The organism is Terrabacter sp. P2_E3 (genome assembly GCF_056403915.1).
This window is the reverse complement of record NZ_JBFUEN010000011.1, coordinates 56,938-159,759: the sequence shown is the minus strand read 5'-3', so window position 1 is coordinate 159,759 and position 102,822 is coordinate 56,938. Positions and strand designations below refer to the sequence as shown.

The following is a 102,822-nucleotide window of genomic DNA, read 5'->3' as shown; positions in this document are numbered from 1 at the left end:
TGACCGACGTGCGCCGCCCGCAGGCCCGGCACATCCACAGCCCGGCACCGGTGCGCCAGAACTCAGTGGCTTCGCACTTCGGGCACACGAACCCGTCGGGCCAGCGCAGTCCGGCCAGGTAGTCCAGGCAGGACTGGTTGTCCGGGAACCACTCCAGCAGCTGCTGGTAGGTGGACGGGTAGTCCACTCCCCGAACCGGATTCGCGGTCATCCACAGATCCTACTTCACCCAAGCAGATATGCAGAACACATGTTCGAAGGCGCGGCGATGGTGACGGCGGAGGACCTGGAGGCTCTCGTGTCGGCGCTGTCGCGAGTCGGGTCCGACGGGGACTCGGACCAGGAGCGGGTCGACCATCTCGCGGTCCTCGAGCGTGTGAAGTCCGCGGCGGCCGCGGCCCAGGTGCGGGTGACGGCGGCCTTCGTCGAGTCCCAGGCGCAGGTCGCACAGGCCTGGCTCGACCGGGCGCGGGAGTGCTCCGACGCCGGGGACTTCGACGGGTGGCGCGCCGCGCGGGGGCAGGCCCGCGCCGCGTCGGTCGACGACGAGGGTGCGGCGACCGGGCAGCCATCGACCCGGTCGCGCAGGCGAGGTTCGTCGGGTCTGACGGGGGTCGCGGCGCAGGTCGCCCTGGCCTGGCGCGAGTCACCCGTCCGCGGCGCGCAGCACGTGCGGCTGGCGCTCGCCCTGACCACGGAGATGCCGCACACGCTGGCCGCGCTCGAGGCGGGTGAGGTCAGCGAGTGGCGCGCGCAGATCATCATCACCGAGACCGCGACCCTGACGAGCGAGCAGCGCACCCTCGTCGACTCCGAGGTCGTCGGGCCAGTGGGTGACGCCGGTGACGCCCGGGACGTCGGCGAGCAGGTCGGTGCCCTGGGCGACCGCGAGCTCGCCCGTCGGGTCCGCGCCGCCGCGTACCGCGTCGACGCTGCCTCGGTCATGGCCCGGGCGGCGAAGGCGGAGGCCGAGCGGCGGGTCACGATCCGGCCCGCCCCTGACACGATGGCCTACGTCACCGCTCTGCTCCCCGTCGCGCAGGCCGTTGCCGCGCACGCCGCCCTCACTGCGGCCGCCGATACCGCCCGCGCCGGCGGCGACGAGCGGGGCAAGGGCCAGGTCATGGCCGACACGTTCGTCACCCGGCTCACCGGGCAGACTGCCGCCGACGCGGTCCCCGTCGAGGTCCAGCTCGTCAAGACCGACCGGGCCCTTCTCGCCGGCAACACCACGCCCGCGCAGATCCCCGGCTACGGCACCGTCCCTGCCGTCTGGGCCCGCACGCTGCTCACCCGGTCCAGTGACCCGGTGAACGAACGCTCGGCCCCCGCGACGGTGTGGCTACGGCGGCTCTACACCCACCCGGCCACCGGCACCCTCGTCGCGATGGACTCCACCCGCCGCACCTTCGAGGCAGGACTGCGGCGCTACCTCCTGACCCGCGACACCGGCATCTGCCGCACCCCCTGGTGCGATGCCCCTGCCCGACACCTCGACCACATCCACGACCATGCGGATGGCGGACCCACCAACGACACCAACGGCCAGGGCCTCTGCGTGCGCTGCAACCACACCAAACAGCTCCCCGGCTTCACCGCCGCGACCATCCTCACCCGACAACCCGGCGCACCCCACACAGTGCGCATCACCACCCCGACCGGGCACACCTACACCTCCCACGCGCCACCCCTGCTCCCCGGTCAGGGCCGGCGCGCGGTCTCGGCTGAGGTGACGACGTCGATGGCGTCGACGAGGCGGGTGCGCAGCGCCTGACCGCGGACTGAGAAGCCGCGCTGCGCGGCGGCATACTCCGCCTTTCCCTCGGCGGTCTCGATCCGCACCGGCTCGTAGCCGAGCTCCCGCAGGTCGTACGGCGCCGCCCGCATGTCGAGGGTGCGGATGTCGCGGGCCAGCTCGAAGCAGTCCATCACGAGGTCGCTCGACACGGCCGGCACGAGCTTGTGGGCCCACGTGTAGACGTCCATCTATGCGCGAGGATCGGATCAACAGCTGTGGGTAGGTCCCGTCCGCATGCCGAAGAGCGGACGTCCTAGCCGTGGACTCGCGGGTGCTCCGACATCTCTCATGATTGCCAAGCGAGAGGCTAGAGCGTTCGCGGCTAGCCCTTCGGCGAGGCCGCTACAGCGCTTGCGTGCGGAGCCGGAGGGCGTTGCTGATGACGCTGACGGAGGACAGGGCCATCGCCGCTGCGGCGATCATCGGGGAGAGAAGGAGCCCGAAGCTCGGGTAGAGGACGCCGGCGGCGAGGGGGATGCCGGCGGCGTTGTAGATGAAGGCGAACACGAGGTTCTGGCGGATGTTCGACATGGTGGCCTTGGACAACGCCCGGGAGCGGACGATGCCGGTGAGGTCGCCCTTGAGAAGGGTCACTCCGGCGCTCTCGATGGCGACGTCGGTGCCGGTGCTCATGGCGATGCCGACATCGGCCGCGGTCAGGGCGGGTGCGTCGTTGACGCCGTCACCAGCCATCGCGACGACGCGCCCTTCGGCGCGCAGCGCCTGGACGACGTCGCTCTTGTGGTCGGGCAGGACCTCGGCCTCGACGCGGTCGATGCCGAGGCTGCGGGCGACGGCGTTCGCGGTGACCTTGTTGTCGCCGGTGAGCATGACGACGTCAATGCCGTCCGCGCGTAGCTCCTTCAACGCGGCGGCGGTGGTGTCCTTGACCGGGTCGGCGATGGCGAGCACGCCGGCCACGCGACTGTCGATCGCGACGTAGACGGCGCTGGCGCCATCGGCGCGCAGCCGGTCCGCGTCGGCGTCCTTGGTGGCTGTGTCGACGTCATGCCCGGCGAGGAACCGTTGACTGCCCACGAGGACGCGTCTTCCGTCGACGGTGCCGGTGACGCCCTTGCCGACGGGCGCGTCGAAGTCGGCTACGTCAGGAATGCTCAGCCCGGCGTCGGTGGCGGCGCGGACGATGGCCATCCCGAGGGGGTGCTCGCTGGCGCGTTCGACGCCGGCGGCGAGCCGGAGGAGCTCGTCCTGGTCCGTGCCGTCGGCGGCGGCGACGTGGGTGACCGAGGGGCGGCCCTGGGTCAGGGTGCCGGTCTTGTCAACGACCAGGGTGTCGACCTTCTCCATCCGCTCGAGTGCTTCGGCGTTCTTGATGAGGACGCCGAGGGAGGCGCCGCGGCCGACGCCGACCATGATCGAGACTGGCGTCGCGAGCCCCAGGGCGCAGGGGCAGGCGATGATAAGCACGCTGACGGCGATGACGAGGGCGTGCGCCAGGCGGGGCTCAGGCCCGACGGTCGCCCACACGATGAACGCGACCAGTGCCGCGGCGATGACGACGGGCACGAACACGGCCGACACCCTGTCGGCGAGCCGCTGGATGGGGGCGCGGGAGCGTTGCGCGTCGGCGACCATCTGGACGATGCGGGCGAGCATCGTGTCCCGGCCGACGTTGTCGGCGCGCATGACGATCGACCCGGTCTGGTTGACGGTGCCGCCGATGACGGCGTCACCGGCCCGCTTGGTGACGGGCATGGACTCGCCGGTGACCATGGACTCGTCCAGGGTCGAGCGGCCGTCCTGGACGGCTCCGTCGACGGGGACGGACTCGCCGGGCCGGACGCGCAGCAGGTCTCCGACCTGGACCTGCTCGAGGCTGACGTCGGCCTCGGTCCCGTCGGGGTCGATCCGGTGTGCGGTCTTGGGGGTGAGGTCGAGCAGGGCGCGGATGGCGCCGGAGGTGCTCTCTCGGGCGCGTAGCTCGAGGACCTGCCCGAGCAGGACGAGGGTGGTGATGACGGCGGCGGCCTCGAAGTAGACGGCGACCGTCCCGTCCATCCGGAAGGACTCGGGGAACAGCTGCGGTGCGACGGTGGCGACCACGCTGAACAGCCACGCGACGCCGGTGCCCATCGCAATGAGGGTGAACATGTTCAGCTTCATCGTCCGGACGGAGGTCCAGCCGCGCTCGAAGAACGGCCATCCAGCCCAGAGCACGACGGGGGTCGCTAGGACGAGCTGCCCCCAGGTGGCCACCGAGGCAGGGATGGCGTCGTTCAAGGCGGGGATGAGTTCGCGCCCCATCGAGAGGACGAGCACCGGGATGGTGAGGGCGACGGCGACCTTGAACCGGCGGGTCATGTCGGCGAGCTCGGGGTTGGGGCCGCTGTCTGCGGTCACGGTGACGGGCTCGAGGGCCATGCCGCAGATCGGGCAGGTGCCCGGGCCGGGCCGGCGGATCTCGGGGTGCATCGGGCAGGTCCACTCGGTGACGTCGCTGGGGGCCGCTGCGGTGCCGGCGGGGTCCTCACGGTCGTGATGGTCGTGCTCTCGATGGTCGTGACCGGAGCCTGCATGTCCTGCCGGGCCGGTCAGGTAGGCGTCCGGGCGCGCCTCGAACCTCGCGCGGCAGTCGGGGGAGCAGAAGTAGTAGTCGTGGCCGTCCCGCTCGAGGTGGTGCTCGCTGGTAGCGGGGTCGACGTCCATGCCGCAGACGGGGTCCTGCACCAACGAGCCCGTCGGGGAGATCGAGTGCTCGCTGTGCGTGTCCATGTCTCCATGATACCCCCATGGGGTATATGCGCAAGGGTGTGATGAGCCTTGGGGCGCCCAGCGGTCCCCTCGCCGGAGTTGAGACGGGCGGGCCCGACACCGGAGCGGGCGACGGCAATACGAGCCACCGCCCCGGTGGAGCGAACTGTTCTGGCCCCGACGAGGCGCCGAATCCGTTGTGACGCCCTGTTCGCCGATGGGCACGTACAACAAGACCTCGATGTGGACGCAGCACTCGACGGAAGGCGCTACCCAGCCGACGCGTGGGCCACTCGCCAAGCGGCCGGAGCTACATGTCCCGAAGTCGGCCGCGGCCAATGGGTGGAGTACGCCACGGGTCGAGTTCTCGAAGGCCGCCCGCGGACTGAATGAAACGTCCTGACTTGCCGCGCTTGCGTTCAGCTCGAGGTTCGGGAGATCTGAAGCGTGAGCTCGATGGCGTCGACGAGGCGGGTTCGCAGCGCCTGACCGCGGACCGAGAAGCCGCGCTGCGCGGCGGCATACTCCGCCTTTCCCTCGGCGGTCTCGATCCGCACCGGCTCGTGGCCGAGCTCCCGCAGGTCGTACGGCGCCGCCCGCATGTCGAGGGTGCGGATGTCGCGGGCCAGCTCGAAGCAGTCCATGACGAGGTCGCTCGACACGGCGGGCACGAGCTTGTGGGCCCACTTGTAGAGGTCCATCCCGGCGTGGAGGCACCCCGGCTGCTCGAGGGCCGTCTGGCTCTCACGGGTCGGCGTCAACACGTTGAGTGGAGCGGCCTCGGGGGTGAAGAAGCGGTACGCGTCGAAGTGCGAGCAGGCGACCTGGTGGCTCTCGACCACGGCGTCGGTCCCGGCGCCGCCGAGCCGCAGCGGCCATCCCGCGTGCCGCACGTCGGTCGGGTCGAGCCGGTAGACCATGGCCCACTCGTGCAGCCCGAAGCAGCCGAACCGCGCCGGTCGACCTGCCGTGCCCACGAGCAGCTCGCGGACGAAGCTCAGCGTGTCGCCGCGGGCGGCCGTGAAGGCCTCGACGTCCACCCCGACGACGTCGCCGTCGACCTCGTAGAAGCGCCAGTCGACCTGCGGCGCGTGCGCTGCCCCCACGAGGGACGTGCCGGCCCCGGGGTGCCAGCGGCGCAGCTGTGCTGGCTTGAACGCGTAGTAGGTGAAGAGGAAGTCCTCGACCGGGTGCTTGCGGTGGTCGCGTCGGCGAGCCAGGTGCGCTGAGGTCGCTGTGTCGACACGCGCCTCGTGCGCCGCCGTCCGCTCGCGCCACTCCGGCTCGCTCATCACCTGCACCCCACGAGGGTAGGCGAGTCGCGGCCCCGAACCCCACCGCGCACCCGCGACCCGAGGGCAGGATGGCCTCATGGCACCGGACGCGGAGCGACCCACCCACCTGCTGCACCGGCTGACCTCCTACACCCCGGAGCGGGAGTGGACCGAGGTCCCCGATGACGATCGGCTCGTGCAGGACCTGGTGCCCAACGACGTGACGCGGCGGCCCCGGTCCTACAAGCGCTACGACGACGACCTGCGACGAGTCCTCCTGCCGCCCGACCTCCCCGCGTCGTCGGCGGCGGCCACCGCCGTGCTCGCCGGCACGGCGACGGTTGCGCCGAGCCGTCTCGACCTCCCCGGCCTGGCCCGTCTGCTCTTCCTGTCGTCCGGCGTCACCCGGCGCACGACGCGCCCCGACGGCGGGGTCATGCTCTTCCGCGCGGCCGGCTCGGCCGGGGCGCGCTTCCCGCTCGAGCTCTACGTCGCCGTGCCGCGCGGGGCGGGCGTCGAGGGGCTCGAGCCGGGCCTGCACTGGTACGACCCCGAGGCCCACGCCCTCGTCGTCCTCGGCCCCGCGCCGTCGGGCGACGCCGTGACCGTCGTCGTGACAGGGGTGCCGTGGCGCACCGGCTGGCGCTATCGCGAGCGCGGCTTCCGCCACATCTACTGGGACGCCGGCACCATGCTGGCCCAGACGCTCACCCTCGCCGACGCGGCAGGCCTGACAGCACGGCTCTTCACGACCTTCCCCGATGCCGAGGTGGCCGCCCTCGTCGGCGCCGACCGCGTGCACGAGTTCCCGGTCGCCCTCGTGGCCCTCGGTCCCGGCGACCCGGCCGTGCACCTGACGGGCGACCCGATGTCGGGCCACCACGACGCCGACGGTCTCGAGTTCCCGCTCGTGACGGCCGCCCAACGTGCGGGGGAGCAGCGCGCCCTCGGCGCCGAGCTCGAGCGCGGGGCTCCGGTCGCGCTCACCGCCGAGGGCGGACCCAGCACCGATGCCGTCGTCGTCAGCAAGGGGTCGATCCGCCGGCTCCACCCCGACCGGTCGCTTCCGCGCCACGTGCTCGTCGACGCCATGAGCGCCTCGCTGCGCGGCATCGACGTCCCGCACTGGCTCGGCGTCAGCGGCGTCGACGACGTGCCCACCGGCATCCACCGGTGGCCCGACCTCGCGTCGCCGGTGCGCCCTCTCGACGAGCGGTCCGTCCGCGACGAGCTCTTCGCGGCCGCCCTCGAGCAGGGCCTCGCCCGCGACGCCGCCTTCGTCGCCATGAGCGGCGCGCCACTGGACGACCTCGACGACCACGCCTATCGCGAGGCGCAGCTGCTTGCCGGCGTCGCCGAGGGCCGCCTGCACCTCATGGCGTACGCGTTGGGCGCGGCCGCGTCGGGCATGACCTTCCGCGACTCCGACCTCGCACACCTCCTCGGGACGGACGTGGCCGGTCTGCTGTGGACGTGCGTCGGCGTGCCGGAGTACCGCACCCGGCCTAGCGGGCAGCCCGGGTCGCCGGCGGACGTCACGATCGTCTGGCCGCGCTGACCGCCCTCCGCGGGGGAGTGCCACCCGTCGTAGGGTGGGCGCGTGCGCATCGCGAGGTTCACGACCGGGGACGACCCGGCATACGGCATCGTCCAGGGCGACCCCGGCAGCGAGGTGATCACGCCGCTGTCCGGCGACCCGCTCTACATCGGCCTCCAGCCGAGCGGACAGCCGCCCGTCATGCTCGACGACGTGCGCCTGCTCGCACCCGTCATCCCGCGCTCCAAGATCGTCGCGATCGGCAAGAACTACGCCGACCACGCCAAGGAGATGGGCGGCGAGGCGCCGGCCGAGCCGATGATGTTCTTCAAGCCCAACACCGCCGTCGTCGGTCCGTTCGACCCCGTCGTGCTCCCGGCCGGCAGCAGCGAGATCTCCTACGAGGGCGAGCTCGCGGTCGTCATCAAGACCATCACCAAGGGCGTCAAGGCCAACGACGCGGCCGAGTGCATCTACGGCTACACCATCGCCAACGACGTCACGGCCCGGGACTGGCAGCGCAGCGACGGCCAGTGGGCCCGCGCCAAGGGCTTCGACACGAGCTGCCCGCTCGGCCCGTGGGTCGAGACCGAGCTCGACCCCGCCGACCTCTCGATCGTCACGACGCTCGACGGCGACGTGAAGCAGGACGGCACGACCGCCGACATGATCCACGGCATCGCGACGATCATCGAGTACGCCTCGGCGGCCTTCACGCTGCTGCCCGGTGACGTCATCCTCACCGGCACGCCGGCCGGCGTCGGGCTCGTCGAGGCGGGTCAGCAGGTCACCGTCGAGATCGCGGGCATCGGGTCGCTGACCAACACCTTCGTGCGTCGCTGACCCTTTCGGGCTCCCACTAGGCTGGGTCGCACCATGAGCGACAACACCACCAGCACAGGTATGCCGTCTTCCCCCGCCAGCGACGCCGGCGAGCACGTCGAGATCCGCACCGAGGAGCGCGTCCGCGTCTCGACCTCGGACGGCTCCGGTCCGGTGCGCACTCGCGTCGCCCCGAGCCCGACCGGTGACCCGCACGTCGGCACGGCCTACATGTCGCTCTTCAACCTCGCCTTCACCCGGCAGCAGGGCGGCCAGTTCGTCCTGCGCGTCGAGGACACCGACCGCGCGCGCTTCCGTGAGGACTCCGAGGCCCAGCTCTACGACACCCTCGCGTGGCTCGGGCTGCACTGGGACGAGGGCCCGGACATCGGTGGGCCCTTCGCGCCGTACCGCCAGTCCGAGCGTCTCGACACGTACCGCCCCTACGTCGAGCGCCTCCTCGAGGACGGCCACGCGTACTACTGCTGGTGCTCCAAGGAGCGTCTCGACCAGATGCGCGAGATCCAGCAGAAGACGAAGCAGCCGACCGGCTACGACCGTCTGTGCGTCGGCAGGACGCGTGAGGAGCGCGCCGCGCTGCCCGGCTTCAGCGAGACGCCGGTCGTGCGCATGCTCGTGCCCGACGACGTGCCGCTCGTCTTCGACGACGTCATCCGCGGCAAGGTGTCGGCGCCGCGCCCCGACGACCAGGTGATCCTCAAGGCCGACGGGTTCCCGACCTACCACCTCGCTGTCGTCGTCGACGACCACCTCATGGGCATCACCCACGTCGTGCGCGGCGAGGAGTGGATCAGCTCGACGCCGAAGCACGTCCTGCTCTACCGCTGGCTCGGGCTCGAGCCGCCGACGTTCGCGCACATGCCGTTGCTGCGCAACACCGACAAGTCCAAGATCTCCAAGCGCAAGAACCCCGCCGCCCGTCTCACGTGGTTCCGGGAGCAGGGCTACCTGCCCGAGGCGCTCGTGAACTTTCTTGCGCTGCTGGCCTACCCGCCGCAGCAGGACGCCGAGGGTGCCGACGTCGAGGTCTTCACCTTCGACGAGTTCAGCCGCACGTTCGACTGGGCCAAGGTCAACCCGATCGGCCCGATCTTCGACCTCAAGAAGCTCGACTGGCTCAACGGCGTCTACATCCGGTCGCTCGAGGTGGGCGAGTTCGCGAGCCGGCTGCTGCCCTACCTCGTCGCCGACGGCGTGCTCGGCGAGACGCAGTCGCTCGGTGAGCTGGCGCGCCTCAAGTCCGTCGCGGAGCTGATCCAGACCCGCATGGCCCTGCTCACCGAGGCGCCGGCGCTCGTGCGTCCGTTCTTCGTCGCCGACGACCAGCTCGTCATCGACGAGGACGCGCGTGCCCAGCTCAAGGACGACGCGCCGGCCGTGCTCGACGCGGCGCTCAAGGTGCTCGGCGACATCGACGACCACGGCATCGGCGTCCTCGGCACGGGCAGCCCGTGGAACGCCGCGGGCATCGAGGAGGCGCTGCGCGCCGCGATCGTCGACGGGCTCGGCATCAAGCCGCGCCTCGCCTTCGGCCCGCTGCGCACGGCCGTCTCGGGCGCCCGCATCTCGCCGCCGCTCTTCGAGTCGATGGAGATCCTCGGCAAGACCTCGACCCTGAGCCGCCTCCGGTCGCTGCGCGACTCGCTCTGAGGACATCGGGGTGGAGGGCGTGGGGGGCTGGTCCTGGCCGCTGCACGGCATCCGCCTGCACACGGCCGACCTCGACCTGACGGTCATGACCGAGGCGGACCTGCCGACGTTGTGGGCCCTGCTGCCCGACGACCTCGAGCTCAACCCGCACGCGACGACGTATGCCGGCCTCGACGTCCCGGCGAACCGTCGGGCCGTCCTCGCGCAGGGTTACTGGCGCGCCCTCGGGATGTGGTCGCCCGACGACTGGGCGCTGCCCTTCGTCGTCCGTTCGGCGGGCGCCGTCGTGGGCGCCCAGTGGCTCGAGGGGCCCGACTGGCGCTCCGACCGCACCGTCGACTCCTCGTCCTGGCTCGTCGCCGGAGCGCGGGGGAGGGGGCTCGGACGGCAGATGCGGGCCGCGGTGCTCGCTCTCGCCTTCGGCCCGTTGAGGGCCGAGGCGGCGATCAGCTCGGCCGTGGTCGACAACGCGCCGTCGCTCGGCGTCTCACGCTCCCTCGGCTACCACGACACCCACCGTTCGGTGCTCGAGCACTCGGGGCAGACGCTGCAGCACGTGCGCCTCGACCGGAAGACGTGGGACGCCTCGGGCCGGTCGCGGCACGTCGTCGTCGAGGGTGTCGACCCGGCCCTGCCCCTCTTCGGCCTCGACCCGTGACAGGAGTCCACTCGTGAACCCGCCCAGCCTCGCCGCCGTCCTCGACGGCGTGCGCGCCGTGCTGCTCGACGTCGACGACACCATCGTCGACACGGAGGAGGCGATGGTCGCCGCCGGGACCGAGGCGGCCGCCGCGATCTGGCCGCACCGCTCGGGCCTCGACCACCGTGCCATGGCGCAGCGCTACTACGACGACCCGGAGCGCTGGTTCCCGCGCTACGCCTCCGGCGACGTCCCGTTCGACACGATGCGGTCGGGTCGGCTCGCCGAGGTGGCCGTGGCGTTCGGCCTCGAGGTTCCCGACGGCGCCCACCGGTCCTTCGAGGACGCGTACGCCCCGGCCTTCCGCAGCGCCCAGCGGCTCTTCCCCGACGTGCCGGGACTGCTGTCCGCCGCCGAGCAGGAGGGACTTCCCGTCGCGCTGCTGACGAACTCCGCGCACGCGCCGACCCGCGTCAAGCTCGAGGCCCTCGACCTCGCCGAGCGCTTCGAGGTCGTCGTGACGACCGACACCCTCGGCTTCGGCAAGCCCGACCCGCGCGTCTACCTCGAGGCGTGCCGGCTCGTCGGTGCCGAGCCCCACCGGGTGGTCTGCATCGGCGACAGCATCGAGTGGGACGTGCTCGGGGCCCAGGCTGCCGGCCTGCGTGCCGTCTGGCTCGATCGAGGGGGTCTCGGGACGACCGAGCTGGTCGCCACCGTGCGCGGTCTGGACGAGGTCGCGGCCGCGCTCGACCGCCGATTTGGGCCACCGCTCACGGACCGGTAGTATTCCCATTCGGTTCACCCCGTACCGGCCGCGAGGCAGGCTCGGAGTGAAACCCCTTGGGGTATGGTGTAATTGGCAACACTACGGTTTCTGGTTCCGTCATTCTAGGTTCGAGTCCTGGTACCCCAGCTCTGGTTCACGGCAACGTGAGCCGATTCGGAGAAATCCAGCCTTCACGGTAAGGTTTCTTCTCGTGCCGAGTCCGCTCGGCACCGCTCACGGCCCCGTTGTGTAGCGGCCTAGCACGCCGCCCTCTCAAGGCGGTAGCGCGGGTTCGAATCCCGTCGGGGCTACGTGATGCTCGAGAGGGCACAAGAAGACCCCGGTCCACATGGACCGGGGTCTTCTTGCATGTCAGGGTGGCCCACGGTCGAGGCACCCTATGCTGACGCTCGTCATAGGCACGCCGAGCAAGGAGCCGCCGCATGACCGCGACGACCGCCGTCGCCCCTCCGGAGGTCACCGCCCGCCGCCGTTCCTGGCGCCCGGCGCTGGGCACTCCCCGCCGGGTCTTCGACACGACGTTCTCCGGCGTCGGCCTCACCGTGGCGGCGTGGTTCTTTGCGCTGTCGCTGCTGCCCTCGCTCCTGCCTCGTGGCGCGATGGTGCAAGGCATCGCCTCGGGTGTCACCGTGATGATCGGCTACGGCATCGGTGCGGGCACCCAGGCGCTCTGGCGCTACCTCGGGATCCCGAGCGTGCCTGGCCGGGCGCGACGCATCCTCGTGGCGATCTTCGTGGGCCTCGGCCTCTGGGCTGCGGTCTTCACCGGCTGGCGCCAGGTCGGCTGGCAGAACGAGATCCGCACGCTCTACGGGATGGAGCCGGCGTCGCCGACCCAGTGGCCCGTCGTCATCGGCCTCACGGTGCTCCTCGCCGTCCTCATCCTCGTCGTCGCCCGGAGCCTGCGCCTGCTCTTCCGCACCGTCTTCCGCTGGCTCGGGCGCCGCCTGCCCCGCCGTGTGGCGGTCGTCGTCGGCTCGGCGGTCCTGCTCGCCCTGATCTGGTCGCTGCTCACCGGCGTCCTCGTCAACGGCTTCTTCGCCGTGGCCAACAACACCTTCGCGCCACGTGACACGCTCATCGCCGAGGACATGAACCGTCCGCAGGTCCCCGAGCGCTCCGGCAGCCCGCAGTCGCTCTCCAGCTGGGACCTGCTCGGGCGCCAGGGACGCTACTTCGTCGGTGGTGGACCGACCGTCGCCGAGCTCGACGCCGCGAACGGCGGCGGCGCGAAGGAGCCGATCCGGGTCTATGCCGGTCTCCGCTCCGCCGAGACCGTGCAGGGGCGCGCCGACGTCGTCCTCGCCGAGCTGAAGCGAACCGGCGCCTTCGACCGCAAGATCCTCGTCGTCGCCACGACGACCGGCACCGGCTTCCTCGACCAGAACGGCACCGACCCCCTCGAGTTCCTCTGGAACGGTGACACCGCCATCGCGGGCGTCCAGTACTCCTACCTGCCGTCGTGGATCTCGCTCCTCGCCGACCAGGACGCCGTCCGCGAGACCTCCCGCGTCGTCTTCGACACCATCCACCAGTACTGGTCGACGCTGCCCGAGGCGAGCCGGCCGAAGCTCTACCTCTACGGGCTCTCCCTCGGCTCGTTCGGCGTCGAGAGCATCCTGTCCTCGATCAACGTCATCAACGAGCCGATCGACGGCGCCCTGATGTCGGGGCCGCCGTTCGTCAACGACCTCCACGCCCGGCTCACGGCCCAGCGTCAGCCCGACAGCCCGGCATACCTGCCGGTCTACGAGCAGGGCCGTACGGTGCGTTTCACCGCGGAGCAGAACGGCCTGGACCGCGGGGGCTCGACCTGGGGTCCGACGCGGCTCGTCTACCTCCAGCACGCGAGCGACCCCATCGTCTTCTTCTCGCCGAGCATGGCCTTCAGCTCGCCCGAGTGGCTCAAGGACGGCGAGCGTGGGCCGGACGTGTCGGCGCGGATGGGCTGGTTCCCCCTCGTGACGATGTGGCAGGTGCTGCTCGACCTGCCGGGCGCGGGCAGCATCCCGATGGGCTACGGGCACCTCTACTCGGCCACGTCCAACCTCGAGTCGTGGGTCGCCGTGACGAACCCGCCCGGCTGGACACCCGACAGGACGGCGGCGCTGGCGTCCGTCCTCGAGAAGCGGCCCTACAAGGACACCTGAGCCTCGTCCCTGCGTGACTGGAGCCCGGCGCGGGCGAGGTCACGCAGGGAGGCGCCGGGGAGGTACGCCGAGGTCAGGGCGAGTCCGATGCGCGGCAGGGCGGCCTCGTCGGCGAAGACGAGGTAGACCGGCTCGTGCCGGGGGCGGAACTTCTGCTTGAAGGTGTCGAGCGACCGGAAGCCGTACAGGGGTTCCATGGCCTCTCCGAGCTGGTCGAGCAGTCGCTCGAGCGCGGCCCGCTCGGCCGTCCCGTCGCCGGAGTGCGCGAGCGGCGCTCCTGAGAGCGACACGAACGACGCACCCTGCTCACGGAAGGACAGGCAGGCGCTCGCGATGAGGAACTCGGTCACCGGCCGGAAGCCGTCCGGGAGGCGCCGCATGACGTCGAGCGTCCACCCGCGGACCTCGCCGCCGGCGGAGTGGACGGGCAGCCACGAGGTCACGCCGTGGACCGTCATGTCGGCGTCGACGGCCAGGCCTACGCGCGTGTCGGGGTCGAGGGCCTCGTCGACGCCCCCGAGCGTGAAGCCCATCTCGGGCAGCCCTTTGTCCGAGACCCAGAGCTCGGAGATGGCGCGCACCTGGGTCAGCAGGCCGCGGGGCATCTCGGCGAGCTGCCCCTCGCGGTAGGTGATCCCGTCCTTCGTCGCCCGGTTGAGGGCCGTGCGGACGCTCTGCCAGGACTTGCCCTTGAACTCGAGGTCGGGCAGGTCGATGATCGCCTCCTCGGCCACGAGCACGTCGCGCCGGCCGTGGGCACGCCCCCAGTCGGCCACCTCCTGTGTGACGGAGAAGAAGCACACCATGAGCCCGTGCGTCTCCTGCTCGTCGACGTAACCCTGGAGCACGTCAGCGCGCGTCGCGGCGTCCGCACCGACGGGGTCGCCGAGGGCGATGGCCGTGCCCCGGTGCACCTGGAAGGCGACGTAGCCGACCGGTGCACCCGACGGGTCGCGGTGGACGTACCAGTGGTTGTCGGGCCAGGTGCCCATCCACGCCATCGTCGACCCACCGTGCTCCTTGAGGAGTGCCACTGCGGTCTCCCGGTCGCTCGCCCCGGTCGCGAGCTCCCTGCGCCGCTTCCGTCGTGACCGCGCCTGGAAGGCCGACCGCCCGAGCACGAGGACGGCGAGCTGGAGCAGCGTGATGACCACGGTGACGACGAGCTCGGGGATGGAGGTCGCGACCTGTCCGTCGCCGTTGAGCTGGTCGGGCGCCACGACCTCGACGACGATGAGCAGGGACTGGGCCAGCAGGGAGAGGGTCGCGAGCCCGCCGGCGAGGAACCACACCCGACGCGAGCCGCGCCGCAGGCCGTCGGCGAGCAGGAGCGAGATGGCTGCGCTGATGAGGACGCTGAAGGCGTCCGTGTCGTCGGAGGTCGCCCCGAGCGGCCCGTCCGACGGCGTGAAGTAGAGCAGGATCTGGACCAGCGCGCTGACGAGGTAGAAGGCTGACGACACGACCCGCCACTCGTGCCGGCTGAAGCGAGGCAGCGCGAGCGACGGTCGGCGGCCGAGCAGGACCGGCCCGAGCGCGAGCCCGACCGAGATGCCGATGGCGTGCTCGAGGTCCCAGAGACGTCCGACGTAGAGGAGTGCGACGACGGCGTAGAGGGACAGGACCGCTCTGAGCCGCCCGCGCCACGGCGGGGTGAGGGTTGCGCTCGCCGCGGCCACCGCTCCGAGGGCACCGGCGCTGAACCCTGCATCCAGCTCTGCCGCGAGCCGGGCGGCCCACTCCCAGCCGGTGCCGTCGACGACGAGCAGGAACAGCGAGGCCAGCAGGACGCCGGCCAGGTGCGTCGACGTCGCGGCGACCGCGACCCGACGGGTGCCCAGACGCCACTCCGACCAGCCGACCATGAGCAGGGCTCCGCCGGCCACGGGGAGGTACTGCGACGGGGTGAGGGCGAAGAAGGCGCCGGTGACCGGTGTCCACCAACGGCCGTCCTGGAGAGCCGGGAGACCGTACGCGACGTGGTTGACGAGGTCCCGGTCCTCGAGCGCGTTCCACAGCGTGCCGGTCGCCAGTGCCAGCACGAGCATGGTGCCGACGACGACGACGATCGTGAAGGGCAGGCGGCGGGCGAGGGCGGTCGCCCGGGCCGTCGGACCGGGGTCCGGTGCGTCGTCGGGGTCGTTCGAAGCTGTCGTCACGCGCGCGGCCCCTTCCCGGGTCTCCGGTCCGCGGTGGACCTGTTGCGATGCTAGTGCGCGGTGCTCGCGGAGGGGGTGGCCGTCGTCCCGGGGCCGCCGAGCCGTCGGGCACTGACCGACTCCTGCCCCACACGTCTCAGGGCGAGCAGCACCGGGTCGGTCAGGACGGTGCCGACGATGGCGTAGCGCAGGGCCTCCTCGGGCGGGGCGGTGGCCAGAGCAGGCGCGACATCGGTCTCGGCGACCGAGAGCATGGCCCGGTGCCACGTGTCGAGCGTCGCGTCGTCGACGCTCCACCCTCCGGCAGCAGCGGCCGTGAGCGCCTGGGCGAGCTGGAGCCCGGCCGGCGAGTGCTCACAGCCCGGCGGCCCGAGGGCGCGCACCCGCTCGAGCGACTCGGGCGTGACGTCCCCTGCGGCCCCCGGGGTGACGTGGGGGCGCAGGGCCTCGTGCGCGGCCCCGAGGAGCTCGTGCCGGCTTGCGGGTGGCTCGTCGAGGGCATGGACGACCTCGCGTACCCGGTCGATCGAGAGCCGGCCCACGTCGACGAGGGTGCGCACGAGGCGGACCCGCTCGACGTGGCTCTCGTCGTAGGAGGCGCGGGTGACGCCCTGGGCCACGCCGGCATGGAGCAGCCCTTCCCGCAGGTAGTACTTGAGCGTGGGGATGCTGACGCCGGTGGCTTCGGCGAGCTCGGAGATGCGCATGAAGTCCTCCCTTGACTTTGGATAGTATGACTGTCCAAACTTGGATAGCACCACTATCCGAGAGGCGTGTCATGAGCGGTTTTCTCCACACGAGCCACACCCACGACGGCGAGCTCGCCGTCTTCCTCATCGGCATGCGGGTCAACCACCCGTGGCGCCCCGACCTCTGGGGTCCGGTGTTCGCCGCGATGCCGGGCATGATCAGCGAGCTGTATGCGGCCAAGGCCGCCGCCGCACGCGGGGACGGGCCCGACCTCGGTTTCCTCGAGGCCCGCACGCTTCTCGGCTCGGGAGGGCCCACCCTCGTGCAGTACTGGCGGGACGTCGAGTCGGTGTACGCCTACGCCAACGACCCCGAGCGACGCCACCGTCCGGCCTGGACGGCCTTCTACCGTCGGAGCCGAAGGGCGACCGGCGCCGTCGGCATCTGGCACGAGACGTATGCCGTCCCGGCCGGTGGGCACGAGAGCCTCTACGTCGGGATGCCGCCGACCGGGCTCGGCAAGGCCTTCGGCCTGACCGAGGACCGCAGCCGTCGACGGCACGCCCGGATCGGCCGGAGCGAGGTCGCCGCCGGCAGCGCCGCCCCGGAGGGCGTCGTCAGCTGAGCTCGCGCAGGCCGGGCAGCACGTCGGCCGAGAACTGCTCGAGGAACCGGCCCTGGTCGTGGCCGGGCGCGTGGAAGACGACGTGGTTGAAACCCCAGTCGACGTACTGGCGCACCGCGTCGACGGCCTCGGCCGGGTCGCTCGTGACGATCCAGCGCTTGGCGATCTCCTCGTCGGACAGCTCGTCGGCCAGGCGTTCCATCTCGACCGGGTCGTCGACGCCGTGCTTCTGCTCGGCGCTGAGCGACAGGGGCGCCCAGAAGCGCACGTTGTGCAGCGCCTGGTCGGGGTCACGGTCGTAGGAGAGCTTGATCTCGATCATCCGGTCGATGTCGTGACGCGTGCGCCCGGACTTGGCCAGACCCTCGTCGACGGCGGGCAGCAGCTTGTCCTCGTAGAGCTCGCGGCCCTTCCCGGAGGTGCAGATGAACCCGTCACCCGACCGGCCGGCATACCTCGCGACGAGCGGACCGCCGGCCGCGACGTAGACGGGGATGGGCTGCTCGGGGCGGTCGTAGACCGTCGCCGCGTGCGTCCGGTAGTAGTCGCCCTCGAAGTCGACACGCTCCTCGGTCCACAGCTTGCGCATGAGCGTCACGGCCTCTCGCAGCCGCGCGAAGCGCTCCTTGAACTCCGGCCACGGCGAGCCCGCGGCGCCGACGGCCACCTCGTTGAGGGCTTCGCCGGTGCCGATGCCGAGGACGATGCGTCCGGGGTTGAGGGCTCCCAGCGTGCCGAAGGCCTGCGCCACGACGGCCGGGTTGTAGCGGAACGTCGGGGTCATGACCGACGTGCCGAGCTGGATCCGCTCGGTGCGCTCGCCCGCGGCCGCGAGCCAGCTCATCGCGAAGGGGGCGTGGCCCTGCTGGTGCCGCCAGGGCTGGAAGTGGTCGGAGATGAAGGCCGAGTCGAGCCCGACCTGCTCGGCCTGCGTGGCCAACGTGACGAGGTCGCGCGGACCGAACTGCTCCGCGGACGCCTTCCAACCAACCTTGAGCACACCGACTCCTTCGGGCCGTGGGGGAGTGACCTCCGTCAGCCTACGTCGGGGTGCACAGGGGCCGTCGGGCCGTCACCAGTGGACGACGACCTGGTCGCCGATCCGCACCTCTCCGTAGAGCTGGATGAGCAGCGGCTTGTTGCGGACGTTGACGCAGCCGTGCGAGGCGCCGGCGTAGCCGAGGCGAGCGAAGTTCGAGGAGTAGTGCACGGCCTGGCCGCCGGAGAAGAACATCGAGTACGGCATGGGCGTGTGGTAGAGGTTCGAGATGACGTCGACCTTCTTCTTGTAGACGGAGAAGACGCCCTCGCGGGTGGGTAGCTCGTCGCTGCCGAACCGCACGTCGAAGCCGTACTGCGGCACGCCGTCGACGACCCAGGTGAGGCGCTTCGTCGACTTGCTGACGCACATGACACGACCGGTCATGCAGCGCTCGTCGACGTCCCACGAGACGGACGCGGGGCTGGGCTCGACGGGCTTCGGCTTGACGTTGGCGAGCTCGTCGGTCGTCGGTCGGTGCGTCATCGACACGAGGCGGTCCCACGTGCGCTCGTCGAGCGTGCCGGTCGCGTCGAAGCCGCGCTTGGCCTGGAATCCACGGACTGCGGCGGTCGTCTTGCTGCCGTAGCGGTCGCTGACGTCGCCGTCGAACCAGCTCAGCTGTCGCAGCCGGGCCTGCAGGGAGCGCACCTTCGGGCCGGTGTCGCCGGCGCGGAGCATGATGACCGGTGCCGGCTCGGGCTCGGCCGTCGCCGAGGGAGTGGGTTTCGAGGGCTGCGTCGGCCGCGCCGGCGTCTGCTGCGTGGGCGTCGGCGGAGCGCTGGTCGGCGGCGTGACCGTGGACGGGGCGGCCGGCGGCGTCTCGACGGCGGTGCCGGTGGGGGTCTCGGTCGTGGGTGCCGGTATGCCGGACGATCCGGACGTCGCGGTCTGGCCGACGCGCGTGGCGGCAGCCCCGACCGTCTGGTCCGGGCTGCAGGCCGTCGTCGCGGCGACGAGGGTCGCGAGGCCGACGAGCGCGAGCGTGCGGCGCCGGCCGGCGGTGGCCCGGAGCGGTGAGGTGGCTGTCTGCATCGTGACCCCTTGTCTGAACGCGACGTGCCGTGCGTCGGTGCACTGCACTGAGGGTGACGCGACGACGCCCGGAATGGTTGTCCGGGTCGGGGTGTCGATCCGGATCGTGACCGATCCGTTGTGCACGGCCTGCCGTCCCCGACGCCGTTGTCGGGAGGCGGCCGGGAGCCGATGGGGTCAGGCGTTGTGCTGCTGCTGTTGCTGCTGCTGCATGGCGTGGTGGCGCCGCAGCACCTCGGTCAGCTTGTTGGCCCCGGCGACGACCGTGGCAGCGTGCAGCCGACCGGGCTGGCGCGAAAGGCGCTCGATGGGCCCGGAGATGGACACCGCGGCGACGACGCGACCCGACGGGCCGCGTACCGGGGCCGAGACCGACGCGACGCCCGCCTCGCGCTCGGCGACGCTCTGGGCCCACCCGCGACGGCGCACGCCGGACAGCGCGGTGGCCGTGAAGGCTGCACCCTGCAGGCCGCGGTGGAGCCGGTCGGGCTCCTCCCAGGCGAGCAGGACCTGCGCGGCCGAGCCGGCGAGCATCGAGAGCGTCGCGCCGACCGGGATCGAGTCGCGCAGTCCGACGGGCCGCTCGGCCGCGGCGACGCAGATGCGCTGGTCGCCCTGGCGGCGGAAGAGCTGCGCGCTCTCGTTCGTGTGGTCGCGCAGGGCGCCGAGAACCGGACCGGCTGCCGCGAGCAGACGGTCCTCGCCCGCGGCCGAGGCGAGCTCGCCGAGCCGCGGACCGAGCACGAAGCGTCCCTGCATGTCCCGCGACACGAGACGGTGGTGCTCGAGCGCGACGGCCAGACGGTGGGCCGTCGGACGCGCGAGCCCGGTGGCTCCGACGAGCTGGGCGAGGGTGGCCGGACCTGCCTCGAGAGCGCCGAGCACCGTGGCGGCCTTGTCGAGAACACCGACCCCTGAAGAGTTGTCCATGCACTGATACTGACGTCTCAGGCACTGAGACGTCAATCCACCGGGCCCACAAAAGGTTCAGGCTGGCCGAAGAGCGATGTCGCGACCAGGTCCTCGATGGCGCACGCGCTCGAGCACCGGAACGCCGCCGCGGAGGGAAGTCAGAGGGAAGTCATGGCAGGGACACTGGCCGAGAAGGTCTGGGACGCACACGTCGTACGTCGCGCCGACGGGGAGCCCGACCTCCTCTACATCGACCTCCACCTCCTCCATGAGGTGACCAGCCCCCAGGCCTTCGACGGGCTGCGGCTCGCCGGCCGGCCCGTGCGCCGCCCCGACCTGACGCTCGCGACCGAGGACCACAACGTCCCCACGACGCCCGGCCCGATCACCGACCCGGTGTCGAAGATCCAGGTCGAGACCCTCCGCCGCAACTGCGAGGAGTTCGGTGTCCGCCTCTATCCGATGGGTGACGCCGACCAGGGCATCGTCCACGTCGTCGGCCCGCAGCTCGGCCTGACGCAGCCGGGCATGACCGTCGTCTGCGGCGACAGCCACACCTCGACGCACGGCGCCTTCGGTGCGCTCGCCTTCGGCATCGGCACCTCCGAGGTCGAGCACGTGCTCGCCACGCAGACGCTGCCCCTCAAGCCCTTCCGCACCCTTGCCGTGAACGTGCGCGGCGAGCTGCCCGACGGCGTCACCGCCAAGGACATCGTCCTGGCCGTCATCGCCAAGATCGGCACCGGCGGTGGCCAGGGCTACGTCATCGAGTACCGCGGCGAGGCCATCGAGGCCCTGTCGATGGAGGCCCGGATGACGGTCTGCAACATGTCCATCGAGGCCGGCGCGCGCGCCGGCATGATCGCGCCCGACCAGACGACGTTCGACTACCTCGAGGGTCGCCCGCACGCCCCGACCGGCGCGGACTGGGACGCCGCGGTCGCCGAGTGGACCTCGCTGCGCACCGACGACGGTGCCGTCTTCGACGCCGAGGTCGACCTCGACGCCGCCGAGCTGACCCCCTTCGTCACGTGGGGTACCAACCCCGGCCAGGGTCTGCCGCTCTCGGCGTCGGTGCCCGACCCCGAGGAGTTCGCCGACGAGAGCGACCGCCTCGCGGCCGCCAACGCCCTCGCCTACATGGGCCTCGAGCCCGGCACGCCGCTGCGCGACATCAAGGTCGACACGGTCTTCGTCGGCTCGTGCACCAATGGTCGCATCGAGGACCTGCGCGCGGCGGCCGCCGTCGTCCAGGGTCACCGGGTCGCCGACGGCGTCCGCATGCTCGTCGTCCCCGGGTCGGCCAAGGTGCGCCTCCAGGCCGAGTCCGAGGGGCTCGACAAGGTCTTCACCGAGGCCGGTGCCGAGTGGCGCCTGCCCGGCTGCTCGATGTGCCTCGGCATGAACCCCGACACCCTCGCCCCCGGCGAGCGCAGCGCGTCGACGTCCAACCGCAACTTCGAGGGCCGGCAGGGCAAGGGTGGCCGCACCCACCTCGTCAGCCCGCTCGTGGCGGCAGCGACCGCCGTCCGGGGCACGCTGTCGAGCCCCTCCGACCTCGACAGTGCCAGCCGGGCGCACGGCCAGCTGGCGTCCGCGACGACCGGGGAGGCCTGAGCCATGGATGCGTTCACGACCCACACGGGTATCGGAGTCCCGCTGCGCCGCAGCAACGTCGACACCGACCAGATCATCCCGGCCGAGTACCTCAAGCGCGTGACGCGCACCGGCTTCGAGGACGGCCTCTTCGCCGCCTGGCGCAAGGACGAGTCGTTCGTCCTCAACAACCAGGTGTATGCCAACGGCTCGGTCCTCGTGGCCGGCCCCGACTTCGGCACGGGGTCGAGTCGCGAGCACGCCGTCTGGGCGCTGATGAACTGGGGTTTCCGGGTCGTCATCAGCTCCCGCTTCGCCGACATCTTCCGCGGGAACAGCGGCAAGCAGGGCCTGCTCACGGCGATCGTGTCCCAGGACGACGTCGAGCTGATCTGGAAGTACCTCGAGAACAACCCCGGTGCCGAGATCTCGGTCGACCTCGTCGGTCGCACGGTCCATGCCGGAGAGATCGTCGCACCCTTCGAGATCGACGACTACACGCGCTGGCGCCTCCTCGAGGGCCTCGACGACATCGGGCTGACCCTGCGACACGAGGATCTCGTCGCAGATTTCGAGTCGCACCGGGCGAGCCACAAGCCGGTGACGACTCCCGCCTGACGGCACCTTCCTGCGGCGCCCAGATGGTGCCTGAGAGTGAACGGATCCCCTTGTCAGACAAGGGGATCCGTTCTCGTTTCAGGGCGAATCGGACACGGCTCAGACGTCCCCGTGCCGTCCGAGAACCCGCTCAGAACCCGTCAAACTCCTTGCGACACAACGAAAAACCCACCGACCGGTGATGGACGTGCCTGCCGTGGCGGCCTAACGTCAGGAGGTAGCCGGACCGGTTCCGGACGCACATCGTCGGGTCGCCTGACACCGACAGTCCTCTGGAGGGGAAGACGTGAACAAGGCAGAACTGATCGACGCGCTCGAGGTCAAGCTCGGCAGCAAGAAGGTCGCATCCGACGCGCTGGAGGCGTTCCTCGACGTCGTCATCCGCGAGGTCGCCAAGGGTGGCAAGGTCGGCATCACCGGCTTCGGCACCTTCGAGCGGGCCGACCGGGCCGCACGCACCGGCCGCAACCCCAAGACGGGGGCGACCGTGAGGATCAAGAAGACCCGCGTCCCCAAGTTCCGTTCGGGCACGAACTTCAAGGAGGTCGTGTCGGGCGCCAAGAAGCTCTCCAAGACCGAGTCGGCCGCCTCGCGCGCCTCCGCCGGCACCTCGGTGGCCGCGGCCCCGGCCACGCGGACGACGGCGAAGAAGACCGCCACCAAGGCCGCCCCGGCCAAGGCCGCGGCGAAGAAGACGACGACGAAGGCCGCTGCGACGAAGGCTGCGCCGGCCAAGCGCGCCACGGCGACCAAGGCCGCCCCGGCGAAGGCCGCGGCGAAGAAGACGACGACGAAGGCCGCTGCGACGAAGGCTGCGCCGGCCAAGCGCGCCACGGCGACCAAGGCCGCCCCGGCCAGGGCCGCGGCGAAGAAGACGACGACGAAGGCCGCTGCCACGAAGGCTGCGCCGGCCAAGCGCGCCACGGCGACCAAGGCCGCCCCGGCCAGGGCGGCGGCGAAGAAGACGACGACGAAGGCCGCTGCCACGAAGACCACGGCGGCCAAGAAGACGACGACGGCCCGCAAGACGACGGCCAGGAAGACCGCCTCGAGGTGAGGCCACGCGGCGCCCGCCACGGGCGTCGCCGGACGTGACGTGGGCCCGACCGGCGACGGTCGGGCCCACGCGTGCGTCAGCGGATGGGCTGGCCCGGCCCGACGCCCACGATGTGCAGCGCGATGACGAGGTCGTCGACGACCTCGACCGTGAGGCGCTGGCCGAGGCGCAGCAGGCGCAGGCCGCTCGCCTCGAAGGCCGGTGCCTCGAAGCGCAGCTCGACGCCGTCGTCGCGCAGCACGCTCCCGGTGTGGGTCTCGGGGTCGAAGCGGTGGACGGTGGCCTGCATGCTCCTGATCCAACCAGATGCCCGGTGCTCGAGGACGGTGCGTGTCGCCGGACCGAGCCCGAGCCGGCGCGCCCGCGCGAGGCTCCGTGCGTCGTCGACGTCGGTACGCAGTCGGGGTAGCGGCAGCTCCAGCCGCACCGCCCCGTCGGCCTCGTGACGCGCGGCGCTGTCGGTGCCGAACCGTGGCGTGAAGCCGCGGCCGCAGCGCAGGACCGTGCCCGTGCCGTCCGCGTCGGGCACGAACGACTCCTCGACGGACGCAGCGGCCCCGAGCGCCGACCGCAGCGAGGCGGCGTCGAGCGAGGGCACGTCACCGAGCAGGGCGGCCACGCGGGCGCCCGGCCCGGCGTGCCGCATGCCGGCGGAGACGGCGTCGTTGAGCCCGGTACCCGGGTCGGCCACGACGTGCACCCCACGCGTACGCCACCTGGCCGCCAGGCCCGCGTCGCTCGTCACGAGCACGAGGTGGTCCGGTCCGACGGCCGCGGCGGCCGCGGCGAGCGTGTCGGTCGCAATCGCGGCACTGAGCTCGGTGCGGTCCGAGCCGACGGCGCGGGCGAGGCGCGACTTGCCGTGGCTCGTGTCCTTGACGGGGACGACGACGTGCCAGCCGGCGGACGGCTCTGCCGGGGGGTGCGCGTGCGAGGAGGTCGTCATGCTGGCGATATCGTCCCACTCGCCGCCTTGCTGCTCGACACCGCGCCGTGAGGTGGACAAGATGAAGCCCAGCCCACGTCGACCGGCGTGCGCACGACGAGGAGGACGTGACACCGTGACTGCCGGCGCACCCAAGAGGCGTTTGCCGTGGGCCTACCGGCTCGTGGCCCTCCTGCTCCGGCCGCTGCTGATGCGGGTCACCAAGCGCGACTGGCGCGGGCTCGAGAACATCCCGGTCGAGGGCGGCTTCGTCGTCTCGACGAACCACATCTCCTACGCCGACCCGCTCGTCTTCGCGCACTTCATGTTCGACAGCGGGCGCGAGGCCTACTTCCTCGGCAAGGACAGCCTCTTCGCGATCCCGTTCGTCGGCTGGCTCCTCAAGAAGTGCGGACAGATCCCCGTCTACCGCAACTCCGCCGCAGCGACCGACTCCTACCGGGCCGCGGTCGAGGGCGTGCGCGCCGGCAAGGCGCTCGGGATCTTCCCCGAGGGCACCATCACGCGCGACCCCGACCTGTGGCCGATGCGGGGCAAGACGGGCGCCGCCAGGGTCGCCCTCGAGACGCGCTGTCCCCTGATCCCGGTGGCGCAGTGGGGTGCTCAGGAGATCCTGTCCCCCTACGGCCACAAGCCCTCGCTCTTCCCGCGCAAGACGATGATGATGTACGCCGGTCCGCCGGTCGACCTGACCGACCTCTACGACCGCCCGATCGACACCAAGGTGCTGCGCGAGGCCACCGACCGGCTCATGGACCGCATCACCGGGCTGCTCGAGGTGCTCCGGGACGAGAAGCGTCCGACCGAGCGCTTCGACCCGCGCAGCCACGGCGTCCCCGAGATCGGTGACCCCCTCAAGCATCACGAGATCGGGCGCGCCAAGCGTCACCGCGGTCGGGACGGGAGTCCGTCGTGACGGCTCGCGTCGCCGTCATGGGCAGTGGCAACTGGGGCACGGCCTTCGGGATGATCCTGGCCGACGCCGGGTGCGACGTGACGATGTGGGCTCGTCGACCAGAGGTCGCCGACGCGATCAACGCCGGGCGCAACGACGCCTACCTGCCCGAGCTCGAGCTGCCGTCGGCCGTCCGCGCCACCGTCGACCCGGCCGAGGCCCTCCACCGGGCCGACGTCGTCGTGTTCGCCGTGCCCTCGCAGACGTTGCGCGACAACCTGACCCGCTGGGGCGCCTCGATCCCCACCGACGCCCCGGTCGTGTCGCTCATGAAGGGCGTCGAGCTCGGCACGACGATGCGGATGAGCGAGGTCATCGCCGAGGCCGCCGACATCGCGACCAACCGCATCGTCGTCGTGTCCGGCCCCAACCTCGCGCCCGAGATCGCCCGTCGCCAGCCGGCCGCGGGCGTCGTCGCGTGCCGTGACATGGCGACCGCCGAGCGCGTCGCCAGCGCCTGCGCGACCCCGTGGTTCCGGCCCTACACCGACACTGACGTCATCGGCGCCGAGGTGTGCGGGGCCACGAAGAACGTCGTCGCGCTCGCGTCCGGCATGGCCGAGGGGATGGGGTTCGGCGACAACACGAAGGCCACGATCATCACCCGTGGTCTCGCGGAGACGACGCGCCTGGGCCTGGCTCTCGGCGCGCACCCGCAGACGTTCATGGGCCTCGCGGGCGTCGGAGACCTCATCGCGACGTGCATGTCGCCGCTCTCGCGCAACCACAGCTTCGGCGTGCGGCTCGGGCGGGGCCGCACCGTCGAGGAGGCGACCGCCGAGCTGCGCACGACGACCGAGGGCGTCAAGTCGTGCGAGTCGATCCTCACGCTCGCCGGGCAGCACGACGTCGACATGCCGATCTGCGAGCAGGTCGTCGCCGTCATCCGTGACGGTCACTCGGCGAGCGAGGTCGGCCCGCGCCTCATGTCACGTGACCTCAAGGCCGAGAAGCACTGAGGGCGTATGCCGCCCGCCCGGCTCGCGTCAGGCGTGGTCGAGCGCCTGGGCGAGGTCGGCCCACAGGTCGTCGACGTGCTCGATGCCGACCGACAGCCGGACGAGGTTGACCGGCACCTGCTCGGACTCCGAGGGGTGACGCCGGCGGCGCTCGAGCTGTGACTCGACGCCGCCGAGGCTCGTCGCGTGCAGCCAGAGACGCGTCGAGGCGCAGACCCGCTCGGCGGCGTCCGCGTCACCGGCCACGTCGATCGAGACCATGGCGCCCGAGCCGGGGTAGCGCACGCGCTCCACGGCCGGATGGCCCTCGAGGCGGCGGGCCAGCTCGGCCGCGCTGGCGCTGGCCCGCTCGAACCGCACCGACAGCGTTCGCAGCCCCCGCAGCGCGAGGAAGACCTCCATCGGTCCGGCGATCGCTCCGTGCAGGGTGCGGTGGCGACGCAGCCGATCGCCGATCGCGCGCCCGCGCTCGGTGTCGGCGACGACGGTCGCGCCGAGCACGACGTCGCTGTGGCCCGAGAGGTACTTCGTCACGGAGTGCACGACGACGTCGGCGCCGAGGGAGAGGGGCCGGCACAGCAGCGGGGTCGAGAGGGTGTTGTCGACGACGCTCGTCACGCCGAGCTCGCGTGACCGGGCGAGGACGACGTCGAGCTCGGTGACGTCCATGAGCGGGTTCGTCGGCGACTCGAGCCAGAGCAGGTCGGCCGACTCGAGGGCGGCGACGAAGCCGGCCGTGTCGGTGGCGTGCACGCGGACGACCGTGCCGCCGGCCTTCTCGTGGGCCACGAGCAGGTCGCCGGTGCCGTTGTACGTCGTGTCGGGGGCGACGACCCTGCCGCCGGCCGGGACGAGCGCGAGTGCCGCCGAGATGGCTCCCATGCCCGACGCGTGCACGAGCGCGTGACCGCCCTCGAGGCCGCCGAGCGCCTCCTCGAACGCGTTCCACGTCGGGTTGCCCGAGCGGGCGTAGTTGACGGGCCCGTCCGCGGCATACGTCGACGTCAGTTCGACGGCGACGTTCGCGGGCGAGCCGGGGGAGCGCTCGGGGCGTCCCGACGCCACGAGGAAGGTGTCGACGTGCAGGTGCTGCGAATCCGCTTCGGTGCCCACGCCCTCAGGGTACGAGGGGCCCCCACGGTCTTCGATAGAGTCTCGTCTGATGACCACGGACCAGCCCCAGCCCGACCTGCCGAGCCGCCCCCGCGTCGCCATCGTCTTCGGAGGGCGCTCCTCGGAGCACGCAGTCTCCTGCGCCACCGCTGCCGGGGTGCTGCGCGCCATCGACCGCAGCAAGTACGACATCATCCCGATCGGCATCTCCCGCGACGGGCAGTGGGTCCTCGCGGCCGACGAGCCGAGCCGCTTCGAGCTGACGGCCGGGCGCACACCCGAGGTCGAGCCGAGCGCCGCCCACGTGGTGCTGCCGCTCTCGACGCGCGAGAGCTCGCTCACCTCGCTCGAGGCCGGCCGGCCGCCGCAGGAGCTCGGTCAGGTCGACGTCGTCTTCCCCCTGCTGCACGGGCCGTTCGGCGAGGACGGCACGCTTCAGGGCTTCCTCGAGCTCTCCGACGTCCGCTACGTCGGCTCCGGCGTCTTCGCCTCCGCCGCGGGCATGGACAAGCACTACATGAAGGTCGTCTTCGCCGGCCACGGGCTGCCCGTCGGGCCGTATGCCGTCATCACCGACCGCGCGTGGCGGACCGACCCGGCCGCCGCCATGGACGCCTGCGCCGGTCTCGCCTACCCGCTCTTCGTCAAGCCCGCCCGGGCCGGCTCGTCGATGGGGATCACCCGGGTCGACGACCCCGCCGAGCTCCAGGCCGCCATCGAGGTGGCCCGCGAGCACGACCCCAAGGTCCTCGTCGAGGCCGGGATCGCGGGCCGTGAGATCGAGTGCGCCGTGCTCGAGGGCCACGGCACGTCCGGGCCGCGCACGTCCGAGGTGGGCGAGGTCGCGGTCCACGACAACCACGGCTTCTACGACTTCGAGGCGAAGTACCTCGCCGAGGCCGACGTCGACCTCACCTGTCCCGCCGACGTGCCCGAGGAGATCTCCAAGGAGGTCCGACGGCTCGCCGCCGAGGCGTTCGAGTCGCTCGGCTGCGAGGGGCTCGCGCGCGTCGACTGCTTCTACACCGACGACGGCCGGGTGCTCATCAACGAGATCAACACGATGCCGGGCTTCACGCCGCACTCGATGTACCCGCGGATGTGGGCGGCCTCGGGCGTCGCCTACCCCGACCTCATCGACGAGCTGATCTCGCTCGCCCTCGAGCGGCGCACCGGCCTGCGCTGAACCGGGCCGACCGGGCACGTTCCGGGGACTGCCGGGTCGGCCACACGGCATACGCCCTCAGGAGCAGTGGCGACCGGTGGCCGGGAGGGACTTCGCGACGTCGGTGAAGGCCGGCAGCAGCAGCGGCACCGCGCCGTAGGCACCGGGGGCCAGCACCTCGATGGCCGGGTCGCGGCCGTAGGTCGTCGCCACCGACCCGTCGCTGAGGGGGCGCACCACCCAGTCGACGCCGTCGACGGTCACGCAGTCGTCGGTCGTCGGGCCGAGGGGGTCGAGCCCGCAGCGGGCGATGAGCGCCGGGTCGCCCCACGCCGCGACCGACCCGTCGTCGGGCTGCGTCGTCACCCTCGTGTGGCCGCTGACGTCACCGGGCCACCGGGCCGAGGCGCAGACCGGCGCCGACGCCTGGGGCGCGAGCGCCACCTCGGGGGCGCGGCTGCACGCGGACAGCACGACGGCGACGCCGATGAGCGCCGCCGTCGTGAGGTACGGGCGTCCGGTCAGGGGGCTGGCCTCAGACGTGGACGACCGTGCAGGTCAGGGTCCGGGTGATGCCGGGGACGTCCTGGAGCTTGGCGATGACGAGACGGCCGAGGTCGTCGACGTTGGAGGCCTCGACGCGGGCGATGACGTCGTAGGGACCCGTGACGTCCTCGGCGAGAGTCACGCCCGAGATGCCCGCGATCGCCTCCGCCACGCTCGCGGCCTTGCCGACTTCGGTCTGGATCAGGATGTAGGCCTGGACCACGTGTCACCTCACTGTGTGTCGATCGTTGGACGGTCGTGCACGGGCGCGATGCGCTGGCCCAACCGCTCGGAACGGCAGGTCCCAGTGTGACTGCGACCGTGCCCTGACGCTACCTTGCCATGGGGCCTCACGTCCCATGGAAACCGGGGGCCTGAGACGGCCGTCCACCGAAAGGGTGTGTGATCCGTGCCGAACGGGCAGCGGCTCCAGCGTGGGCCGATGATGACGGGCGGGACGCCCTTGCGCGACCTCGACGAGGACGAGCTGCTCGGGCGCATCCTCCCGGCCTTCCCGGGCACCGACGAGCTGCTCGTGGCCCCGGGTGACGACGCCGCGGTGCTGCGCACGTCCGAGCGCACGATCGCCACGACCGACACCGTCGTCCTCGGCCGTGACTGGCTCGACGCGTGGTCCTCCGGCGCGGACATCGGGCACAAGGTCGTGGCCCAGAACCTCGCCGACGTCGCGGCGATGGGCGGCCGGCCCACGGGGATCCTCGTCACGCTCGTCGCCGACCCCGACCTGTCGCTGGAGTGGGTGCTCGACCACGTGGGCGGCCTGGCGCAGGCGTGTGCCGCCGCGGGCGTGGCCGTGCTCGGCGGAGACCTCTCGTCCGCGCCGCCCGGGGTCGTCATGGTGTCGGTCACGGCGCTCGGCCGCCTCGACGGCGAGCCGGTGCTCCGCTCGGGGGCGAGGCCCGGGGACGTCCTCGCCGTCCACGGGTCGCTCGGCCTCGCCGACGCGGGCCTGCGCCTGCTCCGGGCCGACGCCGTCGAGCGGCACCCGGTCGCGGTCGCCCGTCAGCGACGTCCCGACCCCCCGCTCGCCGCGGGGCCCGAGGCGGCGGCCGCCGGGGCCACGGCGATGCTCGACCTCAGCGACGGCCTGCTGCGCGACGGGGGGCGGATCGCCCGGGCCAGCCGCGTCGTCATCGACCTCGACCCGCGGGCGCTCGCCCCGGACGTCGACGCCCTGACCGAGGCCCTCGGGGCCGAGGCCGCGCTCGACTGCGTGCTGGCCGGCGGCGAGGAGCACTCGCTGCTCGCGACCTTCCCGCGGGGGTCTCTGCCCGTCGGCTGGCGGGCCATCGGGTCCGTCCGGGCTCCCGGGGCCGGTGAGGGTGCGGGCATCCTCGTCGGCGGCCGCGTCGTCACGCACACCGGCTGGGACCACTTCCGCGGCGCCTGACCGGAGCGGCGGGCGCGCGGCTCGAGGTGGGGCGCGAGATCGCGCAGCCCGTGCGCCCGGGCGACAGCGGGTGCGCGATCACCCGCACGACGAGGTATGCCGTCGCGCCCGGACGCGGGCGGTCCCCTCGACCCGCACCCGGCGGGCACGACGAAGGCCGGCCCCCTCGGGGGACCGGCCTTCAGCGTTGTGGTGAGGGACGTTCAGCGAACGACCTTGCCCGCCTTGAGGCAGGAGGTGCAGACGTTGAGTCGCTTCGGCGTCACACCGTCCACCAGCGTCCGAACGCGCTGGATGTTGGGGTTCCAGCGGCGCTTGGTGCGGCGGTGCGAGTGCGAGATGTTGTGACCGAAGCTCGGTCCCTTGCCGCAGACGTCGCAGTTGGCAGCCACGGGTATCTCCTGAAATTCGATGTTGACGAAGTGCTGAGCTCCACCACTGGATCGGGGCAGACGCACGAGGGCGCGCGTCACCCCGCAGTCACGGGGGGAACCGGTAAAGCGTAGCCGACGAGATGCTCGGACGACAAAACGGCGTGAGCACCCCACTGACCCCGCCTCACACGAAGGTCCGGGCCGTCTCGACGAGCTGGGCGGCATACGCAGGTCCGTGCGACGCCGCGTGCACGGCGAGCGGGTGCAGCTGGTGCAGGCCCACGAGCTCGCGCCACCCCGGGCGGACTCCGGCGGCCTCCTCGTAGGCGGCGAGGACGCGACCCAGGCCCGGGCAGCCGAAGAGGGCCAGCATCGCGAGGTCGGTGAGGCCGTGGCCGCCGTGCGCGGCCGGGTCGATGAGGACGGCGCCGTCGGCCGTGAACACGACGTTGCCTGCCCACAGGTCGCCGTGGATGCGCGCCGGGGGTCGGTCGTCGTCGAGGTCGCCGGACGCCAGCCGGTCGCAGACGCGGTCGACGGTGCGGGCCCCGGCGGCGTCGAGGTGACCGCGGTCGATGGCCCGGCGCACGAAAGGGCGCACCCGCTGCTCGGCGTAGAACAGGCCCCACGTCGGCGTCGGGTCGTTGCTCTGCGTCTGGCGCCCGATCCAGGCGGCACCGGTCCAGCCCGCCGGGGGAGACCCGAAGGCCGGCGCACCCGCAGCATGAGTCACGGCAAGACCCCGCCCGAGGGCCTCGGCCGCCTCCTCCGTCGGACGAGAGGGGTGCAGCCGGGCGAGGTCGATGTGCCCGGCACCGACGCCGCGGACCTCGACGACGCGGGCGCCGCCGCGCTCCTGCGCCTCCCCGAGCCAGCGCAGGCCGGCCGCCTCGACCTCGAAGAAGCCGGCGGGGGCTGCGGGCCACGACTTCCGGTGGGTGGGGGCGGCGCTCGACACCGCGCCCACGCTAGTGGCCCGGTGTCGTCGGCGGTCCCTACCGTCGTGGGCGCGCCATGACGCCGGTGCGGCACAGGACTGGTGCGCGGCACAGGACTGGTGCATGCGACCGTCCGGACGAGGCGCTAGCCTGCCGAGCATCGGCGAGCCGATCCCCAGGCCGATGGACACGCACGACGAGCAGGAGGTCCGATGCCCGGCGCAGCGCCGCCGCCCGACGGGCCGCTCAGCCTGCTCGACCTCGTCGCGGTCCGCCGGTGGGCCGTGCTGACACGGTCGCTCTTCGCGGCCCGCCGCGCCGAGATCGACGCCCTCAACGTCTTCCCCGTCCCCGACGGCGACACGGGCACGAACCTCTACCTCACCTTCGACGGCGCGGTCGAGCGCACCCTGGCCACCGCGGACGTCACGACGGCCGACGCGCTGCTCGCCGTCTTCGCCCGCCACCTGCTGTGGACCGCCCGGGGCAACTCCGGCGTCATCCTCAGCCAGCTGGCCCGCGGACTCGCCGAGGGCTGCGCCGGGGCAGCCGAGATCGACGGCCGCGTCCTCGCCGAGGGTCTGCAGCACGCAGAGCAGCGCGCCCGCCAGGCCGTGACGGACCCCAAGGAGGGGACCATCCTCACGGTGGCCCGCGCCATGGCCGAGGCCGCCGCCCGGGCCGCCGGGTCCACCGCCCCGGGGTCGTATGCCGTCACCGACGGCGCCGGCGACCCCGACCCGGGTGCCCCCGCAACAGGCGATGGACCCGTAGGAGTCCACGCCGTCGCGCTCGCAGCTCTCGACGCCTCCCGGGAGGCCCTCGAGCACACGCCCGAGCAGCTCGAGGTGCTGGCCCGCGCCGGCGTCGTGGACGCCGGGGGAGCCGGGCTCGTCGTGCTCCTCGAGTGCCTCGAGCGGGTCTGCGCCGGCCAGCGCGCTCGCTCCGGGTCCGACGCCTCCGACCGACGGTCCCGGCGCCGGCCCGACCCCCGGAGCGCGGCGCTCAGCGCGGCTCGACCGGCCGACGGCGCCGAGGCCCCCGGCATCCCGGAGTTCGAGGTGATGTACCTCCTGCGCGACTCCGACGACACGGCGGTGGACGCCCTGCGCGCCCGCCTCGTCGAGCTCGGCGACTCGGTGCTCGTCGTCGGCGGCGACGGGGAGTGGAACGTCCACGCCCACGTCGACGACGCAGGCGCCGCCGTCGAGGCCGGCATCGAGGCCGGCCGCCCGCACCGGGTGCGCATCACGCGCCTCACCGACGAGCACGGCCACGGCACTCGAGGTCCGCGGGTCGACCATGCCGGCACCTCGGCGGTCCGTGGTGCCGCGATCGTCGCGTGCGCCGCCGGCGTCGGTCTCGAGGGGCTCTTCGAGGACGCCGGCGCGGTCGTGGTCCGCTCCGGACCCGGTCGGCGCGCCTCGACCGGGGGTCTCATCGACGCCATCCGCCAGCAGCACGCACGCGGGGCCTCGGGCGTCGTCGTCCTGCCCAACGACGGCGACACGCTCCTGGCCGCTGCCGCCGCCGTGCGTGCGGTGGCCGATGACGGCATCGAGGCGCACCTCGTCCACGTCCGCACGGCCGTGCAGGGCATCGCCGCCCTCGCCGTCTTCGAGCCGACCGCCGCGGCGTCCGCCAACGTGCTCGCCATGCAGGCGGCTGCGTCGGCGACCCGACACGGCGCGGTCACCGTGGCCAACCGGGCGGCGCTCACGAGCGGCGGTCCGTGCGAGGCGGGTGACGTGCTCGGCGTCGTCGACGGTGACGTCGTCATCGTCGGCTCCGACCAGCTCGACGTCTCCCGGCAGGTCGTGCAGCGGCTGCTCGCGAGCGGCGGTGAGCTCCTGACGGTCGTGGCGGGTGTCGACGCGCCCGACGGCCTGCTCGAGGCCGTGACCGCCGAGGCCCGCGTCGCCCACCACGGCATCGAGGTCTCGCTCCTCGACGGTGGGCAGGCGGTCTACCCCGTGCTGCTGGGGGTGGAGTGAGGTGCCGGTGCTCACCGAGGACTCGCCGCTCACCAAGCTGCTCACCAAGCCCGACGCCGCCCAGCTGGCCCGCACCAAGGGCCTGCAGAGTGTCGGCGACCTGTTCGAGTTCGTGCCCCGGCGCTACGTGCGCCCCGGCCAGCTCACCGACCTGTCCTCGCTCCACGTCGGCGAGGAGGTCCTCGTGGTGGCCGAGGTCCGCACGGCGACCTCGCGGGCCATGCGCAACCGTCGAGGCAAGATGCTCACCGTCGTCATCGGCGACGACCACGGCAACGAGCTCGACGTGACCTTTTTCAGCGCCTTTGGCCACGAGAAGAAGCTGCTGCCCGGCGTGCGCGGGCTCTTCGTCGGGCAGATCGGCGCCTACGGCCGGCGGCTCCAGCTCACCCACCCGGAGTACGAGCTCTTCGACGACGACGAGCAGGGTGAGGCGACCGTCGAGTGGTACCGCACCCACCGCGTGCCGGTCTACTCGACGACGGGCAAGCTCAACTCCCTCAAGCTGCGCCGGCTCGTCCACCAGGCGCTCGACTCCGTCGACCGCGTCCGCGAGCCGGTTCCCGACGGCGTACGCGCCGCGCGGGGTCTCGTCGACCGCGCCGTCGCGCTGGAGCTCGTCCACCGACCCTCGCTCGACGACCAGCCGTCCCGTGGGCTCGACCGGCTCAAGTACGACGAGGCGTTCGTCCTCCAGGCGATCCTCGCCCAGCGCCGCAAGGCCGCCGAGTCCGAGCTCGCGACGCCGCGGCCTCCGCGTCCCGGCGGCCTGCTGGCCGCCTTCGACGCCCGGCTGCCCTTCGAGCTCACGGCGGGGCAGCGCGAGATCGGCGAGGTGCTCACGACCGAGCTCGCGTCCGACCGGCCGATGCACCGGCTCCTCCAGGGCGAGGTCGGCTCGGGCAAGACGGTGGTTGCGCTGCGGGCCATGCTCGCCGCCATCGACGCTGGCGGCCAGGCCGCCCTGCTCGCCCCCACCGAGGTCCTGGCGGCTCAGCACCACCGCTCGATCACCGCGATGCTCGGCGACCTCGCGCAGGGCGGCATGCTCGGCGGTTCGGAGTTCGGGACCACCGTGGCGCTGCTCACCGGGAGCCAGAACACCGCGACCCGCCGTCGCTCCCTGCTCGACGCGGCCTCCGGCGAGGCCGGCATCGTCGTCGGCACCCACGCGCTCATCCAGAAGCACGTCCAGTTCGCGGACCTCGCCCTCGTCGTCGTCGACGAGCAGCACCGCTTCGGCGTCGAGCAGCGGGACGCCTTGCGCGAGAAGGGCATCCGGCCACCTCACGTGCTCGTCATGACGGCCACCCCGATCCCGCGCACCGTCGCGATGACGGTCTTCGGCGACATGGAGACCTCGACGCTGCGTGAGCTGCCGCGCGGTCGTTCGCCCATCACGACGCACGTCGTCGACGCAGACCGGCCCGGCTGGGTCGACCGCACGTGGCAGCGCGTCGCCGAGGAGGTCGCCAAGGGCCACCAGGCCTACGTCGTCTGCCCGCGCATCGGTGACGTCGACGACGAGGCCGCTGCCGCCCCGGGCAGCGGCGCCACCTCCCGCGACACGTCCGACGAGGACGCCGGCTGGGAGACCCACTGGGAGGGGGACGAGGGCGAGGTCGAGGGCGACGCCCCCGAGCGGGAGCTGACCGGCGTCTACGCGATGCTCAGCACGCTGCGCGCCAACCCGGCCCTCGACGGCACGCGTATCGGCGTGCTCCACGGCCGGCTCGACCCCGACGCCAAGGACGCCACGATGCGTGCCTTCGGGGACGGCGAGATCGACGTCCTCGTCGCCACGACGGTCATCGAGGTCGGCGTCGACGTGCCGAACGCCTCGGTCATGGTCGTCGTCGACGCCGACCGGTTCGGCATCTCCCAGCTGCACCAGCTGCGGGGTCGTGTCGGCCGTGGTGCGGTGCCCGGGCTCTGCCTGCTCATGACCCAGGGTGCGGGGGAGCGTGCCGCCGAGCGCCTCGACCAGGTCGCCGCGACGACCGACGGCTTCGAGCTGGCCCGCGCCGACCTGCTCCTGCGCCGCGAGGGCGACGTGCTCGGGGCGCGCCAGAGCGGCCGGGGCAACTCCGTGCGTCACCTGCGCCTCGGCAGGCTCGAGGACGAACAGATCATCGCCGACGCCCGCGAGGACGCCTTCGCGCTCGTCGACGCCGACCCCGGGCTGCGCGAGCACCCGGCGCTCGCCGCCGCGGTCGCGATGCGGCTCGACGAGGAGCAGGCCGTATGGCTCGAGCGGGGCTGACATGACACGGATCATCAGCGGCACGGCAGGCGGTCGTCGCCTCCAGACGCCGCCCGGGTCCTCGACCCGACCCACGTCTGACCGGGTCCGCGAGGCGCTCTTCAGTCGGCTGGAGCACCGGGGGCTGCTCGAGGGCGCGTGCGTGCTCGACCTCTACGCCGGGTCCGGTGCGCTCGGCCTCGAGGCCGCGAGCCGCGGCGCCGCGCAGGTCCTGCTCGTCGAGTCGCGCCAGGCTGCCGCGAAGGTCATCCGCGCCAACGTCGGCGTCATCGGGCACCCGGCCGTCCGCGTCGTCGCCGACACCGTCGAGCGCGCCCTCGCCGCCGGCCCACCCGCCGGCGTACGGATGGACCTCGTGCTCATCGACCCGCCCTACGACGTGCCCGAGGACGCCCTGGCGGCCGTGCTCACCGCGCTCGTCGGGTACCAGTGGCTCGCGCGTGACGCGTTCGTCGTCGTCGAGCGCTCGAGCCGCTCACCGCAACCGACGTGGCCCGAGGGGCTCGAGCTCTCCGGCGAGAAGCGCTACGGCGAGACCGCGATGTGGTTCGCCGAGCCGCCGCCGAGCGACGTCGTCGCGTGACCCCGTGGAGCGAGGTTCACGCGACGTCGGGGACCCGGAAGGTAGGTTGGGCCGCGTGACGAGCGAAGCGCGCCGCTGTGTCTGCCCCGGCTCCTACGACCCGATCACCAACGGTCACGTCGACGTGGTGACCCGGGCCAGCAGGTTGTTCGACGAGGTCGTCGTCGCGATCCTGCACAACCCGAGCAAGCACGGCACGTTCGACATCGAGGAGCGCACCGCCCTCATCGAGCAGTCCGTCGGCCACCTGCCCAACGTCCGGATCGGCGCCTGGGCCGGCACCCTGGTCGTCGACGTGTGTCGCGAGGTCGGAGCGGCGACGATGGTCAAGGGGCTGCGGGGCGGCACGGACTTCGCCTACGAGCTGCCCATGGCGCACATGAACCACCACCTCACCGGCGTCGAGACGCTCTTCATCGCTGCCGACCCCACGCTCCAGCACGTCTCGAGCTCGCTCATCAAGGAGGTCGCGCGCTACGGCGGCGACGTCAGCGGCCTCGTGCCGGACCCGGTCCTGGCGGCGCTGATCGAGCGGCTGGGGGAGCGTTCGGGCTGATTTGGGCGCACGGCGCGCCTCTAGTAGCCTTGGAGGTCGGTCCACGTCCGTCTTGGCGCGGGCCGAATCCTCAACTGTGCGCAGGAGTCATGGACCGTCCCGATCCCCGTTCTCCTCTGGTGCTCGACACCAGAGAGCTTGTTCGGCGACCGGGCACGATGCACGAGATCTCGCGCACGGTGACGTTGCCCGACGACCTCGGAACCGACGTCATCTCGATCCAGACCGGTCAACCGGTCCAGGTCGAGGTGCGCCTCGAGTCCGTCGTCGAAGGTGTCCTCGTCACGGGTTCGGCCAGTGGCACGGCGACCGGCGCCTGCGTGCGGTGCCTGGATCCTCTCGAGCTCGATGTCGAGGGGACCTTCCAGGAGCTGTTCGCCTACGCCGACCGGGCGGCGCACCACCACGAGGTGGGAGCCGACTCGGACGAGGACGAGGTGCACGAGCTGGTCGGTGACCTCATCGACCTCGAGCCCGTGCTCCGGGACGCTGTCGTGCCGACGCTGCCGTTCCAACCGGTGTGTCGGCCTGACTGCCCGGGGTTGTGTTCCGAGTGTGGGATGCACCTCGCGGAGGACCCGGACCATCATCATGAAGTGATCGACCCGAGGTGGTCGTCCCTCAGCGGACTGCTGGGGAACGACCCGCAAGAGAAGAGGAACTGACGTGGCTGTCCCGAAGCGGAAGATGTCGCGCTCCAACACCCGTTCGCGTCGCGCGAACTGGAAGGCAACGCCGACGACGCTCACCACGTGCCCCCAGTGCGGTGCGGCGACCCAGCCGCACATCGCGTGCCCCTCGTGTGGCACGTACAAGGGCCGTCACTACGCCGCTGCCGAGCGCACCGAGCACCAGGCCTGATCACCCCGTGAGCAGCCCCGTGAGCAGCCTTGGTGCTGGGGGTGTTCCGGCGGTGCCGCAGCGGCCCGTCGATGCTCTGATCGCCCACCTCCGTGAGGTGGTCGGCCAGGACATCGACGAGCCGCTGCTCCTGCGTGCCCTGACGCACCGGTCGTACGCCTACGAGAACGGTGGCCTGCCCAACAACGAGCGCCTCGAGTTCCTCGGGGACTCCGTGCTGGGCCTCGTCGTCACCGAGTCGCTCTATCGTGAGCACCCCGACCTCGCGGAGGGGCAGCTCGCCAAGCTGCGCGCCGCCGTCGTCAACATGCGGGCGCTTGCCGACGTCGCCCGGGTCTTCGACCTCGGGCAGTACGTCATGCTCGGCAAGGGTGAGGAGGCCACCGGTGGCCGCGACAAGGCCTCGATCCTGGCCGACACGCTCGAGGCCCTCATCGGCACCGTGTTCCTGTCGACCGACATCGACTTCGCCGCGCGCTTCGTGCACCACCACTTCGATCCCCTGATCGAGGAGGCCGCCACGCTCGGCGCCGGTCTCGACTGGAAGACGAGCCTGCAGGAGATGGCGGCCGGCTCGGCCCTCGGCTCGCCCGAGTACCGCGTCAGCGAGCAGGGGCCCGACCACGAGAAGGAGTTCCACGCCCGCGTCGTCGTCGGCGAGGAGGTCCTCGGCGAAGGTCGCGGCCGCTCGAAGAAGGAGGCCGAGCAGAAGGCCGCCAAGGAGGCCTGGCACGCGCTCGACGGTCGTCGCAGCGCCTCCGTGTCGTCGGCGGCCACGGGCCAGACGCAGGCCTGAGCCGCGCGTGCCGGAGCTGCCCGAGGTCGAGGTCGTCCGCCGCGGCCTCGCCGACCACGTCGTGGGTCGCCACGTCACGCGTGCCCGGGTCACGGGCGTCCGCGTCGCGCGTCGTCACGACGCTGGGCCGGAGGACCTCGCGGCGCGACTGCACGACGTGACCGTCACCGCGGCCTCGCGTCGCGGCAAGTACCTCTGGCTCGCCCTCGACGGCGAGGACGCGCTCATCGTGCACCTCGGGATGAGCGGGCAGATGCTCGTCGAGCCCGCTGACGCTCCGCTCGAGAAGCACTGCCACGCCCGCTTCGACTTCGCCGACGGCGGGCCGCAGCTGCGCTTCGTCGACCAACGCACCTTCGGCGGCCTCGCCCTGTCGCCGCTGCGTCCCGACGGCATCCCCGAGTCCGTCGCCCACATCGCTCCCGACCCCTTCGAGCCGGTCTACGACCAGGCGGCCGTCGTGCGGCGGATGAAGCAGCGCGACAGTGCGGTCAAGCGGGCCCTGCTCGACCAGTCGCTCGTGTCCGGCATCGGCAACATCTACGCCGACGAGGCGCTCTGGCGCGCCAAGGTGCACGGCGAGCGGCTGTGCTCGTCGCTGACCAAGCCGACGCTCTCCGCCGTCCTCGACCGAGCACGCGAGGTCATGGCGGAGGCGCTCGGTCAGGGCGGCACGAGCTTCGACTCGCTCTACGTCAACGTCAACGGGGCGAGCGGCTACTTCGACCGGTCGCTCCATGCGTACGGCCGCGCGGGCACGCCCTGCGACCGCTGCGGCACGATCATGCGGCGCGAGCAGTTCATGAACCGCTCGTCCTTCTCGTGCCCCGTCTGTCAGCCTCGCCCGAGACGCCGGGGCCCGTCCTGACCGTCGGGGACGGTGGACGGGCCGCGGCGTTCTCGTCAGGTCGGTCCGTCGGCGAACCGTGCCGTTCGTTCAGTTCCCGGTCGGGCGACGCTTCGGCGCGGGACGCACCGGGTCGTCGTCGACGGGCTCGACGTGCTCGGGCACGACGATCGGCTTGATCCGCGCCCAGACGAAGAAGAACGCGCTCATGAGGAGCAGCACGATGCCGGCCCACAGGTTGGCGTTGACGCCGCCGGTCTTCTGCAGCGCCTGGTCCCCGAAGATCCCCATGACGAGGAGGATCAGGCCGTAGAGGCCCAGCAGGGCGCCGATGAAGTTGCGGATGTCGAAGGCGCCCGCGGTGTGCTTCTCGCCCCGCTTCCCGTCCGGGTCAGGTGCGTCGAGCCGGTGTTGGTCACTCATGTCGAGGCTCCTGTCAGAACAAGAAGTTGAGGATGATGACGAGGCCGAGGGAGATGCCGGCCAGGGGAAGGGTGCGGCGGAACCACGGCATCGTGCGCTCCTGGGGGTCGACGAGCTCCTCTCTCGGCGTCTCGGAGTAGACGAGACCGCGCAGCTCGGAAGACGGCTTGGGCTCGGTCACGAGCGACACGCCGACGCTGAGCACGATGTCGACGACGAACGCCGCGGACGCCGCGACGAACGCGGCGCCCTGGCCGCTCAGTGGGATGACCCCGAGGCTCGCCGACCCGAAGCCGTCCTCGCTGAGGAACGCGACGAGCACGGCCGAGAGCGTGCCGGCCGTCAGGCCGACCCACCCGGCGGTTGCCGTCATGCGCTTCCAGAACATGCCGAGGATGAAGGTCGCGAACAGTGGTGCGTTGAAAAACCCGAACAGCGACTGGAGGTAGTCCATGACGTTGCTGAAGGAGCTGGCGATGGTGGCCGTGAAGATCGCGATGACCGTCGCTCCCACCGTGGCCAGACGGCCGATGCGCAGGTAGTAGTCGTCGCTGTGGTCCTTGCGGATGTAGCGCTGCCACAGGTCGTAGCTGAAGACGGTGTTGAACGCCGAGATGTTGGCCGCCATGCCGGCCATGAAGGCGGCGAGCAGTCCGGCTATCGCGACGCCGAGCAGCCCGTTGGGCAGGATGTCGCGCATGAGCAGGAGGAGTGAGTCGTTGTACTTCACGCCCTCGCCCGATGCGCCGCCCGGCGGGGTGCCGCCCGCCTTGAGCTCGCCGATCTCCTTGACGAGCACGGCGGCGACCATGCCGGGGATGATGACGATGAAGGGCACGAACATCTTGGCGAACGACCCGATGATGGGTGTCTTGCGAGCCGCCGACATCGAGTTGGAGGCCATGGCCCGCTGCACCTCGACGAAGTTCGTCGTCCAGTAGCCGAAGGACAGGACGAAGCCGAGGCCGAAGACGATGCCGACGACCGACCAGAACGGCGAGTCGAAGCCCGAGAGCGCCTGGCCCGGCCACGAGTGGAGCTGCTGCTCGGCCGACGGGACGCCCGCCGACGCCGGAGCGGACGTGGCGAACTCGGTGACCTTGTCCTTGAGGCCCTGGTAGCCGCCCACGCGGTGCAGGCCGATCAGGGTCAGAGGCAGCAGGGCGGCCACGATGACGAAGAACTGGAGCACCTCGTTGTAGATCGCGGCCGACAGACCACCGAGCGTGATGTACGACAGGACGATCGCGGCGGCGACGAGCAGCGCCACCCAGAGCGGCCAGCCGAGCAGCGCGTGCACGATCGAGCCGAGCAGGTAGAGGTTGACGCCGGCGATGAGCAGCTGCGCGACGGCGAAGCTGATCGAGTTGACGAGGTGGGCACCGGTGCCGAAGCGGCGGAACATGAACTCGGGGACCGAGCGCACCTTGGAGCCGTAGTAGAAGGGCATCATCACGACGCCGAGGAAGAGCATGGCGGGGATGGCGCCGACCCAGAAGTAGTGCACGGTCGAGATGCCGAGCTCGGCGCCGTTGGCCGACATGCCCATGATCTCGACGGCACCGAGGTTCGCGGAGATGAAGGCGAGGCCGGTGACCCAGGCCGGCAGCGACCGGCCGGACAGGAAGAAGTCGATGGAGTCGGACACCGCGCGCCTCGCCATGACCCCGATGCCGAGGACGAAGACGAAGTACAGGGCGATGATGACGTAGTCGACCGGTTTGGCGCTGATGAGGGCGTCCGCCGTGGGCAGACCCGCCAGTGCGTGCATGCGTTCAGTCCCTTCGTTGAGCGACGACCGACGCTAGCGCAGCCTCTGAAGCGGGGCGAGTCAGGATGTGCGAGTGCCGCGTGCCCTCGAGATGAGCCGTTTGAGCGGGACGGAGGTGTCCGCCGCGCTGTCGGCTTCGATCGTCATACCCTTCTCGAGCGCTCGTTTCACGGCGAGGTAGTCGGTCGGGACGCCGACCGACTCGACGGCGATGAGCAGCCCGTCGCGGTAGCTGAGCAGCGAGAAGCGTTCGGCTGCGACGTCGCCCCGCACGATGGTCCGGTCGGCGCCGTGCGGGAGCCCCGCCATCTGGAGCCGCAGGTCGCCCTGGTCGCTCCAGAACCACGGCACGCGGTCGTATGCCGTCGGGTGGCCGACGAGGGTCGCCGCTGCCGCCCGCGCCTGGTCGGTCGCGTGCGGCACGCTCTCCAGCCGCATCGCGCCCGGCTCGCCGCGGTCGAACGGGTTGGGTCCGACGGCGCAGTCGCCGGCCGCGACGGTGACCCCGTCGGAGGTGAGGGCGTACTCGTCGACGACGATGCCCCGAGGTTCCACGAGCAGGCCGAGCTGCGCGGCGAGGGCGGTGCTGGGGACGGCCCCGATCCCGACGACCAGTAGGTCGGCGGGTACCACGGTGCCGTCGCCGAGCTCGACACCCGTGGCACGTCCGCCCTCGCCCGTCACGCGGACGGCGTCGGAGCGCAGGAGGATCCGCGTGCCGCGGCGCTCGTGCGCGCGTCGCACGGCCTCCGACAGCATCGGGGTGACGGCGCGGCCGAGGAGCCGGTCCGTGGCCTCGACGACGGTGACAGCGGACCCGAGTGCCCGAGCTCCGGCGGCGATCTCGAGCCCGATGAAACCACCGCCGACGACGACGACCTCTCGAGCCGCGTGGAGCCGAGGCGCCAGCCGGTCGGCGTCGGCGAGGGTGCGCACCGAGTGGACCCCGTCGAGGTCGGCGCCCTCGACCCCCAGGCCGCGGTTGACCGCACCCGTCGTCAGGGCGAGGCGCTCGAAGGTGAGGGTCCGGCCCGAGGCCGTCGTGGCGCTCCCTCCGGAGGCGTCCCGGCCGATCGTCACGACGGGCTCACCGGTGACGAGCTCGACCCCGAGGTCGGCGAACCAGGCGGCGTCGTGGAAGACGAGGGAGCCGCGGTCGTGCTCGCCGCGCAGGTAGCTCTTCGACAGGGGTGGGCGCTCGTAGGGCGGCTCGGGCTCGGCGCCGACGAGCACGACGGGCCCTGTGTCACCGAGCTCGCGCAGGGCCGTGACGAGCGAGATGCCGGCCTGCCCGGCGCCGACGACGAGGGTGCTGACGGTCGCGGCGGTGGCCATGCGTCCACCCTAGGGTGGGCCCATGACGTGGTCTCCCGCGAACCCCGAGTCCGTCTTCACCTACGGCGCTCCGCAGCTGAAGTTCGGCGCGGGCGCGGCCGACGAGATCGGGCACGACCTCCTGGTGCTCGGTGCGTCGCGGGTGCTCGTCGTCACCGATGCCGGCGTGCTCGCGACCGGCTGGCCGGACCGCGTCGCCGACGGCATCCGCGGGTTCGGGGTCGAGGTCGTCGTCCACGACTCGGCGCGCGTCGAGCCGACCGATGCGAGCCTCCTCGCCGCGGTCGATCGGGCCCGAGCGGACGGACCGTTCGACGGCTACGTCGCCGTCGGCGGTGGCTCGGCCATCGACACCGCGAAGGCGGTGGACCTGCTCCTCAGCGACGGCGGGGAGCTCATGGACTACGTCAACGCGCCGGTCGGTGCCGGTCGCGCACCGACCCGCCCGCTCGCGCCCCTCGTCGCGGTGCCCACGACGACCGGGACCGGAGCCGAGAGCACGACGATCTGCGTCCTCGACGTGCTCTCGCTCAAGGTCAAGACGGGCATCTCCCACGTGCGGCTCCGGCCGAGCCTCGCCGTCGTCGACCCTCGACTCACGGCCACCCAGCCCGCGGGGGTGACGGCGAGCGCCGGCATGGACATCCTCTGCCACGCCCTCGAGAGCTGGACGGCCCGGCCGTTCACGAGCTACGAGCGCAAGCAGCCCGGCGAGCGCGTGCCCTACTGCGGCAGCAACCCGATCGCCGACATGTGGTCGGAGCGGTCGATGTCCTTGCTGGCCAAGGCGTTCCGGACGGCGGTTCGCGACGGCTCCGACGAGGCCGCCCGCGGCGAGATGGCGCTCGCGGCGACGTTCGCCGGCCTCGGGTTCGGCAACGCGGGCGTCCACGTGCCGCACGCCAACGCGTACCCCATCGCCGGCCGGGTGCGCGACTTCCACCCGCACGGCTACCCGAGCGACGAGCCGATGGTGCCGCACGGCATGGCGGTCGCGCTGACGGCGCCCGAGGCGTTCCGGTGGACCTTCGGGTCCGACCCCGAGCGGCACCTCGCCGCGGCCCGGCTCCTCGACCCGGCGCACGGCAGCCGCTGGGAGTCCGAGCCACGTGACGTGCTTCCCGGCGTCCTCGTCGACCTCATGCGCGACATCGACATGCCGAACGGCCTCCGGGCCGTCGGCTACGACGAGCGCGACGTCGACGCCTTGGTGGAGGGCTCGCTCAAGCAGCAGCGGCTGCTCGCGACGAGTCCCCGCGAGGTCGGAGCCGACGACCTGGCCGGCATCATGACCCGCTCGCTGCAGCTCTGGGAATAGTGGTCGACGCGAGGGGCGGGTGGCGGCATACAGTGCCGTCTGTGACCACGGAGCCCACGCACCTGCCCCTGCCCCTCGACAGCGACTGGCTCGACTGGGTCGGCGCCCGCGGCGAGCAGCAGCTCGCGCTGGCGCGGTCCCTCGTCGAGGGCCTGCGCAGCGACCCGCCGAAGCAGCCGCTCGAGGTGCTCCGGGTCTGGAACGACGCACAGACGGCGCTGTCCAACGCCGCGTCCGTCGGGTCGCTCTTCTCCGAGGTGCACCCGGACGCGGCCGTGCGCGAGCGCGCCGAGTCGGTGGCCCAGCAGGTGCAGAAGCTCGACACGGACCTCGGTCTCGACACCGAGCTGTATGCCGTCCTCGCCGGGCTCGACGCGAGCACCCTCGACGCCGACGCGACGAGGGTGCTCGAGAGGACGTTGCGCGACTTCCGTCGCTCGGGCGTCGACCGCGACGAGGAGACCCGCGACCGCCTCCGTGCGCTGAGCGAGCGCGCGATCCTGCTCAGCCAGGAGTTCAGCAAGAACATCCGCGAGAACGTCCGCAGCATCCGGGTGACGCCCGACCGGCTCGCGGGGCTGCCGCAGGACTGGGTCGAGGCGCACCCGGTCGACGACGACGGCCTCGTCACCGTGACGACGGACTACCCCGACGTCGTGCCCTTCCGGACCTTCGCGCACGACGCGCAGGCCCGCCGTGACCTCGTCACCGAGTTCCTCACCATCGCGTGGCCGGCCAACGACCGCGTCCTGCAGGAGATCTTCTCGGTCCGGCGGGAGCACGCCTCTCTCCTCGGCTACGCCTCCTGGGCCGACTACGACGCCGAGGTCAAGATGATCGGCAGCGGGGACGCCATCGGCGAGTTCGTCGACCGCATCACCGAGCTGTCGGCCACGAGCGCCGAGCGCGACAAGGCGGTGCTGCTCGAGCGGCTGCGCCAGGACCGTCCCGACGCCACCGACATCGACGGGGCCGACGTCTCCTACTACGCCGAGCTCGTCCGCAAGGAGGACCTCGCCGTCGACGCGCAGCGCGTGCGCACGTACTTCCCGTTCGAGTCGGTGCGCCAGGGGCTGCTCGACGTGACGGGCCGGCTCTTCGGGCTCGAGTGGTCGCCGGTGCCGCGCGAGGACGCCCGCACGTGGCACGAGGAGGTCGCGACCTACGACGTCTCCTTCCACGGCGAGCGCATCGGCCGCATCCACCTCGACCTGCACCCGCGCGACGGGAAGTACAAGCACGCGGCCCAGTTCGACCTCGCGCGCGGTGTCGACGGCACACAGCTCGCCGAGGGCGTGCTCGTCTGCAACTTCAACCGCGGCCTCATGGAGCACGACGAGGTCGTCACCCTCTTCCACGAGTTCGGCCACCTCGTGCACCACGTGCTCGCCGGCCGCACCGAGTGGGTGCGCTTCTCGGGCGTCGCGACCGAGTGGGACTTCGTCGAGGCCCCGAGCCAGATGCTCGAGGAATGGGCTTGGGACGCCGACGTGCTCGCCACCTTCGCCCGAAACGCCGACGGCGAGACCATCCCCGCCGACCTCGTCGAGGCGATGCGCCGGGCCGACGACTTCGGCAAGGGCTACGACGCCCGGACGCAGATGTTCTACGCCGCGCTCTCCTACGACTTCCACGTCAACGAGACCGACGACCTCACGGCCCGCCTGCGCGAGCTCATGGAGCGCTACTCGGTGTTCCCGTACCTCGACGGCACGCACATGCAGTGCCACTTCGGTCACCTCGACGGCTACAGCTCGGCGTACTACACGTACATGTGGTCGCTCGTCATCGCCAAGGACATGTTCTCGGCCTTCGACAAGGGCGACCTCTTCGACCCCGAGGTCGCCGGCGCCTACCGGGACAAGGTCCTCGCGCAGGGCGGGCGACGCGACGCGGCCGACCTCGTCGAGGACTTCCTCGGCCGTCCCTACACGTTCGACGCGTATGCCGCGTGGCTCGCGGAGTGACCGCGGCGCGGCCTGACGGCCTGCTCGTCACGGCGCTGACCGTCTACCCCGTCAAGTCGCTCGCCGGGGTCCCGGTCGACGAGGCGGTCGTCGAGGCCCGCGGGCTGCACGGCGACCGGCGCTGGGCGGTCGTCGATCCGGAGGGCACCAAGGTCACGGCGCGCGAGGAGCACGTGCTCCTCGGCCTGAGGGCCGAGCCGCTCGACGGCGGGGGAGTGCGCCTCGTCGCACCCGGCGCGGACGCGCTCGAGCTCGGCCCGCCACGGGGAGCTGCGCCGGTTCCCGTCGCGTTCTCCGGGCAGGACCACGCGCTCCCCGCCGGCGCCGACGCCGATGCGTGGCTGACCGCCCGGGTCGGACGCCCGCTCCGGCTCGTGTGGCAGGACGACGAGACGCACCGGCCCATCCGTCCGGACATGGGTGGCGCCGATGGCGACCGCAACTCGCTCTCCGACGCCGCACCCCTCCACGTCACGTCGGAGTCGTCCCTCGCGCGCCTCAACGACTGGCTGCTCGAGACGGCGGCCGAGCGTGGCGAGGGGCCGCGAGATCCCTTGGGGCACGACCGGTTTCGGCCCAACGTCGTCGTCTCCGGGAGCGACCCGTTCGCCGAGGACGCCTGGACGACGGTCCGCGTCGGGGACGTGCCGTTCCGCGCGACGATGGTGTGCGACCGCTGCGTCATGACGACGGTCGACCGCGGCGACCTGCGCACCGGCAAGGAGCCGATCCGCACCCTCGCCCGACACCGGAAGTGGGACGGTGCCACGTGGTTCGGCATCCGACTCACGCCGGAGCTGCCCCTTGCCGACGGTGCCGTGCTGCGGGTCGGCGACCCCGTCGAGCCGGCCTGACCGAGCTGGGCCGAGCCGAGCCGAGGGGCGTGGCGAGAGATCGGCTGCGAGATCGCGCGGTGGTGGTGCATCAGCCACCCGAGCTGCGCGATGTCACGCACGACCAGCCGGGGCACGAGGCGTCAGGTGAGTCGGGACAGGACCGCGCGCAGGTCGGTGAGGCCGCGTGCCTCCTCGGGGCTGAGGGCCGCCAGCGGCGTGGCTGACAGCCGGCGATAGACCGCGGCCATCCCCTCGAAGAGCTCGGGCGAGACGCCGGCCGAGCGCTGGGTGGCCGCGATGCTCTCCATCTCGTCGACGAATCGCCCGCTCTTGGCCGCAGCCACGGCGACCCGTCGGGCGGCGCCCTCGACCTGGGCGGGGAGCTCCTCGGCGAGGTCGTCGAGGACCGGCGCGAGCACCCCGAGCGCCTCGGCCGTCTGGAGGGCCTGCGCCCAGACGGCCGTCGTGCCCTTGTAGACGGACGCCGTGCACATCTTCACGGCCGAGGCCTGGCCGACGCGGTCGCCGACGATGCGCCGTCGCAGCCCGACGGCCGGGACCCGAGCCACCTCGGCCGCTCGGGCACCGGAGAGGTAGATCATCGTGTCGCCGTCCGGCTCCGGTGGACCGCCGCTGACGCTCCCGTCGACGAGGTCGAGGCCCTCGGCGGCCGCCCGGTCCGCGAGGCCGGAGACCCGGTCGGGCGACACGGCGTTGGCGTCGAGGATCAGCGGTGTCGAACCGGTCGCCCCGGCCGCGTCGATGACCGATCGGAGCACTGCGTCGGCAGCTCCGGGAGGGCAGATGCTGACGACGAGGTCGACAGCGGCCACGACGGCCTCGAGGTCGGGCAGCAGCTCGAGCCCGCGGGCCAGGGCGGCCGTGCGGTCGCTGCGTCCCCGCACGGTCGCGACGACCCGGGTGCCGCCGGCCGCCCACGCGCGCCCCAGGGCCGATCCCATGGCTCCCGGGGAGACGATGGCGATGGTCCGGACGGCGCGGGCTCCCGGCTGGAGCTCGGCCGTCGGGGAGGGTGCGCGCGCCGGCCCGACGCTCACGGGATCGGGAGCTCCTTGAGCACGACCGCCTTGCCGGTACTGCGCTGCGACAGGTCGGCCATGGCCTGGCGCACCGCCTTGGAGAAGAGGTGCGCACCCTTGATCGTCGGGTGGATGCGGTCGGACTGGACCTGCTCGGGGTGGGCCCGGATGGCGTCGGCCCAGTCGGCCACGATGACGTTGGGCCGCCCGCGGGCGATGAGGTCGAGCGTCGCGTTGTCGGTGTCGACGCGGGCGAACGGTCCCATGATGTTGACGAGCACGACCATGCGGCCCGGGCCGAGCACGTCGAGCACCTGCTTGACGCGGTCCTCGTCGACGCCGGCGTTGGTGCCGAAGGCGAGGATGATCGCGCGCCGGTTGCCGTCACCGCGCGCGGAGACCTCGGCGAGACCGTCGGACCAGCGACGGTTGGACTTCGCGTCGATGCGGATGCCCGGGAAGTAGTAGCGCAGCGCCTGGAGGCTGCCGACCATGATCGAGTCGCCGTACGCGTCGATCTCGGGCCCGGAGGGCATCGTGAACGAGGTCTGGGCCGCGGACGCCGCTCCCGACGAGGACGGGCTCGCACCGGTCGTCGCGACGGGACGCGACACCGCCGAACCGGGCGCCGTGGTCGCGGGGGAGTGGCTCGCCATGCCGTCGGCGGCCGCCTCGTTGGCGGCGAGCATGCGCGCGGTCTCGCTCTGGTCGGGGGCGGTGAGCACGATGACCGCCGTCACGACGGCCAGGGCGGCGACGCCCGCGCCGACGACCTGCTTGGTGCGTCGGGTCAGGCCCGAGACGTGCCCGCGCAGCCGCGTCGCCACGCCCCGGAAGCCGAGGGTGCGGAACGGCGTCTCGACGAAGCGGAACGTGAGGTCGGCGAGTGCGAACGTCACGAGCACGCACCACAGCCGCGTCAGCAGGTGCGACGTGGTGCCGGGCGCAGACGGGTTGTCGAGCGCCACGAGCAGGATGACGGGCCAGTGCCAGAGGTAGATGGAGTAGGACCGGGCGCCCACCCAGCCCGCGACCGGGTGCCGCATGACCCGCTGCACGCCGGTGACCTGGTCGGGGCGTCGCTCGATGACACCCATGACGAGGACCGCCGTCGCGAGCGACGCGAGCACGATCCCGCCGCGGAAGGTCACGGTGGACTGCTCGTCGAGGAGGACCATCTCGGCGAGCAGGACCACGAGGGCCAGCGGGACGGCATACGACCCGAAGCGACCCCACCGCGAGGGCGCCACCCACAGCGCGAGCTGCGGGCTGGCCCAGGCGAAGGCGAGAGCGGCGCCGGCCATCAGCCCCACGACGTGGGTGTCGGTGCCGTAGTAGACGCGCGTGGCGTCGGTGCCCGGCGTGAAGAGCAGCGCCATGAGCAGTGACGAGCCCACCCCGACGGCCACCGCCACCCCGACGCGAACCCGGCTCGACACCGCGAGCAGGGCGAGGGTCACGAGCGGCCAGAGCAGGTAGAACTGCTCCTCGACCGCGAGCGACCAGAAGTTCATGAACAGCTGCGGCGCGGTCTGGTCGAAGTAGCTCGTGCCGGCCGTGATCTCGGTCCAGTTCGTCGAGAAGGTCAGGGCCCCGACGATCTGCCGGCCGATGTCGACGAGGAGGTCCTGGCTGACGGCCCGTGCGATGAGCACGCTCGTCACGACGCAGAGGACCAGGGCGGGCACGAGCCGGCGCGCTCGCCGCACCCAGAACTGCGAGAGCGCGATCCGGCCGGTGCGGTGGTGCTCGCGGACGAGCAGCGTCGTGATGAGGAAGCCCGAGACGACGAAGAAGACGTCGACGCCGAGGAAGCCGCCGGGCAGCCACGAGGCGTTGAGGTGGTAGACGAGGACCCCGACGATGGCGAGGGCCCGCAGCCCGTCCAGGCCCTCGATCCGAGCCGGGCGTCCCGACGGCGCACGCCCCGATCGGGGGGTGGCCCCCGTGGTCGTGTCGGCGGTCTGACCCGTGCCAGCCGCCCGTGAAATCGCCGACGTCGTCACGTCGCTCCTTCCGTGGGCCGCGGTGAGTGGAGTCACCGCCGTGCCTGATGTGAGCATAGGTACGCGTGGGGCTCCCGTTGCGGCGCCACGCGGCATACCGTGTCGGGGTGGGTGTCGAGCAGGAGGCCGAGGTGTCCGGCGCGCCGGTCCGCGTGACGCTGTTCGTGCGCGGGGAGGTGCAGGGTGTCGGCTTCCGCTGGTGGACGCGCGCCCGCGCGCTCGAGCTCGGTCTGGCAGGGCACGCCCGCAACACCGCCGACGGTCGGGTCGAGGTCGTCGCCCAGGGGCGACGCGCGGCCGTCGACGCGCTCGAGGCGCTGCTGCGCGAGACCCCGTCGACGACCCGGCGCCCGGGACACGTCGAGAGCGTCGTCGTGCAGCAGGGCGTTCCGAGGGACGGAATCTCCGGGTTCGTCGAGCGCTGACCCGCCTAGGCTGGCCGGGTGAGCGACGTGCCCGAGGTCCCCGCCGAGCTCGCTCGGCTGCGCAGCAGCATCGACAACATCGACGCCGCGCTCGTCCACCTGCTCGCGGAGCGCTTCAAGTGCACCCAGCAGGTCGGCCGGCTCAAGGCCGAGGAGCACCTACCCGCGGCAGACCCGCAGCGCGAGGAGCGCCAGATCGCGCGGCTGCGGGCGCTCGCCGACAGCGCCGGCCTCGACCCGGTGTTCGCCGAGGCGTTCCTGGGCTTCATCATCGCCGAGGTCATCCACCACCACGAGCGCATCGCCAACGGCGACTCGTAGCCGTCGTGCCGGAGGGCGCCGCGCCGGGCCGGTGCCCTCAGTAGAGGGTCGCGTCCTGGCGCTTGTCGAGGGCCGCGTCATAGGCCGCGGCCTCGTCGTCGGAGGCGAACCCGCCGGCCTCACGCGTCATCGCCCCCGCCGTCGGCAGGGTCTTCGGGTCCACCCGTGACGCGCTGTCCCACAGGCGGCTTCGCTTGATCGCACGCGCGCACTGGAAGTAGACGCGCTCGACGGCCACGACGAGCACCGAGGCCGGCAGCACGCCCTTGACCTCGTGACGGGCCAGCTCGTCCGGGTCCGTCGAGACGACGGCGGTGCCGCGCACACGGAGCTCCTCGCCGAGGCCCGGCACGAGGAAGATCAGGCCCACCCGCGGGTCGGCGAGGACGTTGCGCATGGTGTCGAGGCGGTGGTTGCCGCGGCGGTCGGGGATGACGAGCGTGCGCTCGTCGCGCACGACGACGAAGCCGGGACGGTCGCCCCGCGGCGACTGGTCGAGGCCGCCGTCGCCGACCGTGGCCACGACGACGAAGGGTGCCGCGTCGATGATCCGCGCCTGGCTCGGCGTGATGGTCGCCGACTCCTTGGCGAGGCTGTTGGCCGCCGGCGCCGCGGGGTAGACCTCGAGCAGCCGTTCGAGGGTCGTGACCGTGTGTTCGTCGTGCGCTGCGCGCTCCTCGGCATCCACCCGACCACGGTATGCCGTCCGTCCCAGCACGCGCAGGCGCTCACCTCCCCGGAGCACGGCCCCACGACTAGTACGCTGACCGGGATCGCTGGCTGGCTGGACAAAGGATTTCTCGGGTCGTGTACGTCAAGAGCCTCACCCTGAAGGGCTTCAAGTCCTTCGCCTCGGCGACCCACCTGCGTCTCGAGCCCGGCATCACCTGCATCGTCGGCCCCAACGGCTCCGGCAAGAGCAACGTCGTCGACGCGCTCGCCTGGGTCATGGGAGAGCAGGGCGCCAAGTCGCTGCGCGGCGGCAAGATGGAGGACGTCATCTTCGCCGGCACGTCCGGCCGGGCGCCGCTCGGTCGCGCCGAGGTGGCCCTCACCATCGACAACACCGACGGCGCGCTCCCGATCGACTACACCGAGGTGACGATCGCCCGCACGATGTTCCGCAACGGTGGCTCGGAGTACGCCATCAACGGCACCCCGTGCCGCCTGCTCGACGTGCAGGAGCTGCTCTCCGACAGCGGCATCGGCCGCGAGATGCACGTCATCGTCGGCCAGGGCCAGCTCGACACCGTGCTGCGCGCGACCCCCGAGGAGCGCCGCGGGTTCATCGAGGAGGCCGCGGGCGTCCTCAAGCACCGCAAGCGCAAGGAGCGCGCGCTCCGCAAGCTCGACTCGATGGAGGCCAACCTCACCCGGGTCCAGGACCTCACCGGTGAGATCCGCCGGCAGCTCGGTCCGCTCGGGCGCCAGGCCGAGACCGCGCGCAGGGCGGCCGTCATCCAGACGGACGCCCGCGACGCGCGCCTGCGCCTCGTCGCCGACGACCTCGTCCAGCTGACGTCGACCCTCGAGCAGGAGGTCGCCGACGAGTCCGCCCTCATCGAGCGTCGCTCCGAGGTCGAGGCGTCCATCGGCGACCTCGGCCACCGGCTCTCCACCCTCGAGGAGGCCGCCGAGGCCGCTCGTCCGGCCCTGACCCGGGCCCAGGACGAGTACGTCTCGCTCGGCCGGCTCGTCGAGCGGATGGCCTCGACCCGGTCCCTCGCCGCCGAGCGCGTGCGCCTGCTGAGCGAGGACGACGGGCCAGAGGCCCCCGGCCAGAGCCGCGACCCCGAGCAGCTGCGCGCCCAGGCCGCCGACGTCCGCGAGCAGGAGGCGTTCCTCCTCGAGGAGATCGCCGAGGCCAAGGCCGCCCTCGAGAACGCCGTCCTGACCCGCACCGAGGCCGAGCACGGTCACGCCGAGGAGACCACCCGCCTGCAGCGCGAGGCCCGAGCCGCGGCGGACCGTCGCGAGGGCCTGGCCAAGCTCGGCGGCCAGGTCGGCGCCAAGGCCTCGCGCATCGAGGCCCGCGAGGCCGAGGTCGGACGCCTGCGCGGCACCATCGAGGCCGCCCAGGCCCGCGCCGCCGAGGCCGAGCACGAGTTCTCCCGTCTCGAGTCCAGCGTCGCCCAGGACGAGGAGGGTGAGGAGGGGCTCGACACGGCCTACGAGGAGGCTGCCGCGCGCCTCGACGCCGCCGAGGCCGAGCTCGCCCGCTGGAAGGAGGCCGAGGCGACCGCCGAGCGTGCCCGCACCACGGCCGCCGCCCGGGTCGAGGCCCTCGGTCTCAGCCTGAGCCGCAAGGACGGCGCCGCGGCGCTCCTCGCCGCCGCCGACGAGGGCCATCGCATCCTCGGCTCGGTCGCCTCCCTCGTCACCGTCGAGCCCGGGCTCGAGAACGCCGTGGCCGCCGCCCTCGGGACGGCTGCCGAGGCCCTGGCCGTCGGTTCGCTCGATGCCGCTGCGGCGGCCCTGGACGCGCTGCGTGACGGCGACAACGGCCGCGCCAGCCTTCTCGTCGCGGAGTCCGCGACCCGCGTCGACCCCTCGTCATGGCCGGCTCTGACGGGCGATGCCCGCTGGGTCCGCGACGTCGTCGAGTGCCCCGACTCCGTGCGCCCGGCCGTGGAGCAGGTGCTCGAGCGCGTCGCCCTCGTGCCCGACGGCGCGGCCGCCCGCACGCTCGTCCGCAGCCACCCCGGAGTCACGGCCGTGACCCGCGGCGGCGACGTCTACGCCCCCGGTGCGGTCCGCGGTGGCAGCACGACGGCGCCCAGCCTGCTCGAGCTGCGGGCCGCGTTCGACGACGCCCAGGACGCGATGGCGCGGGCCACTCGGGAGGGCGAGGAGGCCCGCTTCCGCGTCTCGGGCGCCGACGCCACGCGCGCCGAGCTCGCCGACGCCGTCGAGGCCGCGCTCGAGCGCCTCAACGAGAGCGACGCCCGGATGGCGGCGATCGCCGAGAAGCTCGGCTCGCTCGGCCAGACCCTGCGGGCTGCGCGCTCCGAGGTGGAGCGCACCGAGAAGGCGATCGCGGACGCCACCGCGGCCCTCGAGGCCGACCAGACCGAGCACGCCGCCCTTCTCGAGCGGCTCGAGGCGGCGAGCGGTGAGGGCGACTTCGCCGACGAGCCGTCGACCGAGGAGCGCGACCGCCTCGAGGCCGTGGCCCGCGAGGCCCGTGCCGCCGAGACCGAGCTGCGTCTGGCGCTGCGCACCCGCGAGGAGCGTGCGCGCGCCCTCAAGGACCGCGCCGACGCGCTCGAGCGCGGCGCCCGCCACGAGGAGGATGCCCGTCAGCGCCTCGCCGAGAAGCGGGCCCGACGCCAGCGCGAGGCCGCCGTGGCCGGGGCCGTCCGCACGGCCGCGGCCTGGGCGCACGAGCTGCTCGCCGAGTCGGCCGAGCAGGCGGGTCGCGCCCGCGCTGCCGGGGAGGCCGAGCGCACCGAGCGGGACGCCGAGCTCGCCGTCGTGCGCCGTGACATCGCGACCCTGCAGGCCGAGCTGCGCGAGCTCACCGACACGGTCCACCGCGACGAGGTCGCCCGCACCCAGCAGCGGCTGCGCATCGAGCAGCTCGAGACGAAGGCCGTCGAGGAGCTCGGCATCTCGCCGTCCGACCTCGTGGAGGAGTACGGCCCGCACCAGCTCGTCCCGGCCGTGCCCGACCCCGACGCCGATCCGGACGCGCCCCAGCCCGATCCGGTCCCGTTCGTCCGCGAGGCGCAGGAGAAGCGGCTGCGCCAGGCCGAGCGCAAGCTGAACGCCCTGGGTCGCATCAACCCGCTCGCGCTCGAGGAGTTCACGGCGCTCGAGGAGCGGCACAAGTTCCTCACCGAGCAGCTCGAGGACCTCAAGAACTCCAAGCGTGACCTGCTCGACATCGTCAAGGAGGTCGACGAGCGCGTCGAGCGCGTCTTCGCCGAGGCCTTCGAGGACACCGCGGTCCAGTTCGAGCGCGTCTTCCAGCGACTCTTCCCGGGTGGCGAAGGGCGTCTCGTCCTCACCGACCCGTCCAACATGCTGACGACGGGTCTCGAGGTCGAGGCTCGCCCGCCCGGCAAGAAGATCAAGCGGCTCTCGCTGCTCTCCGGTGGCGAGCGCTCGCTCGTGGCCGTGGCGCTGCTCGTCGCCATCTTCAAGGCCCGGCCCTCGCCCTTCTACATCATGGACGAGGTCGAGGCCGCCCTCGACGACGCCAACCTCGGCCGCCTCATCACCCTCTTCGAGGAGCTGCGCGACAGCTCGCAGCTCATCGTCATCACCCACCAGAAGAAGACGATGGAGATCGCCGACGCCCTGTACGGCGTCAGCATGCGCGGCGACGGCGTCACGACCGTCGTGTCGCAGCGACTGCGCGACGTGGCCGACCGAACCGCCTGACCACACGGCATACGCCCTCCGTCCGCGCGCCCTCCGGGCCGCGGGGCGGGGGAGTGCGCGTCGGCGCCTCGGGTTGCGAAATCGTCACTCCGTGCTATTTGCGTCACACGGGTCACATGCGTCACTCTTGTCACATGGTTTACCTGGTCATCTCGATGCTCGTCGTCACCGTGCTCGCTGTGGCGGTCGTCGGCGTCGTCGCGGTGCCTGCGCACCGCGGCGGCCGGGACCTGCTCACCGCCAAGGGGGAAGGGGTCGCACGCTCGGCACGTCGCCGTGCAGGCACCCTCGGTCGTCCGCGCGCCCGCACGCACTAGCCGCGCCCGACCGCCTGCCCACCCTCCTCGGCCACCGGCCACTGCCGGTGGCCGAGCCGCGTCCCGGGCTGCCCGGGGCCGTGATCGAGGTCGTGATCGCGGCGTCCGGGACCTCCACCCCAGCGTGGTTGGATGGCTGACGTGGACACTGTCTGGACATACGTCATCATCGGCGTCGCCATCCTCGTCGGCGGGGTCGCCTACGGCGTCAGCCTCGTGCGCGGCCGCGGCCGCACCGTCGAGCGCGAGGCCCCGCCGACCCGTCCGGGGCTGCCCGGCGAGGACCTCGACCGCCGGCCACCGAGCGGCACCACCGACACCGTCGCTCCGCCTGCGGGGCCGCCCGCGTCCACGACGCTCGAGCCCGAGGCGCCCACGGCACCGGAGCCGACGCCGGCCCCCGAGCCGACCCTCGAGCGACCGGAGTCCGCACGGGGTCGCCTACAGCGCCTGCGGGCCCGTCTGGCCAGGTCCAACTCCTCCATCGGCCAGGGACTGCTCGCCCTGCTCTCCCGTGGCAAGCTCGACGAGGAGGCTTGGGAAGAGGTCGAGGACACCCTCATCTCCTCCGACCTCGGCGTCGAGGCCGCGACCGAGCTCGTCGACTCGCTGCGCACCCGCGTCAAGATCGACGGCACCACCGACGAGGCAACGGTGCGGGGCTGGCTCCGCGACGACCTGCTCGCCCTCGTCCAGCCCGACATGGACCGCCGCATCGCGAGCAGCCGCATCGGCGACCGCCCCGCCGTCATCCTCGTCGTGGGCGTCAACGGCACCGGCAAGACGACGACCGTCGGCAAGCTGGCGCGCGTCCTCGTCGCCGAGGACCGTGAGGTCCTGCTCGGTGCTGCCGACACCTTCCGCGCCGCAGCCGCCGACCAGCTCGAGACGTGGGGATCCCGCGTCGGGGTCGCCACCGTGCGCTCCGACAAGGACGGCGCCGACCCTGCGGCCGTCGCCTTCGACGCCGTCAAGGCCGGTATCGAGGAGGAGGTCGACGTCGTCATCATCGACACCGCCGGCCGCCTCCACAACAAGGTCGGCCTGATGGACGAGCTCGGCAAGGTCAAGCGCGTCATCGAGAAGCAGAGCCCCATCGACGAGGTGCTCCTCGTCCTCGACGCGACGACCGGGCAGAACGGTCTCCAGCAGGCCAAGGTCTTCTCCGAGGCGGTCGACGTCACGGGCATCGTCCTGACCAAGCTCGACGGCACCGCCAAGGGCGGCATCGTCGTCGCGGTCCAGCGCCAGCTCGGTGTGCCGGTCAAGCTCGTCGGCCTCGGCGAGGGCCCCGACGACCTCGCCCCCTTCGACCCCGAGGCCTTCGTCGACGCCATCGTCATGTGACGACGCGCGCTCCCGGCCCACGACGACGAGCACGTGTGCCGGACGGCATACGTGCTCGTGGCGTCCGGTGGACGAACGGGGGAGTCCACGATCTGGACGCCCACGGTGCGGGAAACCATCCGCTAACAACCCCCACCGGTTGTTGACACGGCTGTAACAAACGACGCGGTCGCCCGAAATTCGGCCCGTCCATCGTTCTCGCCATGAGCGCACTTACCTTCGTGACGGCAGACGCGCCGTTCACCGACAGCGGGAACACCGCGTGGGTCCTGGCAGCGGCCGCACTGGTCCTGTTCATGACCCCCGGTCTCGCCCTCTTCTACGGCGGCATGGTTCGCACCAAGAGCGTCCTCAACATGATGATGATGTCGTTCATCACGATGGGCACGGTCGGCACGGTGTGGATCCTCTGGGGCTACAGCCAGACGTTCGGCCCCGACATCGGCGGTGGCCTCATGGGCAACCCCTTCACGCACTTCGGCCTGAGTGGCGTCATCGACCAGATCTACGGCTACGTCCCGGCTGACGCCGCGGCGGGCACGGCAGCGGCCGGCGGCATCCCCGCGACCGCCTTCGTCGCCTTCCAGGTCGTCTTCGCGATCATCGCCGTGGCCCTCGTCTCGGGTGCCATCGCCGACCGTGCGAAGTTCAGCACGTGGACGATCTTCACGGTCGTCTGGGCCACCCTCGTCTACTTCCCCGCGGCCCACTGGGTGTTCGCCTTCAGCGGCTACGCGGCCGAGACGGGCGGCTGGATCGCCAACAAGGCCGACGGCCTCTTCCTCGGCGGCGCAGGCGCCTACGACTTCGCCGGCGGCACGGCCATCCACATCAACGCCGGTGCGGCGGGCCTCGCCCTCGCGCTCGTCCTCGGCAAGCGCATCGGTTTCAAGCGTGACCCGATGCGTCCCCACAACCTGACGCTCGTCATGATCGGCGCGGGCATCCTCTGGTTCGGCTGGTTCGGCTTCAACGCCGGCTCGGCGCTCGGCGCCGGTGTCCAGGCTGCCGGCGTCTGGGTCAACACCCTCGCCGCGACCGCGACCGCCATGCTCGGCTGGCTCCTCACGGAGAAGCTGCGCGACGGTCACGCGACCTCGCTCGGCGCGGCCTCCGGTGTCGTCGCCGGCCTGGTCGCCATCACCCCGGCCTGCGCCACGGTCTCGCCCATCGGTGCCCTCATCGTGGGTCTCGTCGCCGGTGTCGGCTGTGCGCTGGCGGTCGGCCTGAAGTTCAAGCTCGGCTTCGACGACAGCCTCGACGTCGTCGGCGTCCACCTCGTCGGTGGTCTCATCGGCACCCTGCTCATCGGCTTCCTCGCCACCAAGGGCAGCCCCACCGGTGCTGCCGGGCTCGACGTCAACGAGGGACTCTTCTACGGCGGTGGCGGCTCCCAGCTCGTCGCCCAGCTCGAGGGTGCGCTGGCCGTCCTGGTGTTCTCCTTCGTGGTCACCTACCTCATCGGTCTCGCCCTCCACAAGACGATCGGCTTCCGCGTGACGCAGGAGGAGGAGACCAGCGGTATCGACCTCGCCCAGCACGCCGAGACCGGGTACGACTTCGGTTCCTTCGGTGGATCCCGGACCGGTGTCGTCGCCGGCCACACCGCCACCGCACCCGCCCCGTCCGCCGAGAAGGCGCCCAAGGAAGAGGCCTCCGCATGAAGCTCATCACCGCCATCATCAAGCCCCACCAGCTCGACGAGGTGAAGGAGGCCCTGGAGGCCTTCGGGGTGGCCGGCATGACCATCAGCGAGGCCAGCGGCTACGGCCGCCAGCGCGGCCACAGCGAGGTCTACCGCGGCGCCGAGTACACCGTCGACTTCGTGCCGAAGGTGCGCCTGGAGGTCCTCGTCGACGACGTCGACTCCGCGGACGTCCTCGAGGTCATCCTCAAGGCGGCCCAGACCGGTCGCATCGGTGACGGCAAGATCTGGTCAGTCCCGGTCGAAGAGGTCGTGCGGGTCCGCACCGGCGAGCGGGGCGTCGACGCTCTCTGAGCGTCGACGGTCCACTCGCAGCACCGAAGAAGCACCACACGCAACTCAAGGGGACGGCGAGACCTGACATGACGGATGTGACCTCACGACGTCTGGACCTCGCCGGCACCCGAACCTTCGCGACGCCCGGCGCGGGCCAGACCCGCCGCCGGGCGCTCGCGGAGTTCGGGTTCGGGTGGCTCCAGGAGCTCTGGCGCGAGGCGTGCGCGGGGCGTCGCCACGAAGGTGTCGCCCTCGCCGCGGTCGGCTCGCTCGCCCGCGGCGACGGCGGACCGCTCAGCGACTACGACCTGGTCCTCGTCCACCACCCACGAGGCCTGTCGGGCAAGGAGGTCGGCGCCTTCGCCGACAAGCTCTGGTACCCGATCTGGGACGCCGGGGTGCGGCTCGACCACAGTGTCCGCACCGTGGCCGACTGCCGGGCCGTCGCGTCCGACGACCTCTCCGCGGCGGTCGGGCTGCTCGACCTCACCCACGTGGCCGGGGACGCCGACGTCGTCAACGCGGCGCGGTCCACCGTGGCGCACGACTGGCGGGCCAACGCCCGCACCCGGCTCGGTGAGATGCAGGAGTCGGTGATCCAGCGCCACGCCCGCCAGGGCGACCTCGCCCACCTCATCGAGCCCGACCTCAAGGAGGCCCACGGCGGCCTCCGCGACATGTCGGTGCTGCGGGCCCTCACGGCCGCCTGGCTGACCGACCGGCCGCACGGCGAGGTCGACGAGGCCTACGAGCGCATCCTCGACGTGCGTGACGCCATCCACGTCGTCACGGGGCGCGGGAGGGACCGGCTGACCCGCGACGACCAGGACGCGTGCGCCGCGCTGCTCGGCTACACCGACGCCGACGACCTCCTCACCGACCTCTCGACGTCGGCACGCACCATCGCGTATGCCGTCGACGGCACCCTGCGCCGCGCCATGCAGTCCCAGCGCGCCCGCACCCTGCGGGTCGGTCCCCGCCGTCCGCAGCTGGCACCCCTCGGCTACGGCCTCTACCGGCACGACGGCGAGGCCGTCCTCGGGCCGTCCGCCGACCTGTCGTCCGACCCGATCACCCCGCTGCGCGCGGCCGTCGTGGCTGCACGCGGCGGCATACCGCTCTCGCCGACGACGCTGAAGAACCTCGCCGCCACCGCTCCGGTCCTGCCGGAGCCCTGGCCCGAGGTCGCCCGCAACCTCTTCGCCGACCTGCTCGCGTCGGGCCCCGGGCTCGTCACCGTGTGGGAGGGCCTCGACCTCGCGGGCGTCGTCGAGCGGTGGATCCCGGAGTGGAAGGCCGTGCGCAGCCGCCCACAGCGCAACGCCGTGCACCGGCACACGGTCGACCGCCACCTCATCGAGACCGTCGTGGCGGCGAGCGGCATGGTCCGCGACGTCGCCCGGCCCGACCTGCTCATGCTCGCCGCGGTGCTCCACGACATCGGCAAGGTGCCGGGGTCGCAGGACCACAGCGTCACCGGGGCCGAGCTCGCCGACACGGTGCTGCAGCGGATGGGCGTCACCGACGCCGATCGCCGGACCATCGTGCGGCTCGTGCGCGAGCACCTCACCCTCGTCGACCTCGCCACCCGCCGCGACCCCGAGGACCCGGCCACCATCGCCGCCCTCTCGGAGGCCGTCGACGGGTCGGCCATGACCCTCGACCTCCTGCGCGCCCTCACCGAGGCGGACGCGTCGGCCGCCGGCCCCAAGGCCTGGAGCGACTGGCGCGCCGGTCTCGTCCAGCGCCTCTACCAGGCCTGCCGCACCGCCCTGACCACCCAGACCCAAGGAGAGGGGCCTCTCGTCGTGGAACCGATCGAGACCCTGCCGCTCGGGGGCGACGCGCTCGACCGCATCGCGTCCGGAGAGCCCTACGTCACCGTGTCATCCCTCGGTGGCGCCCACCGCATCGACATCATCGACCGCGACCGCGCCGGCCTCTTCGCCGACACGGCCGGGCTGCTCGCCGCGCACGGCTTCGTCGTGCGCTCGGCCATCGTCCGCACCATCGACGGCCTTGCCGTCAACGAGTGGTGGGTCGACTCACCGGGCAGCGAGACCCCACTGCCCGAGGTCATCTCGCGCGACCTCGTCCGCGTCGCCAAGGGGGACCGATCACCCCTCGGCAAGCTCCAGCGGCGCAAGTCGAGCGGGGTGCGCAGCCCCGGCTCGGGCTCCGTCGACTCGACGCGCGCCATGGTCATCAGCAGCGCGTCCGACAGCGCGACCGTGGTCGAGGTCCGCGCGACCGACCGTCCCGGACTGCTCCAGGACATCGGCATCACGCTCGCCCGGGCGTCGCTGTCGGTGCGCTCTGCACACATCGCGACGTATGCCGGCCAGACGCTCGACACGTTCTACGTGACCGAGTTCGGCGGGGGTCAGCTCGCGCCCGCTCGGGCCGCCCAGGCCGTCGCGATGATCATCGACACCTGCGACGCCGACTGACCCGTCGGGTCAACCAACCGGCACGACGGCGTCTCCGGCGGCCGACCGAGCGTGGCCGCGGGCGAGCGTCCTGTTGGTTGACCCGTCAGTCGAGCAGGCCGGCGTCGTGGAGGTGGTCGAGGACGAGGCGGTCGACGGCCGACACCCGGTCGCCGTCGCGGGCCGTCAGCCAGGCGATCTCGTCGATCTCCCGCGACGGCACGAGCTCGCCCGTGTGCGTCGCCGTGTAGCAGGTGAGGCGCACGACGAGCCCGTCCGTGCGGGCGTCGGCGAGCGCCTCGAACGTGCCGACGTCGGCCGCGGTCGACGGGTCGACGGACACCGCGAGCTCCTCGTCGAGCTCGCGGACCAGCGTCTCGAGGTCGCTCTCGCCCGGCTCTCGCTTACCACCCGGCAGGTAGAAGCGGTCCCGGCCGGCGTTGCGGGCCGTGAGGAGCCGGCGCTCCTCGAGGTGGATCCACGCGATCTTGTCGATGAACGGCGGGGTCGTGGACGGCAGGGCACGGGGGTCACTCACCTGCGCGACCCTACGCGGCGGCATACGCCCTTGCCCCCTGGGAGGCCACCGAGTCGGAAGTGGTCGGCGGAGCGGATAACCTTGCCGGGTGTTTGCATCCCTGTCTGACCGCCTGACCGCGACGTTCAAGAACCTCCGCGGCAAGGGCCGACTCACGGAGTCCGACGTCAACGCGACGATCCGCGACATCCGCCTCGCCCTGCTCGACGCCGACGTCGCCCTGCCCGTCGTCAAGCGGTTCACCGGGTCGGTGCGCGAGCGCGCCCTCGGTGCCGAGGTCAGCCAGGCGCTCAACCCGGCCCAGCAGGTCGTCAAGATCGTGCAGGAGGAGCTCGTCGCCATCCTCGGCGGGCAGACGCGCACGATCCGCTTCGCCAAGCAGCCGCCGACGGTCATCATGCTCGCCGGCCTCCAGGGCTCGGGCAAGACGACCTTCGCCGGCAAGCTCGGCAAGTGGCTCAAGGACCAGGGCCACACGCCCCTCCTCGTCGCCGCCGACCTCCAGCGCCCCAACGCCGTGACCCAGCTCGAGGTCGTCGGCGAGCGCGCCGGTGTCCCCGTCTTCGCGCCCGAGCGGGGCAACATGGGCGGACACGACGCCGTCCTCGACTCCGGCGAGGGCACGCGGTCGTTCGGCGACCCGGTCACCGTGTCGCGGATGGGCATCGAGCAGGCCCGCGCCAAGCAGTACGACGTCGTCATCGTCGACACGGCCGGCCGTCTCGCGGTCGACGCCAACCTCATGCAGCAGGCGTCCGACATCCGCTCGGCGATCTCGCCCGACGAGGTCCTCTTCGTCATCGACGCGATGATCGGCCAGGCCGCCGTCGAGACGGCCCAGGCCTTCCACGAGGGCGTCGCCTTCACCGGTGTCGTCCTGTCCAAGCTCGACGGTGACGCCCGTGGTGGCGCCGCCCTGTCGGTCGCCGAGATCACCGGCGAGCCGATCATGTTCGCCTCGACCGGTGAGAAGGTCACCGACGTCGAGGTGTTCCACCCCGACCGCATGGCGAGCCGCATCCTCGACATGGGTGACGTGCTGACGCTGATCGAGCAGGCCGAGCGCGCGTTCGACAAGCGCGAGGCCGACGAGATGGCCCGCAAGTTCCTCGCCGAGGAGGACTTCACCTTCGAGGACTTCCTCTCGCAGATGAACGCCATCAAGAAGATGGGCTCGCTCAAGTCGATGCTCAAGATGATGCCGGGCATGCAGGGGATGCGTGACCAGCTCGACGCCTTCGACGACCGCGAGTTCGACCGCGTCGAGGCGATGGTCCGCTCGATGACGCCCTTCGAGCGCACCCACCCCAAGCAGATCAACGGCTCGCGCCGCGCCCGCATCGCCAAGGGCTCCGGCGTCACCGTCACCGAGGTCAACCAGCTCCTCGAGCGCTTCGGCCAGGCCCAGAAGATGATGAAGTCGATGGCCCGCGGCGGCGGGGGCGGCCTGCCGGGCATGCCCGGCATCCCCGGCACGGGCAAGCGCGGCAAGCAGCAGCAGCCGCAGCGCAAGAAGAGCAAGAGCGGCAACCCCGCCAAGCGCGCCGCCGAGGAGCGGGCCGCCGCGGAGAAGGCCGCCTCCGGGCGCGCCGCGTCGGCGGCCGGCGCCTTCGGGGCTCCCGGCGCCAACGGTGCCGACGGCGCCGGTGCGGCCGACGAGGACCCGCTGGCCGGCTTCGACCCGTCGAACCTGCCCAAGGGCTTCGAGAAGTTCCTCGGCGGTCGCTGACCGGTCGCGAACGGCCCGACGAGGCCGCGGGTGACCGCGGACGTCGGCCGGCTGGCCGACCCCGCAAGATTCTGGACTGACCGAGGGATCCGACGACGCCCGTGTGGCGTCGGAGGCGCGTCCTGACGAGTCGTCACGACGACCCCATGGCCGAGCTCGTGACGCAGCGCGACTTCCACCCGGCCTCGATCGTGGCCGCGGCCGTGCAGCTCGCGGTGTCGCTCATCGTCGTCGCCTCGATCGCCTGAGCGGTCCCCGTCCGGAGCGCGACCCGACGCCCGTGACGGTGCCCGCCGGGCGGCATACGCTCGATGCGTGGTCACCACCGACGGACGCTCGCGGGTGCGGCTGCCCGACGGGCGGCGACTGGACGTGTGGCTCGGAGGTGACCCGCGGGGCACCCCGCTCGTCTTCTTCCACGGCACCCCGGGCGGGCGGCTGCAGGCCGCGCTCGGCGACGGCGCGGCCTCCCGCGCCGGCGTCCGGCTGGTCGCGTTCTCCCGTCCGGGCTACGGCGGTTCCACGGACGGACCCACGACGCTGACCTCCGTCGGGACGGACGCCGGCTCGGTCGCGGACGCGCTCGGGATCCACGCCTTCGCCGTGCTCGGCGTCTCCGGAGGAGGGCCGTATGCCGTCGCGGCCGCAGCCGTCCTGCCCCAGCGCGTGCGCGTGGTCGGGGTCGTCGCCGGGATCGGGCCTCTGCTCGAGCTCGACCCGTCCGCGGCGGCCGACCCCGCGGTCCGCGCGGCGCTCGCCGGGGACCTCGACGAGGCGGTCGCCCTCCAGGACGGCGCGATGACCGACCGCGGGCGGGGGAGCGGACCGGGTGCTCGGGCGAAGGTCCGCGTGGGCGGCTTCGTCTCGCCCGAGATCCTCGAGCCGTGGACCGGCAGCGGTCGCCCCGGCGTGCCGTCCTACCGCGGGGTGTCGCGGGACGCGCTCGCCTTCACGGCCGGCTGGGACGTCGACCTCGGAGACGTCCGCGCCCCGGTCCACCTCTGGTACGGCGACCGTGACCGGACGGTCGGGCTCGAGCACGGGCAGTGGCTGCACGCCCACCTGCCGACGTCCCGGCTCGTCGTCCGGGAGGGCGCCGGACACCTCGCGACGCTCCTGGCGCACTGGGCGGACGTCCTCACGGATCTGGCGCGCGACGGAGGTTAGGGTCGGTGCCATGAGTGCACCGGTGCTCCACGTCCGCGGTCGGGTGCTCGTCGGTCCCGACGACGTCGTCGACGAGCTGTGGGTCATCGGAGGGCGTGTCTCGTTCACGCCGCCGAGCGACGGAAGCGACGTGCAGACGCTCGAGGGCTGGGTGCTGCCCGGTCTCGTCGACGCCCACTGCCACGTCGGTCTGGGGCCGCACGGTGGGGTGCCGCGCGAGGAGGCCGAGCTGCAGGCGATCACCGACCGTGACCGCGGCACGCTGCTCATCCGCGACGCGGGGCAGCCCGGCGACACGCACTGGGTCGACGAGCGCGACGACCTGCCCAAGATCATCCGCGCCGGCCGCCACATCGCCCGCACCCGGCGCTACATCCGCAACTACGCCCACGAGGTCGAGGAGGACGAGCTCGTCCGCCACGTCCGGCTCGAGGCGCACCGCGGCGACGGGTGGGTCAAGCTCGTCGGCGACTGGATCGACCGCGACGTCGGCGACCTCGCGCCGAGCTGGTCGCGGCAGGCCGTCGCCGACGCCATCGCGGCCGCGCACGAGGAGGGGGTCCGGGTCACGGCGCACTGCTTCGGCGAGGAGTCCCTGCGCGACCTCGCCGCCGCCGGCATCGACTGCATCGAGCACGCGACCGGTCTGCGCGAGGACTCGATCGACACCTTCGCCGCCCAGGGCATCGCCATCGTGCCGACCCTCGTCAACATCGCGCAGTTCCCCGACCTCGCCGAGCCGGCGAAGGAGAAGTTCCCCGACTACCACCGCCACATGCTCGACCTGCACGAGCGGCGCCACGCCACGGTCGGCGCGGCGCACGAGGCCGGCGTGCCGATCTACGTCGGCACCGACGCCGGTGGCAGCCTCCCGCACGGTCTCGTCGCGCAGGAGATGGTCGAGCTGACCAAGGCCGGCCTGACGAACGCCGAGGTCGTCGCGGCCGCGACGTGGGGCGCGCGCGAGTGGCTCGGACGCCCCGGCATCGTCGAGGGAGAGGACGCCGACCTCGTCGTCTACGCCGCCGACCCGATCGCCGACGTCACCGTCGTCGGCGAACCGCGAGGTGTCGTGCTGCGAGGTCGCGTTGTCGTCTGAGCACCTGCCCGGGCCCGCCGCCGACGAGGCGCCGCTCACCGCCGTGGGCGAGCGTGTCGAGGTGCGTCCCCCGTCGACGGCCGACATCGAGTCGTATGCCGCAGCCGTGACCCTCTCGGAGCGGCGCCTCGCGGACTTCGCCATGCCCAACCCGCACAACCTGCCGGTCGTCCTCGACCACCAGTCGCCGACCTACCGCACCTTCATGGTGCACGCGCTCGACCCCGAGGCCTCACACGGCCTCGTCGGGCGCATCAACGTCGCGAACGTCGTCGAGGGAGCCTTCCGCAGCGCGACCGTCGGCTACGACTCCTACGACCCGTATGCCGGCCGCGGACTCTTCGTCGAGGGGCTGCGCCTCACGCTCGACCTCGTCTTCGCCGACCAGCCGCACGGGATGGGCCTGCACCGCGTCGAGGCGAACATCCAGCCGGCCAACCACCGCTCCGCCGGGCTCGTGCGCTCGCTCGGCTTCGTCCACGAGGGCTTCTCGCGCGACTTCCTGCACCTGCCCGGCATCGACGGGCGCCGGGACTGGCGCGACCACGACCGTTTCACCCTGCTGTCCACCGACTGGCCGGCCGTGCCCTACCGGCCGCACGGCCACCGCCGCATCGCCTGCGTCGTGAACGGTTCGGGGTCCACGGCCTTCGGCGCCTACGGCGGCACGAGCCTGGCCTCGGCCCTGGCAGCCGAGCTCGGCATCCCGCTCTACACCGCGTCCATCGTCGAGAGCCCGGCCACGCTCTTCGAGCTGCTCCGCGTCTCACCGGTCGGCGGCGTCGTCGAGTGCCGGCTCGGCGGGCCGGAGCTGCGGATGGGCCTGGCCCGCGCGGGCTTCGAGCCCTCCGGGGTGCCGGTCCTCGAGGGCGCCACCGACGTGTCCCGGCGCGAGGTCGTGCGCCACGCCCTCGCGGTCCGCGCAGCCCACGCCTGAGGGCGCGGACGGCATACGCCATCGGGGTGGACGAGTCGCGCGCGAACGCCCACTCGCGGGTGCGTGTCCGGAGCACCCCTTCGGGTCTGGCAGAATGGAGGGCTGTACCCGTCCGGCCGCTTCCGGCTGGACCGGACGCCTACACACCGAGCGTCGGCACCCCGGCTGAACCCAGCCGGTCTCGCCGCGCTCACTACTGGTTGAGGAGACCGCCACCATGGCAGTCAAGATCCGTCTGAAGCGCATGGGCAAGATCCGTGCACCGTTCTACCGCGTCGTCGTCATGGACTCGCGCACCAAGCGTGACGGCCGTGCCATCGAGGAGATCGGCAAGTACCACCCCACCGAGCAGCCGTCGCTCATCGACATCGACATCGAGCGCGCGCACTACTGGCTGGGCCAGGGCGCGCAGCCGACCGAGGCCGTCGCGGCGCTCATCAAGATCGTCGACGAGGGCAAGCTCCAGACCAAGGAGCCGAAGACCCCGAAGAAGGACCTCTACGAGGCTGCGATCGCCGCTGCCGGCGGCAAGACCGACGCCGGCACCGACGGCCCGACGCCGCGCAAGAAGGCCGCCAAGAAGGCCGAGCCCAAGGCTGAGGCCAAGGCCGACGAGCCCAAGGCCGACGAGCCCAAGGCCGCCGAGACGACCGAGGCTCCGGCCGAGGCTGCCGGCGACGACGCCGCGAAGGCCGAGGCCTGAGCATGCTCGAGGAGGCGCTCGAGCACCTCGTCAAGGGCATCGTCGACCACGACGAGGACGTCGTCGTGGTCCGCAAGGAGCTGCGCCGCGGTGAGCTGCTCGAGGTCCGGGTCCACCCCGACGACCTCGGCCGCGTCATCGGCCGCTCCGGCCGCACGGCGAGCGCGCTGCGCACCGTCGTCGGCGCCCTCGCGGGCAACAACAACGTGCGCGTCGACATCGTCGACACCGACCGCGTGCGCTGAGCGCCGACTCTGACAGAGTCACCGAGAGGGGCGTCCCGGACCACCGGGGCGCCCCTCTCGCGTGCCCGCGCCCGACCTTCGCGCACCGGTCTCCGACCGCCCCCAAACCTGAGAGGATTCGGCCCATGAACGTCGTCCTCGCCCGCATCGGCAAGCCCCACGGTCTGCGTGGAGAGGTGACCGTCCAGCTGCACACGGACGACCCCGAGACCCGCTTCGCGGTCGGCACCGTCATCGAGACCGAGGCCGAACCGGGGTCCGGAGTGCCCACCACGCTGACCATCGCGTCGACGCGCGTGCACCGCGGCATCTGGCTCATCACCTTCGAGGAGATCCCCGACCGCGTCGGCGCCGAGAGCCTGCGCGGGACGCGCCTCGTCCTGCCGGAGTCCAACCCCCAGGTCGAGGACGACGCCTTCTACGAGGAGGACCTCGTCGGGCTCGAGGCGCGCGACCCGAGCGGCGAGAAGGTCGGCACCGTGAGCGGCCTCGAGATCGGTCCCGCCCAGGACCGGCTCGTCCTCACCCTGACCGACGGCGTCACGGCCTACGTCCCGTTCGTCAAGCGCATCGTGCCCGTCGTCGCCGAGGACCACGTCGTCGTCGACCCGCCGCCCGGCCTCTTCGACCTCTACCGCGAGGGCACCGAGTGACCGTGCCCGACCCGCGTCGCGACCCGCGTCCGCCCAGGCGTCCGGCCATGCGCGTCGATGTCGTCTCGATCTTCCCCGACTACCTCGCCCCGCTCGACCTGTCCCTCATCGGCAAGGCGCGCGAGGACGGCCTCCTCGACGTCCGTGTCCACGACCTGCGCGACTTCACGCACGACCGGCACCGCACCGTCGACGACACCCCGTACGGCGGGGGAGCCGGCATGGTCATGAAGGCCCAGCCGTGGTCCGAGGCGCTCGACCACGTTCTCGCACAGGACAACCCGTCGCAGGCGAAGCCCCGGCTGATCGTCCCCGGGCCCGGTGGGCAGCCGTTCACGCAGGCGCTCGCGCGCGAGCTCGTCGACGAGCCGTGGCTTGCGTTCGCGTGCGGACGCTACGAGGGCATCGACGAGCGCGTCTACGACCACGCCCGCGAGGACCTCGGGCTCGAGGTGTCGGTCGTGAGCCTGGGGGACTACGTCCTCAACGGCGGCGAGGTGGCTGTCCTCGCCATGGTCGAGGCCGTCGGCCGGCTGGTGCCCGGCGTCATCGGCAACGCCGGGTCGCTCGTCGAGGAGTCGCACGAGGACGGCCTGCTCGAGTACCCCATCTACACCAAGCCCGCCTCGTGGAGCGGCCGCGACGTCCCGCCGGTCCTCCTCTCGGGCAACCACGGCGCCATCGCGGCCTGGCGGCACGAGCAGCGGCTCGCACGCACGGCGGAGCGGCGGCCCGACCTGCTCCACGCCTCGCACGCCGCCCCCGACGGCGGTGACGTCGTCATCAGTGCTGCGACGCCGGGCGACGTGCCCGAGCTCGCCGTGCTCATGCGCGCGTGCTGGGTCCAGGAGGCCGTCGCCAACGACACCCTTGACATCCCGGCCCTGCACGAGAGCCTCGACGACGTCCGGGCGAGCCTCGACACGACGCAGACGTGGGTCGCACGCAGCGGCGGCCGCCTCGTCGGAGCCGTCCGCACGAGCGCGGGCGCGTCCGACGACGACTGGTTCGTCGGGCGCCTCTGCGTCGCCCCGGACCTCCAGGGTCGTGGACTCGGCAAACGCCTCCTCGAGCACGCCGAGTCGACGGCGCCGGACGGCATACGCACGTTGACGCTGCACACGGGCGCGCGGAGCACCGACAACCTGCGGATGTACAAGAAGGCCGGCTACCGCCTCGTCGACACGGCCGCGCCGATCCCGGGCGCGGTCACCCTCGTCAAGCGCCGCCGCCGCTGACGGCGGGGCCTGCCTCAGGACGGGGCCTGCCTCAGGACGGGGCCTGCCTCAGGACTGGGGGCCTGCCTCAGGAGACGAGGGCCACGCCGAGGTCGGCGGGCAGCAGGAGGCGCCGGCGGATCAGCGCCGCCTGCACGCCGGCCGTGATCGACTGCGTCGCCATGATGGCGAAGAGGACGAGCACCTGTGCCGTGGCCGCCTGCACGGCGCTGCCACCACCGAGCATGACGCCGATGAAGGCGCCGGGCAGCGTGACGATGCCCGAGGTGCGCACCTGGTCCAGGCTCGGCAGGATCCCCTCGGGCACCCGTCGGGCGATGATCTCGTCGATGGCCTGGCTCGACGTGAGTCCCAGGGACAACGACGCCTCGTACTGCCCGTGCTCCTCGCGCAGCGCTGCGAAGGTGCGCCGCCCGACGAGCGTGTGCACCGTCATCGTGTTGCCGATGACGATGCCGGCGACCGGGATCACGGCGATCCCTGTCAGCGGGACCGCGCCGGTGGCGAGCACGATGGCGACGACGGGCACGACGCCACAGGCCATCGCGGCCGCGGCCCACGGCCACGTGCGTGGCGCACCGACCCGTTTGGACGTCGTCGCCACCGCCGTCGCGAACATGGCGCCCACGGCGAGGAACGACAGCCCCAGCGACCCGACCACCGCCGTGATGACGAGCGCCACGAGGGAGAGCTGGACGACCGCCCGGGCGCCGGCGATCGCCGACTGGCGTCCCAGACCCACGCCGCTCAGCCGGTTGGCGAGCAGCGTCACGACGAGCAGGACGGCGAGACAGAGGTACACGGGCCAGCCGGGGGAGACGTCCACGGGCCCACGCTAGGGCACCGAGGGTCGGCGTCCACCGCTGCCGATTTCTGGTATGCCGTGTGCTCTGGCAGACTTGCTCCTTGCGTCCGGCACACGACGGCCCCTGCCACAGGGGGAGTCGGGTCACCACCAGCTCGACCAGATCCACCGGTGACTCGACGCGGCCCGACGGACGCGACCCACACCTTTGTGACGAGGTGGCCTGTGGCACCCAGGAAAGCGAAGCATCATGCACACGTTTGACGACATCAACGCGGCATCGCTGCGCTCGGACGTTCCCGACTTCCGCGCCGGCGACACCCTCAAGGTCCACGTCAAGGTCATCGAGGGCACGCGCTCGCGTGTCCAGGTGTTCCAGGGCATCGTCATCCGTCGCCACGGCGGCGGCATCGGCGAGACCTTCACGGTCCGCAAGATCTCCTTCGGTGTCGGCGTCGAGCGCACCTTCCCGGTGCACACCCCGGTCATCGACAAGATCGAGGTCATGACCCGCGGTGACGTCCGCCGCGCGAAGCTGTACTACCTGCGCGGTCTGCGCGGCAAGGCTGCCAAGATCCGCGAGAAGCGCGACAGCATCCCGGCCAAGACCGGCGCCAAGAGCTGACGACCTGCTGACGCAGACGTCCGTCCAGTAACGCGAGGCGCGGTGGACCCCGAGCGGGCCGTTCCGGAACGATCCGGTACGTCCCAGCAGGCGGGGTCCGCCGCGCCTTCGTCGCGTCCGGGGGACGTCGCGATGTCGCCGTCGACGTCGCCGTCAGGGCGCGGCAGTGGCCGGGCCACCCACGCGGCGTATGCCGCCGCGCGACGTCACCGGTGGCTGCTCGGACCCGCGCTGCTCCTCCTCGCGATCGTCGTCGTCCGGGCCTTCCTCGTGACGCCCTTCGGCATCCCGAGCGAGTCGATGCAGGACACGCTCCTCATCGACGACCGGATCCTCGTCAGCCGCACCACGGCGCCGACCGACCTCCAGCGCGGCGACATCATCGTCTTCGACGCCTCCCAGGCGTTCAACCTGCGGGTGCCCGAGCGCGGCATCGTGCAGACTCTCGTCGAGGCCGTCGAGAGCCTGGCCGGCAAGGGCCAGCCCACCGACTACGTCAAGCGGATCATCGGTCTGCCGGGCGACCGCGTCAGGTGCTGTTCGGCCGACGGACGGCTTGAGGTCAACGGCGTCGCCGTCAGCGAGCCCTACGTCGCACCGGGCCAGAAACCGAGCGCCCTGACCTTCGACGTGACGGTGCCCGCCGACCGGTTCTGGGTCATGGGCGACAACCGCGGCTCGTCGTCCGACTCCCGTGCGCACCTCGGCGATCCGGGGGGCGGCATGGTGCCGGGGGACGACATCATCGGCAAGGTTTGGGTGCGATACTGGCCGCTCGGTCGGCTCGGATCGGTCGACCAAGGACAAATTGCCTCCGTCCCACGAAATGGTGAGTGATGTCGCAGTACACCGGACGCCCCGAAGACCCGACGCGCGGGCGCAGTGCTGACGACATCGACGGTGACCTCGACGACGACAACCTCGACGACGACTACGACGACGAGCCCCGCGGTTTCGGCGCGACCCTTTTCGCCGGCGTCAAGGAGCTCGTCATCGTCGTCGTCCTCGCGATGGCGCTCTCCTTCGTCGTCAAGACGTGGCTCTTCCAGGCCTTCTACATCCCGTCCGGGTCGATGGAGAACACCCTCGTCAAGGACGACCGCGTCATCGTCAGCAAGCTGACACCCGGACCGCTCGACCTCAAGCGCGGCGACGTCGTCGTCTTCGAGGACCCGGGCGTGCCCAGCCCGTGGCTCGGCGACCTCGGTGAGCAGCACAGCACCGTCGGTGGCCCCTTCCACGACGCCCTGGTCTTCGTCGGCCTGCTGCCCGAGGACTCCGAGAACCACCTCATCAAGCGCGTCATCGGCCTGCCGGGCGACCACGTCCAGGCCGACGGCGACACCGGCAAGCTCAAGGTCAACGGCGTCGAGATCACCGAGCCCTATGTCAAGCCCGGCGACTACCCGAGTGAGGGCAAGAAGTTCGACATCACGGTCCCCGCCGGGCGCGTCTGGGTCATGGGCGACCACCGGAGCGACTCCTCCGACAGCCGCTGGCACGACGACGGCACCGGGGCCACCGGCTCCGTGCCGATGGACAAGATCGTCGGTCGCGCCCTTTTCGTCGTCTGGCCGATCGACCACGTGACGTGGCTCGGCGTCCCCGAGCGCACCTTCTCGCAGGTCCCGACGCCCACGACGCCGTCGACGACCCCGACGAAGAAGGCCACGGTCAACCCCAGCCAGAGCGGCAAGCCGAGCGCCACGACGACGAAGGCCGCGGCGGGCTGATCCGCTCGAGCTACGCCATGGCACGCCCTGCTCCCTCCAAGAAGCCCTCGCTGCGCGTCGAGCGCGCCCTGCAGCGATCCGGTCACCGACTCCTCGCCGGCATGGACGAGGTGGGCCGCGGCGCGCTCGCCGGGCCGGTCAGCGTCGGTATCGTCGTCATCGACGAGACGGTGCGCTCGGCGCCCATCGGCGTCAAGGACTCCAAGCTCTTGACCGAGCGTGCTCGAACGGTGCTCGTGCCGCGCATCCAGCGCTGGGCCGTGGCCCACGCCGTCGGGCACGCGAGCCCTGACGAGATCGACGAGATCGGCATCATGGGTGCTTTGCGCCTTGCCGGGATGCGGGCCCTGGCGGGACTCGGGGTCGTGCCGGACCTCGTCATCCTCGACGGCAACCACGACTGGCTGACGGCCCCGACCGAGGTGGGGCTCTTCGCCTTCGCCGACGAGTCCGCACCGACCACGCCGCCGGTGACGACGATGATCAAGGCCGACATGAAGTGTTCCTCGGTCGCGGCCGCGAGCGTGCTGGCCAAGGTCGAGCGCGACGACATGATGGTGGCCCTCTCGGCCGACCACCCGGCATACGGCTGGTCGCTCAACAAGGGCTACTCCGCGCCCGAGCACATGGACGCGCTGGCGCGTCTGGGCCCCTGCGAGCTGCACCGCCGCTCGTGGCGCCTGCCCGGCGTGTACGTGAGCGGGCCGGTCGAGGTGTTGAATGAGGGGACGGAGTCGTTCGCTCCGGCGCCCATCACGGCAGAGCAGACAGGGACGGCGATCAGGTGAGTTCGGAAGATCTCGAGAAGTACGAGACCGAGATGGAGCTCCAGCTCTACAAGGAGTACCGCGACGTCGTCGGCCTCTTCACCCACGTCGTCGAGACCGAGCGCCGCTTCTACCTCGCCAACTCGGTCGACGTGAAGGTGCGCTCCGACGGTGGTGAGGTCTTCTTCGACGTCACGATGGCCGACGCGTGGGTCTGGGACATCTACCGGCCGGCGCGGTTCGTCAAGAACGTGCGCGTCGTGACGTTCAAGGACGTCAACGTCGAGGAGCTGCCCAAGCCCGACATCAAACTGCCGGAGAACGGCGACTTCAGCTGAGCCGTCGGGCTTCGTCCACACCCCCTCGCCGATCGCGTATGCCGTCCACAGCCGCGCGCTGACGGGTGTCCTCGCCGGGTCGGCGCCGGGAGGGTGGTCGTCATGGACCTCTCCACCCGCGCCCTCGGTGACTACGGCGAACGGCTCGCGTGCCGCTACCTGCTCGCTGAGGGCCTGACGATCATCGACCGCAACTGGCGCTGCGCGCGCGGCGAGATCGACGTCGTCGCCGTCGACGGCCGCGAGCTCGTCGTCTGCGAGGTCAAGACCCGCACGAGCGAGGCCTTCGGCGCGCCGTTCGAGGCCGTGACGTGGCGCAAGCAGCGTCGGCTGCGGCGACTGGCCGGGCTCTGGCGCGACGACCACGACGAGCTCGCGCGGGGACTTGCCCTGCGCATCGACGTCATCTCGATCCTGCGGCCGCGCTCGGGACGGGCCAGCCTCCAGCACCTGCGCGGGGTGTGCTGATGGGCACCGGCCTCGGCCGCACCCGGTCGGTCGGGCTGCGTGGTGTGCACGGGTTCGTCGTCGACGTCGAGGCGCACGTGACGCCCGGCCTGCCCGGCTTCGCGATCAGCGGGCTCGGGGACTCGGCGGTCAAGCAGTCGTCCGACCGGATCAAGGCCGCCGCCGCCCGCATCGACGACATGCCGGTCAGCCAACGTCGCGTCACGGTCAACCTCTCGCCCGCAGGGGAGCGCAAGATCGGCACCGGCTTCGACCTGGCCATCTTCGTCGCGGTCGCCGCCGCGATGCGGCTGGTGCCACCTACGGTGGTGCGCGACCTCGTGCACATCGGAGAGGTGGGTCTCGACGGGACGGTACGACCCGTCCCCGGCGTGCTGCCCCTGGTCCGGGCGGCCGCGATGACCGGGGTGCGTCATGTCGTCGTCCCCGTCGCCAACGCCGGCGAGGCCCGTCTCGTCTCGGGCATCCGCGTCCACCCCGTGGCCGACGTGACCGAGCTCGTCCGGCGCTATGACGCGCTGGGCAAGGGCCGGGGCGTCGACGAGGTTCCAGTGCCGCTCGTCGTGCCGCCTCCTCCCGAGGCGGTGCGCGACCTCAGCGAGGTCGTCGGGCAGGCCGACGCGAAGCTCGCCCTCGAGATCGCGGCGGCCGGCGGTCACCACCTGCTGCTCGCCGGTCCACCCGGTGCAGGCAAGACGATGCTCGCCGAACGGCTGCCGGGACTGCTGCCGGCCCTCGACGAGGCCGAGTCGATGGAGGTCACGGCGATCCACTCCGTCCTGGGTGCCCTCGGCGCCGGTGAGGACGTACGACTCATCTCGAGACCACCGTTCGTCGCGCCGCACCACGGCGCGTCACAGGCCGCGGTCATCGGTGGCGGCAGCGGACACATCCGGCCCGGCGCCATCACCCAGGCCCACCGAGGAGTCTTGTTCCTCGACGAGACCCCCGAGTTCGACAAGGGGGTCCTGCAGTCGCTGCGCACGCCGCTCGAGCGCGGGTCCGTCTCCATCGCCCGCGCCCAGGAGACCGTGACGTTCCCGTCGCGCTTCCAGCTCGTCCTCGCCGCCAACCCGTGTCCGTGCGGCAACGGGTGGGGCAAGGGCCTCGACTGCACGTGCACGCCGCTCATGCGCCGCTCCTACTTCGGCAAGCTGAGCGGGCCGCTCCTCGACCGGGTCGACCTGCAGGTCCATGTCCAGCCTCCGGGCCTCTCGATGGCGGGGGCACCCGCAGGCGAGTCGACGACGTCGGTGGCCGCGCGGGTGGCGGGGGCGCGCGAGGCACAGGGTGAGCGCTGGTGCGAGGTGCTCGAACGCCGTCGCGGGGTCAACGCCGACGTCCCCGGCTCGGTCCTGCGCGGTCGGCCGTGGCGGCTCCCGACCTCGGCGACGACCACCCTCGACCGCGCCCTCGAGAGCGGCTCGCTCAGCCTCCGCGGCTATGACCGCACCCTGCGCTGCGCCTGGACCATCGCCGACGTCATGGGGCTGCAACGCCCCGGGCGCGAGGAGGTCGACCTCGCACTGTCGCTGCGCCACCGGGCCGGGGTGGCCGCATGAACGTGCGAGGCCGGCGCCGTTGGGCGGCTCACGGTCGCGTGGGCTCGATGGTGGGGGTGCGCCGTGGACGCTGACCGGTTCGCCCGAGCGGCGCTGTCGCGTCTCGCGGAGCCGTGCGACAAGGAGGTGCCCGGTCTCGTCGACGGGCTCGGAGCCGTCGAGACGTTCGAGCGCATCCGCGCCGGCCGGGGCACCTTGACCCGGTTCCGGGCCCGGCTGGCCACTCTCGACACCGAGCGCGACCTCGACATCGCGGCGAGGGTCGGCGCGCGGGTCGTCGTGCCCGGCGACGACGAGTGGCCGGAGCGGCTCGCGCAGATCCCCGTACCGCCCTACTGCCTCTGGGTCCGCGGACCGCTCGACCTTGCCGAGACGGTGGAGCGCTCCGTCGCGATCGTCGGCTCCCGGACCGCCACCGGCTACGGCGAGCAGGTCGCCTCTGACATCGCAGCCGGCGTCGCGCGGAGGGGATGGAGCGTCGTGTCCGGCGCCGCGTTCGGCATCGACGGCAGTGCCCACCGCGGTGCCCTGGCCGTCGACGGAGCGACCATCGCCGTCCTGGCCGGAGGGGTCGAGCGGCCCTACCCCTCGGCGCATGCCACCCTCATCTCACGGATCGCCCGCGACGGACTCGTCGTGTCGGAGGTGGCCCCCGGGTCGGCGCCGATGAAGTCACGGTTCCTCGCCCGCAACCGGCTCATCGCCGGGATGACGCGCGGCACGATCGTCGTCGAGGCCGACCTGCGCTCCGGCTCGCGCAACACCGTCAAGCACGCGATCGAGGCCGGCCGCCACGTCGGCGCCGTGCCCGGTCCGACGACGTCGATGACGTCGGCCGGCTGTCACCAGGAGATCCGCGACGGCCGGGCGGTCCTCGTCACGAGTGCCGACGAGGTCATCGACCTCGTGGGCGACCTCGGCGACGACGCGTGCGAGCCGGCCCGCGGGCCGGTCCGCCCGGAGGACGACCTGCCACCTCTCGATGCCTCGGTCCTCGAGGTCGTGCCCTTCCGTTCCGGCCTGACCCTCGACGCCGTCGTCCGCCAGGTCGCCCTCGCGCCGCTCATGGTCCGCGCGGCGCTCGGACGCCTCGAGCGGCAGGGCCTCGTGACCGAGTCCGCCGGCACCTGGCGCAAACGCCCCCGCCCCGCCAAGCCAAGCCCGACTGAGCGCCAGGTCCCCGTCGAGTGAGCGCGCAATCGCACTCGAGTGGCCGCTCCGCCACACGGGTCCCAAGGGGGTGAGTGACGGGTGGGGTTAGGCGGCCACTCGAGTGAGCTCCCGGTCCCACTCGAGTGAGCGCGCAATCGCACTCGAGTGGCCGCTCCGCCACACGGGTCCCAAGGGGGTGAGTGACGGGTGGGGTCACGCGGCCACTCGAGTGAGCTCCCGGTCCCACTCGAGTGAGCGCGCAATCGCACTCGAGTGGCCGCTCCGCCACACGGGTCCCAAGGGGGTGAGTGACGGGTGGGGTCACGCGGCCACTCGAGGAGGGCGCGCCTCAGGCTCGAGCCCGGGACGTCGCTCCCGACGCGGTGCGGTACTTGCCTAACCACCGGCGCTTTGCGATGGTGCGGGAGTGACGGATGTGGTCAGGGCGGTGCCGGACGTGCTCGAGCAGCACTCCGAGCTGCTCCACGCATACGCCCGTCACCTCGGCGCCGAGCGGGGTCGCTCGGTCCACACCCGGCGTGCCTACCTCGGCGACGTCCGGCACTTGCTGACGTTCGCGGCGACGCGCGGGATCGACGAGATCGGTGACCTGCGCATCGGGGACCTGCGAGCGTGGCTGGGGGTCCAGGCCGACGCTGGCGCTGCCCGAGCGACGATCGCGCGCCGCGCTGCGTCCGCGCGCACCTTCCTCCGGTGGGCCGAACACACCGGTCGCATCCCCAGCGACCCGTCCCTGCGCCTCGTCGCACCCAAGCGGCACGCCACGCTCCCCGGCGTCCTTCGTCAGGGCGAGGCCAGCGAGATGCTCGACCTCGCCGCCACCCGAGCCGACGACGAGGATCCGATCCACGTGCGTGACCGCGCGGTGCTCGAGCTGTTGTACGCCAGCGGCATTCGGGTGGGGGAGCTCGCAGCGCTCGACATCGACGACCTCGACCTGGCGCAGGGCGTCGTGCGCGTCATGGGCAAGGGCGCCAAGGAGCGGATCGTGCCGTTCGGTGCCCCCGCAGCGCGTGCCATAGAGGCGTGGCTGGCGTTCAGGTCCAGGCTCGTCGGTGAGCACTCCGGACCTGCGCTCTTCCTCGGACGCCGGGGCCGGCGCGTCGACGCACGGCAGGTCCGATCCGCCGTGCACGAGCTGCTCTCACACCTTCCCGATGCGCCGGACCTCGGTCCGCACGGTCTGCGTCACAGCGCCGCCACCCACCTGCTGGAGGGCGGCGCGGACCTCCGGATGGTCCAGGAGATCCTCGGCCACGCGAGCCTCGCGACGACGCAGATCTACACGCACGTCTCCGTCGACCGGCTCCGCCGCAGCTACGAGCAGGCCCATCCTCGAGCGTGACCGGGGCCGGTGGCTCCTACGTGAGCGGGAGCAGGACGACCGGCGCCCGGCCCACGAACGACAGCGGGTCGAGGTAGGTCTCGCCCCGGAGGACGCCCCAGTGCAGACAGGTGCGAGGGGCGCAGTGACCCGGGGTCGCCGTCAGGACGCCGACGGTGTCGCCGCGGCCCACCGCGGTGCCGACGGGTGCGGCCGCGGCGACTGGCTCGAAGGTGCTCCTCAGGCCGCTGTCGTGCGCGACGACGACGACGGCACGTCCGGCGATGACGCCGCTCCAGGAGACGCGCCCCGCGGCCGGAGCCCGGACGGACTGATTCATGGTGGCGGCGAGGTCGACGCCGCGGTGGCCGGGCAGCCACGGCTGGTCGGGCGGGTCGAAGCGCCGCACCACCTCGGGCTCGGGGTCGAGCGGCCAACCCCACCGAGCAGCCGAGGGGCTCGACGCGACCTGAGTGGCCGGCCGGGCTCCCGCCATGCCCACGGGGGCGAACGGCGCCGCACTCGCCCCGGACACAGACGCAACGGCAAGGACGGTGCTGAGCAGTGCTGACCCGATGGACATCCCGTCATGCTCGTCCTGCAACCGCGGCCGTGCGACGTGTCCTCGTCTGACTGTGGATGACCAGCCCATTCGCCCGGTGGTTGTGGAAGGCCGTCACGTGAGGGTCAGGTGTGGCGTCGCGGCCACTCGAATGGGGTAGGACCGGCCGCTGACTCCACTGGGGTCAGGTGTGACGGCGGGGCCACTCGAGTGTGATTGCGCGCTCACTCGTGTGGGACGGGGCGCTCACTCGACTGGGCGGGCGTTGGGGCGGTCAGGCGGTTCGGGTGCCGGCGGCTGCGAGGCGGCGGCTGGCCTCGAGCAGCACCTCGTCCTTCTTGCAGAAGGCAAACCGCACCAACGTGCGCGCCGCCTCCTGGTCGTCGTGGAAGACGGACACCGGCACCCCGACGACCCCGGCGAGGTCCGGCAGCCGGCGGGCGAACTCCAGCCCGTCGACCGCACCCAGCGGCGCGGCGTCCGCGATGACGAAGTACGTGCCCGACGGCCGGGCGACCTGCAGGCCCGACGCCTCGAGCGCCGAGCACAGCAGGTCGCGCTTGGCCTGGAGCGAGTCCCGCAGGCCGGCATACACCTCGTCGCCGAGCCCGAGGGCGAGGGCCACGGCCGGCTGGAACGGTCCGGACGCGACGTACGTGAGGAACTGCTTGACGGTGCGCGCCGCCGCGACCGCCTCGGCGGGACCCGAGAGCCAGCCGACCTTCCAGCCGGTGGCCGAGAACGTCTTGCCGCCCGAGCTGATCGTGATGGTGCGGTCGGCCATGCCCGGCAGGGTCGCCATCGGCACGTGCTCGGCGTCGTCGAAGACGAGGTGCTCGTAGACCTCGTCGGTGACGACCCAGGCGTCGTGCTCGCGCGCGAGCGACGCGATGAGATCGAGCTCGGCCCGCGTGAAGACCTTGCCGGTCGGGTTGTGCGGCGTGTTGAGCAGCACGAGACGGGTCCGCGAGGAGAAGGCTGCCCGCAGCGACACCTCGTCGACCGCGAAGTCGGGGAAGCGGAGCACCGACGTGCGGCGGGTCGCTCCCGCGAGAGCGATCGTGGCGGCATACGAGTCGTAGTAGGGCTCGAAGGTGACGACCTCGTCGCCTGGCTCGCAGAGGGCGAGGACGACCGACGCGATCGCCTCGGTCGCACCGGCAGTGACGAGCACCTGCGACGCGGGGTCCAGCGAGATCCCGTAGAAGCGCTGCTGGTGCGCGGCGACGGCCTCGAGCAGCTCCGGGACCCCCGGCCCCGGCGGGTACTGGTTGCGGCCGCCGTCGATCGCGGCCTTGGCCGCCTCGAGCATCTCGCGGGGCCCGTCCGTGTCGGGGAAGCCCTGCCCGAGGTTGATGGCGCCGGTCCGGGTCGCGAGCGCCGACATCTCGGCGAAGATCGTCGTCCCGAAGGGCTGCATGCGCGAGATCAGCGGCGAGCTCATGGCTCGAGCGTAGCCACGACCGACCCGACGACGGGGGAGAGCCCCCGCCTGGGCACCGGGCGGGGGCTCTGCGCCCTGCGGCGGCTGTGGAGGGGTCCTTTGCCGCGGACGTGAGTGGAGATCCCACCCGGTCAGGGGGTCCGTGTGGGATCTCCACCCCCACCATCGCGGTCGGGCCGAGAGTGTTACGCGCCGTCCACGAGTCGGCTCGGCAGACCCCAGGGCGTATGCGTCCGGCCGGCTCAGGAGGCCGCCGCGGCGCCCAGCCCGCACCCGGTGACGCGGTAGAGCGTGTAGTCGCCGTCGGTCTGCACGGGCTCGACGCCGTCCACGTTTGCGAGGTCCTTGAGCCCGGACGAGCGCTCCGGGCGGTCGAGCCAGTAGACGTGCGTCGAGTCGATGGCCCAGCGGATGTCGTGGCGCGCCATGGCGGCGCAGACGTCCGGCCGATTCGCCATGTCGTCGAAGCCGGTGCCGATGACGATCTCGTCGCCGGTCGTGGGGATCGGGATCGAGCGGTAGAGGGTGTTGGTGCCGAAGAGCGGCCACATGAGCGGCGAGCCGTTCTCGGGGCGCCCGACGACGCCCTGGCCGGGCGGGATGAGGGCGTTGAGCCGGCGGAGCGAGTCCTGCGCCTCGAACGACAGGATGACCTTCTTCGGGTCGACCGGCTGGAAGAAGCCGGTGAGCATCCGTTCGCGGGTGGCGCCGTTGAGCCCGAGCGTGAGGACCGGGATGACGAGCACCGCGACGAGCCCGACGACGACGGGCCGCGACCCGAGGCCGGGCACCTTGCGCAGCAGCTCGCGCAGGGCCGGGGCGGCCGCGGCGACGAGGACGACGCCGGGGACGGCGGCGAGCGAGGCGAGCCGGACCTTGTCGTTGTACCAGTAGCCCGTGATGAGGGAGGTCCACGACATCGTCGACGACGCGGCCATGACGTAGAGGACGACGACGGCTCCCCACATGGCCACGACCGGCAGGGCGGCCCTGGCGCGCAGCGCGATCCAGCCGATCCCGAGGGCGATGAGCAGGACGAGGCCCCAGAGCACGTCGGGGATCTGCAGCCGGCCGCCGACGACCTCGACGAGGGCGGTCCAGGCCGAGACCCGGTCCTTCCACTCGTAGGACTGGGTCGAGGCCAGCTGGGCCGACACGACGGGAGCCGCCACGAGCCCGGCCACACCGACGACGGCGACGATCGCGAGGTCGCGCGCGACGACCCACCACGAGACGTGGTGCAGCAGTCCGGCCCGCACCCTCGCGGTGACGAACCAGACGAGCGCGAAGAGCACGAGGGCCACGAGCGCGTTGGGCTGGATCAGGGCGAGGCCCGGCAGGGCGGCGCCGAAGGCGAGCCACTGCCCGATGCGCCCGGACCGCGCGGCCTGGAGCATGAGGGCGAGCGCGCCGGGGGTCAGCGCGGTCGCCATGAGGTTGGGCCAGAGGACGCCCCAGCCGAGGAGGATCGTCGGGAAGGCGATGAAGGCTGCGGAGGCGAACCCGGCGGCATACGTCACGAGGCGGGAGGTGCCGAGCGCGTGGCGCCCGAGGGCCACGCAGCCGACCGGCCACACGAGGGCCGCCAGCACGATCGTCGCGACGTTGGTGCCGGGCAGCACGTCGGCGACCCCGGGCAGGAGGCTGGTCGCGATCCAGGAGTGGAAGCCGTTGGGGTAGAAGGTCGGGTTGGCGATCGAGAAGTTGCCGGTCTCGAGGAAGGTCTTGATGCGCCCGAGGTGGTAGACGGCGTCGGGGGAGTCGACGAGCTCGTCGGGTCGCCCGATCGCCGGGAGGATCGTGGCGAGCGCGAGGACGGCACCGATGGCGATGGCGACGACCGCGTCGGGCCGCGGCCGGCCGAGGAGACGGCGGGCCGCGCCGAGCTCCGGGTCCTGGCGCCCGAAGAGCCGCATCCCGAGCCAGGCGACGGCCACGGCGATCGCCGTGACGACGACGAGCGGCAGCAGCCCCCAGCGCACCCCGACCCGCTGCGCGAGCGTCGCGCAGACGGCGATGATGCCGACGGAGACCGCCGGGGAGACGGCCAGAGCCTCGAGGCCCCGCGCGCCCAGGGCGCGCACGACGAGCCAGCCGGGCAGGAAGAGCACCAGCGAGAGGACGACGAAGGCCGGGATCGTCTCCACCCAGTGCGCCATGCGGGACATTCTGTCGGGTCGCCACGATTTCTCCACAACCCGGGTCAGGACGTACGATGGTCGGCGGTCCCGTGTGCTCGTCGCACGGACCGTAATTCGCGCGTCTTCTGCCGGTCCGCCGGACCGGGTCACACCACGGCAGTCCCCACCGTTCGCGGCGGGGCGGGGTGCGTCAGGCGCCAGGAGTGAGGTCGTATGCCGCCCGCCGGGCCACGTCTGTGACGTGACCGCCGGGCGTCGGCGCCCACGCACAACTGACAACATCGAACCAAGGGAGAACACGGCATGGCCGTCGTCACCATGCGCCAGCTCCTCGAGAGCGGCGTCCACTTCGGGCACCAGACCCGTCGCTGGAACCCCAAGATGAAGCGCTTCATCATGACCGAGCGCAACGGCATCTACATCATCGACCTGCAGCAGTCGCTGACGTACATCAACAACGCGTACGACTTCGTCAAGGAGACGGTCGCCCACGGTGGCACCATCCTCTTCGTCGGCACGAAGAAGCAGGCCCAGGAGCCCATCGCCGAGCAGGCGACGCGCGTCGGCATGCCGTACGTCAACCACCGCTGGCTCGGTGGCATGCTCACGAACTTCCAGACGATCTCCAAGCGCCTCACGCGCCTCAAGGAGCTCGAGGAGCTGAACTTCGACGACGTGGCCGGCTCGGGCTACACGAAGAAGGAGCTGCTCATCCTCAAGCGCGAGATGATCAAGCTCGAGCGCACCCTGGGCGGCATCCGCACCATGGCCAAGGTCCCCTCGGCCGTGTGGATCGTCGACACCAAGAAGGAGCACCTCGCCGTCGACGAGGCGCGCAAGCTCGGCCTCCCGGTCATCGCGATCCTCGACACGAACTGCGACCCCGACGAGGTCGACTACAAGATCCCCGGCAACGACGACGCGATCCGCTCCGTCACGCTGCTGACGCGGGTCATCGCCGACGCCGTCGCCGACGGTCTCGTCCAGCGCTCGTCCGGCAAGTCCGGTGGCGACGCGCAGGCCGAGGAGCCGCTGGCCGAGTGGGAGCGCGAGCTCTACGCCGACGCCGCTGCCGGCACGGAGACCACCGAGGCCCCCGCCGCCGAGGCGACCGAGGCTCCGGCCGCTGACGCCACGGAGGCTCCGGCCGCTGAGGCACCGGCTGCTGAGGCTCCGGCCGCTGAGGCCAGCGAGGCCCCCGCCGAGGCGACGGCCGGTGCCGAGAAGGCCTGACGGTCTTCCGCACCAGCCGCACCACACGAGTCAATCTCCACTGACGAAAAGAGCGATACAGAGCATGGCGAACTACACCGCCGCTGACATCAAGGCGCTGCGCGAGCAGACGGGCGCCGGCATGATGGACGTCAAGAAGGCCCTCGACGAGGCCGAGGGCGACCGCGCCAAGGCCATCGAGATCCTTCGCGTCAAGGGCCTCAAGGGCGTCACGAAGCGTGAGGGCCGCTCGGCCTCCAACGGCCTCGTGGCGGCCTCGGCCACCGACGGCGTCGGCACCCTGGTCGAGGTCAACTGCGAGACCGACTTCGTCGCGAAGGGCGAGAAGTTCATCGCCCTGGCCGACCAGGTCCTCACGCAGGCCGTCGCCGCCGGCGCCACCGACGCCGACTCGCTCCTCGCCAGCACGTTCGAGGACGGCAAGACCGTCCAGGAGCTGCTCGACGAGGCCAACGCCACCATCGGCGAGAAGATCGAGGTCCGCCGCGTGGCGCGCCTCGAGGGCGACAAGGTCGTGTCCTACCTCCACAAGACGAGCCCCGACCTGCCCGCGCAGATCGGTGTCCTCGTCGCGCTCGAGGGTGGCGACGAGACCGTCGGTCGCGACGTCGCGATGCACATCGCCGCGTTCAGCCCCACGGTGCTGACGCGCGAGGAGGTCCCGGCCGAGACGGTCGAGAACGAGCGTCGTGTCGCCGAGGCCACGGCCAAGGAGGAGGGCAAGCCCGAGGCTGCCCTTTCCCGCATCATCGAGGGTCGCGTCAACGGCTTCTTCAAGGAGAACGTCCTGCTCGAGCAGGCCTTCGCCAAGGACGCCAAGAAGACCGTCGGCAAGGTGCTCGAGGAGGGCGGCGCCACGGCGAAGTCCTTTGCGCGCTTCCGCGTCGGCCAGTGAGGTCCTGACCCCACTCGTGCCCTCGCAGCACGCGTAGCGCAGAACCCGCGCATCACGACGACGTATGCCGGTCGCCCCCTCCGGGGCGGCCGGCATCGTCGCGTTCCGGGGCCGTCACCGGCCGCTCCGGACCCACCCCAGGAGGAGTCCCATGAGCACGAGCACCGACACGCCGGCCGATGCCGAGGTCGACGGCCCACTGACCGTCTCGATCACCCGTCGCGTGGCCCCCGAGGACGAGCTGCTCATGCAGGCCTGGGTCCACGCCGGGACCTCGATGGCCGAGCACTTCGAGGGCTTCCTCGGCGCCGGATGGGTGCGGTCCGGCACCGAGGACTGGCACATGCTCTACCGCTTCGACTCGCGCGCCCACCTCGACACGTGGGAGCGGTCGCCCGAGCGGCTGCGGTGGCTGCGCTCGGCGGCCGACCTCGTCGAGCACCGTCGCACGGAGTACCGCACCGGCATCGAGGGTTGGTTCGACGAGCCGGCGTCGTCGTCGGTGCACGAGGTCGGGGCGACCGGACCGGCGGGACCGCCTGCGCCGCCGCGCTGGAAGCAGGCGAGCGTCATCTGGATCGCCTTCTTCCCGACCAGTCTGGCGCTGTCCTACCTCCTCTCGCCGTGGAGCGGGGACTGGCCGGTCGTCCTGCGCGTTTTCGTGACGACCTTGCTCGCGACGCCGTGGATGACCTACGTCTTCCTCCCGTTCGTGACCCGGCTCTTCGGTCGGTGGCTCAAGGCCGACTGACGACTGGCGTCCGGCCGACAGCGACGTCGGCGAAATCGCTTGTGAGGCAAGCCTTTGTCTCGCACCTCACAGTCCTTCTGTCTGGTGGCTCACAGCGCTCCTGATACCCACGGGGGTACTTTTGGAGCATGACCACCACCATGAGAACCCTCGTGGTCCTGGGAGCGGGCACGGCCGGCACCATGGTCGTGAACAAGCTGAGGCACCGCCTCCCCACCAGCGAGTGGCGCATCACCGTCGTCGACAAGGACGACCTGCACGACTACCAGCCGGGCTACCTCTTCCTGCCCTTCGGGCTCATCGAGCCGGAGCAGGTCAGAAGGACCCGTCACGGTCTCATCACCGAGGGTGTCGAGCTCGTGCTCGGCGACGTCGACCGCGTCGACCCGCAGGCCTGTGAGGTGTCGCTCCTCGACGGACGCACCCTCGTCTACGACGAGCTCGTCATCGCCTCCGGCACGAGCCCGCGTCCCGACCAGACGCCGGGGATGCTCGGGGCCGAGTGGCACCGCAGCGTCGGCGAGTTCTACACCTACGACGGCGCCCTGGCGCTCCGCGAGTCGCTCGCCGGCTTCTCGGGCGGCCGGCTCGTCGTGCACGTCACCGAGATGCCGATCAAGTGCCCGGTGGCGCCCCTCGAGTTCGCGTTCCTCGCCGACGACTTCCTGCGCCGCCGTGGTCTGCGCGACCGCTCCGAGATCGTCTACGTGACCCCGCTCGACGGCGCCTTCACCAAGCCGGTCGCGAGCCGCGAGCTGGGCCACCTGCTCGCCGACAAGGGGATCACCCTCGAGACCGACTTCATGGTCGAGCACGTGGACCAGGAGCGGCGCGTCCTCGTGTCCTACGACGAGCGCGAGGTCGCCTACGACCAGCTCGTGACGATCCCGCTCAACATGGGCGCCGACTTCGTCGCCCGGTCGGGACTCGGCGACGAGCTCAACTACGTCCCGGTCGACAAGCACACGATGCGCTCGACCGAGCACCCGGCGATCTGGGTCCTCGGCGACGCGAGCACCATCCCGACCTCCAAGGCCGGCTCCGTCGCGCACTTCTCCGTCGAGGTGTTCGTCGACAACTTCGTCGAGCACGCTCGCGGGCAGGCCATGACGCACTCCTTCGACGGGCACGCCAACTGCTTCGTCGAGTCCGGTGGCGGCAAGGCGATGCTCCTCGACTTCAACTACGACACCGAGCCGCTGACCGGCACGTTCCCGCTGCCACACCTGGGTCCGATGACCCTGCTCAAGGAGTCGCGGGCCAACCACGTCGGCAAGCTCGCGTTCCGCCACATCTACTGGAACCTCCTGCTCCCCGGACGACCTCTCGGCCTGCCCGCGCAGATGTCGATGGCGGGGAAGGTCCCCGCCGCCTGAGCTCGACCAGACACAGACAAGGAGCGTCACCATGCCCACCACGACGATCGCCGGCCAAGCCGTCGAGGTCAACGACGAGGGCTTCCTCACCCGTCCCGACCAGTGGTCCGACGACCTCGGCACCGAGCTCGCCCGGCTCATCGGGATCGATCTGACGGCCGACCACTGGAAGCTCCTCCACTTCCTCCGCGACGACTTCGCCCACCAGGGCGAGACCGCGACCCTCCGCCGCGTCAGCACGCAGACCGGCACCCCGATCAAGTCCCTCTTCGACCTCTTCCCCGGCAAGCCGGCCAAGAAGATGGCCTACGTCGCGGGGCTGCCCAAGCCGAAGGGATGTGTGTGATGACCACGCACGCCGACCAGACCACCCCGTTCGTGCCGAGGTTCGACGCGCCCGAGTCGCAGGGCCGCAAACTGGCGATCATCTGCAGCAAGGGCAACCTCGACATGGCCTACCCGGGCCTTATCCTCGCCAACGCGGCCCTCGGTGAGGGCGTCGAGACCCACCTCTTCTTCACCTTCTGGGGCTTCGACATGATCAACAAGAAGACCTCGGGCGACCTGAAGTTCACGATGCTCGGCAACACCGCGACGCACCTGCCGCAGGGCCTCGGCGGCATCCCCGGGATGACGCACCTCGCCACGTCGCAGATGAAGAAGGCCATCGCCGACCTCGACGTGCCCGAGGTCCCGGAGTTCCTCGACCAGATCGTCGGCTCGGGCGGGCACCTGTGGGCCTGCCGGATGTCGGCGGACATGCAGCACCTGACCGAGGGCGACCTCCGCGACGACGTCGAGGGGATCATCTCGGCCTCGGACTTCATCGAGCTGACGGAGGGCGCGCAGCTGCTCTTCATCTGAGCCACCGTGGTGGGTGGGTGTGGCCGGTCGGGCCGGTGTGGGCCCGGCCGGCCTTCACACGATCTCCACACGTCGCACCCTCGCCACCCGCGCGCCCGCTCCTAGGCTCAGGGGCATGAACCAGGGGTATGCGGCACCGTCCTCGAGCGCCAGCGCTCCCGTGCTGCTCGTTGTCGAGGACGACCCGACGATCAACCAGGCCGTCACGGATCGACTTGTGGCAGAAGGCTTCCGGGTGGTCCAGGCCTTCGACGGGCCCGGAGCCGTCGCCGCCCACGCGGAGCACGCCCCCGACCTCGTCGTCCTCGACCTCATGCTGCCCGGCTTCGACGGGCTCGAGGTGTGCCGACGCATCCAGGGGGAGCGCCCGGTGCCGGTCCTCATGCTCACGGCGCGCGCGGACGAGACCGACCTGCTCGTCGGTCTCGGCGTCGGCGCCGACGACTACGTGACCAAGCCGTTCCGCATGCGTGAGGTCGTCGCCCGCATCCGCGCCCTGCTGCGTCGCGTCGAGCGGGCGCGCGAGCTGGCCGCCGAGCAGCCGCCCGTGCTGACCGTCGGCGACCTGACCGTCGACCGCGGGTCGCGCCGCGTCTCGGCACGGGGGAGCGAGGTGCACCTGACGCCGCTCGAGTTCGACCTCCTGCTGGCCCTCGCGGCCGAGCCGGGGGCGGTGCGCGAGCGCGACGGGCTGATGCGCGAGGTCTGGGGCTGGGCGGACGCCGGCGGCACCCGCACCCTCGACAGCCACGTCAAGTCCCTCCGCGCCAAGATCGGGGCCGACCGCGTCCGCACCGTCCACGGCGTCGGCTACGCGCTCGAGGCCGGCGAGGCCCTCGTGGCCGCCGACGACGACGACACCCCCGAGGCGCCCGACGAGGCGCGGCCGTGAACGCCGACCGGCCCCTCGACGGCATCCGCTCGATCAAGGCCAAGCTCGGTCTGCTCGTCGCGGCCAGCATCGTGGCCGCGTCGCTCGTGTCCGTCATCGGTGACCGGGCCGGTGTGCCCGGCTGGCTCACCCTCCCGGTGACGGTCGCCGCCGCCCTCGGGGTCACCCAGTGGCTGGCTCGCGGGATGACCTCACCGCTGCGCGAGATGACGACGGCGGCGTCGCGGATGGCGACGGGGGACTACTCGCAGCGCGTCACGGCGACGTCCGCCGACGAGGTGGGGGTGCTCGCCGACGCCTTCAACACCATGGCGGCCGACCTCGCCGGCGCCGACCAGCAGCGACGCCAGCTCGTCGCCACCGTCTCCCACGAGCTGCGCACACCGCTCGCCGCCCAGCAGGCCCTGCTCGAGAACCTCGTCGACGGTGTCGTGCGCCCCGACGACGCCGTCCTGCGCACCGCGCTGGCCCAGGCCGAGCGGCTCGGCACGCTCGTCGGCGACCTCCTCGACCTCAGCCGCGTCGACGGCGGTCGCGCTCCGCTCGCGCTCGCGGACGTCGACGTCCGCGAGCTCGTCGAGGGCGCCGTGGCCGAGGCCGGCGTCTCCCGGCGCGGCACCGTCCACGTCGTCGACGTCCCCGCCGACCTTCCCGTCACCGGGGACGCGGCCCGCCTCGCGCAGCTGCTCGCCAACCTGCTCGACAACGCCGACCGGCACAGCCCGGCCGGTGGCCGGGTCACCGTGAGCGCGGGTCCCGACGGCCCGGACCGGTGGTGGCTCATGGTCGCCGACGAGGGACCGGGCATCCCGCCCGAGCACGTGCACCGGATCTTCGACCGTTTCGGGTCGGGCGACGACGCCGGGGGAGGCACAGGCATCGGGCTCGCCATCGCCAGCTGGGTGTGCGAGCTGCACGGCGGGTCGATCTCCGCGGTCTCGCCGCCCGAGGGGGAGCACGGCGCCCGGCTCCGGGCCGTCCTGCCCCGCACCCCTGCCCGCACGTCGCCGTCTGCCACCGAAAGCCTCGCGCAGGTCCCCTCCGGTCCCCCGATCCCCAGGATCCCCTCGATCACCACCGACGCGACCGCGCCCGCCGCGGCGCCCGACACCGAGGAGCCCACCGTGCCCGCACCCATCCCCGCCGCGGCGGGACCCACCCCGTCCGGAGCGCCACGCGCCCCGGGCTCCGAGGGCCGCCCGACGGCATACGCCGGCGTTCCGGTGGGGGCGCCCAGGCCCGTCGTCGACTCGCTCTTCGGCGACCTCTGGCCGGAGGCCGGCCTCGGGCCGCAGGTGCGCCTGCTGCTGCTCTGCCTCGGCGTCGGCGTCCTGTCCGCCGTCCTGCTGCCCTACCGCGACATCGGGGTCGCCCTCTTCGGGGTGCTCCTGCTCGGCGGCGTCGTGCTGTGGCGCTCGACGCGCCACCGTGCCGGCCGCTGGACCACGGTGAGCAGCGTGCTCTGCGTCGTACTCGCTTCCTTCTCGGTGCTGCGAGCCGCCGAGTGGCTCACGGTCATCTCCGTCATGCTCGGGGTCGTCGTGCTGACCACGGCCCTCACCGACGCCAGGGGATTCCTCTCCGTCGTCGCCGGCCTCGCCTCCTGGCCCCTCGCCGCCGTGCGCGGACTGCCGCTGCTCGGGCGCACCGTCGCCGCGACGAGCCGCATCAACGTCGTGTGGCCGGTCGTGCGCACGGCCGCCATCTCGCTCGTCGCGCTCGTCGTCTTCGGTGGCCTCTTCGCCTCCGGCGACGCGGTCTTCGGGTCGTGGGCGCAGGCGATCGTGCCGCACTTCGCGTGGGACGGGCTGACCTTCCGCTTCTTCGTCGGCTTCGTCATGGGTGGTGCCCTGCTCGCCGCCGGCTACGTCGCCCTCAACCCTCCGCGCGTCGACCGGGTCGCGCTCCCGGAGGGACGCCCGGTGGCCCGGCTCTGGGAGTGGGTCGTGCCCGTCGGCCTGGTCGTCGCCCTCTTCGCCGCATTCGTCGTCGCCCAGGCCGCGGCGCTGTTCGGCGGTCACGACTACGTCCAGCGCACGACCGGGCTGACGTATGCCGAGTACGTCCACCAGGGCTTCGGCCAGCTCACGGCCGCCACGGTGCTCACCCTGGCGACCGTGGCGCTCGCGGTCCGCAAGGCGCCACGCTCCACGTCCCGGGAGCGTCTCGTGCTGCGGGTCGCGCTCGGAGCGCTGTGCGCCCTGACGCTCGTCGTCGTCGCCTCGGCCCTGCACCGGATGGACCTCTACCAGCAGGCCTACGGCTTCACGCTGCTCCGGGTGCTCGTCGACGGTTTCGAGCTCTGGCTCGGCCTGCTCGTCGTGCTCGTCCTGGTCGCCGGGGTGCGTCTCTCGGGCTGGTGGCTGCCGCGGGCCGCACTCGTCTCTGCTGTTGCCATCGTGCTCGTCGGGGGCCTGGCCAACCCCGAGGCGTGGGTCGCACAGCGCAACATCGACCGCTACCAGGCGACGGGCAAGCTCGACGCGGCCTACCTCCGGACGCTGGGAGCGGACGCCACCCCGGCGATCGTCGCCGGCCTGCCGCGCGACGTCTCGGCCTGCATCGTGCTCCCGTCGACGATCTCGGCACGCGCCTCCCGCGAGGACGCACTGTCGTGGAACCTCGGCCGCTCCCGAGAGGCCTCCGTGGACGTCGCGCCGATGACCCCCGCCGAGGCGGCCCGGTGCCCGGGCCTGATGTCGGGCGGTCTCAACCCCTGAGGCAGGATGTCCGGGTGCGCCGCGACATCGCCGACCTGTTCGAGCTCGACCCGGCCCTGACCCACCTCAACCACGGTGCGTTCGGGGCGGTGCCCCGATCGGTCCGCGAGGCGCAGGACCGCGCCCGGGCCCGCATCGAGGGGGCGCCGATGCGGGCCTTCCGCGACGAGCTCCCCGCGACGCTCTCGGGTGCCCGCGAGGCGGCCGCGACCTTCCTCGGCGTGCCGGCAGGGTCGACCGCCCTCGTGCGCAACGTCACCGAGGCGGTCGGGGTCGTGCTCCAGGGTCTCGGCATCGGCCCCGGTGACGACGTCGTCGTCGGCAACCACGGCTACCTCACGGCCGGCTGGTCCGCCGAGGCGCGCGGTGCGACGCTGCGGACGGCGGTCTTCGGCGTCGACAGCGACCCGGACGACGTCGTGGTGGCCTTCGCGGCCACCGTGACCGACCGCACCCGCCTCGTCGTCATCGACCAGATCACCTCCCCGACGGCCCTCGTCCTCCCGGTCGCCGAGGTGGCAGCCGCCGTCGCACCCGTCCCGGTTCTCGTCGACGCCGCCCACGTGCCCGGAGCCCTGCCGGACCTCGACGTCGAGGCTCTCGGGGTGGCGTTCTGGGCGGGCAACCTGCACAAGTGGGCCTACACGCCGCGCGCCGCCGCCACGCTCTGGGTGGCTCCCGAGCACCGCGACGCGATGCGTCCGCTCGTCACCTCGTGGAGCCACGGGCTGCCCTTCCCCGAGCGCTTCGACCTCCAGGGCACCGTCGACCACTCGTCGTGGGTGGCCGTGCCCGACGGCTTGGCCGCCTGGGCCGCCCTCGGTGGCTGGGAGCAGGTCCGGTGCAACGCCGACCTGCTCCTGCGCGGGGCCGAGCTCGTGCGGGACGCACTCGGCACGGACGGCCCGCACGGCGGCATACCCTCCGCCCCGTGCCTACGCCTCGTCGCGCTGCCCGACGGGGTGGCGACGACGACCGAGGACGCCGAGGCCCTGTGGCAGCGGTTGTATGCCGTCGGGCTCGTCGTGCCGCCCGTGGCCTTCGAGGGGCGCGGCTACGTGCGGCTGGCCGCCGCGCCGTACAACGACGAGGACGACTACGCCCGCCTCGCGGCCGTGCTACCGGGCCTGCTGTCCGACGTCCGAACCGCCTGAACCCGATGCGGCCGATGTCCGCCGGATGTGGAAAGATCGACCGACCGCCGGAACGCTGCCCACGAGGAGGCCCTGCGCCATGACCGACGCCCAGACAACCCCCTTCCACCGGGTCCTTCTCAAGCTCTCCGGTGAGGTGTTCGGGGGCGGGAGCATCGGCCTCGACCCGGCCGTCGTCTCCGGCATCGCCAAGCAGATCGCCGACGCCGTGCGCGGGGGCGTCGAGGTCGCCGTCGTCATCGGCGGCGGCAACTTCTTCCGCGGCGCCGAGCTCCAGCAGCGCGGCATGGACCGCACGCGTGCCGACTACATGGGCATGCTCGGCACCGTCATGAACTGCCTCGCCCTGCAGGACTTCCTCGAGAAGGAGGGCATCGAGACCCGGGTGCAGTCCGCGATCGCCATGCAGCAGGTCGCCGAGCCGTACATCCCGCGCCGGGCCATCCGCCACCTCGAGAAGCACCGCGTCGTCATCTTCGGCGCCGGCGCCGGCATGCCGTTCTTCTCCACCGACACGGTCAGCGCCCAGCGCGCCCTCGAGATCAAGTGCGACGCCGTGCTCATCGCCAAGAACGGCGTCGACGGTGTCTACGACGCCGACCCGCGTACCAACCCCGACGCCAAGAAGCTCGAGACGGTCACGTTCCAGGACGCCATCGTCGAGGGGCTCAAGGTCGTCGACGCGGCGGCCTTCAGCCTCTGCATGGAGAACAAGCTGCCCATGGTCGTCTTCGGCATGGAAGGCGCGGGCAACATCACGCGCGCCCTGCTCGGTGAGAAGATCGGCACGCTGGTCACCAACGCCTGAGCGCCACGGCACCTGCCGCGCGCGAGCACGACCACCGCGAAGCACCCGAACCACCTGTCACCCTGCACCACCCCCGCAGCACCCCCGCAGCACCCCACGAACGAGGGACGAGGAAGCCAGAGCCATGATCGAAGAGACGATGTTCGAGGCCGAGGAGAAGATGGACAAGGCCGTCGAGGTCCTCAAGGAGGACTTCGCGGGCATCCGCACCGGGCGCGCCAACCCGGGCCTGTTCAACAAGCTCACGGTCGAGTACTACGGCGCGCCGACCCCGCTGCAGCAGCTCGCCTCGTTCCAGAACCCCGAGCCCCGTACGATCCTCGTCATCCCGTTCGACAAGTCGGCGATGCACGAGATCGAGCGCGCCATCCGCGACTCCGACCTCGGCGTCAACCCGAGCAGCGACGGCAACCAGATCCGCTGCGTCATGCCGGAGCTGACCGAGGAGCGCCGCCGCGAGTACATCAAGCTCGCCAACCACAAGGCCGAAGAGGCACGGGTCTCGGTGCGCAACATCCGTCGCAAGGCCAAGACCGACCTCGACAAGCTCGTCAAGGACGGCGAGGTGGGCGAGGACGACGGGTCGCGTGCCGAGAAGGAGCTCGACGGCCTGACCAAGAAGCACACCGACCTCGTCGAAGGACTCGTCAAGGCCAAGGAGGCCGAGCTGCTCGAGGTGTGACCTCGATGCTCGACCGATGATGACGACTGACTCCCCGTCGGACCCCGTGGACCCCGCACCCGCGGCCCAGGCCGGCGACGGCGGGGCCGGGCCGCTCGAGCCCGTCCCCTACGACCCTGCGCTCGACGAGCTCGCCGGCCTCCCCGCCGAGGAGGTCATCGAGCAGAAGCAGAGCCGCGCGGGACGCAACCTGCCCGCGGCCATCGGGGTGGGTGTCGGCCTCGGAGCGCTCATCGTCGCGACCCTGCTCATCCGCAAGGAGTCGTTCATCGTCCTCGTCGCGCTCGCCGTGGCCGTGGGCATCTGGGAGCTGCGGGCGGCCCTGCGGCACGCAGCGGTCCGGGCTCCGCTCGTCCCACCGGTCGTGGGCATGGTCGTCATGCTGTGGGCGGCCTTCGTGCACGGGCCTGCCGGTCTCGTCGTGGCCTGGTCGCTGACGTGCCTCGCCGTCGTGCTCTGGCGCGGCACCGGCCGCCTTGACGGAGCCGGGCGCGACGTCCTCGGCGGCATCTTCATCGCCACCTATCCGACCTTCCTCGTCGGCTTCGCCATCCTCCTGCTCGCACCCGAGGACGGCGTCGCTCGTCTCTTCGTCTTCCTCATCACGACCGTGTGCAGCGACGTCGGCGGGTACGCCGCGGGCGTCCTCTTCGGCAAGCACCCCATGGCGCCCACCATCAGCCCCAAGAAGTCGTGGGAGGGCTTCGCGGGCTCGGTGCTGCTGTGCGTCGTCGCCGGCTCGCTCACCGTCCACTTCCTGCTCGACCACTCGTGGGTCATCGGGATCGCGCTGGGTGTCGGGGTGGCCGTCGCTGCGACGGTCGGCGACCTCATGGAGTCGCTCATCAAGCGGGACCTCGGCATCAAGGACATGTCCAACGTCCTTCCCGGTCACGGCGGTGTCATGGACCGGCTCGACTCGCTCGTCGTCGTGGCCCCCATCGTCTGGGCCGTGCTGACGCTCCTCGCCGCCAAGCCGGGCTGACCGGGTGGTCGCGGAGCGGGTGGCCGCGGACCGGGCGTCCGGCTCCGAGGCCGTGCCTTTCGACCAGACCGGCCGGGTCGTGCTCGTGACGGGTGCCGGAAGCGCGAGCGGCATCGGCTTCGCCACCGCACGGATGCTCGGTCGGCTCGGTGCCGCCGTCGTCGTCGCGGCCACGACCGACCGGGTGCACGAGCGCGTCGCCGAGCTCCGTCGCGACGGCGTGACGGCCAGTGGCCACGTCGGCGACCTGACCCGGGAGCTCGAGGCCGGAGCGCTCGTGGCCGCCTGCCTCGCGGAGCACGCTCGCCTCGACGTCGTCGTCAACAACGCCGGCATGACGAGCGCCGCCGACCCCGACCCGCTCGGCGGAGACCTGGGGTCCACCGACCCGTCGCGCTGGCGAGGCTCGCTCGCCCGCAACCTCGACACCGCCTATCTCGTGAGCCGGGCCGCCCTGCCGCACCTTCGGGTGTCCGGGGCAGGCCGGCTCGTGCTCGTGAGCAGCGTCACCGGCGGCGTCATGGCGATGCGGGGCGAGGTCGCCTACGCCACGGCCAAGGCCGCGCTCGTCGGGCTCGCCCGGGCCCTCGCGGTCGACGAGGGCCCGCACGGCACCACGGTCAACGCTGTCGCCCCGGGCTGGGTCGCCACCGGCTCCCAGACCGACGAGGAGGCGCGCGACGGGCGGGCCACACCGCTCGGTCGCTCAGGCAGCGCCGACGAGGTGGCCGCGGCCATCGCCTTCCTCGCCAGCCGTGAGGCGTCCTACGTCACGGGCCAGGTCCTCGTCGTCGACGGCGGCAACGCGGTCAGCGAGCAGCGCGCGCAGGCGTGACCCTTCGAGACCGCCGACGTGAACCAGGCGTGACCCTGGGCGTGGGCACCGGCTGCGGGAGGGCGGCATACGCCCTCGGTGCCGGCCACGGCGCCGGGCCGACCCGTTTTGACTCCACCTGAGAGACTGGAGGGGAGATGACCGACACCCCAGCCCCCGCCTCCGAGTCCGCCTCCGAGTCCGCTACTGAGCCCGCGTCCGTGCCGGCGCCCGTCGTGCTGGCCGAGCCGACGACCGCCCGCCCCGTGCCGGGGCAGCTGACCTTCCAGGCGCCCCGTCGCGGCAAACCGCCGCGGCACCTCGCCGACTTCACGCCGGCCGAGCGCAAAGAGGCCGTGGAGTCGTTGGGGCACAAGGGTTTCCGGGCCAAGCAGCTCTCGACCCACTATTTCGAGCGGCTCGAGGACGACCCCGAGCAGATGACCGACCTGCCGAAGGCCGTGCGGTCCGAGCTCGTCGCAGGCCTGCTCCCGACGCTGCTGACGCCGATCGTCCAGCGCGTCGCCGACGACGGCCAGACGATGAAGTACGCGTGGCGGCTGCACGACGGCGCGATCGTCGAGTCCGTGCTGATGCGCTACCCCAAGCGCGTCACCATCTGCATCTCGAGCCAGGCCGGCTGCGGCATGAACTGCCCGTTCTGCGCGACCGGCCAGGCCGGCCTGACCCGCAACATGTCCGCCGGCGAGATCGTCGAGCAGGTCGTCTGGGCGGCCCGGGCGCTGCGACGGGGTGAGCTCGCCGGGGGCGGTGACGACGACCGCGAGGCGCCGCTGCGCGTCAGCAACGTCGTCTTCATGGGCATGGGCGAGGCCCTCGCCAACTACAAGGCGTCCATCGGTGCGATCCGCCGGCTCAGCGACCCCGCGCCCGACGGCCTCGGCATGTCGGCCCGCGGCATCACGATGTCGACGGTCGGGCTCGTCCCCGGCATCGACAAGCTGACGGCCGAGGGCATCCCGGTGACCCTCGCCCTCTCCCTGCACGCCCCGGACGACGAGCTGCGCAACGAGCTCGTGCCGATCAACACCCGGTGGTCCGTCGACGAGGCGCTCGACGCCGCCTACCGCTACTTCGAGGCGACCGGCCGTCGCGTGTCCATCGAGTACGCCCTGATCCGCGACATCAACGACCAGGGCTGGCGCGCCGACCTGCTCGGCGAGAAGCTCAACCGGCGGGGCCGCGGGTGGGTGCACGTCAACCCGATCCCGCTCAACCCGACGCCCGGCTCGAAGTGGACCGCGAGCCGGCCCGGCGTCGAGCAGAACTTCGTCGAGCGCCTGCGTGCCCACGGCATCCCGACGACGATCCGCGACACCCGTGGCCAGGACATCGACGGGGCCTGCGGCCAGCTCGCCGCGTCGACCGCCTGACCCGTCGACCCGACGACGTGACGGGGCCTGCGGCCGGCTCGGCGCGTCAACCGGCTCACCCGCGTACGCTGGCGGGGTCGTGCCCGGCTCGGGCACTGGTGACGAGTCGCCGGGCAGAGCACGGGGCGGCCCACCAGGAGGTCCTCGCATGGTCCAGCTCAGCCTCGGCGTCATGGCCCGGTCCCTCAAGGAGAACGAGCACCGGCTGCCACTGCACCCCAAGCACGTCGACCGCATCCCCGAGGAGCTGCGCGGGCGGATCTTCCTCGAGACCGGCTACGGCGAGCGACACGGCGTGTCCGACGACCAGCTCGAGCGCTACGTCGGCGGGTTCCTCAGTCGCGAGGAGCTCGTCGCGCAGTGCGACGTCATCCTCGCGCCGAAGCCCCTGCTCAGTGACATCTCGGCCCTGCGGGTCGGGCAGGTGCTCTGGGGCTGGCCGCACTGCGTGCAGGACGCCGAGCTGACGCAGGTCGCCATCGACCGGAAGCTGACGCTCATCGCCTTCGAGGCGATGAACCACTGGAACAAGGACGGCTCGTTCAGCCTCCACGTCTTCCACAAGAACAACGAGCTCGCCGGCTACTGCTCGGTGCTCCACGCCCTCCAGATCGCGGGGATCACCGGTGACTACGGTCCCCAGCGCCGTGCGGTCGTGATCGGGTTCGGCGCCACGGCCCGCGGGGCGGTCACCGCGCTCAACGCGCTCGGGATCGGTGACGTCGACGTGCTGACCCACCGCCAGAAGGCGGCTGTCGCCTCGCCGATCCACTCGGCCCGGATCGTGCACTTCGACACCGACGACACGACGGCGCGCGTCAGCCACGCGGTCACCGAGGACGGCCCGGTGGCCCTCGGGGAGTTCCTCGCCGAGCACGACATCGTCGTCAACTGCGTGCTCCAGGACACCGACGCCCCGATCACGTTCATGACGGACGACGACCTCAAGCGGATGACGCCGGGCAGCATCGTCATCGACGTGTCGTGCGACGAGGGCATGGGTTTCAGCTGGGCGAAGCCGACGACCTTCACCGACCCCACCTTCCTCGTCGGCGACCACGTGCTCTACTACGCCGTCGACCACAGCCCGTCCTACCTCTGGGACGCCGCCACGTGGGAGATCAGCGAGGCGCTGCTGCCCTTCCTGCCGACGGTCATGGGCGGGCCCGAGGCCTGGGACGCCAACTCGACCGTCCGGCGGGCGATCGAGATCCGGGACGGCGAGATCCAGAACCCGGCGATCCTGTCGTTCCAGGGCCGCTCGCCGAAGCACCCGCACCTGCCCCTCGCGACGTGACGAGGCGTCGTATGCCGGGTGCTGCGGCCCGCTCGGGCCCGGCCGGCGCGGGCGTGGCCGTTCAGGCCGGCTCCGCCCGGTAGGTGCGACGGTAGGCGAGGGGCGAGAGTCCCACGGCGGCCGCGAGGTGCTGGCGCAGCGAGGCGCTCGTGCCGAAGCCGGCCGCGGCGGCCACCCGGTCGACGGGCAGGTCGGTCGTCTCGAGCAGGTGTCGGGCTCGGTCGACGCGAGCCCGCGCGAGCCACGTGCCCGCCGTCTCGCCCGTCTCCTCCCGGAAGCGGCGGGTGAACGTGCGCACGCTCGTCCCGGCGTGCCGGGCCAGGTCGGCCAGGCCGATCGGCTCGTCGAGGTGCTCGAGGGCCCACGTCCGTGTCGACCCGGTGCCCGCGTCGGACGCGTCGGGCACGGGTCGCTCGATGAACTGGGCCTGCCCGCCCGCCCGCCAGGGCGCGACGACGGCGCCACGGGCGACCCGGTTAGCGGCCTCGGTGCCGAGGTCGCTGCGCAGCACGTGGAGCAGCAGGTCGATGCCCGCGGCGTTGCCGGCGGAGGTGAGGACGTCGCCGTGGTCGACGTAGAGCACGTCGGGGTCGAGGTGGACGGCGGGGAAGTGGCGGCGGAAAAGGTCCTCGTAGACCCAGTGCGTCGTCGCCTCGCGGCCGTCGAGCTTGCCGAGGCCCGCGAGGACGAAGGCGCCCGTGCAGATCGAGAGCCACCGCGCGTCGGGGCGGGCCCTGCCGGCGAGCGCGACGAGGTCGGCGGGCAGCTCGCCCCGCGTGACGATGGGGGTGTTCGTGATGCCCGGAACGACGACCGTGTCAGCTTGCGCGACCACGGAGTTCGGGTGGGTCGGCAGAGCGGCATAGCCGGCCGACGTCATGACGGGTCCGTCGTCGAGCGTGCACATCGACACCTCGTAGGGCGGGGGAGCGCCGGTGAGGCGGCCGGGCCAGCCGGGGTCGAGGGCGCTCGCGCTGAAGAAGCGGTGTGGCAGCCCGAGCTCGAACGCCACGACGCCGTCGAGGGCGAGGACGGCCACGCGGTGCGGTCGCGGGAGAGCTGCGGTCATGGCCAGATCTTTGCACATCATGTCCTTCTGGCCACTCGTCGTGACGGACTCCGATCCCGCACAGTGGGTCCGTGAGCCTGACCGACCGCCGCGCCGACGTCCCCGACGACGCCACACCCGACCCTGCCGTCACTCCGGGCCGATCCGGCCACCGGATCCACCCGGCCTGGTGGGTCGCCGCCGTCACCTTCCTGACGATCATCGGCGCGGCCGGCTTCCGTTCGACGCCGGGCGTGCTCATGACGCCGCTCCACGAGGAGTTCGGCTGGCCGATGGGCGTCATCGGTGGCGCCGTGTCGGTCAACCTCGTCCTCTTCGGGCTCGCGGCACCGTTCTCGGCGGCCCTGATGGAGCGCCTCGGCATCCAGCGGGTCGTCGCCGTCGCCCTCGTGCTCGTCAGCGTCGGTTCCCTCCTGCCGATCTGGATGACGGCCTCGTGGCAGCTCGTCCTGTGCTGGGGGATCGTCGTCGGCCTCGGCACCGGCGCCATGGCGATGAGCCTCGTCGCGACCGTCACGGGGCGCTGGTTCGTCGAGCGACGCGGCCTCGTCACCGGCGTGCTCACGGCTGCGGGTGCCACGGGCCAGCTCATCTTCCTGCCCGTCCTCGCGTGGCTCGCCGAGAACCACGGCTGGCGCACCGCGGCGATCGTCACCTCGGCCGCCGCCCTGACCGTCGTCCCGCTCGTGCTCTGGAAGCTGCACGACCACCCGAGCGTCCTCGGCATCACGGCCTACGGCGCCCCGGCCGGCACCCCGGTCGGTCGTCCGCCTCGGCCGACGGGCCACCCGGCGCACCTGGCCCTCGCGACCCTGCGTGACGCGGCGCGCACCAAGGTGTTCTGGCTGCTCGCCGGCAGCTTCGCCGTCTGCGGTGCCTCGACGAACGGCCTCGTCGGCACGCACTTCATCCCGGCCGCCCACGACCACGGCATGCCGACGACGACCGCCGCAGGCCTCCTCGCCCTCGTCGGCGTCTTCGACATCGTCGGCACCGTCTTCTCCGGCTGGCTCACCGACCGGGTCGACCCACGGATCCTGCTCGCGGCCTACTACACGCTGCGCGGCGGCTCGCTCTTCCTGCTGCCGGCGCTCTTCAGCGACTCGATGCACGTCAACATGCTCGCGTTCGTCCTCTTCTACGGCCTCGACTGGGTCGCGACGGTGCCCCCGACGATCGCCCTGTGTCGCAGTGCGTACGGCGAGCGCGCGCCGATCGTCTTCGGCTGGGTCTTCGCCTCGCACCAGATCGGGGCCGCCGCAGCGGCCCTCGGGGCGGGTCTCGTCCGCGACCAGGTCGGCACCTACGACCTCGCCTGGTACGTCGCCGGCGCGCTGTGCCTCGTCGCCGCCGTGATGTGCGTCGCGATCACGACCGCTCGTCTGTCAGATGCGTCACCTCGGCGCACCGACTCTGGCGCGGCGGCGCCACCGGCGGCACAGTGAGGCCATGAGCGACGGCGCTTCGACGGCATACCACCGCATCCACGACGACAGCCTGCGCGACCCGGAAGGGTTCTGGCGTGCGGCCGCGGAGGGCATCGACTGGGTGACGCCGCCGACGCGCATCCTCGACGACTCGAGACCGCCGTTCTACCGGTGGTATCCCGACGCCGAGCTCAACGTCTGCTTCAACGCCGTCGACCGCCACGTGGCCGCGGGGCGCGGCGAGCAGCCCGCGGTCCACTACGACTCGCCGGTGACGGGCACGAAGAGCACGCTGACGTATGCCGTCCTGCTCGAGCGGGTGCGCGCGGTGGCCGGTGGGCTGCGTGGGCTCGGCGTCGGCAAGGGCGACCGGGTCGTCATCTACATGCCGATGGTCCCCGAGGCCGTCATCGCGATGCTCGCGTGCGCCCGCATCGGTGCCATCCACTCCGTCGTCTTCGGCGGCTTCGCCCCGCAGGAGCTCGCCGCGCGCATCGACGACGCCGCGCCGAAGGTCGTGCTGTCGGCGTCGTGCGGCGTCGAGCCGAGCCGCGTCGTGCCCTACAAGCCGTTCCTCGACGAGGCCATCCGCCGCTCTGCGCACCAGCCCGAGCGCTGCGTCGTGCTCCAGCGCGAGCAGCTCGTCGCCGAGCTCGGCGAGCGCGACATCGACTGGGCCGACTTCGAGTCCGGCGACGCGGCCAGCGAGGGCAGCGAGTGCGTCACGGTCGCAGCCACCGACCCGCTCTACATCCTCTACACGTCCGGGACGACGGGGAAGCCGAAGGGCATCTACCGCGACTGCGGTGGCTATGCGGTGGCCCTGCGGTGGTCGATGGCCAACCTCTACGACGTCGCCCCGGGCGAGACGATGTTCACCGCGAGCGACGTCGGTTGGGTCGTCGGGCACTCCTACATCGTCTACGCGCCCCTGCTGACGGGCGCCACGACGGTGCTCTACGAGGGCAAGCCCGTGGGGACCCCCGACGCCGGTGCGTTCTGGAGGGTCATCGCGGAGTACGGCGCCGTCTGCATGTTCACCGCGCCGACGGCCTTCCGCGCCATCAAGAAGGACGACTCGACGGCGTCCAAGGTCGCCGAGCACGACCTCTCCCGCTTCCGCGCCCTCTTCCTCGCCGGAGAGCGGCTCGACCCCGACACGTACGAGTGGGCCTCCGCCGCGCTCGGCAAGCCGGTCATCGACAACTGGTGGCAGACCGAGACTGGGTGGCCGATCGCCAGCAACCCCGTGGGGATCGGGCTGCTGCCGGTCAAGGCCGGCTCGCCCACGGTCGCCGTGCCGGGCTACGACGTGCGGGTGCTCGACGCGACGGGCGAGCAGGTCGAGGCCGGCACCGAGGGTGCCATCTGCATCAAGCTGCCCATGCCGCCCGGCACGCTGCCGACGCTGTGGGGCGACGACGACCGCTACGTCAGCTCCTACCTGTCGGCCTATCCCGGCTACTACCTCACCGGAGACGGCGGATACCTCGACGAGGACGGCTACCTCTACGTCATGGGTCGGACCGACGACGTCCTCAACGTCGCCGGCCACCGCCTCTCGACCGGTTCGCTCGAGGCGGCCCTCGCCGGCCACGAGGCGGTCGCCGAGTGTGCCGTGATCGGCGTCCACGACGACCTCAAGGGACAGGTGCCGCGCGCGCTCGTCGTCCTGAAGTCGGGCGTCGACGCCGAGGTCGACGGTGACCGGATCAAGCGCGAGCTCGTCGCCCGGGTGCGGTCAGAGGTCGGGGCCGTGGCAGCCCTGCACCAGGTCGACATCGTCGCCGGCCTGCCCAAGACGCGGTCGGGCAAGATCCTGCGCAAGACGATGCGTGAGCTGGCCGACGGCAGGGCGCCGGCCGTGCCCGCGACG

95 protein-coding genes, 2 tRNA genes and 1 pseudogene (1 of these 98 only partly in view) are annotated in these 102,822 nt (G+C 72.1%); 71 read left to right on the top strand and 27 right to left on the bottom strand.

The features are described from left to right. On the bottom strand, positions 1-211 hold a 211-nt coding region (locus AC1DW8_RS16470; protein WP_478095204.1), incomplete at its 3' end, for a transposase. 39 nt (positions 212-250) lie between these two features. Between AC1DW8_RS16470 and AC1DW8_RS16465 the strand changes: the two genes are divergently transcribed. Further along, the gene (locus AC1DW8_RS16465) at positions 251-1,774 is read left to right on the top strand and encodes an HNH endonuclease (protein ID WP_478095203.1); all 1,524 of its coding nucleotides are present in this window, start codon (positions 251-253) and stop codon (positions 1,772-1,774) included. Here AC1DW8_RS16465 and AC1DW8_RS16460 read toward each other — a convergent pair. From AC1DW8_RS16460 to AC1DW8_RS16450, 3 genes and pseudogenes are all read right to left on the bottom strand, one after another. Beyond that, positions 1,702-1,986: pseudogene (locus AC1DW8_RS16460) on the bottom strand (3-methyladenine DNA glycosylase); the annotation flags it as partial. The gene AC1DW8_RS16465 and the pseudogene AC1DW8_RS16460 overlap by 73 nt on opposite strands. 154 nt (positions 1,987-2,140) lie before the next feature. After that, positions 2,141-4,531 (bottom strand): heavy metal translocating P-type ATPase, encoded by a 2,391-nt coding sequence (locus AC1DW8_RS16455; RefSeq protein WP_478095202.1) that lies wholly within the window; start codon positions 4,529-4,531, stop codon positions 2,141-2,143. 398 nt (positions 4,532-4,929) lie between these two features. After that, positions 4,930-5,802 carry a 3-methyladenine DNA glycosylase gene (locus AC1DW8_RS16450; protein ID WP_478095201.1) on the bottom strand — a complete coding sequence of 291 codons (873 nt, stop codon included), beginning with the start codon at positions 5,800-5,802 and terminating at the stop codon, positions 4,930-4,932. A 79-nt stretch (positions 5,803-5,881) separates the two neighbouring features. On the opposite strand from AC1DW8_RS16450, the gene AC1DW8_RS16445 reads away from it, so the two are divergent. The 8 genes from AC1DW8_RS16445 (at position 5,882) to AC1DW8_RS16410 (ending at position 13,394) form a co-directional block, all read left to right on the top strand. Further along, the gene (locus AC1DW8_RS16445; protein ID WP_478095200.1) at positions 5,882-7,342 is read left to right on the top strand and encodes a hypothetical protein; all 1,461 of its coding nucleotides are present in this window, start codon (positions 5,882-5,884) and stop codon (positions 7,340-7,342) included. A 42-nt stretch (positions 7,343-7,384) separates the two neighbouring features. Further along, a complete protein-coding gene (locus tag AC1DW8_RS16440; RefSeq protein ID WP_478095199.1) occupies positions 7,385-8,164 on the top strand; it encodes a fumarylacetoacetate hydrolase family protein in 780 nt (259 codons plus the stop codon). Positions 8,165-8,374: 210 nt separating this feature from the next. Continuing rightward, positions 8,375-9,814, top strand: coding sequence for a glutamate--tRNA ligase (gene gltX / locus AC1DW8_RS16435; protein ID WP_478095206.1), 1,440 nt, complete (start codon positions 8,375-8,377; stop codon positions 9,812-9,814). A 19-nt stretch (positions 9,815-9,833) separates the two neighbouring features. Further along, positions 9,834-10,472 carry a GNAT family N-acetyltransferase gene (locus AC1DW8_RS16430; protein ID WP_235508598.1) on the top strand — a complete coding sequence of 213 codons (639 nt, stop codon included), beginning with the start codon at positions 9,834-9,836 and terminating at the stop codon, positions 10,470-10,472. A gap of 13 nt (positions 10,473-10,485) precedes the next feature. Then, positions 10,486-11,241 carry an HAD family hydrolase gene (locus AC1DW8_RS16425; RefSeq protein ID WP_478095198.1) on the top strand — a complete coding sequence of 252 codons (756 nt, stop codon included), beginning with the start codon at positions 10,486-10,488 and terminating at the stop codon, positions 11,239-11,241. A gap of 57 nt (positions 11,242-11,298) precedes the next feature. Next, positions 11,299-11,370 (top strand) — tRNA-Gln (locus tag AC1DW8_RS16420). Between the two features lie 91 nt (positions 11,371-11,461). Continuing rightward, positions 11,462-11,534 (top strand) — tRNA-Glu (locus tag AC1DW8_RS16415). 132 nt (positions 11,535-11,666) lie between these two features. Beyond that, the gene (locus AC1DW8_RS16410; protein WP_478095197.1) at positions 11,667-13,394 is read left to right on the top strand and encodes an alpha/beta hydrolase; all 1,728 of its coding nucleotides are present in this window, start codon (positions 11,667-11,669) and stop codon (positions 13,392-13,394) included. On the opposite strand, the gene AC1DW8_RS16405 is transcribed toward AC1DW8_RS16410, so the two are convergent. Together AC1DW8_RS16405 and AC1DW8_RS16400 are read right to left on the bottom strand one after the other, a co-directional pair. Further along, positions 13,379-15,553 (bottom strand): bifunctional lysylphosphatidylglycerol flippase/synthetase MprF, encoded by a 2,175-nt coding sequence (locus AC1DW8_RS16405; protein WP_478095196.1) that lies wholly within the window; start codon positions 15,551-15,553, stop codon positions 13,379-13,381. The two genes, AC1DW8_RS16410 and AC1DW8_RS16405, sit on opposite strands and share 16 nt — an antisense overlap. A gap of 50 nt (positions 15,554-15,603) precedes the next feature. Next, positions 15,604-16,260 (bottom strand): MerR family transcriptional regulator, encoded by a 657-nt coding sequence (locus tag AC1DW8_RS16400; protein WP_478095195.1) that lies wholly within the window; start codon positions 16,258-16,260, stop codon positions 15,604-15,606. A gap of 71 nt (positions 16,261-16,331) precedes the next feature. On the opposite strand from AC1DW8_RS16400, the gene AC1DW8_RS16395 reads away from it, so the two are divergent. After that, positions 16,332-16,868, top strand: coding sequence for a DUF4188 domain-containing protein (locus AC1DW8_RS16395; RefSeq protein ID WP_478095194.1), 537 nt, complete (start codon positions 16,332-16,334; stop codon positions 16,866-16,868). On the opposite strand, the gene fgd is transcribed toward AC1DW8_RS16395, so the two are convergent. The 3 genes from fgd to AC1DW8_RS16380 form a co-directional block, all read right to left on the bottom strand. Continuing rightward, positions 16,861-17,868 (bottom strand): glucose-6-phosphate dehydrogenase (coenzyme-F420), encoded by a 1,008-nt coding sequence (gene fgd, locus AC1DW8_RS16390; protein ID WP_478095193.1) that lies wholly within the window; start codon positions 17,866-17,868, stop codon positions 16,861-16,863. The two genes, AC1DW8_RS16395 and fgd, sit on opposite strands and share 8 nt — an antisense overlap. A 72-nt stretch (positions 17,869-17,940) precedes the next feature. Further along, positions 17,941-18,942, bottom strand: coding sequence for a L,D-transpeptidase family protein (locus AC1DW8_RS16385; protein ID WP_082619417.1), 1,002 nt, complete (start codon positions 18,940-18,942; stop codon positions 17,941-17,943). Between the two features lie 177 nt (positions 18,943-19,119). Beyond that, positions 19,120-19,872: an IclR family transcriptional regulator gene (locus tag AC1DW8_RS16380; protein ID WP_020142814.1), complete on the bottom strand. Its 753-nt coding sequence runs from the start codon at positions 19,870-19,872 to the stop codon at positions 19,120-19,122. Between the two features lie 153 nt (positions 19,873-20,025). On the opposite strand from AC1DW8_RS16380, the gene leuC reads away from it, so the two are divergent. From leuC to AC1DW8_RS16365, 3 genes are all read left to right on the top strand, one after another. Further along, entirely contained in the window at positions 20,026-21,471 is a 1,446-nt protein-coding gene (gene leuC / locus AC1DW8_RS16375; protein WP_478095192.1) for a 3-isopropylmalate dehydratase large subunit, read from the top strand. Between the two features lie 3 nt (positions 21,472-21,474). Then, a complete protein-coding gene (gene leuD / locus AC1DW8_RS16370) occupies positions 21,475-22,068 on the top strand; it encodes a 3-isopropylmalate dehydratase small subunit (RefSeq protein ID WP_478095191.1) in 594 nt (197 codons plus the stop codon). A gap of 286 nt (positions 22,069-22,354) precedes the next feature. After that, positions 22,355-23,125, top strand: coding sequence for an HU family DNA-binding protein (locus AC1DW8_RS16365; protein ID WP_478095190.1), 771 nt, complete (start codon positions 22,355-22,357; stop codon positions 23,123-23,125). 76 nt (positions 23,126-23,201) lie between these two features. On the opposite strand, the gene cofC is transcribed toward AC1DW8_RS16365, so the two are convergent. Beyond that, positions 23,202-24,071 carry a 2-phospho-L-lactate guanylyltransferase gene (cofC, locus tag AC1DW8_RS16360; protein ID WP_478095189.1) on the bottom strand — a complete coding sequence of 290 codons (870 nt, stop codon included), beginning with the start codon at positions 24,069-24,071 and terminating at the stop codon, positions 23,202-23,204. 115 nt (positions 24,072-24,186) lie between these two features. Here cofC and AC1DW8_RS16355 point away from each other — a divergent pair, with 115 nt between their 5' ends. After that, positions 24,187-24,987, top strand: a complete 801-nt coding sequence (locus AC1DW8_RS16355; protein ID WP_056770146.1) for a lysophospholipid acyltransferase family protein — start codon at positions 24,187-24,189, stop codon at positions 24,985-24,987. Beyond that, complete coding sequence (locus AC1DW8_RS16350; protein ID WP_478095188.1) at positions 24,984-25,985, top strand: NAD(P)H-dependent glycerol-3-phosphate dehydrogenase; 1,002 nt, start codon at positions 24,984-24,986, stop codon at positions 25,983-25,985. Before AC1DW8_RS16355 ends, AC1DW8_RS16350 begins: the two co-directional genes overlap by 4 nt. Positions 25,986-26,012: 27 nt before the next feature. Here AC1DW8_RS16350 and AC1DW8_RS16345 read toward each other — a convergent pair whose 3' ends face one another. Further along, entirely contained in the window at positions 26,013-27,098 is a 1,086-nt protein-coding gene (locus AC1DW8_RS16345) for a trans-sulfuration enzyme family protein (protein ID WP_478095187.1), read from the bottom strand. 49 nt (positions 27,099-27,147) lie between these two features. On the opposite strand from AC1DW8_RS16345, the gene AC1DW8_RS16340 reads away from it, so the two are divergent. Continuing rightward, positions 27,148-28,284, top strand: coding sequence for a D-alanine--D-alanine ligase family protein (locus tag AC1DW8_RS16340; RefSeq protein ID WP_056824548.1), 1,137 nt, complete (start codon positions 27,148-27,150; stop codon positions 28,282-28,284). A gap of 57 nt (positions 28,285-28,341) precedes the next feature. Here the strand turns inward: AC1DW8_RS16340 and AC1DW8_RS16335 are convergent, their stop codons facing one another. Together AC1DW8_RS16335 and AC1DW8_RS16330 are read right to left on the bottom strand one after the other, a co-directional pair. Beyond that, a complete protein-coding gene (locus AC1DW8_RS16335) occupies positions 28,342-28,737 on the bottom strand; it encodes a DUF3515 family protein (protein WP_056824550.1) in 396 nt (131 codons plus the stop codon). Between the two features lie 61 nt (positions 28,738-28,798). Beyond that, a complete protein-coding gene (locus tag AC1DW8_RS16330; RefSeq protein WP_020142803.1) occupies positions 28,799-29,032 on the bottom strand; it encodes an Lrp/AsnC family transcriptional regulator in 234 nt (77 codons plus the stop codon). A gap of 219 nt (positions 29,033-29,251) precedes the next feature. On the opposite strand from AC1DW8_RS16330, the gene thiL reads away from it, so the two are divergent. After that, the gene (gene thiL / locus AC1DW8_RS16325; RefSeq protein WP_082622760.1) at positions 29,252-30,220 is read left to right on the top strand and encodes a thiamine-phosphate kinase; all 969 of its coding nucleotides are present in this window, start codon (positions 29,252-29,254) and stop codon (positions 30,218-30,220) included. Between the two features lie 203 nt (positions 30,221-30,423). Here thiL and rpmB read toward each other — a convergent pair whose 3' ends face one another. Beyond that, positions 30,424-30,612, bottom strand: a complete 189-nt coding sequence (gene rpmB / locus AC1DW8_RS16320; RefSeq protein WP_020142801.1) for a 50S ribosomal protein L28 — start codon at positions 30,610-30,612, stop codon at positions 30,424-30,426. A gap of 166 nt (positions 30,613-30,778) precedes the next feature. Further along, the gene (locus tag AC1DW8_RS16315; protein WP_478095186.1) at positions 30,779-31,561 is read right to left on the bottom strand and encodes a fructosamine kinase family protein; all 783 of its coding nucleotides are present in this window, start codon (positions 31,559-31,561) and stop codon (positions 30,779-30,781) included. A 183-nt stretch (positions 31,562-31,744) separates the two neighbouring features. Between AC1DW8_RS16315 and AC1DW8_RS16310 the strand changes: the two genes are divergently transcribed. The 8 genes from AC1DW8_RS16310 to mutM all read left to right on the top strand — a co-directional run bounded on the left by AC1DW8_RS16310 (position 31,745) and on the right by mutM (position 39,453). Next, positions 31,745-33,526 carry a DAK2 domain-containing protein gene (locus AC1DW8_RS16310; RefSeq protein ID WP_056770135.1) on the top strand — a complete coding sequence of 594 codons (1,782 nt, stop codon included), beginning with the start codon at positions 31,745-31,747 and terminating at the stop codon, positions 33,524-33,526. Position 33,527: 1 nt separating this feature from the next. Beyond that, positions 33,528-35,789: an ATP-dependent DNA helicase RecG gene (locus tag AC1DW8_RS16305; RefSeq protein WP_082619321.1), complete on the top strand. Its 2,262-nt coding sequence runs from the start codon at positions 33,528-33,530 to the stop codon at positions 35,787-35,789. A 1-nt stretch (position 35,790) separates the two neighbouring features. After that, positions 35,791-36,372 (top strand): 16S rRNA (guanine(966)-N(2))-methyltransferase RsmD, encoded by a 582-nt coding sequence (rsmD, locus tag AC1DW8_RS16300; protein ID WP_478095185.1) that lies wholly within the window; start codon positions 35,791-35,793, stop codon positions 36,370-36,372. Positions 36,373-36,427: 55 nt separating this feature from the next. After that, complete coding sequence (coaD, locus tag AC1DW8_RS16295; protein ID WP_056770128.1) at positions 36,428-36,928, top strand: pantetheine-phosphate adenylyltransferase; 501 nt, start codon at positions 36,428-36,430, stop codon at positions 36,926-36,928. A gap of 89 nt (positions 36,929-37,017) precedes the next feature. Beyond that, on the top strand, positions 37,018-37,593 hold the full coding sequence (locus AC1DW8_RS16290) for a YceD family protein (protein ID WP_056770124.1): 576 nt from the start codon (positions 37,018-37,020) through the stop codon (positions 37,591-37,593). A 1-nt stretch (position 37,594) separates the two neighbouring features. After that, on the top strand, positions 37,595-37,789 hold the full coding sequence (gene rpmF, locus AC1DW8_RS16285) for a 50S ribosomal protein L32 (protein ID WP_020142793.1): 195 nt from the start codon (positions 37,595-37,597) through the stop codon (positions 37,787-37,789). Positions 37,790-37,841: 52 nt separating this feature from the next. After that, entirely contained in the window at positions 37,842-38,585 is a 744-nt protein-coding gene (gene rnc / locus AC1DW8_RS16280; protein WP_056770120.1) for a ribonuclease III, read from the top strand. A gap of 7 nt (positions 38,586-38,592) precedes the next feature. Beyond that, on the top strand, positions 38,593-39,453 hold the full coding sequence (mutM, locus tag AC1DW8_RS16275) for a bifunctional DNA-formamidopyrimidine glycosylase/DNA-(apurinic or apyrimidinic site) lyase (RefSeq protein ID WP_056770117.1): 861 nt from the start codon (positions 38,593-38,595) through the stop codon (positions 39,451-39,453). A gap of 69 nt (positions 39,454-39,522) precedes the next feature. Here the strand turns inward: mutM and AC1DW8_RS16270 are convergent, their stop codons facing one another. Genes AC1DW8_RS16270 through AC1DW8_RS16260 form a run of 3 tightly spaced genes read right to left on the bottom strand, consistent with a single transcriptional unit; the run spans position 39,523 to position 42,961 of the window. Beyond that, a complete protein-coding gene (locus tag AC1DW8_RS16270) occupies positions 39,523-39,855 on the bottom strand; it encodes a hypothetical protein (RefSeq protein WP_056770114.1) in 333 nt (110 codons plus the stop codon). A 13-nt stretch (positions 39,856-39,868) separates the two neighbouring features. Beyond that, positions 39,869-41,626 (bottom strand): sodium:solute symporter family protein, encoded by a 1,758-nt coding sequence (locus AC1DW8_RS16265; protein ID WP_056770110.1) that lies wholly within the window; start codon positions 41,624-41,626, stop codon positions 39,869-39,871. A 60-nt stretch (positions 41,627-41,686) separates the two neighbouring features. Continuing rightward, the gene (locus AC1DW8_RS16260) at positions 41,687-42,961 is read right to left on the bottom strand and encodes an NAD(P)/FAD-dependent oxidoreductase (protein ID WP_056770108.1); all 1,275 of its coding nucleotides are present in this window, start codon (positions 42,959-42,961) and stop codon (positions 41,687-41,689) included. Between the two features lie 22 nt (positions 42,962-42,983). Between AC1DW8_RS16260 and AC1DW8_RS16255 the strand changes: the two genes are divergently transcribed. From AC1DW8_RS16255 to AC1DW8_RS16245, 3 genes are read left to right on the top strand one after another with little or no spacing between them, the layout of a single operon-like run. Beyond that, a complete protein-coding gene (locus AC1DW8_RS16255; protein WP_056770105.1) occupies positions 42,984-44,279 on the top strand; it encodes a hydroxyacid-oxoacid transhydrogenase in 1,296 nt (431 codons plus the stop codon). A 41-nt stretch (positions 44,280-44,320) separates the two neighbouring features. Then, positions 44,321-46,246 (top strand): M3 family metallopeptidase, encoded by a 1,926-nt coding sequence (locus AC1DW8_RS16250; RefSeq protein ID WP_056770102.1) that lies wholly within the window; start codon positions 44,321-44,323, stop codon positions 46,244-46,246. After that, the gene (locus AC1DW8_RS16245) at positions 46,231-47,100 is read left to right on the top strand and encodes an MOSC domain-containing protein (RefSeq protein WP_235508599.1); all 870 of its coding nucleotides are present in this window, start codon (positions 46,231-46,233) and stop codon (positions 47,098-47,100) included. The genes AC1DW8_RS16250 and AC1DW8_RS16245 overlap by 16 nt, the downstream gene beginning before the upstream one ends. Positions 47,101-47,222: 122 nt before the next feature. Here AC1DW8_RS16245 and AC1DW8_RS16240 read toward each other — a convergent pair whose 3' ends face one another. Together AC1DW8_RS16240 and AC1DW8_RS16235 are read right to left on the bottom strand one after the other, a co-directional pair. After that, positions 47,223-48,140 (bottom strand): NAD(P)-dependent oxidoreductase, encoded by a 918-nt coding sequence (locus AC1DW8_RS16240; protein WP_200961737.1) that lies wholly within the window; start codon positions 48,138-48,140, stop codon positions 47,223-47,225. After that, a complete protein-coding gene (locus AC1DW8_RS16235; protein ID WP_056770101.1) occupies positions 48,137-50,128 on the bottom strand; it encodes an acyltransferase family protein in 1,992 nt (663 codons plus the stop codon). The genes AC1DW8_RS16240 and AC1DW8_RS16235 overlap by 4 nt, the downstream gene beginning before the upstream one ends. Positions 50,129-50,235: 107 nt before the next feature. On the opposite strand from AC1DW8_RS16235, the gene AC1DW8_RS16230 reads away from it, so the two are divergent. Further along, complete coding sequence (locus tag AC1DW8_RS16230; protein ID WP_056770097.1) at positions 50,236-50,553, top strand: acylphosphatase; 318 nt, start codon at positions 50,236-50,238, stop codon at positions 50,551-50,553. A gap of 18 nt (positions 50,554-50,571) precedes the next feature. Next, entirely contained in the window at positions 50,572-50,874 is a 303-nt protein-coding gene (locus AC1DW8_RS16225) for a chorismate mutase (protein WP_056770093.1), read from the top strand. Positions 50,875-50,911: 37 nt separating this feature from the next. Here AC1DW8_RS16225 and AC1DW8_RS16220 read toward each other — a convergent pair whose 3' ends face one another. Next, positions 50,912-51,562 carry an MSMEG_1061 family FMN-dependent PPOX-type flavoprotein gene (locus AC1DW8_RS16220; RefSeq protein WP_478095184.1) on the bottom strand — a complete coding sequence of 217 codons (651 nt, stop codon included), beginning with the start codon at positions 51,560-51,562 and terminating at the stop codon, positions 50,912-50,914. 119 nt (positions 51,563-51,681) lie between these two features. On the opposite strand from AC1DW8_RS16220, the gene smc reads away from it, so the two are divergent. The 6 genes from smc (at position 51,682) to AC1DW8_RS16190 (ending at position 61,355) form a co-directional block, all read left to right on the top strand. Beyond that, on the top strand, positions 51,682-55,260 hold the full coding sequence (gene smc, locus AC1DW8_RS16215; RefSeq protein ID WP_478095183.1) for a chromosome segregation protein SMC: 3,579 nt from the start codon (positions 51,682-51,684) through the stop codon (positions 55,258-55,260). A 134-nt stretch (positions 55,261-55,394) separates the two neighbouring features. Beyond that, on the top strand, positions 55,395-55,577 hold the full coding sequence (locus AC1DW8_RS16210) for a hypothetical protein (RefSeq protein WP_020142778.1): 183 nt from the start codon (positions 55,395-55,397) through the stop codon (positions 55,575-55,577). Between the two features lie 132 nt (positions 55,578-55,709). After that, a complete protein-coding gene (gene ftsY, locus AC1DW8_RS16205) occupies positions 55,710-56,924 on the top strand; it encodes a signal recognition particle-docking protein FtsY (RefSeq protein ID WP_478095182.1) in 1,215 nt (404 codons plus the stop codon). A 203-nt stretch (positions 56,925-57,127) separates the two neighbouring features. Further along, positions 57,128-58,588, top strand: a complete 1,461-nt coding sequence (locus AC1DW8_RS16200) for an ammonium transporter (RefSeq protein WP_056770082.1) — start codon at positions 57,128-57,130, stop codon at positions 58,586-58,588. Next, a complete protein-coding gene (locus tag AC1DW8_RS16195) occupies positions 58,585-58,923 on the top strand; it encodes a P-II family nitrogen regulator (protein WP_020142775.1) in 339 nt (112 codons plus the stop codon). The genes AC1DW8_RS16200 and AC1DW8_RS16195 overlap by 4 nt, the downstream gene beginning before the upstream one ends. A gap of 68 nt (positions 58,924-58,991) precedes the next feature. Further along, complete coding sequence (locus AC1DW8_RS16190) at positions 58,992-61,355, top strand: [protein-PII] uridylyltransferase (RefSeq protein ID WP_056770079.1); 2,364 nt, start codon at positions 58,992-58,994, stop codon at positions 61,353-61,355. Between the two features lie 85 nt (positions 61,356-61,440). Here the strand turns inward: AC1DW8_RS16190 and AC1DW8_RS16185 are convergent, their stop codons facing one another. Continuing rightward, on the bottom strand, positions 61,441-61,872 hold the full coding sequence (locus tag AC1DW8_RS16185; RefSeq protein ID WP_478095181.1) for an NUDIX hydrolase: 432 nt from the start codon (positions 61,870-61,872) through the stop codon (positions 61,441-61,443). 88 nt (positions 61,873-61,960) lie between these two features. Here AC1DW8_RS16185 and ffh point away from each other — a divergent pair, with 88 nt between their 5' ends. The 9 genes from ffh to trmD all read left to right on the top strand — a co-directional run bounded on the left by ffh (position 61,961) and on the right by trmD (position 69,643). Continuing rightward, positions 61,961-63,601, top strand: a complete 1,641-nt coding sequence (ffh, locus tag AC1DW8_RS16180) for a signal recognition particle protein (protein WP_056770076.1) — start codon at positions 61,961-61,963, stop codon at positions 63,599-63,601. Positions 63,602-63,747: 146 nt separating this feature from the next. Beyond that, positions 63,748-63,849, top strand: coding sequence for a DUF350 domain-containing protein (locus tag AC1DW8_RS16175; protein ID WP_157623363.1), 102 nt, complete (start codon positions 63,748-63,750; stop codon positions 63,847-63,849). A gap of 67 nt (positions 63,850-63,916) precedes the next feature. Further along, on the top strand, positions 63,917-64,768 hold the full coding sequence (locus tag AC1DW8_RS16170; RefSeq protein ID WP_478095180.1) for an alpha/beta fold hydrolase: 852 nt from the start codon (positions 63,917-63,919) through the stop codon (positions 64,766-64,768). Between the two features lie 10 nt (positions 64,769-64,778). Further along, complete coding sequence (locus AC1DW8_RS16165) at positions 64,779-65,867, top strand: amidohydrolase family protein (protein ID WP_056770070.1); 1,089 nt, start codon at positions 64,779-64,781, stop codon at positions 65,865-65,867. Continuing rightward, positions 65,857-66,804: a GNAT family N-acetyltransferase gene (locus tag AC1DW8_RS16160; RefSeq protein ID WP_235509487.1), complete on the top strand. Its 948-nt coding sequence runs from the start codon at positions 65,857-65,859 to the stop codon at positions 66,802-66,804. Before AC1DW8_RS16165 ends, AC1DW8_RS16160 begins: the two co-directional genes overlap by 11 nt. 217 nt (positions 66,805-67,021) lie before the next feature. Further along, on the top strand, positions 67,022-67,507 hold the full coding sequence (gene rpsP, locus AC1DW8_RS16155; protein WP_056770065.1) for a 30S ribosomal protein S16: 486 nt from the start codon (positions 67,022-67,024) through the stop codon (positions 67,505-67,507). 2 nt (positions 67,508-67,509) lie between these two features. After that, positions 67,510-67,752 (top strand): RNA-binding protein, encoded by a 243-nt coding sequence (locus tag AC1DW8_RS16150; RefSeq protein WP_020142764.1) that lies wholly within the window; start codon positions 67,510-67,512, stop codon positions 67,750-67,752. 125 nt (positions 67,753-67,877) lie between these two features. Then, positions 67,878-68,405 carry a ribosome maturation factor RimM gene (gene rimM, locus AC1DW8_RS16145; RefSeq protein ID WP_056770063.1) on the top strand — a complete coding sequence of 176 codons (528 nt, stop codon included), beginning with the start codon at positions 67,878-67,880 and terminating at the stop codon, positions 68,403-68,405. Between the two features lie 47 nt (positions 68,406-68,452). Beyond that, the gene (trmD, locus tag AC1DW8_RS16140) at positions 68,453-69,643 is read left to right on the top strand and encodes a tRNA (guanosine(37)-N1)-methyltransferase TrmD (RefSeq protein ID WP_056772432.1); all 1,191 of its coding nucleotides are present in this window, start codon (positions 68,453-68,455) and stop codon (positions 69,641-69,643) included. Between the two features lie 67 nt (positions 69,644-69,710). Here the strand turns inward: trmD and AC1DW8_RS16135 are convergent, their stop codons facing one another. Further along, entirely contained in the window at positions 69,711-70,469 is a 759-nt protein-coding gene (locus tag AC1DW8_RS16135; protein ID WP_056770060.1) for an ABC transporter permease, read from the bottom strand. Between the two features lie 229 nt (positions 70,470-70,698). Here AC1DW8_RS16135 and rplS point away from each other — a divergent pair, with 229 nt between their 5' ends. The 9 genes from rplS to AC1DW8_RS16090 all read left to right on the top strand — a co-directional run bounded on the left by rplS (position 70,699) and on the right by AC1DW8_RS16090 (position 78,459). After that, positions 70,699-71,073 carry a 50S ribosomal protein L19 gene (rplS, locus tag AC1DW8_RS16130; protein WP_056770056.1) on the top strand — a complete coding sequence of 125 codons (375 nt, stop codon included), beginning with the start codon at positions 70,699-70,701 and terminating at the stop codon, positions 71,071-71,073. A 132-nt stretch (positions 71,074-71,205) separates the two neighbouring features. Then, the gene (lepB, locus tag AC1DW8_RS16125; protein ID WP_478095179.1) at positions 71,206-71,910 is read left to right on the top strand and encodes a signal peptidase I; all 705 of its coding nucleotides are present in this window, start codon (positions 71,206-71,208) and stop codon (positions 71,908-71,910) included. Beyond that, complete coding sequence (gene lepB / locus AC1DW8_RS16120) at positions 71,910-72,806, top strand: signal peptidase I (protein WP_056770050.1); 897 nt, start codon at positions 71,910-71,912, stop codon at positions 72,804-72,806. The genes lepB (AC1DW8_RS16125) and lepB (AC1DW8_RS16120) overlap by 1 nt, the downstream gene beginning before the upstream one ends. A gap of 17 nt (positions 72,807-72,823) precedes the next feature. Next, positions 72,824-73,594: a ribonuclease HII gene (locus tag AC1DW8_RS16115; RefSeq protein ID WP_478095178.1), complete on the top strand. Its 771-nt coding sequence runs from the start codon at positions 72,824-72,826 to the stop codon at positions 73,592-73,594. Next, positions 73,591-73,911, top strand: coding sequence for a DUF2469 domain-containing protein (locus AC1DW8_RS16110; RefSeq protein WP_028785386.1), 321 nt, complete (start codon positions 73,591-73,593; stop codon positions 73,909-73,911). Before AC1DW8_RS16115 ends, AC1DW8_RS16110 begins: the two co-directional genes overlap by 4 nt. 102 nt (positions 73,912-74,013) lie before the next feature. Continuing rightward, positions 74,014-74,379, top strand: coding sequence for a YraN family protein (locus AC1DW8_RS16105; protein WP_056772429.1), 366 nt, complete (start codon positions 74,014-74,016; stop codon positions 74,377-74,379). Then, entirely contained in the window at positions 74,379-75,941 is a 1,563-nt protein-coding gene (locus AC1DW8_RS16100; RefSeq protein ID WP_056770045.1) for a YifB family Mg chelatase-like AAA ATPase, read from the top strand. The genes AC1DW8_RS16105 and AC1DW8_RS16100 overlap by 1 nt, the downstream gene beginning before the upstream one ends. A 63-nt stretch (positions 75,942-76,004) precedes the next feature. Next, on the top strand, positions 76,005-77,132 hold the full coding sequence (dprA, locus tag AC1DW8_RS16095; RefSeq protein WP_478095177.1) for a DNA-processing protein DprA: 1,128 nt from the start codon (positions 76,005-76,007) through the stop codon (positions 77,130-77,132). Positions 77,133-77,529: 397 nt separating this feature from the next. After that, entirely contained in the window at positions 77,530-78,459 is a 930-nt protein-coding gene (locus AC1DW8_RS16090) for a tyrosine recombinase XerC (protein WP_478095205.1), read from the top strand. Between the two features lie 16 nt (positions 78,460-78,475). On the opposite strand, the gene AC1DW8_RS16085 is transcribed toward AC1DW8_RS16090, so the two are convergent. The 3 genes from AC1DW8_RS16085 to AC1DW8_RS16075 form a co-directional block, all read right to left on the bottom strand. Beyond that, the gene (locus tag AC1DW8_RS16085; RefSeq protein ID WP_478095176.1) at positions 78,476-79,021 is read right to left on the bottom strand and encodes a peptidoglycan DD-metalloendopeptidase family protein; all 546 of its coding nucleotides are present in this window, start codon (positions 79,019-79,021) and stop codon (positions 78,476-78,478) included. A 253-nt stretch (positions 79,022-79,274) separates the two neighbouring features. Continuing rightward, entirely contained in the window at positions 79,275-80,444 is a 1,170-nt protein-coding gene (locus AC1DW8_RS16080; RefSeq protein ID WP_478095175.1) for a pyridoxal phosphate-dependent aminotransferase, read from the bottom strand. Between the two features lie 242 nt (positions 80,445-80,686). Then, on the bottom strand, positions 80,687-82,603 hold the full coding sequence (locus tag AC1DW8_RS16075) for a DUF6541 family protein (protein ID WP_478095174.1): 1,917 nt from the start codon (positions 82,601-82,603) through the stop codon (positions 80,687-80,689). 285 nt (positions 82,604-82,888) lie between these two features. Here AC1DW8_RS16075 and rpsB point away from each other — a divergent pair, with 285 nt between their 5' ends. From rpsB to AC1DW8_RS16000, 15 genes are all read left to right on the top strand, one after another. Further along, positions 82,889-83,818 carry a 30S ribosomal protein S2 gene (rpsB, locus tag AC1DW8_RS16070; protein ID WP_056770029.1) on the top strand — a complete coding sequence of 310 codons (930 nt, stop codon included), beginning with the start codon at positions 82,889-82,891 and terminating at the stop codon, positions 83,816-83,818. Positions 83,819-83,882: 64 nt separating this feature from the next. Then, positions 83,883-84,713 (top strand): translation elongation factor Ts, encoded by an 831-nt coding sequence (gene tsf / locus AC1DW8_RS16065; protein WP_478095173.1) that lies wholly within the window; start codon positions 83,883-83,885, stop codon positions 84,711-84,713. Positions 84,714-84,864: 151 nt separating this feature from the next. Continuing rightward, entirely contained in the window at positions 84,865-85,464 is a 600-nt protein-coding gene (locus AC1DW8_RS16060; RefSeq protein ID WP_056770024.1) for a putative antibiotic biosynthesis monooxygenase, read from the top strand. A gap of 128 nt (positions 85,465-85,592) precedes the next feature. Next, positions 85,593-86,840 (top strand): type III sulfide quinone reductase, selenoprotein subtype, encoded by a 1,248-nt coding sequence (sqr, locus tag AC1DW8_RS16055; RefSeq protein ID WP_200961736.1) that lies wholly within the window; start codon positions 85,593-85,595, stop codon positions 86,838-86,840. 31 nt (positions 86,841-86,871) lie between these two features. Continuing rightward, the gene (locus AC1DW8_RS16050; RefSeq protein WP_056770021.1) at positions 86,872-87,186 is read left to right on the top strand and encodes a TusE/DsrC/DsvC family sulfur relay protein; all 315 of its coding nucleotides are present in this window, start codon (positions 86,872-86,874) and stop codon (positions 87,184-87,186) included. Beyond that, entirely contained in the window at positions 87,186-87,704 is a 519-nt protein-coding gene (locus tag AC1DW8_RS16045; protein ID WP_056770018.1) for a DsrE/DsrF/DrsH-like family protein, read from the top strand. The genes AC1DW8_RS16050 and AC1DW8_RS16045 overlap by 1 nt, the downstream gene beginning before the upstream one ends. Positions 87,705-87,819: 115 nt before the next feature. After that, positions 87,820-88,596, top strand: coding sequence for a response regulator transcription factor (locus AC1DW8_RS16040; protein ID WP_056770015.1), 777 nt, complete (start codon positions 87,820-87,822; stop codon positions 88,594-88,596). After that, a complete protein-coding gene (locus AC1DW8_RS16035; RefSeq protein ID WP_056770013.1) occupies positions 88,593-91,316 on the top strand; it encodes a DUF4153 domain-containing protein in 2,724 nt (907 codons plus the stop codon). Before AC1DW8_RS16040 ends, AC1DW8_RS16035 begins: the two co-directional genes overlap by 4 nt. Positions 91,317-91,330: 14 nt before the next feature. Beyond that, the gene (locus tag AC1DW8_RS16030; RefSeq protein WP_478095172.1) at positions 91,331-92,470 is read left to right on the top strand and encodes an aminotransferase class V-fold PLP-dependent enzyme; all 1,140 of its coding nucleotides are present in this window, start codon (positions 91,331-91,333) and stop codon (positions 92,468-92,470) included. A 79-nt stretch (positions 92,471-92,549) separates the two neighbouring features. Next, the gene (gene pyrH / locus AC1DW8_RS16025; protein ID WP_056770006.1) at positions 92,550-93,278 is read left to right on the top strand and encodes a UMP kinase; all 729 of its coding nucleotides are present in this window, start codon (positions 92,550-92,552) and stop codon (positions 93,276-93,278) included. Between the two features lie 124 nt (positions 93,279-93,402). After that, positions 93,403-93,960, top strand: a complete 558-nt coding sequence (frr, locus tag AC1DW8_RS16020; protein WP_056753911.1) for a ribosome recycling factor — start codon at positions 93,403-93,405, stop codon at positions 93,958-93,960. Positions 93,961-93,976: 16 nt separating this feature from the next. After that, positions 93,977-94,945: a phosphatidate cytidylyltransferase gene (locus tag AC1DW8_RS16015; protein ID WP_056770004.1), complete on the top strand. Its 969-nt coding sequence runs from the start codon at positions 93,977-93,979 to the stop codon at positions 94,943-94,945. A 4-nt stretch (positions 94,946-94,949) separates the two neighbouring features. Continuing rightward, complete coding sequence (locus AC1DW8_RS16010; protein ID WP_235508604.1) at positions 94,950-95,780, top strand: SDR family NAD(P)-dependent oxidoreductase; 831 nt, start codon at positions 94,950-94,952, stop codon at positions 95,778-95,780. 137 nt (positions 95,781-95,917) lie between these two features. Beyond that, positions 95,918-97,153, top strand: a complete 1,236-nt coding sequence (gene rlmN, locus AC1DW8_RS16005) for a dual-specificity RNA methyltransferase RlmN (protein WP_478095171.1) — start codon at positions 95,918-95,920, stop codon at positions 97,151-97,153. Between the two features lie 148 nt (positions 97,154-97,301). Then, positions 97,302-98,450, top strand: a complete 1,149-nt coding sequence (locus AC1DW8_RS16000) for a N(5)-(carboxyethyl)ornithine synthase (protein ID WP_478095170.1) — start codon at positions 97,302-97,304, stop codon at positions 98,448-98,450. Between the two features lie 61 nt (positions 98,451-98,511). Here the strand turns inward: AC1DW8_RS16000 and AC1DW8_RS15995 are convergent, their stop codons facing one another. Continuing rightward, positions 98,512-99,519 carry a GlxA family transcriptional regulator gene (locus tag AC1DW8_RS15995; protein ID WP_478095169.1) on the bottom strand — a complete coding sequence of 336 codons (1,008 nt, stop codon included), beginning with the start codon at positions 99,517-99,519 and terminating at the stop codon, positions 98,512-98,514. A gap of 71 nt (positions 99,520-99,590) precedes the next feature. On the opposite strand from AC1DW8_RS15995, the gene AC1DW8_RS15990 reads away from it, so the two are divergent. Then, positions 99,591-100,964 (top strand): MFS transporter, encoded by a 1,374-nt coding sequence (locus AC1DW8_RS15990; RefSeq protein WP_056824650.1) that lies wholly within the window; start codon positions 99,591-99,593, stop codon positions 100,962-100,964. A gap of 4 nt (positions 100,965-100,968) precedes the next feature. Next, positions 100,969-102,822, top strand: partial view of a propionyl-CoA synthetase gene (locus AC1DW8_RS15985; protein ID WP_478095168.1) — the 5' portion only. 60 nt of this gene lie beyond the right edge of the window; only the first 1,854 of its 1,914 coding nucleotides appear in the window; the start codon lies at positions 100,969-100,971; the stop codon falls past the right edge of the window.

Coding starts and splice junctions, on each gene's coding strand:
- AC1DW8_RS16465 (WP_478095203.1), top strand. CDS start 251: ATGTTCGAAGGCGCGGCGATGGTGACGGCGGAGGACCTGGAGGCTCTC.
- AC1DW8_RS16455 (WP_478095202.1), bottom strand. CDS start 4,531: ATGGACACGCACAGCGAGCACTCGATCTCCCCGACGGGCTCGTTGGTG.
- AC1DW8_RS16450 (WP_478095201.1), bottom strand. CDS start 5,802: ATGAGCGAGCCGGAGTGGCGCGAGCGGACGGCGGCGCACGAGGCGCGT.
- AC1DW8_RS16445 (WP_478095200.1), top strand. CDS start 5,882: ATGGCACCGGACGCGGAGCGACCCACCCACCTGCTGCACCGGCTGACC.
- gltX (WP_478095206.1), top strand. CDS start 8,375: ATGTCGCTCTTCAACCTCGCCTTCACCCGGCAGCAGGGCGGCCAGTTC.
- AC1DW8_RS16410 (WP_478095197.1), top strand. CDS start 11,667: ATGACCGCGACGACCGCCGTCGCCCCTCCGGAGGTCACCGCCCGCCGC.
- AC1DW8_RS16400 (WP_478095195.1), bottom strand. CDS start 16,260: ATGCGCATCTCCGAGCTCGCCGAAGCCACCGGCGTCAGCATCCCCACG.
- AC1DW8_RS16395 (WP_478095194.1), top strand. CDS start 16,332: ATGAGCGGTTTTCTCCACACGAGCCACACCCACGACGGCGAGCTCGCC.
- AC1DW8_RS16385 (WP_082619417.1), bottom strand. CDS start 18,942: ATGCAGACAGCCACCTCACCGCTCCGGGCCACCGCCGGCCGGCGCCGC.
- AC1DW8_RS16380 (WP_020142814.1), bottom strand. CDS start 19,872: ATGGACAACTCTTCAGGGGTCGGTGTTCTCGACAAGGCCGCCACGGTG.
- leuC (WP_478095192.1), top strand. CDS start 20,026: ATGGCAGGGACACTGGCCGAGAAGGTCTGGGACGCACACGTCGTACGT.
- leuD (WP_478095191.1), top strand. CDS start 21,475: ATGGATGCGTTCACGACCCACACGGGTATCGGAGTCCCGCTGCGCCGC.
- cofC (WP_478095189.1), bottom strand. CDS start 24,071: ATGACGACCTCCTCGCACGCGCACCCCCCGGCAGAGCCGTCCGCCGGC.
- AC1DW8_RS16340 (WP_056824548.1), top strand. CDS start 27,148: ATGACCACGGACCAGCCCCAGCCCGACCTGCCGAGCCGCCCCCGCGTC.
- thiL (WP_082622760.1), top strand. CDS start 29,252: ATGATGACGGGCGGGACGCCCTTGCGCGACCTCGACGAGGACGAGCTG.
- AC1DW8_RS16310 (WP_056770135.1), top strand. CDS start 31,745: ATGCCCGGCGCAGCGCCGCCGCCCGACGGGCCGCTCAGCCTGCTCGAC.
- rsmD (WP_478095185.1), top strand. CDS start 35,791: ATGACACGGATCATCAGCGGCACGGCAGGCGGTCGTCGCCTCCAGACG.
- AC1DW8_RS16290 (WP_056770124.1), top strand. CDS start 37,018: ATGGACCGTCCCGATCCCCGTTCTCCTCTGGTGCTCGACACCAGAGAG.
- AC1DW8_RS16270 (WP_056770114.1), bottom strand. CDS start 39,855: ATGAGTGACCAACACCGGCTCGACGCACCTGACCCGGACGGGAAGCGG.
- AC1DW8_RS16265 (WP_056770110.1), bottom strand. CDS start 41,626: ATGCACGCACTGGCGGGTCTGCCCACGGCGGACGCCCTCATCAGCGCC.
- AC1DW8_RS16260 (WP_056770108.1), bottom strand. CDS start 42,961: ATGGCCACCGCCGCGACCGTCAGCACCCTCGTCGTCGGCGCCGGGCAG.
- AC1DW8_RS16255 (WP_056770105.1), top strand. CDS start 42,984: ATGACGTGGTCTCCCGCGAACCCCGAGTCCGTCTTCACCTACGGCGCT.
- AC1DW8_RS16210 (WP_020142778.1), top strand. CDS start 55,395: ATGGTTTACCTGGTCATCTCGATGCTCGTCGTCACCGTGCTCGCTGTG.
- ftsY (WP_478095182.1), top strand. CDS start 55,710: ATGGCTGACGTGGACACTGTCTGGACATACGTCATCATCGGCGTCGCC.
- AC1DW8_RS16200 (WP_056770082.1), top strand. CDS start 57,128: ATGAGCGCACTTACCTTCGTGACGGCAGACGCGCCGTTCACCGACAGC.
- AC1DW8_RS16195 (WP_020142775.1), top strand. CDS start 58,585: ATGAAGCTCATCACCGCCATCATCAAGCCCCACCAGCTCGACGAGGTG.
- AC1DW8_RS16190 (WP_056770079.1), top strand. CDS start 58,992: ATGACGGATGTGACCTCACGACGTCTGGACCTCGCCGGCACCCGAACC.
- AC1DW8_RS16175 (WP_157623363.1), top strand. CDS start 63,748: ATGGCCGAGCTCGTGACGCAGCGCGACTTCCACCCGGCCTCGATCGTG.
- AC1DW8_RS16165 (WP_056770070.1), top strand. CDS start 64,779: ATGAGTGCACCGGTGCTCCACGTCCGCGGTCGGGTGCTCGTCGGTCCC.
- rpsP (WP_056770065.1), top strand. CDS start 67,022: ATGGCAGTCAAGATCCGTCTGAAGCGCATGGGCAAGATCCGTGCACCG.
- AC1DW8_RS16150 (WP_020142764.1), top strand. CDS start 67,510: ATGCTCGAGGAGGCGCTCGAGCACCTCGTCAAGGGCATCGTCGACCAC.
- rimM (WP_056770063.1), top strand. CDS start 67,878: ATGAACGTCGTCCTCGCCCGCATCGGCAAGCCCCACGGTCTGCGTGGA.
- trmD (WP_056772432.1), top strand. CDS start 68,453: ATGCGCGTCGATGTCGTCTCGATCTTCCCCGACTACCTCGCCCCGCTC.
- rplS (WP_056770056.1), top strand. CDS start 70,699: ATGCACACGTTTGACGACATCAACGCGGCATCGCTGCGCTCGGACGTT.
- lepB (WP_478095179.1), top strand. CDS start 71,206: ATGTCGCCGTCGACGTCGCCGTCAGGGCGCGGCAGTGGCCGGGCCACC.
- lepB (WP_056770050.1), top strand. CDS start 71,910: ATGTCGCAGTACACCGGACGCCCCGAAGACCCGACGCGCGGGCGCAGT.
- AC1DW8_RS16115 (WP_478095178.1), top strand. CDS start 72,824: ATGGCACGCCCTGCTCCCTCCAAGAAGCCCTCGCTGCGCGTCGAGCGC.
- AC1DW8_RS16105 (WP_056772429.1), top strand. CDS start 74,014: ATGGACCTCTCCACCCGCGCCCTCGGTGACTACGGCGAACGGCTCGCG.
- AC1DW8_RS16100 (WP_056770045.1), top strand. CDS start 74,379: ATGGGCACCGGCCTCGGCCGCACCCGGTCGGTCGGGCTGCGTGGTGTG.
- AC1DW8_RS16085 (WP_478095176.1), bottom strand. CDS start 79,021: ATGTCCATCGGGTCAGCACTGCTCAGCACCGTCCTTGCCGTTGCGTCT.
- AC1DW8_RS16080 (WP_478095175.1), bottom strand. CDS start 80,444: ATGAGCTCGCCGCTGATCTCGCGCATGCAGCCCTTCGGGACGACGATC.
- AC1DW8_RS16075 (WP_478095174.1), bottom strand. CDS start 82,603: ATGGCGCACTGGGTGGAGACGATCCCGGCCTTCGTCGTCCTCTCGCTG.
- rpsB (WP_056770029.1), top strand. CDS start 82,889: ATGGCCGTCGTCACCATGCGCCAGCTCCTCGAGAGCGGCGTCCACTTC.
- tsf (WP_478095173.1), top strand. CDS start 83,883: ATGGCGAACTACACCGCCGCTGACATCAAGGCGCTGCGCGAGCAGACG.
- AC1DW8_RS16060 (WP_056770024.1), top strand. CDS start 84,865: ATGAGCACGAGCACCGACACGCCGGCCGATGCCGAGGTCGACGGCCCA.
- sqr (WP_200961736.1), top strand. CDS start 85,593: ATGACCACCACCATGAGAACCCTCGTGGTCCTGGGAGCGGGCACGGCC.
- AC1DW8_RS16050 (WP_056770021.1), top strand. CDS start 86,872: ATGCCCACCACGACGATCGCCGGCCAAGCCGTCGAGGTCAACGACGAG.
- AC1DW8_RS16045 (WP_056770018.1), top strand. CDS start 87,186: ATGACCACGCACGCCGACCAGACCACCCCGTTCGTGCCGAGGTTCGAC.
- AC1DW8_RS16040 (WP_056770015.1), top strand. CDS start 87,820: ATGAACCAGGGGTATGCGGCACCGTCCTCGAGCGCCAGCGCTCCCGTG.
- pyrH (WP_056770006.1), top strand. CDS start 92,550: ATGACCGACGCCCAGACAACCCCCTTCCACCGGGTCCTTCTCAAGCTC.
- frr (WP_056753911.1), top strand. CDS start 93,403: ATGATCGAAGAGACGATGTTCGAGGCCGAGGAGAAGATGGACAAGGCC.
- AC1DW8_RS16015 (WP_056770004.1), top strand. CDS start 93,977: ATGATGACGACTGACTCCCCGTCGGACCCCGTGGACCCCGCACCCGCG.
- rlmN (WP_478095171.1), top strand. CDS start 95,918: ATGACCGACACCCCAGCCCCCGCCTCCGAGTCCGCCTCCGAGTCCGCT.
- AC1DW8_RS16000 (WP_478095170.1), top strand. CDS start 97,302: ATGGTCCAGCTCAGCCTCGGCGTCATGGCCCGGTCCCTCAAGGAGAAC.
- AC1DW8_RS15995 (WP_478095169.1), bottom strand. CDS start 99,519: ATGACCGCAGCTCTCCCGCGACCGCACCGCGTGGCCGTCCTCGCCCTC.